At 72.8% G+C, this 108,947-nt stretch carries 121 protein-coding genes, 2 pseudogenes and 1 CRISPR repeat array (1 of these 124 running past the window's edge); of the genes and pseudogenes, 40 read left to right on the forward strand and 83 right to left on the reverse strand.

Annotated elements, in window-relative coordinates; translation table 11 throughout:
• The 3 genes and pseudogenes from G6R13_RS03455 to trpB form a co-directional block, all read right to left on the reverse strand.
• A pseudogene (locus tag G6R13_RS03455) lies at positions 1-909 on the reverse strand (IS21-like element ISMlu14 family transposase); the annotation flags it as partial.
• A 266-nt stretch (positions 910-1,175) separates the two neighbouring features.
• Positions 1,176-1,574: a CRISPR direct-repeat array (repeat unit 36 nt; unit sequence GTCTCCGCTCCTTTGGGGAGCGGACTTCGTTGAGGC).
• Positions 1,575-1,982: 408 nt separating this feature from the next.
• Entirely contained in the window at positions 1,983-2,684 is a 702-nt protein-coding gene (locus G6R13_RS03460; protein ID WP_236649799.1) for a hypothetical protein, read from the reverse strand.
• A 54-nt stretch (positions 2,685-2,738) separates the two neighbouring features.
• Positions 2,739-4,040 (reverse strand): tryptophan synthase subunit beta, encoded by a 1,302-nt coding sequence (gene trpB / locus G6R13_RS03465; RefSeq protein ID WP_205521330.1) that lies wholly within the window; start codon positions 4,038-4,040, stop codon positions 2,739-2,741.
• Between the two features lie 247 nt (positions 4,041-4,287).
• Here trpB and G6R13_RS03470 point away from each other — a divergent pair, with 247 nt between their 5' ends.
• The 3 genes from G6R13_RS03470 (at position 4,288) to G6R13_RS03480 (ending at position 6,566) form a co-directional block, all read left to right on the forward strand.
• Complete coding sequence (locus G6R13_RS03470) at positions 4,288-4,863, forward strand: hypothetical protein (protein WP_119217673.1); 576 nt, start codon at positions 4,288-4,290, stop codon at positions 4,861-4,863.
• 90 nt (positions 4,864-4,953) lie between these two features.
• Entirely contained in the window at positions 4,954-5,517 is a 564-nt protein-coding gene (locus G6R13_RS03475) for a GNAT family protein (protein ID WP_044659345.1), read from the forward strand.
• Between the two features lie 17 nt (positions 5,518-5,534).
• Entirely contained in the window at positions 5,535-6,566 is a 1,032-nt protein-coding gene (locus tag G6R13_RS03480) for a DMT family transporter (protein ID WP_082067598.1), read from the forward strand.
• 39 nt (positions 6,567-6,605) lie between these two features.
• Here G6R13_RS03480 and G6R13_RS03485 read toward each other — a convergent pair whose 3' ends face one another.
• Entirely contained in the window at positions 6,606-7,841 is a 1,236-nt protein-coding gene (locus G6R13_RS03485; protein ID WP_123244466.1) for an MFS transporter, read from the reverse strand.
• A gap of 24 nt (positions 7,842-7,865) precedes the next feature.
• On the opposite strand from G6R13_RS03485, the gene G6R13_RS03490 reads away from it, so the two are divergent.
• Positions 7,866-8,375 (forward strand): MarR family winged helix-turn-helix transcriptional regulator, encoded by a 510-nt coding sequence (locus tag G6R13_RS03490; RefSeq protein ID WP_123244465.1) that lies wholly within the window; start codon positions 7,866-7,868, stop codon positions 8,373-8,375.
• A gap of 15 nt (positions 8,376-8,390) precedes the next feature.
• Here G6R13_RS03490 and G6R13_RS03495 read toward each other — a convergent pair whose 3' ends face one another.
• Positions 8,391-9,209, reverse strand: coding sequence for a fused MFS/spermidine synthase (locus G6R13_RS03495; RefSeq protein WP_145951564.1), 819 nt, complete (start codon positions 9,207-9,209; stop codon positions 8,391-8,393).
• Positions 9,210-9,244: 35 nt separating this feature from the next.
• Here G6R13_RS03495 and G6R13_RS03500 point away from each other — a divergent pair, with 35 nt between their 5' ends.
• From G6R13_RS03500 to G6R13_RS03510, 3 genes are all read left to right on the forward strand, one after another.
• Entirely contained in the window at positions 9,245-9,412 is a 168-nt protein-coding gene (locus G6R13_RS03500; protein ID WP_160311879.1) for a hypothetical protein, read from the forward strand.
• Between the two features lie 215 nt (positions 9,413-9,627).
• Complete coding sequence (locus tag G6R13_RS03505) at positions 9,628-10,512, forward strand: Ltp family lipoprotein (RefSeq protein WP_123244452.1); 885 nt, start codon at positions 9,628-9,630, stop codon at positions 10,510-10,512.
• 79 nt (positions 10,513-10,591) lie between these two features.
• Entirely contained in the window at positions 10,592-11,071 is a 480-nt protein-coding gene (locus G6R13_RS03510; protein ID WP_078025646.1) for an SRPBCC family protein, read from the forward strand.
• A 42-nt stretch (positions 11,072-11,113) separates the two neighbouring features.
• Here the strand turns inward: G6R13_RS03510 and ugpC are convergent, their stop codons facing one another.
• Both ugpC and G6R13_RS03520 read right to left on the reverse strand, forming a co-directional pair.
• A complete protein-coding gene (gene ugpC, locus G6R13_RS03515) occupies positions 11,114-12,193 on the reverse strand; it encodes a sn-glycerol-3-phosphate ABC transporter ATP-binding protein UgpC (protein WP_020624545.1) in 1,080 nt (359 codons plus the stop codon).
• 82 nt (positions 12,194-12,275) lie between these two features.
• Positions 12,276-13,295, reverse strand: coding sequence for a LacI family DNA-binding transcriptional regulator (locus tag G6R13_RS03520; RefSeq protein WP_049158353.1), 1,020 nt, complete (start codon positions 13,293-13,295; stop codon positions 12,276-12,278).
• Positions 13,296-13,635: 340 nt separating this feature from the next.
• On the opposite strand from G6R13_RS03520, the gene G6R13_RS03525 reads away from it, so the two are divergent.
• The 3 genes from G6R13_RS03525 (at position 13,636) to G6R13_RS03535 (ending at position 17,698) form a co-directional block, all read left to right on the forward strand.
• Positions 13,636-14,958: a maltose ABC transporter substrate-binding protein gene (locus G6R13_RS03525; RefSeq protein ID WP_044659341.1), complete on the forward strand. Its 1,323-nt coding sequence runs from the start codon at positions 13,636-13,638 to the stop codon at positions 14,956-14,958.
• Positions 14,959-15,077: 119 nt separating this feature from the next.
• The gene (locus G6R13_RS03530; RefSeq protein WP_095695106.1) at positions 15,078-16,715 is read left to right on the forward strand and encodes an ABC transporter permease subunit; all 1,638 of its coding nucleotides are present in this window, start codon (positions 15,078-15,080) and stop codon (positions 16,713-16,715) included.
• An 86-nt stretch (positions 16,716-16,801) separates the two neighbouring features.
• Positions 16,802-17,698, forward strand: a complete 897-nt coding sequence (locus G6R13_RS03535; RefSeq protein ID WP_225348928.1) for a sugar ABC transporter permease — start codon at positions 16,802-16,804, stop codon at positions 17,696-17,698.
• Positions 17,699-17,738: 40 nt separating this feature from the next.
• Here the strand turns inward: G6R13_RS03535 and G6R13_RS03540 are convergent, their stop codons facing one another.
• Together G6R13_RS03540 and G6R13_RS03545 are read right to left on the reverse strand one after the other, a co-directional pair.
• The gene (locus G6R13_RS03540; RefSeq protein WP_044659333.1) at positions 17,739-19,016 is read right to left on the reverse strand and encodes an acyl-CoA desaturase; all 1,278 of its coding nucleotides are present in this window, start codon (positions 19,014-19,016) and stop codon (positions 17,739-17,741) included.
• 67 nt (positions 19,017-19,083) lie between these two features.
• Entirely contained in the window at positions 19,084-20,136 is a 1,053-nt protein-coding gene (locus G6R13_RS03545) for a ferredoxin reductase (RefSeq protein ID WP_044659332.1), read from the reverse strand.
• Between the two features lie 90 nt (positions 20,137-20,226).
• Here G6R13_RS03545 and G6R13_RS03550 point away from each other — a divergent pair, with 90 nt between their 5' ends.
• The 4 genes from G6R13_RS03550 (at position 20,227) to G6R13_RS03565 (ending at position 23,631) form a co-directional block, all read left to right on the forward strand.
• Positions 20,227-21,456, forward strand: coding sequence for a helix-turn-helix domain-containing protein (locus G6R13_RS03550; RefSeq protein WP_020624876.1), 1,230 nt, complete (start codon positions 20,227-20,229; stop codon positions 21,454-21,456).
• 99 nt (positions 21,457-21,555) lie between these two features.
• On the forward strand, positions 21,556-21,900 hold the full coding sequence (locus G6R13_RS03555; protein WP_041104120.1) for a hypothetical protein: 345 nt from the start codon (positions 21,556-21,558) through the stop codon (positions 21,898-21,900).
• A gap of 267 nt (positions 21,901-22,167) precedes the next feature.
• Positions 22,168-23,283, forward strand: coding sequence for a type I restriction endonuclease (locus G6R13_RS03560; RefSeq protein WP_036314529.1), 1,116 nt, complete (start codon positions 22,168-22,170; stop codon positions 23,281-23,283).
• Between the two features lie 135 nt (positions 23,284-23,418).
• Positions 23,419-23,631, forward strand: a complete 213-nt coding sequence (locus G6R13_RS03565) for a hypothetical protein (RefSeq protein WP_010079881.1) — start codon at positions 23,419-23,421, stop codon at positions 23,629-23,631.
• A 35-nt stretch (positions 23,632-23,666) separates the two neighbouring features.
• Here G6R13_RS03565 and G6R13_RS03570 read toward each other — a convergent pair whose 3' ends face one another.
• Entirely contained in the window at positions 23,667-24,212 is a 546-nt protein-coding gene (locus tag G6R13_RS03570) for a GNAT family N-acetyltransferase (RefSeq protein WP_020624710.1), read from the reverse strand.
• Positions 24,213-24,284: 72 nt separating this feature from the next.
• On the opposite strand from G6R13_RS03570, the gene G6R13_RS03575 reads away from it, so the two are divergent.
• Positions 24,285-24,794 (forward strand): GNAT family N-acetyltransferase, encoded by a 510-nt coding sequence (locus tag G6R13_RS03575; protein ID WP_044659331.1) that lies wholly within the window; start codon positions 24,285-24,287, stop codon positions 24,792-24,794.
• On the opposite strand, the gene G6R13_RS03580 is transcribed toward G6R13_RS03575, so the two are convergent.
• Both G6R13_RS03580 and G6R13_RS03585 read right to left on the reverse strand, forming a co-directional pair.
• Positions 24,784-25,473 (reverse strand): M23 family metallopeptidase, encoded by a 690-nt coding sequence (locus G6R13_RS03580; RefSeq protein WP_020624712.1) that lies wholly within the window; start codon positions 25,471-25,473, stop codon positions 24,784-24,786. The two genes, G6R13_RS03575 and G6R13_RS03580, sit on opposite strands and share 11 nt — an antisense overlap.
• Before the next feature lie 12 nt (positions 25,474-25,485).
• Positions 25,486-26,742 (reverse strand): NAD(P)/FAD-dependent oxidoreductase, encoded by a 1,257-nt coding sequence (locus G6R13_RS03585; protein ID WP_041104118.1) that lies wholly within the window; start codon positions 26,740-26,742, stop codon positions 25,486-25,488.
• Positions 26,743-26,815: 73 nt separating this feature from the next.
• On the opposite strand from G6R13_RS03585, the gene G6R13_RS03590 reads away from it, so the two are divergent.
• The gene (locus G6R13_RS03590) at positions 26,816-27,583 is read left to right on the forward strand and encodes a sulfite exporter TauE/SafE family protein (protein ID WP_041104117.1); all 768 of its coding nucleotides are present in this window, start codon (positions 26,816-26,818) and stop codon (positions 27,581-27,583) included.
• A gap of 21 nt (positions 27,584-27,604) precedes the next feature.
• Here the strand turns inward: G6R13_RS03590 and G6R13_RS03595 are convergent, their stop codons facing one another.
• Complete coding sequence (locus G6R13_RS03595) at positions 27,605-28,213, reverse strand: TetR family transcriptional regulator (protein ID WP_020624715.1); 609 nt, start codon at positions 28,211-28,213, stop codon at positions 27,605-27,607.
• Positions 28,214-28,285: 72 nt separating this feature from the next.
• Between G6R13_RS03595 and G6R13_RS03600 the strand changes: the two genes are divergently transcribed.
• The 3 genes from G6R13_RS03600 to G6R13_RS03610 are packed head-to-tail and all read left to right on the forward strand — an operon-like array spanning position 28,286 to position 32,097.
• On the forward strand, positions 28,286-29,071 hold the full coding sequence (locus G6R13_RS03600; protein WP_041104115.1) for an ATP-binding cassette domain-containing protein: 786 nt from the start codon (positions 28,286-28,288) through the stop codon (positions 29,069-29,071).
• The gene (locus tag G6R13_RS03605) at positions 29,071-31,530 is read left to right on the forward strand and encodes a YhgE/Pip domain-containing protein (protein WP_041104113.1); all 2,460 of its coding nucleotides are present in this window, start codon (positions 29,071-29,073) and stop codon (positions 31,528-31,530) included. Before G6R13_RS03600 ends, G6R13_RS03605 begins: the two co-directional genes overlap by 1 nt.
• A gap of 6 nt (positions 31,531-31,536) precedes the next feature.
• Positions 31,537-32,097 carry a GNAT family N-acetyltransferase gene (locus tag G6R13_RS03610; protein WP_020624718.1) on the forward strand — a complete coding sequence of 187 codons (561 nt, stop codon included), beginning with the start codon at positions 31,537-31,539 and terminating at the stop codon, positions 32,095-32,097.
• 12 nt (positions 32,098-32,109) lie between these two features.
• On the opposite strand, the gene G6R13_RS03615 is transcribed toward G6R13_RS03610, so the two are convergent.
• Both G6R13_RS03615 and G6R13_RS12200 read right to left on the reverse strand, forming a co-directional pair.
• Positions 32,110-32,640, reverse strand: a complete 531-nt coding sequence (locus G6R13_RS03615; RefSeq protein WP_020624719.1) for an SgcJ/EcaC family oxidoreductase — start codon at positions 32,638-32,640, stop codon at positions 32,110-32,112.
• A 29-nt stretch (positions 32,641-32,669) separates the two neighbouring features.
• Positions 32,670-32,810 (reverse strand): hypothetical protein, encoded by a 141-nt coding sequence (locus G6R13_RS12200; RefSeq protein WP_017488522.1) that lies wholly within the window; start codon positions 32,808-32,810, stop codon positions 32,670-32,672.
• Positions 32,811-33,121: 311 nt separating this feature from the next.
• Between G6R13_RS12200 and G6R13_RS03620 the strand changes: the two genes are divergently transcribed.
• From G6R13_RS03620 to G6R13_RS03630, 3 genes are read left to right on the forward strand one after another with little or no spacing between them, the layout of a single operon-like run.
• The gene (locus G6R13_RS03620; RefSeq protein ID WP_044659328.1) at positions 33,122-34,372 is read left to right on the forward strand and encodes a polysaccharide deacetylase family protein; all 1,251 of its coding nucleotides are present in this window, start codon (positions 33,122-33,124) and stop codon (positions 34,370-34,372) included.
• 10 nt (positions 34,373-34,382) lie between these two features.
• Positions 34,383-34,937 (forward strand): TIGR03086 family metal-binding protein, encoded by a 555-nt coding sequence (locus G6R13_RS03625; RefSeq protein ID WP_036339014.1) that lies wholly within the window; start codon positions 34,383-34,385, stop codon positions 34,935-34,937.
• Between the two features lie 39 nt (positions 34,938-34,976).
• Complete coding sequence (locus G6R13_RS03630; protein ID WP_036314546.1) at positions 34,977-35,285, forward strand: hypothetical protein; 309 nt, start codon at positions 34,977-34,979, stop codon at positions 35,283-35,285.
• A gap of 17 nt (positions 35,286-35,302) precedes the next feature.
• Here G6R13_RS03630 and G6R13_RS03635 read toward each other — a convergent pair whose 3' ends face one another.
• The 4 genes from G6R13_RS03635 to G6R13_RS03650 form a co-directional block, all read right to left on the reverse strand.
• On the reverse strand, positions 35,303-36,100 hold the full coding sequence (locus G6R13_RS03635; protein WP_020624722.1) for a TVP38/TMEM64 family protein: 798 nt from the start codon (positions 36,098-36,100) through the stop codon (positions 35,303-35,305).
• A gap of 162 nt (positions 36,101-36,262) precedes the next feature.
• Positions 36,263-37,105, reverse strand: a complete 843-nt coding sequence (locus G6R13_RS03640) for a GTP pyrophosphokinase family protein (RefSeq protein WP_036314511.1) — start codon at positions 37,103-37,105, stop codon at positions 36,263-36,265.
• Positions 37,106-37,170: 65 nt separating this feature from the next.
• Positions 37,171-37,626, reverse strand: coding sequence for a thioesterase family protein (locus G6R13_RS03645; protein ID WP_060974353.1), 456 nt, complete (start codon positions 37,624-37,626; stop codon positions 37,171-37,173).
• A complete protein-coding gene (locus G6R13_RS03650) occupies positions 37,623-39,098 on the reverse strand; it encodes an FAD-linked oxidase C-terminal domain-containing protein (protein WP_223247486.1) in 1,476 nt (491 codons plus the stop codon). The genes G6R13_RS03645 and G6R13_RS03650 overlap by 4 nt, the downstream gene beginning before the upstream one ends.
• A gap of 80 nt (positions 39,099-39,178) precedes the next feature.
• Here G6R13_RS03650 and G6R13_RS03655 point away from each other — a divergent pair, with 80 nt between their 5' ends.
• The 3 genes from G6R13_RS03655 to G6R13_RS03665 all read left to right on the forward strand — a co-directional run bounded on the left by G6R13_RS03655 (position 39,179) and on the right by G6R13_RS03665 (position 42,118).
• Entirely contained in the window at positions 39,179-39,841 is a 663-nt protein-coding gene (locus G6R13_RS03655; RefSeq protein ID WP_061866755.1) for a GNAT family N-acetyltransferase, read from the forward strand.
• Position 39,842: 1 nt separating this feature from the next.
• A complete protein-coding gene (gene glsA / locus G6R13_RS03660; protein ID WP_036339005.1) occupies positions 39,843-41,213 on the forward strand; it encodes a glutaminase A in 1,371 nt (456 codons plus the stop codon).
• A 125-nt stretch (positions 41,214-41,338) separates the two neighbouring features.
• Positions 41,339-42,118 (forward strand): Pr6Pr family membrane protein, encoded by a 780-nt coding sequence (locus G6R13_RS03665; RefSeq protein WP_036339002.1) that lies wholly within the window; start codon positions 41,339-41,341, stop codon positions 42,116-42,118.
• Positions 42,119-42,145: 27 nt separating this feature from the next.
• Here the strand turns inward: G6R13_RS03665 and G6R13_RS03670 are convergent, their stop codons facing one another.
• From G6R13_RS03670 to G6R13_RS03695, 6 genes are all read right to left on the reverse strand, one after another.
• A complete protein-coding gene (locus tag G6R13_RS03670) occupies positions 42,146-42,811 on the reverse strand; it encodes an SDR family oxidoreductase (protein WP_036314501.1) in 666 nt (221 codons plus the stop codon).
• Positions 42,812-42,909: 98 nt separating this feature from the next.
• Positions 42,910-43,965, reverse strand: a complete 1,056-nt coding sequence (locus G6R13_RS03675; RefSeq protein ID WP_036314499.1) for a siderophore-interacting protein — start codon at positions 43,963-43,965, stop codon at positions 42,910-42,912.
• On the reverse strand, positions 43,962-44,831 hold the full coding sequence (locus tag G6R13_RS03680; protein WP_036314497.1) for an ABC transporter ATP-binding protein: 870 nt from the start codon (positions 44,829-44,831) through the stop codon (positions 43,962-43,964). Before G6R13_RS03680 ends, G6R13_RS03675 begins: the two co-directional genes overlap by 4 nt.
• Positions 44,828-45,898, reverse strand: coding sequence for an iron chelate uptake ABC transporter family permease subunit (locus G6R13_RS03685; RefSeq protein WP_036314495.1), 1,071 nt, complete (start codon positions 45,896-45,898; stop codon positions 44,828-44,830). The genes G6R13_RS03680 and G6R13_RS03685 overlap by 4 nt, the downstream gene beginning before the upstream one ends.
• On the reverse strand, positions 45,895-46,953 hold the full coding sequence (locus G6R13_RS03690; protein WP_036314493.1) for an iron chelate uptake ABC transporter family permease subunit: 1,059 nt from the start codon (positions 46,951-46,953) through the stop codon (positions 45,895-45,897). The genes G6R13_RS03685 and G6R13_RS03690 overlap by 4 nt, the downstream gene beginning before the upstream one ends.
• A gap of 9 nt (positions 46,954-46,962) precedes the next feature.
• Complete coding sequence (locus tag G6R13_RS03695) at positions 46,963-48,039, reverse strand: ABC transporter substrate-binding protein (RefSeq protein WP_036314491.1); 1,077 nt, start codon at positions 48,037-48,039, stop codon at positions 46,963-46,965.
• A gap of 202 nt (positions 48,040-48,241) precedes the next feature.
• On the opposite strand from G6R13_RS03695, the gene G6R13_RS03700 reads away from it, so the two are divergent.
• From G6R13_RS03700 to G6R13_RS03720, 4 genes are all read left to right on the forward strand, one after another.
• On the forward strand, positions 48,242-48,985 hold the full coding sequence (locus G6R13_RS03700; RefSeq protein WP_036314489.1) for a ubiquinone/menaquinone biosynthesis methyltransferase: 744 nt from the start codon (positions 48,242-48,244) through the stop codon (positions 48,983-48,985).
• 334 nt (positions 48,986-49,319) lie between these two features.
• Complete coding sequence (locus tag G6R13_RS03705) at positions 49,320-50,048, forward strand: response regulator transcription factor (protein WP_036314541.1); 729 nt, start codon at positions 49,320-49,322, stop codon at positions 50,046-50,048.
• Positions 50,049-50,142: 94 nt separating this feature from the next.
• Positions 50,143-51,720, forward strand: a complete 1,578-nt coding sequence (locus tag G6R13_RS03715; RefSeq protein ID WP_223247485.1) for a HAMP domain-containing sensor histidine kinase — start codon at positions 50,143-50,145, stop codon at positions 51,718-51,720.
• 140 nt (positions 51,721-51,860) lie between these two features.
• Positions 51,861-52,286, forward strand: coding sequence for a WGxxGxxG family protein (locus G6R13_RS03720; RefSeq protein WP_061866758.1), 426 nt, complete (start codon positions 51,861-51,863; stop codon positions 52,284-52,286).
• A 93-nt stretch (positions 52,287-52,379) separates the two neighbouring features.
• On the opposite strand, the gene G6R13_RS03725 is transcribed toward G6R13_RS03720, so the two are convergent.
• Entirely contained in the window at positions 52,380-53,303 is a 924-nt protein-coding gene (locus G6R13_RS03725) for an ArgP/LysG family DNA-binding transcriptional regulator (protein ID WP_084776531.1), read from the reverse strand.
• 69 nt (positions 53,304-53,372) lie between these two features.
• Between G6R13_RS03725 and G6R13_RS03730 the strand changes: the two genes are divergently transcribed.
• From G6R13_RS03730 to G6R13_RS03750, 5 genes are all read left to right on the forward strand, one after another.
• Positions 53,373-54,203 carry a LysE family transporter gene (locus tag G6R13_RS03730; RefSeq protein WP_231862037.1) on the forward strand — a complete coding sequence of 277 codons (831 nt, stop codon included), beginning with the start codon at positions 53,373-53,375 and terminating at the stop codon, positions 54,201-54,203.
• A 25-nt stretch (positions 54,204-54,228) separates the two neighbouring features.
• The gene (locus G6R13_RS03735) at positions 54,229-54,699 is read left to right on the forward strand and encodes an NUDIX domain-containing protein (RefSeq protein ID WP_061866760.1); all 471 of its coding nucleotides are present in this window, start codon (positions 54,229-54,231) and stop codon (positions 54,697-54,699) included.
• A 58-nt stretch (positions 54,700-54,757) separates the two neighbouring features.
• The gene (locus tag G6R13_RS03740) at positions 54,758-56,620 is read left to right on the forward strand and encodes an ABC transporter ATP-binding protein (RefSeq protein WP_061873187.1); all 1,863 of its coding nucleotides are present in this window, start codon (positions 54,758-54,760) and stop codon (positions 56,618-56,620) included.
• A gap of 178 nt (positions 56,621-56,798) precedes the next feature.
• The gene (locus G6R13_RS03745; protein WP_123244128.1) at positions 56,799-57,794 is read left to right on the forward strand and encodes a hypothetical protein; all 996 of its coding nucleotides are present in this window, start codon (positions 56,799-56,801) and stop codon (positions 57,792-57,794) included.
• A 118-nt stretch (positions 57,795-57,912) separates the two neighbouring features.
• Complete coding sequence (locus G6R13_RS03750; RefSeq protein WP_036382369.1) at positions 57,913-58,890, forward strand: bile acid:sodium symporter family protein; 978 nt, start codon at positions 57,913-57,915, stop codon at positions 58,888-58,890.
• Between the two features lie 15 nt (positions 58,891-58,905).
• Here the strand turns inward: G6R13_RS03750 and G6R13_RS12435 are convergent, their stop codons facing one another.
• Together G6R13_RS12435 and G6R13_RS03760 are read right to left on the reverse strand one after the other, a co-directional pair.
• A complete protein-coding gene (locus G6R13_RS12435; RefSeq protein WP_036382371.1) occupies positions 58,906-59,766 on the reverse strand; it encodes a VOC family protein in 861 nt (286 codons plus the stop codon).
• A gap of 119 nt (positions 59,767-59,885) precedes the next feature.
• Positions 59,886-60,365: pseudogene (locus tag G6R13_RS03760) on the reverse strand (ATP-binding cassette domain-containing protein); the annotation flags it as partial.
• A 165-nt stretch (positions 60,366-60,530) separates the two neighbouring features.
• Between G6R13_RS03760 and G6R13_RS03765 the strand changes: the two are divergent.
• Positions 60,531-61,106 carry a TetR/AcrR family transcriptional regulator gene (locus G6R13_RS03765; RefSeq protein ID WP_061866764.1) on the forward strand — a complete coding sequence of 192 codons (576 nt, stop codon included), beginning with the start codon at positions 60,531-60,533 and terminating at the stop codon, positions 61,104-61,106.
• Positions 61,107-61,119: 13 nt separating this feature from the next.
• Here the strand turns inward: G6R13_RS03765 and G6R13_RS03770 are convergent, their stop codons facing one another.
• The 3 genes from G6R13_RS03770 to G6R13_RS03780 form a co-directional block, all read right to left on the reverse strand.
• A complete protein-coding gene (locus G6R13_RS03770) occupies positions 61,120-61,386 on the reverse strand; it encodes a hypothetical protein (RefSeq protein ID WP_020625619.1) in 267 nt (88 codons plus the stop codon).
• Positions 61,387-61,769: 383 nt separating this feature from the next.
• On the reverse strand, positions 61,770-62,462 hold the full coding sequence (locus G6R13_RS03775) for a response regulator transcription factor (RefSeq protein WP_012751126.1): 693 nt from the start codon (positions 62,460-62,462) through the stop codon (positions 61,770-61,772).
• A 38-nt stretch (positions 62,463-62,500) separates the two neighbouring features.
• A complete protein-coding gene (locus G6R13_RS03780) occupies positions 62,501-63,838 on the reverse strand; it encodes a histidine kinase (protein ID WP_061866766.1) in 1,338 nt (445 codons plus the stop codon).
• Positions 63,839-63,965: 127 nt separating this feature from the next.
• Here G6R13_RS03780 and G6R13_RS03785 point away from each other — a divergent pair, with 127 nt between their 5' ends.
• Entirely contained in the window at positions 63,966-64,973 is a 1,008-nt protein-coding gene (locus G6R13_RS03785) for an IS481 family transposase (RefSeq protein ID WP_163721082.1), read from the forward strand.
• A gap of 12 nt (positions 64,974-64,985) precedes the next feature.
• Here G6R13_RS03785 and G6R13_RS03790 read toward each other — a convergent pair whose 3' ends face one another.
• The 10 genes from G6R13_RS03790 to galE form a co-directional block, all read right to left on the reverse strand.
• Positions 64,986-65,573 carry a GNAT family N-acetyltransferase gene (locus tag G6R13_RS03790; protein WP_123243873.1) on the reverse strand — a complete coding sequence of 196 codons (588 nt, stop codon included), beginning with the start codon at positions 65,571-65,573 and terminating at the stop codon, positions 64,986-64,988.
• Entirely contained in the window at positions 65,570-66,241 is a 672-nt protein-coding gene (tsaB, locus tag G6R13_RS03795; RefSeq protein WP_044659434.1) for a tRNA (adenosine(37)-N6)-threonylcarbamoyltransferase complex dimerization subunit type 1 TsaB, read from the reverse strand. The genes G6R13_RS03790 and tsaB overlap by 4 nt, the downstream gene beginning before the upstream one ends.
• Before the next feature lie 10 nt (positions 66,242-66,251).
• The gene (tsaE, locus tag G6R13_RS03800; RefSeq protein ID WP_122054536.1) at positions 66,252-66,878 is read right to left on the reverse strand and encodes a tRNA (adenosine(37)-N6)-threonylcarbamoyltransferase complex ATPase subunit type 1 TsaE; all 627 of its coding nucleotides are present in this window, start codon (positions 66,876-66,878) and stop codon (positions 66,252-66,254) included.
• On the reverse strand, positions 66,875-68,080 hold the full coding sequence (alr, locus tag G6R13_RS03805) for an alanine racemase (RefSeq protein WP_101967421.1): 1,206 nt from the start codon (positions 68,078-68,080) through the stop codon (positions 66,875-66,877). The genes tsaE and alr overlap by 4 nt, the downstream gene beginning before the upstream one ends.
• Positions 68,077-69,654 (reverse strand): NAD(P)H-hydrate dehydratase, encoded by a 1,578-nt coding sequence (locus tag G6R13_RS03810; protein ID WP_101967420.1) that lies wholly within the window; start codon positions 69,652-69,654, stop codon positions 68,077-68,079. Before G6R13_RS03810 ends, alr begins: the two co-directional genes overlap by 4 nt.
• Positions 69,651-70,031: a holo-ACP synthase gene (locus G6R13_RS03815; RefSeq protein ID WP_010080417.1), complete on the reverse strand. Its 381-nt coding sequence runs from the start codon at positions 70,029-70,031 to the stop codon at positions 69,651-69,653. Before G6R13_RS03815 ends, G6R13_RS03810 begins: the two co-directional genes overlap by 4 nt.
• Positions 70,028-70,759, reverse strand: coding sequence for a hypothetical protein (locus G6R13_RS03820; RefSeq protein WP_101967419.1), 732 nt, complete (start codon positions 70,757-70,759; stop codon positions 70,028-70,030). The genes G6R13_RS03815 and G6R13_RS03820 overlap by 4 nt, the downstream gene beginning before the upstream one ends.
• Positions 70,756-72,885: a glycogen debranching protein GlgX gene (gene glgX / locus G6R13_RS03825; protein ID WP_063190075.1), complete on the reverse strand. Its 2,130-nt coding sequence runs from the start codon at positions 72,883-72,885 to the stop codon at positions 70,756-70,758. The genes G6R13_RS03820 and glgX overlap by 4 nt, the downstream gene beginning before the upstream one ends.
• Before the next feature lie 157 nt (positions 72,886-73,042).
• Positions 73,043-74,914 (reverse strand): glutamine--fructose-6-phosphate transaminase (isomerizing), encoded by a 1,872-nt coding sequence (gene glmS, locus G6R13_RS03830; RefSeq protein WP_044659426.1) that lies wholly within the window; start codon positions 74,912-74,914, stop codon positions 73,043-73,045.
• Between the two features lie 50 nt (positions 74,915-74,964).
• On the reverse strand, positions 74,965-76,020 hold the full coding sequence (gene galE / locus G6R13_RS03835) for a UDP-glucose 4-epimerase GalE (protein ID WP_044659425.1): 1,056 nt from the start codon (positions 76,018-76,020) through the stop codon (positions 74,965-74,967).
• Between the two features lie 74 nt (positions 76,021-76,094).
• On the opposite strand from galE, the gene coaA reads away from it, so the two are divergent.
• The 3 genes from coaA to mscL are packed head-to-tail and all read left to right on the forward strand — an operon-like array spanning position 76,095 to position 78,340.
• Positions 76,095-77,105, forward strand: a complete 1,011-nt coding sequence (coaA, locus tag G6R13_RS03840; protein ID WP_044659424.1) for a type I pantothenate kinase — start codon at positions 76,095-76,097, stop codon at positions 77,103-77,105.
• Between the two features lie 3 nt (positions 77,106-77,108).
• Positions 77,109-77,858 carry a M15 family metallopeptidase gene (locus G6R13_RS03845; protein WP_163721084.1) on the forward strand — a complete coding sequence of 250 codons (750 nt, stop codon included), beginning with the start codon at positions 77,109-77,111 and terminating at the stop codon, positions 77,856-77,858.
• A 59-nt stretch (positions 77,859-77,917) separates the two neighbouring features.
• A complete protein-coding gene (mscL, locus tag G6R13_RS03850; RefSeq protein ID WP_044659423.1) occupies positions 77,918-78,340 on the forward strand; it encodes a large conductance mechanosensitive channel protein MscL in 423 nt (140 codons plus the stop codon).
• 94 nt (positions 78,341-78,434) lie between these two features.
• On the opposite strand, the gene G6R13_RS03855 is transcribed toward mscL, so the two are convergent.
• Both G6R13_RS03855 and glmM read right to left on the reverse strand, forming a co-directional pair.
• Positions 78,435-78,662 (reverse strand): hypothetical protein, encoded by a 228-nt coding sequence (locus G6R13_RS03855; protein WP_163721086.1) that lies wholly within the window; start codon positions 78,660-78,662, stop codon positions 78,435-78,437.
• Between the two features lie 8 nt (positions 78,663-78,670).
• Positions 78,671-80,026, reverse strand: a complete 1,356-nt coding sequence (glmM, locus tag G6R13_RS03860) for a phosphoglucosamine mutase (protein WP_205521331.1) — start codon at positions 80,024-80,026, stop codon at positions 78,671-78,673.
• Positions 80,027-80,188: 162 nt separating this feature from the next.
• On the opposite strand from glmM, the gene G6R13_RS03865 reads away from it, so the two are divergent.
• Positions 80,189-80,989: a peptidoglycan recognition family protein gene (locus G6R13_RS03865; RefSeq protein WP_163721087.1), complete on the forward strand. Its 801-nt coding sequence runs from the start codon at positions 80,189-80,191 to the stop codon at positions 80,987-80,989.
• A gap of 68 nt (positions 80,990-81,057) precedes the next feature.
• Here G6R13_RS03865 and ppk2 read toward each other — a convergent pair whose 3' ends face one another.
• The 40 genes from ppk2 to G6R13_RS04060 form a co-directional block, all read right to left on the reverse strand.
• Positions 81,058-82,047, reverse strand: coding sequence for a polyphosphate kinase 2 (ppk2, locus tag G6R13_RS03870; protein WP_163721090.1), 990 nt, complete (start codon positions 82,045-82,047; stop codon positions 81,058-81,060).
• 200 nt (positions 82,048-82,247) lie between these two features.
• The gene (rpsI, locus tag G6R13_RS03875) at positions 82,248-82,736 is read right to left on the reverse strand and encodes a 30S ribosomal protein S9 (RefSeq protein ID WP_036317791.1); all 489 of its coding nucleotides are present in this window, start codon (positions 82,734-82,736) and stop codon (positions 82,248-82,250) included.
• 41 nt (positions 82,737-82,777) lie between these two features.
• Entirely contained in the window at positions 82,778-83,221 is a 444-nt protein-coding gene (gene rplM / locus G6R13_RS03880; protein WP_036337972.1) for a 50S ribosomal protein L13, read from the reverse strand.
• A gap of 277 nt (positions 83,222-83,498) precedes the next feature.
• The gene (gene truA / locus G6R13_RS03885; protein WP_163721092.1) at positions 83,499-84,392 is read right to left on the reverse strand and encodes a tRNA pseudouridine(38-40) synthase TruA; all 894 of its coding nucleotides are present in this window, start codon (positions 84,390-84,392) and stop codon (positions 83,499-83,501) included.
• Positions 84,393-84,506: 114 nt separating this feature from the next.
• A complete protein-coding gene (rplQ, locus tag G6R13_RS03890; RefSeq protein ID WP_078025925.1) occupies positions 84,507-85,235 on the reverse strand; it encodes a 50S ribosomal protein L17 in 729 nt (242 codons plus the stop codon).
• A gap of 75 nt (positions 85,236-85,310) precedes the next feature.
• Positions 85,311-86,309, reverse strand: coding sequence for a DNA-directed RNA polymerase subunit alpha (locus tag G6R13_RS03895; RefSeq protein WP_049146318.1), 999 nt, complete (start codon positions 86,307-86,309; stop codon positions 85,311-85,313).
• A gap of 132 nt (positions 86,310-86,441) precedes the next feature.
• Positions 86,442-86,846: a 30S ribosomal protein S11 gene (gene rpsK / locus G6R13_RS03900; protein WP_002857513.1), complete on the reverse strand. Its 405-nt coding sequence runs from the start codon at positions 86,844-86,846 to the stop codon at positions 86,442-86,444.
• Positions 86,847-86,929: 83 nt separating this feature from the next.
• Positions 86,930-87,298 (reverse strand): 30S ribosomal protein S13, encoded by a 369-nt coding sequence (gene rpsM, locus G6R13_RS03905; protein ID WP_017487821.1) that lies wholly within the window; start codon positions 87,296-87,298, stop codon positions 86,930-86,932.
• Positions 87,299-87,572: 274 nt separating this feature from the next.
• Positions 87,573-87,686, reverse strand: a complete 114-nt coding sequence (gene rpmJ / locus G6R13_RS03910) for a 50S ribosomal protein L36 (RefSeq protein WP_002857509.1) — start codon at positions 87,684-87,686, stop codon at positions 87,573-87,575.
• Positions 87,687-87,721: 35 nt separating this feature from the next.
• Entirely contained in the window at positions 87,722-87,943 is a 222-nt protein-coding gene (gene infA, locus G6R13_RS03915; RefSeq protein WP_010080397.1) for a translation initiation factor IF-1, read from the reverse strand.
• Between the two features lie 204 nt (positions 87,944-88,147).
• Positions 88,148-88,990 carry a type I methionyl aminopeptidase gene (gene map / locus G6R13_RS03920; RefSeq protein ID WP_098094590.1) on the reverse strand — a complete coding sequence of 281 codons (843 nt, stop codon included), beginning with the start codon at positions 88,988-88,990 and terminating at the stop codon, positions 88,148-88,150.
• A gap of 4 nt (positions 88,991-88,994) precedes the next feature.
• Positions 88,995-89,612 (reverse strand): adenylate kinase, encoded by a 618-nt coding sequence (locus G6R13_RS03925; RefSeq protein WP_095694863.1) that lies wholly within the window; start codon positions 89,610-89,612, stop codon positions 88,995-88,997.
• A 51-nt stretch (positions 89,613-89,663) separates the two neighbouring features.
• Positions 89,664-90,971 (reverse strand): preprotein translocase subunit SecY, encoded by a 1,308-nt coding sequence (gene secY / locus G6R13_RS03930; RefSeq protein ID WP_012751035.1) that lies wholly within the window; start codon positions 90,969-90,971, stop codon positions 89,664-89,666.
• A gap of 166 nt (positions 90,972-91,137) precedes the next feature.
• Complete coding sequence (rplO, locus tag G6R13_RS03935) at positions 91,138-91,590, reverse strand: 50S ribosomal protein L15 (protein WP_002857504.1); 453 nt, start codon at positions 91,588-91,590, stop codon at positions 91,138-91,140.
• The gene (gene rpmD, locus G6R13_RS03940; protein ID WP_002857502.1) at positions 91,583-91,807 is read right to left on the reverse strand and encodes a 50S ribosomal protein L30; all 225 of its coding nucleotides are present in this window, start codon (positions 91,805-91,807) and stop codon (positions 91,583-91,585) included. Before rpmD ends, rplO begins: the two co-directional genes overlap by 8 nt.
• A 3-nt stretch (positions 91,808-91,810) precedes the next feature.
• Positions 91,811-92,560, reverse strand: a complete 750-nt coding sequence (gene rpsE, locus G6R13_RS03945; protein ID WP_002857500.1) for a 30S ribosomal protein S5 — start codon at positions 92,558-92,560, stop codon at positions 91,811-91,813.
• Complete coding sequence (gene rplR, locus G6R13_RS03950) at positions 92,557-92,931, reverse strand: 50S ribosomal protein L18 (RefSeq protein WP_044659552.1); 375 nt, start codon at positions 92,929-92,931, stop codon at positions 92,557-92,559. The genes rpsE and rplR overlap by 4 nt, the downstream gene beginning before the upstream one ends.
• On the reverse strand, positions 92,931-93,464 hold the full coding sequence (gene rplF, locus G6R13_RS03955) for a 50S ribosomal protein L6 (RefSeq protein ID WP_036317775.1): 534 nt from the start codon (positions 93,462-93,464) through the stop codon (positions 92,931-92,933). Before rplF ends, rplR begins: the two co-directional genes overlap by 1 nt.
• 30 nt (positions 93,465-93,494) lie before the next feature.
• Entirely contained in the window at positions 93,495-93,893 is a 399-nt protein-coding gene (rpsH, locus tag G6R13_RS03960; protein WP_002857494.1) for a 30S ribosomal protein S8, read from the reverse strand.
• A gap of 73 nt (positions 93,894-93,966) precedes the next feature.
• Positions 93,967-94,542 (reverse strand): 50S ribosomal protein L5, encoded by a 576-nt coding sequence (gene rplE / locus G6R13_RS03965; RefSeq protein WP_036317773.1) that lies wholly within the window; start codon positions 94,540-94,542, stop codon positions 93,967-93,969.
• Positions 94,542-94,883, reverse strand: coding sequence for a 50S ribosomal protein L24 (rplX, locus tag G6R13_RS03970; RefSeq protein WP_036317770.1), 342 nt, complete (start codon positions 94,881-94,883; stop codon positions 94,542-94,544). Before rplX ends, rplE begins: the two co-directional genes overlap by 1 nt.
• A gap of 4 nt (positions 94,884-94,887) precedes the next feature.
• Positions 94,888-95,256, reverse strand: a complete 369-nt coding sequence (gene rplN / locus G6R13_RS03975) for a 50S ribosomal protein L14 (protein ID WP_002857487.1) — start codon at positions 95,254-95,256, stop codon at positions 94,888-94,890.
• 342 nt (positions 95,257-95,598) lie between these two features.
• Positions 95,599-95,880 (reverse strand): 30S ribosomal protein S17, encoded by a 282-nt coding sequence (gene rpsQ / locus G6R13_RS03980; protein WP_163721093.1) that lies wholly within the window; start codon positions 95,878-95,880, stop codon positions 95,599-95,601.
• Positions 95,877-96,146, reverse strand: a complete 270-nt coding sequence (gene rpmC, locus G6R13_RS03985) for a 50S ribosomal protein L29 (RefSeq protein WP_036317766.1) — start codon at positions 96,144-96,146, stop codon at positions 95,877-95,879. The genes rpsQ and rpmC overlap by 4 nt, the downstream gene beginning before the upstream one ends.
• A 4-nt stretch (positions 96,147-96,150) precedes the next feature.
• Positions 96,151-96,567: a 50S ribosomal protein L16 gene (rplP, locus tag G6R13_RS03990; protein WP_036317764.1), complete on the reverse strand. Its 417-nt coding sequence runs from the start codon at positions 96,565-96,567 to the stop codon at positions 96,151-96,153.
• Positions 96,567-97,385, reverse strand: coding sequence for a 30S ribosomal protein S3 (gene rpsC, locus G6R13_RS03995; protein ID WP_002857479.1), 819 nt, complete (start codon positions 97,383-97,385; stop codon positions 96,567-96,569). Before rpsC ends, rplP begins: the two co-directional genes overlap by 1 nt.
• A gap of 2 nt (positions 97,386-97,387) precedes the next feature.
• Positions 97,388-97,753 (reverse strand): 50S ribosomal protein L22, encoded by a 366-nt coding sequence (rplV, locus tag G6R13_RS04000; RefSeq protein ID WP_017487837.1) that lies wholly within the window; start codon positions 97,751-97,753, stop codon positions 97,388-97,390.
• Positions 97,754-97,804: 51 nt separating this feature from the next.
• Positions 97,805-98,086, reverse strand: a complete 282-nt coding sequence (gene rpsS, locus G6R13_RS04005; RefSeq protein WP_002857475.1) for a 30S ribosomal protein S19 — start codon at positions 98,084-98,086, stop codon at positions 97,805-97,807.
• A gap of 15 nt (positions 98,087-98,101) precedes the next feature.
• A complete protein-coding gene (gene rplB / locus G6R13_RS04010; RefSeq protein ID WP_010080386.1) occupies positions 98,102-98,941 on the reverse strand; it encodes a 50S ribosomal protein L2 in 840 nt (279 codons plus the stop codon).
• Between the two features lie 37 nt (positions 98,942-98,978).
• Entirely contained in the window at positions 98,979-99,284 is a 306-nt protein-coding gene (gene rplW, locus G6R13_RS04015) for a 50S ribosomal protein L23 (protein ID WP_002857471.1), read from the reverse strand.
• A complete protein-coding gene (gene rplD / locus G6R13_RS04020; RefSeq protein ID WP_041103272.1) occupies positions 99,281-99,916 on the reverse strand; it encodes a 50S ribosomal protein L4 in 636 nt (211 codons plus the stop codon). The genes rplW and rplD overlap by 4 nt, the downstream gene beginning before the upstream one ends.
• Before the next feature lie 4 nt (positions 99,917-99,920).
• Positions 99,921-100,571: a 50S ribosomal protein L3 gene (rplC, locus tag G6R13_RS04025; protein ID WP_036317759.1), complete on the reverse strand. Its 651-nt coding sequence runs from the start codon at positions 100,569-100,571 to the stop codon at positions 99,921-99,923.
• Between the two features lie 20 nt (positions 100,572-100,591).
• Positions 100,592-100,900: a 30S ribosomal protein S10 gene (rpsJ, locus tag G6R13_RS04030; protein ID WP_002857463.1), complete on the reverse strand. Its 309-nt coding sequence runs from the start codon at positions 100,898-100,900 to the stop codon at positions 100,592-100,594.
• 326 nt (positions 100,901-101,226) lie between these two features.
• Positions 101,227-101,694 (reverse strand): DUF3817 domain-containing protein, encoded by a 468-nt coding sequence (locus G6R13_RS04035; protein WP_041103558.1) that lies wholly within the window; start codon positions 101,692-101,694, stop codon positions 101,227-101,229.
• On the reverse strand, positions 101,691-101,831 hold the full coding sequence (locus G6R13_RS12205) for a hypothetical protein (protein WP_178329101.1): 141 nt from the start codon (positions 101,829-101,831) through the stop codon (positions 101,691-101,693). The genes G6R13_RS04035 and G6R13_RS12205 overlap by 4 nt, the downstream gene beginning before the upstream one ends.
• Positions 101,832-101,959: 128 nt before the next feature.
• The gene (gene tuf, locus G6R13_RS04040) at positions 101,960-103,150 is read right to left on the reverse strand and encodes an elongation factor Tu (RefSeq protein ID WP_036381538.1); all 1,191 of its coding nucleotides are present in this window, start codon (positions 103,148-103,150) and stop codon (positions 101,960-101,962) included.
• A 281-nt stretch (positions 103,151-103,431) separates the two neighbouring features.
• Entirely contained in the window at positions 103,432-105,546 is a 2,115-nt protein-coding gene (fusA, locus tag G6R13_RS04045) for an elongation factor G (protein WP_163721095.1), read from the reverse strand.
• A 117-nt stretch (positions 105,547-105,663) separates the two neighbouring features.
• On the reverse strand, positions 105,664-106,134 hold the full coding sequence (gene rpsG, locus G6R13_RS04050) for a 30S ribosomal protein S7 (protein ID WP_010080379.1): 471 nt from the start codon (positions 106,132-106,134) through the stop codon (positions 105,664-105,666).
• Complete coding sequence (gene rpsL / locus G6R13_RS04055; RefSeq protein ID WP_002854787.1) at positions 106,134-106,508, reverse strand: 30S ribosomal protein S12; 375 nt, start codon at positions 106,506-106,508, stop codon at positions 106,134-106,136. Before rpsL ends, rpsG begins: the two co-directional genes overlap by 1 nt.
• Before the next feature lie 308 nt (positions 106,509-106,816).
• Positions 106,817-108,947, reverse strand: the 3' portion of a protein-coding gene (locus G6R13_RS04060; RefSeq protein WP_036381533.1) for a DNA-directed RNA polymerase subunit beta'. 1,766 nt of this gene lie beyond the right edge of the window; the window shows 2,131 of its 3,897 coding nt (coding positions 1,767-3,897); its start codon lies off the right edge, out of view; the stop codon is at positions 106,817-106,819.

Genomic DNA, 108,947 nt, shown 5'->3' on the forward strand with positions numbered 1-108,947 from the left:
GTGCGCCGTGGCGGGGATCCGATGCAACGCGCTGGTCTCCTCGGCGAGCATGTGGTCCGGGCGGCGCCGGGTCACCCGGTGCTCCCGGGAGTTCACCATGGCCATGAACCCCGCGCAGGCGGCCTCGAGCTCAGCGAACGAGGCGTACTGGTCCCGCAGGTTGGTGTCCTTCGGGACCAGGTCGGCCTTGGCCAGCTTCACCGCGTTCTCCACCCCGCCCTTGGCGGCCGGATCCGCTGGCTGGCAGGTCAGCACCTCCACGCCGTAATGCCGAGCGAACGCCACGGTGGCCTGGTTACGCACCGGCACCCCGGCCACATGAGAGACCGTCACTGTCTTCTCGTTATCCGTCAGCACATAGGTCGGCGCGCCCCCGATCAGCCGGAAGCACCGGTCCAGGGCGGCGAACACACTCGGAGCCGTCCTATCACGCAGGGCGATGACGATCCGGTAGCGGGACCAGGCCAGCCAGGCCACGAACAGCACCGTCTTGGCCCCGTCGATCGCCGGCCCATCGCCGAAGTCGTACTGCAGCCATGCGCCCGGCTCGGTGATCCAGGGCCGGTGCACCCGGCGCTTCCCGGCCCGCCAGGCGGCCTTCACCTCGGCCACCGCCCGCCGGGTGGAGCGCTCAGAGCCGGTGTAGCCCATTGCGGTGAGCTTGGCGTGCACGACATCGGCGCGGATCCTGCCCGTGGAGGCCTCGACCCATTCCTCGATCTTGGGCAGCCAGACATCGGTGACCTTCGGGCGGCTGGCTCCGGATCCAGGGGTCTGGCCGGCGTCGCGGGCCCGCACCAGCCGGGCCACGGTGTGATGGGAGCAACCGGCCAGCTCGGCGGCGCCCCGCAATGACTTGGTCAGGTCATAGGCACTGAGTATTTTCATGGTTTCTGCGGCATCCTTCATTCAGGGCCTCTTCCTCGCTGGATTCGATTCGACACCGATATCCAACCCGGGGAGGAGGCCCCCGCCGGCTCACGACGCGGCGGGCAACGAGCAACGCGGGCAAACCAGATGGCCAGCACCGGGCAGTTCCCGTGGCCATCACTGGGCAGTCCTCATGGCCGTCAGCGGGTCATTCCCTGGCCACCTATGGGCAGCTTTTCATGGCCGCTTACAAGCGGACTTCGTTGAGGCGACCCCGTCGCGAAGCCTGCCCGGGTGGACGGTGTGTCTCCGCTCCTTTTGGGAGCGGACTTCGTTGAGGCCGCGGCGGCGGGGCGGAACGGGCCTCGTCCAGTCCAGTCTCCGCTCCTTTGGGGAGCGGACTTCGTTGAGGCCGCTACCTGGCCGGCATGCTGCGCGAGGCCGTGCTCGTCTCCGCTCCTTTGGGGAGCGGACTTCGTTGAGGCGGGGACACGGTGACCGCCACGGTCACGGTCCGCTCCTGTCTCCGCTCCTTTGGGGAGCGGACTTCGTTGAGGCCAGCGCACCGGATCGCGGTTCACGTTGCTTGCCCTTGTCTCCGCTCCTTTGGGGAGCGGACTTCGTTGAGGCCCGTTCGGTGTCGTCGCTCGCTCCTCGCTGACCTGGATGTGTCTCCTCTCCTTCGGAACGGACTTCGTCAGCGCTCTGGGCCCGAGGCGGGGTAGGACTCAGGCCGCCTGCCTGCCCTGGTCAATTCGCTAGAGCGCGTCGAGGGGCGAGGCGCCCCGGCGGGGTCGAATCGCGGACATGACGTCCCCGAGCGTGATGACGCGTTCTCGAGGCATTGGACCTGGCTCCATGGAGTGAGCATCAGCAGCGAATCTGCTGTCTTGAGGCCAAGGCTGTAGGCGAGTCGGGGAAATGCCATGCCCTGGGCCAATGCCCGGCGCATGGCATCACGTGCTGTCCCGCGTTGAAGTTCATCCGGCATCTCCCCTACCCGCATGCGCGACCGGCGCGCAGCCAGCTGCAGCAAAATTTCGGCGACGAGCGCGGTCTATATCAACGCGGCCGTCTAGCCCGCGGGAAGCAGTCGGCCCCGTCTCGCCCCCTCACACCACCAGGGACAGGAACGCGCCGAGCGCGAAGCCGACCACGGTGAGCAGCCCGGCCCTCTCCCCGCCCTTCTCGCGGGCCTCGGGGATCATCGTGTCGATCAGCATGACCAGCAGCGCGCCGGCTGCGAAGCCCTGGATGCCGCCGGTCAGGGCGGGGGAGGCGACGTCGGCGATCAGCCCGCCGCCCCACGTCGCCAGGGCGCAGACCACCGTCACGAGCGACCACTGGATCAGCAGGTGGCGGCGCGTCTTGCCGCCGTCGAGGGAGTCGGCCGTGGCGGCGATGGACTCGGGCAGGTTGGACATGAAGATCGCCACGAGCAGCGCGAGGGACACGCCCTCGCCTGCGGCCAGCCCGATGCCCAGCACGATCTGTTCCGGGATGCCGTCCAGCAGCGCGCCCACGGTCAGCGCCGCACCCGAGGACGAGCCCCCGGACCTCGCGGCGGAGCGCTCCACCGCACGGTCGCCGAGGAAGTAGGCGGCCGCGCCGAGCGTCAGCCCGATGCCGACGGCGGCAGGTCCGGCCGCCTGCACGCCCGCCTCCGCGAGCTCGAAGGACACGGACGCGATCAGGGCGCCGGCGCCGAAGGCGAGCACGAGTCCGATCGTGCCCATGTGCCAGCGGCGCAGGGTCGCCAGGACGGCGCCCACGAGCAGGGAGGACGCGGCGACCGCGCCCCACATCAGGGTCATCACGCGTGCCAGGCTACGCGCTGACCTGGGGCGACGCCGGGCCGCCGCCTCAGTTCACCGCACGACCTCGTCCGCCTCGCCTGTGAGACCGAGCTTCTCGGCCACGTAGTCCACGTCCTTGTCCCCGCGGCCGGAGAGGTTGACCAGGATCCGCTCGTCCCGGCCCATCTGCGGGGCGAGGCGGATCGCGTGCGCCACGGCATGCGCGGACTCGAGCGCGGGGATGACGCCCTCGAGCCTCGTGAGTCGCTGGAACGCGTCGAGCACGGCCGCGTCGTCCTCGGCCACGTACCGGACACGGCCGACGCGCGCGAAGTGGGCGTGCTGCGGGCCGACGCCCGGGTAGTCCAGGCCCGAGGCGATCGAGTGCACGGGGTCCGGGGTGCCGTCGTCGTCGGCGAGGACGAGGGTGGCCATGCCGTGGAGGACGCCCTCGCGGCCCTGGGTCATGGTCATGGCGTGCTCGCCCTTGGTCGCAGAGCGGCCGCCGGGCTCGACGCCCACGAGCGCGACGTCGGCGTCGTCGAGGAACGCGGTGAACGCGCCCATCGCGTTGGAGCCGCCGCCCACCGCGGCGACGACGGCGCTCGGCAGCGCCCCGAACCGCTCCTGGAATTGGGCGCGGGCCTCGCGGCCGACCACGGACTGGAAGTCGCGGATCATCGTGGGGAAGGGGTGCGGGCCCACCACGGAGCCGATCGCGAACAGGTACTTCTCCGGGTTCGCCGCGTACACCTCGAACGCCGAGTCCACGGCCTCCTTCAGGGAGCGGCCCTCGCGCTCCACCGAGACGACCTTCGTGCCGAGCAGGCGCATGCGCACCACGTTGGGGTGCTGCTTGGCCACGTCGATCGCGCCCATGTGGATCTCGCAGTCGAGGCCGACCATCGCGGCCGCCGTCGCCAGGGCCACGCCGTGCTGGCCGGCGCCGGTCTCCGCGATCAGGCTGCGCTTGCCCATGCGCTTGGCGAGCAGCGCCTCGCCGATCGTGTGGTTGATCTTGTGGGCGCCCGTGTGGTTCAGGTCCTCGCGCTTGAGCACGATCCGTGCGCCGCCGAGCTCGTCGGAGAGGCGGTCCAGCGGGGTCAGGGGGGAGGGGCGCCCGACGGCGTCGCGCAGCAGGCGTCGGTATTCGGCGTAGAACTCGGGGTCCTGGCGTGCCTCGGCGTACGCGCGGGCGACCTCGGCCATGGGGCCGGCCAGCTGCGGGGGCAGGTGGGCGCCGCCGTACTGGCCGAACATGCCGTCTGCGGAGACGTCCAGGTCCGGGGTGGTGACGAGGTCGCAGGCCTCGGCGAGGGTGCGGGGCTCGGCGGCGCCTCTCAGGGCGTTGTCCTCGGGGTTGCGGTGGGTCATCGGGGGTCCTCCTGGGATGGGGCCCGCCGAGCCGCTCATGACCGAGCCGCCCGGCAGGCGAGCGGCTCGTCGTGTCAGATGCGCATGACCGGGGCCGCCCTCAGGCGGTCCACCACTGCTGCGCGTGCATCTGCATGGGGCCAGCGTACTGCACGTCGGGGCAGGCGCGCGTCTCACCATGTGGCTGTAAATCTCAAAATATGGACGCCGCTCCCCGTCTCAGTGAATCGCGATTCACCCTGGATCCATGACCATCACCGCCGTCGACACCCCGTCCCTGACCACCGAGGCCGCCGCTGTGCTCGCCGCCACGCCGGGCATGCGGTACGCCGAGTTCCTCACCGCCGCCCCCGCAGTGCCCGGCATCGTGGCCGTGGTGGCCGAGGAGTCAGCCCGTGCCGCCCTGGGCCTCACCCCCGCCGCCGGTGACGTCCTCGCCGTCGACGTGGCCGACGAGAGCCTGCAGTGCCGCGAGGTGCGCGCCGCCTTCCAGTCCGGTCGTACCGGCGTCTCACCGCTGCGCCAGGCGTTCGCCGCCCTGCTGGCGGGCGAGCTCGGCCTGGATGTGGAGCGCACCAGCCCGGGTGCGGCGGGGGCGGGCTTCGCCCTGACTCCGGAGTCTGAGGAGACGCTCACGGCGTGGATGCGGGAGCACCTGACGCTGCGCGCCTGGGTCTCCCAGGACGCCTCCGCCCTCGAGGGGGTTGCCCGAGAGGTGGCCGCCGACCTCGCCCCGGCCCTGCAGCCGGGCGCCCTGGAGGCCCCCGTGGCGCAGCGGGTCGCGGCCATGAGGGCTTCCGCCCGCCGGTCTGCCACGCTCTGAGCCGGCTGGTCGACCGGGCGACGCCCCGGCCGTGGCGCTCGGTCTCGTCGTGCCGGGAGATCGCCCCCAGTCCGCTGACAGGATGGGTGCATGAAGCACGAGATCGTCCTCACCCGCGGGGACCTCACCCTGCGCCCCCTCTCACCCACCGACGGCCCCGCCCTGCGCGAGCTCGTCGACGCGGTCATGTGGGCGGGGAACAGCGCGCCCCTGCCGGTGGACGGTGCGGCCATGTCCGCGCACCTCGCCGAGCTGATCGAGCGGGAGGGCACCTTCGCGTTCGCCGTCGAGCAGGGCGGGGAGCTGGTGGGGCGCACGAGCCTCTATGACCTGGTGCCGGGGCTGCGGGTGGAGGTGGGGCACACGGTCTACGCCCGTCGGGTGTGGGGCACCTCCGTGAACCCCGGCTGCAAGCTGCTGTTGTTCGGGCACGCGTTCGAGGAATGGACGCTGGAGCGGGTGGCCCTGCGCTGCGACCACCGCAACGCCCGTTCGCACGCCGCCATCGCCCGTCTGGGGGCGACGTTCGAGGGCACTCTGCGCCGCTTCCGTCCGGCGGCGGACGGCACGATCGCCGACGTCGACTACTTCAGCGTGGTGCGCGAGGAGTGGCCCGCGGTGCGCGCCGGGCTCGAGGCGCGCCTGGCCGCCTAGGGGTGTAGAACGGGGGGATGCCACCCGCATCCTCTGCCCCGTCCGCAGAGCGCGGACGCTCCCGCCCCCGCCCGGCCGACGTCGCCGCCCGCCCGGACGCCCCCTCCCCGCGGGCGACCGCCCTGCTGTTCGCTCTCGCGGTGGCCGCCGGCTCCGTGATGCCGCTGCAGGGCCGCATCAACTCCCGCCTCGCCCACCTGACGGGCGACCCCGTCCTCGCCGCGCTGTGCTCCTTCGCGGCGGGCCTGGTCGTCATGGTGCTCGTGAGCGTGCTGACGCCGCGGGGCCGCCGGGGCCTGGCCCGCATCCGCCCGGCCCTGGCCGCGGGGTCCGTGCGCCCGTGGTACGCGGTGGCGGGCGTGATCGGCGGGCTCCTGGTGCTCACCCAGTCCGCGACGATCGGCCCCCTCGGCGTGGCCGTGTTCACGGTCGCCGTGGTCACCGGGCAGGTGGTCGGCGGAATGGTCGTGGACCGGTTCGGGCTCAGCCCCGCCGGGGTGCAGCGCCTGACGCCGCGGCGCCTCACGGGGGCGGCGCTCGCCCTGGCCGCGGTCGCCCTCGTGGTGTGGCCCTCGCTCGGCGAGGCCGGCGGCGGGCCCGGCTGGGCGCTGCTGGCCCTGCTGCCCCTGCTGACCGGTCTGGCCACCGCCGGGCAGCAGGTGTTCAACGCCCGTCAGACCACGGCCTACGGCACCGCCATCCCGGCGACCCTGGTCAACTTCACTGCCGGCGTCCTCTTCCTCGGGGTCGTGTGGGGCGGGATCGCCCTGGCCTCCGGCCACGGCATGCCCGCGCTGCCGCACGACTGGCGGCTCTACCTCGGCGGCCCGCTGGGGTGCGTGTTCATCGGGGTGGGCGCCATGGTCGTCCCGCGCCTGGGCGTCTTCGCCGCCACCCTCGGCCTGGTCTCGGGCAACCTCCTGGGCTCCCTCGTGGTGGACCTGGTGGCCCCCACCGACGGATCCACGGTCACCACGACGACGGTGCTGGGCACCCTGGGCGCCCTCGCCGCCGTCATGCTCGCGTCCTGGCCGGCGCGGCGCCGGTAGCGCCGCCCGCGGCGGCAGGCCGCCGTCACCGCGCGGGACTCAGGCGCGGGCCACGGTCCCTCGCCGCCCGTGCCGGCGTCCGTGCATCACGAAGTAGTACCCGGCGGCGACCACCAGCACGCCCGCCAGGGCCTCGTACATGGCGCCGTAGCCGGCCGAGGCCACGAGCCCGCCGAGGAGCACGGGACCCAGGCCCAGCCCCACGTCCGCGAACAGCATGAGGGTGGAGATGCCGGCGCCGAGCTGGTGGGAGGGCACCGCGTTCACGGCGATCGCCTGGGCCGCGGGCATGAGCGTGCCGTAGCCGAGGCCGCTCAGCGCCCCGGCCAGCACCACCTGCCAGTCGCGCGTGGCGAAGGCCAGCACCAGGAGCGCGGCCGTGAAGCAGAGGAGTGCGGGGTAGACGACGGCGTCGTCTCCCCGGCGGTCCTGGAGGGTGCCCAGGGTGAGGCGCATGACGAGCATCGCCGCGGCGTAGGCCAGGAAGAAGAGGCCGGCGCCGGCTGTGAGCCCGCGCTCCACCGAGTAGGCGTTCAGGTAGGTGAGGATCCCGGCGTAGCTCAGGCCCACCAGCAGCATGAAGCCGCTGATCGGCAGCACCGCCGGGTGCAGCACCGAGCGCAGGCGGAAGCCCACCGCGGGGGCGGGGTGCTCCAGGGGGACCTCGCCGGCGGCGCGCTCGCCGTCGACACCCGCCGCGGCGGGTGCCTCGCGCACCAGCAGGCCCAGCACGAGGCTGACCACCGTGATCCCCAGAGTCACCCGGAACAGCCACGCGTAGCCGATGGAGCCGGCGAGGAACAGCCCCAGGGCGGGGCCGATCGCGGTGGCCAGGGTGGTGCCCAGCGCGAGGTGGCCGGTGGCCTCCGCGCGTCGCCCGTCGGGGATGGCCGCCTGGGCCAGGGCCATGACGGCGGTGCTCGCGAAGGCGTAGCTGGCGCCGTGGAGCATGCGCACCGCCACGAGGGCCGGCAGCGAGGAGGCGACGAGGTAGAGCGTGCAGGACAGTGCGACGGCGACCAGGGCCGCCACCAGGACGCGGCGCTTGCCGAAGCGGTCCACCACGTGGCCGGTGACCACGCGGCTGAGGGTGGCGCCGATGACGAAGGCGCTCGAGGCCAGCCCCGCCCCGGCGTCCGAGGCGGCGAACTGCCGGACCGCGTACAGGGCCATGGTGGTGACCAGGGCGTAGAACGCGAGGAACTGGAGGAAGGAGACCACCCAGGCGAGGACGAAGGTGGGGGAGGCGATGCGTTCTCGCTCGGCGATTTGCATGATGCAAAAGGTAGCATCGTTTGCATGATGCAATTACCTGAGGGGGCGTGGGCCGACCCGGTCCGCGGGATCATGTACGAGCACATGCTCCTGCTGCGGGTGGCCGCGCAGGGGGTGGCCCCCTACGGCCGGTCGAGCGCGCTCGAGCGCAGCGCCACCGTGCTGCTCGCCCGCCTGGAGGCGGGCGGGGCCATGAGCGTCGCCGAGCTGGCCGAGGCCTTCGACCTCGACGTCTCCACCGTCCACCGGCAGGTGGCCGCCGCCATGAAGGCCGGCCTCGTCGAGCGGGTGGCGGACCCCGACGGCGGCTCCGCCCGGCTGCACCGTCCCACGGAGGAGGGACGCGCCCGCCTTGCCGCGGAGCTGAGCTCCCGGGCGGACAACGTGGCGCAGATCGTCGCCTCCTGGCCCGCCGAGGACGTCGTCGAGTTCAGCAGGCTCCTGCGGCGTTTCAACGAGGGGGCGGAGGAGCGCCGGGGCCACCCGTGGCCCCGGCCGCAGACGGGCCCCGGTGCGGAGGACCCCCGGCCCTGAGCACCGCTCCCGCCCTCAGGCGCGACGGATGCGGGAGGCCAGCGCGGCCGACTCCGCCGGGTCCAGCACGGCCGCCGGATGCGGCCCCGCCGCGGCGAGGCGTTCCGGGCAGCCGGCCTCTCCCAGCGGCGCCCCCGCGGCCAGCACGACGTTGCCCCAGTCCAGGCGCTCCAGCATCCCCTGGTCCGCGAGCGTCCACGGGCCGGGCACCCCGGCCTCGGCGGCCGCCTCCTCGAGGGCGCCCAGCTCGGCGCCCAGGAAACGCAGGCCGGCGTCGTCGCCGATGTTCACCAGCAGCACCCCGCCCGCCGTCAGCAGCTCGAGCAGCTCCTCGTAGAACACGGCGCCGCGCAGGTGCTCGGCGCCCTCCTCGCCGGTGCCGATGTCCAGCACGACGGCGTCGAACCGCTCCCCGTCCATCGCGAGGTCGACGGCGGCCAGGCGCGCGTCCGCGACCACGGAGACGAGGTCCGTGCCCGCCGGCAGGGGCAGCTCGGCGAGCACGAAGGACACGAGCTCCCGGTCCAGGTCGACCACCGTCTGCTCCGAGCCGGGTCGGGTCGTCTGGAGGTAGCGCGGCAGGGTCAGCGCGCCCGCGCCGAGGTGCAGGACCCGCACCGGCGCGCCCGCCGGAGCGACGCCGTCGAGCACGTGGGCCATGCGGCGCAGGTACTCGTAGCGGATGCGAGCGGGGTCGGCCAGGTCCACGTGGGACTGGACGGCCCCGCCGATCTCCAGGACGAACCCGCCGAACTCGTCGGGGGCGATGCGGGCGTCCACGCCCGACGTGGACAGGTGGACGGTGCGGCCGGAGGGGGAGGGCTGGGCGGGCATGCCCCCAGCATCCCACCCCTCAGTACGCTGGACGGATGAGTCAGAACGTCCTCACCGTCGACGGCGCCGACTGGTGCCGCGACTGCCTGCGCACCCGGCGCCAGAAGGACATCCCCGTGGTCGTGTTCCCCGACGGCGACCACCAGGTGGAGCCGACCAACGAGGAGACCGCGGCCAAGCTCACCGCGCTGGGCCTGATCTGAGGTCGGGGGCCACGCGGCCCCGGCACAGGAACCGCGGCGTGGACGCCAGACCCAGGACCAGACCGCACAGGATCACGGCCGCGCCCATGTCCTGCGCGGGGCGGACACCGTTATCGTGTCCGCTGGGTCGTTACTGTGAGGATGGTGAACACTCGCCGAGTGTTCGCTTCCTATCGCTGGAGGCCGACCGCCTCCCCTCGTCGAAGGAGAGCGCCATGCTCCGTCCTCGTCATGCCCGCCCCACCGCACTCCTGACCGCTGGCCTTGCCGCGCTCGCCCTGCTCACCGGATGCTCCGTCGATGGGGACGCCGCAGCCGGGTCGTCCGCCGGCTCGCCCTCCGCCGCATCGTCCTCGAGTGGGGCGTCCTCGTCTGGCCGGGTCTCCGACGGCGCGGCGCCCTCCTCGTCCCGCGCGGCCGGCTCGTCGTCTGCGGTGGCGAGCGCCAGCCGTGCCGTGGAGTCCTCGCAGGCGGCCGAGGCCAGCCGTGCCGCTGCCGCCTCGAGGGAGGCCGAGAAGTCCGCCGCGGCCGCCGCAGCCGAGGCGTCCCGATCCGCCGAGGCCGAGGCCGAGGCCGTGGCGGAAGCGGAGCGTGAGGCGGAGGCATCGGCCGAAGTCGACGCGGCGGCCGCCGAGGAGGAGTCGGCCGCGTCGGCGGGTGGCGACGGGCTGTCAGCGGAGGGACAGCAGGCCGTGCGACAGGCGCAGTCGTATCTGAGCTTCACCGCCTTCTCCCGGAGCGGCCTGATCGATCAGCTCGAGTTCGAGGGTTTCTCGAACGCCGACGCCACAGCGGCCGTGGACAGCCTGGACGTGGACTACGCGGCGCAGGCTGTGAAGCAAGCCCAGTCGTACCTGACTCACACGGCGTTCTCACGGACCGGTCTGATCGACCAGCTCGAGTTCGAGGGCTACTCGAATGCTGACGCGACGGCCGCCGTCGACGGCCTGGGCATCGACTACAACGAGCAGGCCGCGAAGCAGGCCCAGTCGTACCTGAGCCACTCCGCGTTCTCCCGTGCCGGTCTCATCGACCAGCTCATGTTCGAGGGCTACTCCGCCTCCCAGGCCGAGTACGGCGTCGATGCCGCCGGACTGTGAGTCCGGGTCGGCGGGCCGGGCACCCGGCCCGGTCCGCCGACCCTCTCGACGACGGTGTGGGAAGGTCTAGCGTGACGGCATGGAGCACATCGACGAGACCGCCCTGCCCGCCCCTGAGGACCGCGTCGTGTCCGCGACCCGTCACGTCGACGCGCCGGCTGGCGTCGTCTTCGAGCTGATCGCGGACCCCTCCCGCCAGCCCGAGTGGGACGGCAACGACAACCTGGCCGAGGCCGCCCCCGGGCAGCGGGTGACCGCCGTCGGGGACGTGTTCGTCATGACCCTGCAGAAGGGCGTGGACCGCGCGAACCACGTGGTCGAGTTCGAGGAGGGCCGCCGCATCGCCTGGAAGCCCTCCGAGGTCGGCGGGGAGCCGTTCGGCCAGCTGTGGCGGTGGGAGGTCGAGGGCGACGACGAGGGCGGCTGCCGCGTCACCCACACCTATGACTGGACCGCCCTCACCGACCCGAAGCGCGTCCAGAAGGCGCTGCGGACCGGCGAAGGGCAGCTCCGCGCGTCGATCGACCGGCTCGCGGAGCTGGCCGAGCGCCAGGGCTGAGGGCAGGCGCCGCCCGCCGCCGTCGCGCGCCCCGCGCCGCCGTCAGCGGTTGAGTCGCTCGCCGGTCTCGGCGTGGAACAGGTGCACGCGCTCCGGGTCCGGGACCACGTGCACCACGGACCCCTTCTCCGGCGCCGTGTAGCCCACCGTCCGCAGGGTGATGAGCCGCTCCTCGCCGCCGATCGTCGCGTGACCGTACACGTACGCGTCCGCGCCGAGCTCCTCCACGGTGTCCACCTCCACGGGCAGGCCGGCGGCGTCGTCGCTGACCACCAGGTTCTCGGGGCGCACGCCGAGGTCCACCGCCGTGCCGGCGTCGGCCAGATCCTCCCGCGGCACGGGGATGACCGTCTCGCCCCAGTGCACGCCCTCGTGCGTGGCGGGCATGCGGAAGATGTTCATGGCGGGGGAGCCGATGAACCCGGCGACGAACACGTTCATCGGGCGCTCGTAGAGGTTGCGCGGCGTGTCCACCTGCTGGAGGCGGCCCTCCTTGAGGACCGCCACCCGGTCGCCCATGGTCATGGCCTCGGTCTGGTCATGGGTCACGTACACGGTGGTGGTGCCCAGACGGCGGGTCAGGTTGGCGATCTGGGCGCGGGTCTGCACGCGCAGCTTCGCGTCCAGGTTGGAGAGCGGCTCGTCCATGAGGAACACCTGCGGGTCGCGCACGATCGCCCGGCCCATGGCCACGCGCTGACGCTGGCCCCCGGAGAGGGCCTTCGGCTTGCGGTCCAGGTACTCGGTCAGGTCCAGCAGCTTCGCGGCGTCCTCGACGCGGCGGCGCCGCTCGTCCGCGGGGACGCCGGCGATCTTCAGGGCGAAGCCCATGTTGTCCGCCACGGTCATGTGCGGGTACAGGGCGTAGTTCTGGAACACCATCGCGATGTCCCGGTCCTTGGGGTCCACGTCGGTGACGTCCCGGTCGCCGATCAGGATGCTGCCGTGGGAGAGCTCCTCGAGACCGGCGAGCATGCGCAGGGAGGTGGACTTGCCGCAGCCGGAGGGGCCCACGAGCACGAGGAACTCGCCGTCGGCGATCTCCAGGTCGAGGGAGTCGACGGCGGGGCGGGGGGAGCCGGGGTACTGGCGGCTGGCGGAGCGGAAGGTCACGGAGGCCATGGTGGGGTTCCTTTCACGGGCAGGTACGTGCCCGACGATCCAAGGTGAAGGAGAGGGGTGGGTGAGGGTCGGAGCTGACGGTCTACGGCGGCGCGGTGCTCGCTCTCGGCCGCAGGGCCAGGTGGTGCATGATCCGGTGGGGGTGGGCGGCGCCGTCGAGGGCGCCGAGCGCCAGGCGGACGGCGCGGCGGCCCTGCTCGAGCGGGTTCTGGTCCACGGTGCTGATGCCCAGGCGGGCGGCCTCGGGGTGGCCGTCCAGGCCCATCACGGACACGTCCTCGGGCACACGCAGCCCCAGGGAGTGGGCTGCCATCCAGGTGCCCATGGCCATCTCGTCCGAGATGCACATGACCGCCGTCGGCCGGCGCCGCGGGTCGGCGAGGAGGGCGCGCGCCTGGTGGTAGGTGCCGCCGATGGTGAAGTCCGCGGGCACCATCCAGTCGGCCGGCGTGCGCACCCCGGTGGCGGCGAGGGCGTGCAGGAACCCGCGGGTGCGCTCGGTGCTGACCTGGAACTCGATGTCCTCGTCCACGCGGCCCACGTAGGCGATGTCCCGGTGTCCGAGCTCCAGCAGGTGCTCGGTGGCCATCCGGGCGGCGCGGGCGTGGTCCACCTGGACCGCGGTGAACCAGTCGGGCAGGGTCTCGCCCGCCGGCAGGCGGCCACCGATGGCGATCACGGGCCGGCCGAGGCGTTCGAGTCCGGCGAACTCGAACACGCTCAGCCGGAACGAGAGGGTGATCAGGGCGTCCAGCCGCCGTCGGGGCAGCAGGTCGGAGATGACCGTGGATCGACGCTCCGGGTCCTGGCCGACGTCGTAGAGCGTCAGGTCGTACCCGTGCCGCACGAGCTCGTCCGCGGCGCCCTCGAGCACGGCGGCGAAGAACCACCGGTGGACGGAGGGGGTCACCAGCCCGATGTTGCGGGTGCGGCCCGAGGCGAGCGAAGAAGCGGCGGAGTCCGCCACGTAGCCGAGCGTGGCGACGGCCTCCTGGACTCGGGTGCGCGTGGCGGCCGCCACGGGGCCGGAGCCGGTGAGGGCGCGGGAGGCGGTGGCGGTGGAGACCCCGGCCATGCGGGCGACGTCCTTGATGCCGACCATCGGCGGTCCTCCTCCCGGTTCATGGGGTTCTGCGGCGGGGCGGGTGCACGACGGCGGCGGGCCGGGGGTCGATGCGTGGCACCAGAGTACGGCACGGCAGGCGCGGTGGTGGAAGCGCTTCCATTCCGGTTTCAGCCGGTCTTGACCTCCGCCCCCACTCCCGCATGCCCGTGTTCATGCGGGAGCGCACCTCTGTGTGGCATATCACAGTGGAAGCGTTTACACTCCTGGGGACTGACTCCTTCAGCCGCCGGGGGCAGGCGCCGTCTCACCGCGGGGCCCACGTCGGCGACGCAACGGCCGGCGCATGCCGCGGGCCACCCCTCGTGAAAGGCACATCATGCAGTCGACGACGACCGGCGGCCTCTTCCGCCGCCCGCTCAGCCTGACCCTCACCGCGGCGTTCTCCGCCCTCGCGCTCACCGCGTGCGGCGGCGGCTCCTCCGCCCCGGCGTCCTCCTCCCCGGCCGGCGCCACCGAGCAGGGCACGGCCACCGCGTCCCCGAGCCAGGACCTCTCCGAGGCCGGCGCCAGCACCATCACCATGTGGGTGGACCAGAACCGCCAGGAGCCGCTGCAGGCCGTGGCGGAGGACTTCAAGGAGGACACCGGGATCACGGTGGAGCTCGTGGTCAAGGACAACTCCACGATGAAGGACGACTTCATCACCCAGAACCCCACGGGCGAGGGCCCGGACGTGATCGTCGGCGCCCACGACTGGATCGGCTCGCTCGTGCAGAACGGCACCATCGAGCCCCTTGAGCTGGGCGAGAGAGCCGGCGACTTCGTGGAGTCCTCCGTGCAGGCCGTCACCTATGAGGGTCAGACCTGGGGCGTGCCGTACTCCGTGGAGAACATCGCCATCCTGCGCAACACCGAGCTGGCCGAGTCCACCCCGGCCTCCTTCGACGAGATGATCGCGGAGGGCCGGAAGGCCGTCGACGCCGGCGAGGCCGAGTACCCGTTCGTGGTGGGCCTGGACGCCGTCAACGGCGACCCGTACCACTTGTACCCGTTCCAGACCTCCATGGGCGCCCCCGTGTTCAAGCAGGCCGAGGACGGCTCGTACGACACCGGCTCGCTGGCCATGGGCGGGCCCGAGGGTGAGGCCTTCGCCGAGAAGCTGGCCGAGTACGGCGAGTCCGGGGTGCTGAACCCGAACATGACCGCGGACATCGCCAAGGAGCAGTTCAACTCCGGCAACGCGGCCTACTTCATCACCGGCCCGTGGAACATCGAGGAGGCCGAGGCGGCCGGCGTCGACTTCGAGGTCGAGGCCATCCCGTCCATGGGCGACCAGCCGGCGCAGCCGTTCGTGGGCGTCAACGCCTTCTTCGTCTCCTCAGAGTCCGAGAACCAGCTGGCCGCGAATGAGTTCGTGGTCAACTACCTCTCCACCGAGGCGGCCCAGGACGCGCTCTTCGCCGAGGGCAAGCGTCCCCCGGCGCTGACCGCCTCCTTCGACAAGGCGGCCTCGGACGAGACCGTGAAGGCGTTCGGCGAGATCGGCGAGAACGGCGTCCCCATGCCGGCGGCCCCCGAGATGGGCGCGGTGTTCGAGTTCTGGGGCGGCGCCGAGATGAGCATCATCAAGGGCGAGGGCGACCCGGTCCAGACCTGGCAGAAGATGATCTCCGACATCGAGGGCCGCATCGGCCAGTGATCCGGCGCGGTCCACCTCCGGCGTCCCCGCGGGGACGCCGGAGGCGGACCGTGGCCCTGCGCCCTCGGGGCGCGCATCCCCCCCCTTCCACGGCAGGCCCTCGGGCCGGATGAGGAACCATGAGCCCGTCTTCCACCGCGTCGGACCGGTCCGACGCCGCCACCGCCGCCCTCGACGACGCCGCGCGCCGCACCGGCCCGGGCCGCCGTCGTCGTGCGGACGCCCGGGGTACCGAGGGCCTCGGCGGCACGCTGGCCAAGATCGTCCTGCTGGGCCTCGTGGACGCCTTCGCGGCGTTCCTGCTGTTCCAGCTCGCGGCCGCGGGGGACTGGGTGGTGTTCGCGCTGACCCTGGCGGTCACGATCGGCATCAACTGGATCTACCTGCGCCGCGGCGGCCTGCCGGCCAAGTACCTCGCCCCCGGCCTGTTCTTCCTGATGCTGTTCCAGGTGTTCGTGGTGGTCTACTCCTCCTACGTCGCCTTCACGAACTACGGCGCCGGGCACAACTCGGACAAGGCCGCGGCGATCGAGATCATCCAGCGCTCCTCCTCCATCCGCGTGCCGGACTCCCCGGTGTACGACATCACGGTGCTGGAGGAGGGCGGCGACCTCTACCTGCTGACCCTGCGGGACGGGGAGCCCGTCCTCGGCGGCGCGGACCAGGCGCTGGAGCCGGTCGAGGCCCAGATGCAGGACGGGGAGCCGGTGGGGGTGGAGGGGTACACCACCCTGCGGTTCGGCGACCTGCTGCAGCGTCAGGACCAGGTCGCCCGCCTGAAGGTCCCGCTGAGCGACGACGCCGCGGACGGCACCCTGGAGACGCGCGACGGCTCCCGCGGGTACGTGTACGCGCCGCGTCTGGAGTACGACGAGGCCCGGGACACCTTCACGGACCTCGAGAGCGGCGTGGAGTACCGGGACAACGGCGAGGGCCAGTTCCAGGCGGACGACGGCAGCACGCTGCAGACCGGCTGGCGGGTGTTCGTCGGCCTGGACAACTTCACGCGCGCGTTCACCGACCCCGAGCTGCGCGACCCGCTCGTGCGGGTCACCGTGTGGACCTTCGCCTTCGCGTTCCTGAGCGTGGCCACGACGTTCGCCGTCGGGCTGCTGCTGGCGATCGCCTTCAACCGCTCGGACATGCGCGGCAAGAAGGTCTACCGGGTGATGATGATCCTGCCGTACGCGTTCCCGGCGTTCCTGTCCGGCCTCGTGTGGGCCGGCCTGCTCAACCCGGAGTTCGGCTTCGTCAACACCGTGTTCTTCGGCGGCGCGGACATCCCGTGGCTCACCGACCCGTGGCTGGCCCGGCTGTCGGTGCTCGTGGTGAACCTGTGGCTGGGCTTCCCCTACATGTTCCTGGTGACCACGGGCGCCCTGCAGTCCCTGCCCGAGGACGTGGACGAGGCCGCCCGCATGGACGGCGCCGGCCCGTGGCGCATCTTCCGCTCCATCAAGCTGCCCCTGCTGCTGGTCTCGGTGGCGCCGCTGCTGATCTCCTCGTTCGCGTTCAACTTCAACAACTTCAACATCATCTACATGCTGACCGGCGGCGGACCGCGGTTCCCCGACGCGGGCTCGAACATCGGCGCCACAGACCTGCTGATCACGGTCGTCTACAAGACGGCGTTCAGCGGGGTGGGGCGCGACTACGGCCTGGCCTCCGCCCTGTCCATCGTGATCTTCCTGATCGTGGCGACCATCTCGGCGATCAGCTTCCGGCAGACCAAGGCGCTCGAGGAGATCGACAAGTGAGCATCCCCCAGGATTCCGGACGGCCCCGGCCGGACGCCCCGACCTCGCCCCTCGCCGCCGCCCTGGCGCAGCAGGAGACGGACCCGCTGCGCTGGGAGGAGGACCCGGCCCCGCCACGACGCCGCCGCTCGTTCGGCCGCTGGATGCGGGAGCTGGGCTGGCGCCACGCGGTGGGCGTGCTGGCCAGCGCGTTCGCACTGTTCCCGCTGCTGTACGTGCTGTCCGCGTCGCTCGACCCGACTGGCACGATGGCGAGCTCGAACCGGCTGTTCTCCTCGTTCAGCGGCCAGAACTACGTGGACCTGTTCAGCAACCCGAACCGGCCCTTCGGCCGCTGGTTCCTCAACACGATGGTCATCGGCGTCATCACGTCCGTGATGACGGTGTTCCTCGGTGCCCTGGCCGCCTACGCGTTCTCCCGGATGCGGTTCACGGGCCGCCGCGTGGGGCTGCTGACGCTGCTGCTGGTGCAGATGTTCCCGCAGCTGCTCGCGGTGGTGGCGATCTTCCTGCTGCTGACCTACATCGGCAACCTGGTGCCCGTCCTGGGCATCGGCTCGCAGCTCGGCCTCATCCTCGTGTATCTGGGCGGCGCGCTCGGGGTGAACACGTACCTGATGTACGGGTTCTTCAACACCATCCCGCCGTCGCTGGACGAGGCTGCCAAGCTCGACGGTGCCTCGCACGCGCGGATCTTCTTCTCGATCATCCTGCGCCTGGTGACCCCCATCCTCGCGGTGGTGGCCCTGCTGTCCTTCATCACCACGGTCTCGGAGTTCGTGATCGCCTCCGTGGTGCTCACGGACCCGTCCGCGCAGACGCTCGCGGTGGGCCTCTACGGCTACGTCTCGGAGACCCGCTCCGAGAACTGGGGCGTGTTCGCGGCCGGCGCCGTGCTGGCGGCCCTGCCCGTGATGGCGCTGTTCCTGTTCCTGCAGCGGTACATCGTCTCCGGCCTCACGGCCGGCGGCGTGAAGGGCTGAGCCGACGACGGCGGTGGGAGGGGCGCCCGCCCCTCCCGCCTCACGGCAGCGCCAGCCGGAACACCTTCTTCCACGCGGAGCCCACCTGCCGCAGCAGCGGGCCGGTCGTGTAGGGCAGGCCGTAGCGGGCGCAGATCTCCCGGACCCTGGGCGCCACCTCGGCGTACCGGCTGGACGGCAGGTCCGGGAACAGGTGGTGCTCCACCTGGTGGGAGAGGTTGCCGGTCATGAAGTGCATCAGCTTCGAACCGGAGATGTTCGCGGAGCCGATCATCTGCCGCACGTACCAGTCGCCGCGGGTCTCGCCGTCCACCATCTCCTCGGAGAACGTCTCCGCACCCTCCGGGAAGTGCCCGCAGAAGATGACCGCGTGCGCCCAGATGTTGCGCAGGCCGTTGGCGAGCAGCGTGCCCACGAGCGCGGCCTTGCCCGAGCCGGTCAGCACCTCGGCGACGGCCGGCGTGGCCACGTAGTCCTTCGCGAACTGCCGTGCGGCCTTGACGCCCACGGAGCGCAGATCCGTCATCAGTTCCTCGCGGGACTTCTCGCCGCTCTGCACGCGGTCCAGCTCGAGGTCGTAGAGCGCGATGCCCCACTCGAAGATCGGCGCCAGCCCCGCATTGATCACGGGGTTGAGCAGGTGGCGGGGCCGCCACGGCTCGGACTCGTCCATGCGCAGGACGTTGTAGCCCACGTCGCGGTCCTTGCCCACCACGTTGGTCCAGCGGTGGTGCAGGTCGTTGTGGGTGTTCTGCCACGCCCGCGACGGCGTCACGAAGTCCCACTCCCACGTGGTGGAGTGGATGTCCGGGTCGCGCATCCAGTCCCACTGGCCGTGGAGCACGTTGTGCCCGATCTCCATGTTCTCCACGATCTTCGCGACCGTGAGCATGGCTGTTCCCGCCACGAACGCGGCGGGGTGGCGTGCGTTGAGCAGGAGGGCGCGGCCGCCGAGCTCGAGCCGGCGCTGCCAGCGGATGACGCGGCGGATGTAGGCCGCGTCGGAGGCGCCGCGGCGGGCGAGCACGTCGTCGCGGATCGCGTCCAGCTCCCGGCCCAGCTCGGCCACCTGCGCGTCCGTCAGGTGGGCGGCGCCGGGCGGGCGCACCGCCGGGCTCCCGACGACGCCCGGCAGCCCCGGCGTCGTGGCGGCGGCACGGGACTCGGCGGTGCGGGGAGCCCAGCTCGTGGTGTCGGGGCGGTCCTGCGGCAGGACCCGGGCGGCGCGGCCGCGCACGGTGGTGCCGGGGATGGCCAGGGCCAGATCGTCCGGGGCGGTGGCGCCGGTGCGGTCGGGGGCGGTGGGGGTCTGGGTCATGTGATGCTCCTGGGGGCGGGAGGCGGGGATGGTCGGGGAGGCCCGGGTCGCGGGCCGGGCGTCAGGTTCACAGGCTGAGGCTCAGCGGGCCGGCGGCGGCGCTCACGCAGGTCTGGACCAGCTCGCCGGGCTCGCCGTGGACCTGCCCGGTCCGCAGGTCCGTGACCCGGCCCGAGCGCAGCGGCGTGAGGCACGCGTGGCAGATGCCCATGCGGCAGCCGGCGGGCGCGGCGACGCCGGCCTCCTCGGCCACCACGAGCAGCGGCACGTCGCCGGGAGCGTCCACCTCCACGTCGGCGTGCTCGAACACCACGCGGCCGCCGGCCCCCGCCACGCCCGGGGCGAAGTCGGCCTGGAACCGCTCGATGGTGAGGTCCGCGGCCGCCTCGCGCCGCCACAGGGCCTCGGCGTCGTCGAGGAACCCGGCCGGCCCGCACGCGTAGCCGGCGCGCTCGCGCCAGTCCGGGCAGAGGCCCTCGAGCTGTGCGGGGGAGGAGAGGTCGAGGCGGCCCGTCTCCGCGGTGTGGTGGTGCACCACGCGCAGGCCCGGGAACTGGTCGGCCAGCTCGGCCAGCTCCTCGCGGAACAGGGCGTCCTCGGGGGTGCGGGAGGAGTGGATGAGCACGACGTCGGCATCCCGGCGCGTCGGCACGAGCGTGCGGATCATGGACATCACCGGGGTCAGGCCCGAGCCGGCGGTGAGCATGAGCAGTGGGCGCGGCTCGTCCGGCAGGGTGAAGTCGCCCTCGGGGATGTCGAGGAAGAGGACGTCGCCGGGCTTCGTGTGGCGCACGAGCGTGCCGGAGACGAGGCCGATGTCGGACACCGTGATCTCGGGGTCGGCGCCCGCGGGAGCGGAGAGCGAGTAGGAGCGCCACTGGCGCACGCCGTCCACGTCCACCCCGATGCGGGCCCACTGGCCGGCGTCGTGGGCCCGCCAGCCCGGGCCCGGGCGGAAGGCGATGGTGGCGGTGCCGGGCGTCTCGCGCGTCACGGAGGTGACCACGCCGCGCAGCTGCCGCGAGGAGTGCACGGGGTCGAGCAGGCTGAGGACGTCCTGCGGGGCGAGCGGGTGCAGGAGCGTCGACGCCAGACGGGAGAACAGAGACGGGCCGACCATGGCTCCAGTCTATGGCTCGGCATGCCGCAGTTCTTCGTCTTCAGCGTACGATCTGGGCCATCACTTCATCGCGAGGAGACAAGATTGAGTGTGACGCAGACCACCCCCGCCCCCGACTGGCGCCCGCCCTGGCAGTCCCTCCCCGACGACCTCGCGGAGCGCCTGGCCCCGGCGATCCCCGGGATCATGGAGCGCATCATCGAGACGGTCCCGGACCAGATCCCCGCCTACGCGGCGGCGCGCGACGGCCACTACGGCAAGAACCTCACCGCCGGCGTGACCACCGCCCTCGAGCAGCTGATGAGCCTGCCCGGCACCACCCGCCCGGCCCTGAACAGCGAGTCCCGCGTCCTCATGGCCCGCCTGGGGGCCGGCGAGTTCCGCGAGGGGCGCTCCATGGACGCCCTGCTCGGCGCGTACCGCACCTCCGCGCGGATCGTGTTCCGCGAGCTCTCCGCCGAGTGCGCGCGCCTGGGCCTGGAGATGTCCGTGGTGATCGAGCTGGGCGAGTCCATCTGGGCGTACATCGACGAGCTCTCCTCCGTCAGCGCCCAGGCGTACGCGGAGGCGCAGTCCGCCCAGGCGGGCGTGCTCGAGCTGCACCGCGCCGCCCTCGCCACCGCCCTGGTCCGGGGCGGGACCGAGGAGAAGGAGGTGCAACGGCTGGCCGCGCTCGCGGACTGGCGGCTGCCGCGCCGGCTGGCGGTGGTGGTGCTGCCCGCGGACGCCGGCGTCGCCGTCCGGGAGAGGCTGGGCCGGGCCGGGCTCGTGGTGGAGCGGGACTCGGAGGTGGTCGCCGTGATCGACGCGACGCCCTCCCAGGGCCGCCGCGAGCGCATGCTGCGCCTGCTGGCGGGGACGGCCGCCGTCGTCGGGCCGGCCGTGGACTGGCCGCTCGTGCCCCACTCCTACCGGGTGGCCCGCACGCTGGCCGTCCAGGAGGCGGCGGGCCGGACGGCGGAGCCCGCGCAGGGGGAGGACGACGACGGCGCCCCGTCCCCGATCCTCGCCGCGGACCACCTGGCGCGCGTGGTGCTGGGGGCCGAGCCGCGCGTCGTGACGCAGCTGGCCGAACGCGTGCTGGCGCCCCTGGACGAGGTGAGCGAGGCGAAGCGGGCGGTGCTGGAGGAGACCCTGCTCGCCTGGCTCACGCACTGGGGCCAGCGGGCGCCGATCGCCGCGGAGCTCGGCGTGCACCCCCAGACCGTGGGGTACCGGGTGGGCCGGCTGCGCGAGCTGTTCGGGGAGGCCCTCGAGGACCCCGACGCGCGGTTCGACCTGGAGATCGTGCTGCGGGCGCGGCGGGACGGGGTCGGGTGAGCGGGGCGGCAGGGGGTGCCGTCTGACGGGGGCCTTCACTAGCGTGGGTGGACCACGCATCCCGACGAGGGACCCCGACGAGAGAAGAGGGACAGTGCCATGACGAACGCCCCGAACCGCGACGAGCTCCCCCTGCCGGACTACGACCACATCCCCAACGGCACGCTGTCGACCCGGATCACCGGCCTCGACGAGTCGCAGGTGGAGCAGCTGCTCGCCTACGAGCGCGCCCACGGCGACCGCCTGCCCGTGGTGCAGGTCCTCGAGACGCGGCTCGAGGCGCTGCGCTCCGGCGCCCAGCCCTCCGGCGATCAGGTGCCGGACACCCCGGAGGTCGGCGGCTCCCGCACCGGCTCGCCCGTGACCCCGGAGACGAGCGGCCCGCCCGTGGAGCCCCTGAGCCGCGGCATCCCGGCCGACCCGCAGCACCCCGGCAACCGCTGAGCCGGCCGGGCGTCGCCTGACAGGGCGGCCCCCCGCGGAACGCGGCCACGACGCCCCGTCTCCTTCCTGTGAGAGGCGACGCGTCGTGGCCGCCTCGCGTTCCGGGCGATCCCGCGGTCCGGCCACGGAGCGCCTGCGAGGGTCCCCGTAGCGTGTTTGTGAGCTGGGTTATATTTCGACACAGCTGCGGCGGGCCTTCGGGCGCTGACGTGCGAGGCTGCCGGATTCCCGGCTGTCCGGCTCCTACTCACGGATGGGTGAAACGGCATGACTGAATTCGAGGACAAGCTTGCGCAAGTGGCTCGGCGAGCCCGCGACTACGCAAGCTCCCTGGACACGGAAGAGGCGACGAAGAACGCGCTCGTCATGCCATTCATCTCGCAGGTGTTGGGCTACGACGTGTTCGATCCCCAGGAGGTCGTCCCGGAGTTCGTCGCAGATCTGGGCCTGAAGAAGGGGGAGAAGATCGACTACGCCATCATGCGGGAGGGGAAGGTCAACATCCTCGTGGAGGCCAAGAAGGTCGGCTCGGAGCTGTCCCTGGCGCACGCGAGCCAGCTGGTGCGCTACTTCCACACCAGTGAAGCGCGGATCGGCGTGCTCACCAACGGGCGGGTGTGGAACTTCTACACGGACCTCGACAAGGCCAACATCCTCGACGAGCGTCCGTTCCTCGTCCTCGATCTTCTGGACATCGACCCGGTCACCGTGCCGAAGCTCGAGCAGCTGGCGAAGGGATCCTTCGATCTCGACTCGGTCATCGCCGCAGCCGAGGAGCTGAAGTACGTATCGGCCATCAAGCGCGAGATTTCTGCCGAGATGGCTGCGCCGAGCGATGAGTTGGTGAAGGTCCTCGCCAAGCGCGTGTACTCCGGGTACATGAACGCCAAGGCGGTGGAGACCTTCACCCGGCTCACCGAGGAGGCTGCGCGCCAGTACATCAACGATCGCGTCAACGCGCGGCTGAAGACTGCCCTGGGCGACCAGGTCGCTCCGGTACTGGCGGCTCCCGCTGAGCCCGTGGCCACCGGCGATCAGACGGTCCTGTCCGACGAGGAGAACGGTCAGGAGGGCCAGCTCAAGCCGGGCGTGGTGACGACCGAAGAGGAGATCGAGGGTTTCCGCATCATCAAGGCGATTCTCGCCGGAATCGTGCCGATGAACCGCGTCTACATGCGCGACGCAGCCTCGTACTGCAGCGTCATCCTGGACGACAACAATCGGAAGCCGATCGCGCGCCTTCACTTCGACGGGAAGGTGAAATATCTGGTGCTGTTCGATGCGGACAAGAACAGGACGCGGGCCGACCTCGAGAACTTGGAGGACATCTACGAATCCGCCGAGGCACTGCGGAGCGTCGTCAGCTCCTACGTCGGGGCCTGAGCGGACTCTGACCCGCCTACTGACCGGATCCGGCCCGCGGGCGGGCAGGACTGTGCCCCGCCGCCGTCGATGCGCCACCCTGGTGCGCACGCCCCGGTGGGACAGACCCGCCGGGCGCCGACCCGAGAGGACGTCATGACCCATCACGAGCGCGACGACCGCCAGGCCCTGGCCGCCGGCGAGACCTACCTGATCCACGTGCTGGAGACCTCCGACCCGCCCGGCAACCCGGACCACTACCGGATCACGGACGCGGTCGAGGCCCACCACGCGTCCACCGGCTCCTACGACGTCGAGGCCGGCGGCCTGGACGCCGCCCGCGAGCTGCTCGCCCGCCACGCCAAGTGAGCGACCGGGGCTGAGACGTCCGGCCGGGCCGCGCCTCACGCGCCCGGCCGGAGCCTCATCCCCAGCACGGTGCGCGCCTCGAGCCCCAGAGCCGCGCGGGCCTCGGGCGCGCCGGTGCGGTCCTCGCCCACCACGGTCATCCCGATCCGCTCGGCCACCCGGCGCGAGGCCGTGTTCTCCGGGTGGATGATCGCCACGAGCTCGTGGTGCCCCAGCACGTCCCGGGCGTGGTCCCGGCAGGCGGCGGCCGCTTCGGTGGCGTAGCCGCGCCCCCACAGGTCGGCCCGCACGTGGTAGCCGACCTCCAGGCGAGGCTCCCCGTTGACCTCCTGCCACGTCAGGCCGCAGTCGCCCACGAAGCCGGGCCCGCCGTCGTCGTGGGTCTCGATGATCCACAGCCCGTGCCCGTCCTGCGCGTACCGGCGCCGGTTGCCCGCGATCCACGCCGCCGCCTCCGCGCGCGTGCGCGGGGCGGGGTAGAAGCGCATCACCACGGGATCGGCGAGGAGGCCGGCCAGGTGGTCGAGGTCGGCGTCGGCCATCTCGCGGAAGCGCAGACGGGCGGTGGGGGCGGGCGGCATGCGCCCAGGCTAGCGGCGGGCGGATGCGCCCCGCCTCTTGTCTGCGCGGGGCCGGGCTGGTCGACTGTGCCCATGCCGCATTCCCTCTCCCTGCGCCCGTTGCGGGTGGATGACGCCGAGGCCATGGCCGCGGTCCTCGCCGACCCGGACCTGTACACGTACACCGGCGGGACGCCGCCGGGCGAGGAGGAGCTGCGGCAGCGGTACGCGATCCTCGCGCGCGGTCGCTCCGAGGACGGCGCGGAGGACTGGGCCAACTGGATCGTGGTGCTGGAGCCGGAGGGCCGGCCGGTCGGCTACGTCCAGGCCACCATCCCCGTGGACGGGGGACCCACGCAGATCGCCTGGCTGATCGGCACGCCGTGGCAGGGCCGCGGGCTGGCGAAGGAGGCCGCCGGCCTCCTCAAGGGCGAGCTGCGGGACCGGGGGGTGCGGCGCCTCGTGGCGGATGTCCACCCCGAGCACACGGCCTCCCAGCGGGTCGCCCAGGCGATCGGCCTGGCGCCGACGGACGAGGTCGTGGACGGGGAGGTCCGCTGGGCCGGGTCCGTGGACGACGGCGGCGGCCCGGTCACCGGCTGAGGCCGCGGCGCCGCTCCGGGTAGGAGCCGCCGAGCTCCACGCCCCGCTCGGCCAGGTAGGCCTCCGGGTCCACCGGCTCGCCGTCCACGCGCAGCTCCAGGTGCAGGTGCACGCCGGTGGCGGCGCCGGTCTGCCCGACGCCGGCCAGGTGGTCCCCGGCGGAGACGCGCTGGCCCGCGTCCACCACGGTGGAGTCCGGGGCGGCGTGCAGGTAGCGCCACACGTGGCCGTCCCCGGCGTCCACGGCGAGCAGGTTGCCGCCCGCGTCCCCGCCGGCCTCCACGAATAGGACTCGGCCGTCGGACACCGAGTGGAAGGGCGTGCCCTCCGGCACCCCGCCGAGGTCCACGCCGTCGTGGCGGGTCAGGGCCTCCTCGGACACCCCCGAGGGCACCACGCCCTCGCCGAACGGGTTGGGGCGGGGCCCGAAGCGGGAGGTCACGCGGCCCTGCACGGGCTCGGCGTACCCCTGCGTGTTCACCGTGGGCGGGGCGGGGGTGAAGCCGCCGTTCCAGCGCCGCCGCTCGGCGCCCGCGCCGGCGTCGTCCCGGCCGGCCGGACCGAACGCGAGGACCAGCGCCAGGACGGTCGCGATCAGGGCCAGCGCCCCCACTGCGGCCAGCACGCCCCCGGCCACACCGCTGCCCGGGGAGCCGGCGCCGGGGGTCGGGGTGGTCATCCCCTCAGTCTGTCATGCAGGGTCGGGACGGCCCCGGCCTTCGCCCACGGCATCCCGGCCCGCCACCAGCTCCCGCCCGCGCTCGTAGTCCTCGTCCGCGTTGTAGGTCAGCACGCCCACCACGCGGTCCTGCGCGTCCATGTACCAGAGAGTGAACCCGCCGGTGCGCTCCACCATGCGGGCCTGCTCGTGGCCGTCGCCCCACGCGGCGTGCTTGAGCGTGTGCTCGCCGATGGTGCTCCAGAACCCGGGCACGGCCTCCCACCGCCGCAGGGACTCCGGGTCCGCCGTCGCCGCGTGGGCCAGCACGGAGGCCTGGCCGGCGCCGCCCGGCACGCCGACCTCGGTGCGGGCCGCGTTGTGCCCGGCGACCTCGCCCATGCCGAGGGCGTCGCCCCAGTGCTCCACGGGGATCGGCCGGCCGGCCACGGCGTGGTGGGCGCGGGCCACGTCCCCGGCCACCCACACGCCCGGCGCCGCCGCCAGGTGCTCGTCCGCCACGATCCGCCCCTCGTGCATGGTCAGCTCGGAGTCCTCGAGCCACCCGCCCCCCGGCTCGACCCCCACCGCGGCGAGGATCAGGTCCGGGGCGAGCGTGGCGCCGTCGTCGAGGTGGACGGTGCGCGGGGCGCGCACCTGCCCCACCCGCACGCCGGTGCGCAGCTCGACGCCGGCGCCGATCAGCCACTGCGCGATCCGATCGCCCGCCTCGCGGCCGAGCCGCTTCTGCTGCGGCACCTCGTCCGGGGTGACCAGCGTGGTGGCCACCCCGCGCAGGGCCAGGGAGGCGGCCGCCTCGCAGCCGATGAACCCCGAGCCGATCACGACGGCGGAGCGCGCGTGCCCGGCGGAGGCCACCAGGCGGCGGGCGTGGTCGAGAGAGCGCAGCAGGTGCACCTCGGCGTCGTCGTCCGCGACGGGCAGGGGCTTCGGGTGCGCGCCGAGGGCGAGGATCAGGCGCTCGAAGCGGACCGGCTCCTCGCCGACCCGCAGCGTCCGGGCACCCAGGTCCGCGTGGGTGACGGTCACGCCCCGGCGCAGCTCGACGGCGTCCGGCAGGTCCTCCAGCACCGTCGGCTCCGGTTCGGCGGTGCCGCGCAGGAGCTCCTTGGACAGCGGCGGACGCTCGTACGGGTGGTCCACGTCCGAGGTGAGCATGAGGACGGGGCCGGGTCCCCCGGCGTCGACGTAGGCGCGGGCGGCGCTGACGCCGGCGGGGCCGCTGCCCACGATCACGAGCGGGAACGGGGTGGAGCTGTGCTGGGCCATGCGGCCAGCATGCGCACCCGTCACGGGCGGAAGCCAGGGCCGACGGACACCCCGGCTCCGGCATACTGCCCGCATGGACCCCTCCCTGGTGTGGCTGCCGGCCGTCGTCGCGCTGGCCGCGATCACCGTGGGCGGCACGCTCCAGCGGGTGAGCGGCATGGGCGTCGGCATGATCGCCGCACCCACGCTGTCCCTGCTCCTGGGCCCGGTGGCGGGGGTGACGCTGTCCAACGTGGCCGCCTCGGTGTCCGCGGTGCTGCTGTTCGCGGTGCTCCACAGGCACGTGGACTGGCCGCGCTTCGTCCGCCTCGCACCCCTGCTCGTGGCCGGCTCGTTCGCGGGGGCGTGGGCCGTGCGGGTCCTGGACGCCCACGCCCTCGAGATCCTCCTGGGGTCCTCCGTGCTGGTGGCCGTGGCCGCCGTCCTGGGCCTGCAGCAGCGCTTCACCGCCCAGGGGAACGGGGCCGTGTTCGCCTCCGGCGCCGTGGCCGGGTTCATGAACACCACCGCGGGCATCGCCGGGCCGGCGCTCGCGGTCTACGCGGTGGCGAGCCGGTGGGACCAGCGCTCGTGGGCGGCCACCCTCCAGCCCGTGTTCCTGCTGGCCAATCTCACCTCGCTGGTCACCAAGTCGCTGTTCGGCGCGGCCGTGCCCGCGGGGCTGCACGTGCCGTGGCCGGTGTGGGTCGCCGTGGTGGTGGGCGGCCCGCTGGGTGTCCTGCCCGGTTCGGTGGTGGCCCGCCGGGTGGACCCCGCGAAGGCGCGCGTCCTCGCGATCTGCCTGGCCGGCGTCGGGGGCACGCTGGCGCTGGTGCGCGGTGTGGCCGGCACCCTGGGCTGAGGCGGGGCCGGCGCGCAGGCGTCAGGGCAGGAGGGAGCGCACGGCCGCGGCCAGCGTGTCCCGCACGTCGTCCACCGTCAGGTCCTCCGGGGCCAGGTGCCGCTCGACCGACAGCGTGTGCACGAGCATCAGGAGCATGGCCGCAGTGTGCGTGACCTGCTCGTCCGGGACGTCGGCCAGCACGCGGTGCTCGCGCAGCAGGCCGGCCAGGAAGTCCCGCCGCCGGACGGTCAGCGTCCGGTAGGCTCTCCCCACGGCGGGCTCGCGCAGGCCCACGGCCTGGAACTCGTGGAGGAGCAGGGGCCAGGAGCCCGTGGTCTCGAGCACGACGTCGGCCAGGGCCTCCGCCACGCGGGCCACCAGGTCCTCGCGCGGCAGGTCGGGGTCGTCCAGGGCGTCGGCGACGCCGTCCATGGCTCGGGTGGTCGCCCGCTCGAACTGGACGGTGCAGGCGGCGGCGAAGAGGTCCGGCTTCCCCGCGAAACCGGAATAGACGGCGCCCTTCGTGTAGCCGGCCTCCGCCGCGATGCGGGCGAGGGAGGAGCGCGCGTAACCCTCCCGTCCGAACACCCGAGCCGCGTGGTCGAGGATGGCCGCGCGGACATCCTCGCGGCGGGGTCGGGTCGCCATGTTGCCCTCTCGATGCCGATGGTATTGAATACCGATGGTATTGAATCCGCCTCGACTCGGCAAAGAGGGCCCATGTCTTCCACTCCCACCGACGCCGATCACCATGGCCCCGGGCCCGCCCCCGACCCGGCGCACCTCGACGACCTCCCGCCCGCCACCCTCGTGGCGCGCGGTCTGACCCTGCGCGGCAGTCGCGGGCCGGTGTTCGGCTCCCTCGACCTCGTGCTGCCCCCGCAGACCCACCTGGCCGTGCTCGGAACCCAGGGCTCGGGCCGCTCGGCCCTGCTGCTCGCCCTCACGGGGCGCCTGCAGGGCGTGCGGGGCGAGCTCGTGCTCACCGGCGGCCCCGTGGACGTCGCCCTGGACGGGCCGGAGCGGCCCGCCGCCCGCGCGTACCGGCCCCCGATCGACGCCGCGCGCCACCCGCACGCCCTGCGCGCCCGCACCGCCGTCGCCCACACCACCGACGTGGTGGAGCTCGAGCCGGCGCTGACCGCGGCCGAGGTCGTGGACGAGCGCTGTCTCACCGACGGCGTGCGCCGCCGCGCCGGCCGCGCACGCTTCGCCCTCCTCGCGGACGCGGTGAGGCTGACCGTGGCGCCGGAGGCCGTCGTCCGGGAGCTGTCCGCGCCCGATCGCGCGCTGCTGGCCGCCGTCGTCGCCTGCCTGCGCCCGGCCCGCCTCGTCACCTTCGACGACGTGGACGCCACCCTGACCATCGATGAGCTGGTCGCGCTCCACGCGGCCCTGGACGTCCTCAAGGACCACGGCCACCCGTTCGCGGTGAGCGCCGTGGCCTCCGCGCCCGTGCCGCGCGACGCCGTCGTCCTCACCCTGCCCCCCGTCCGGGAGAACTGATGCTGTTCCGCTACGAGCTGCGACGCTTCCGCCGTGGCCTGCCCCTGCTCGCCCTGCTGTTCATCTTCCTCGTCCCCGCCATCTACGGCGCTCTGTACCTGTCCGCGAACTGGGACCCCTACGGGGCCATGGACCGTCTGCCGGTGGCGATCGTCAACGAGGACGAACCCGTCCAGCGCGGCGACACCACGCTGCGCACCGGCGCGGACATGACCGAACGCCTCAAGGACGACCGCGCCTTCGACTGGCGCGAGACCACGCGCGAGGAGGCCGAGGAGGGACTGCGGGAGGGCCGGTACTACCTCGTCCTGGAGATCCCCGCCGAGCTCAGTCGTGACCTCGTCAGCCCCGAGGGCGGCGGGACACCGCGGCAGGCGCAGATCACCCTGCGCCGAGACGACGCCAACGGCTTCGTGATCGGCTCCGTCACGAACGCGAGCCAGGCCAAGGTCGAGGCCGCCGTGAACCGGTCCGCGATCGAGGCGTACTTCGAGGCCGTCTTCTCCAGCCTCGGCGAGCTGCGGTCGGGCATGGTGGACGCCGCCGACGGCGCCGCGCAGCTGGCCGACGGCACGGCCTCCGCGGAGGACGGCGCGAGCCAGCTGGAGGACGGGATCGTCCAGGCCCACGACGGCTCGGGCAAGCTGGCCGAGGGCGCGGGCCAGCTCGCCACGGGTGCGGGTGACCTCGCGGACGGCGCCGCCCAGGCCGACGACGGCGCCCAGCGACTCGCCGAGGGCGCCGCGTCCGCGCAGGACGGGGCCGGGCGCCTGGCCGACGGGCTCGACCAGGCGCGCGGGGGCTCCCAGGCCCTCGCCGACGGTGCCGGGCAGCTCGCCGAGAACGCCCCCGCCCTGCGTCAGGGCGCCACGGACCTCTCCGACGGGCTGGCCCAGCTGCAGACCGGATCGGCCGAGCTCACCGACGGCGCCACGCAGGTGGCCGACGGCACCCAGCAGCTCTACGACACGGTGATCCCCGGCCTGGACCAGGTGATCGAGCGGCAGGACGCGGTGGCCGCCGACGTCGCCGCGGTGGACGAGGACGTCCAGCGCGTCGCCGAGGTGGCCGGCACGGCCGAGGACGGCGCGGGCGCCCGCATCGCCGACGCGCAGGCCGCCCTGGCCGAGCTCGCCGAAGAGGACCCGACGCTCGCCGAGTCCGAGCAGTACGCCGCGCTCCAGGAGGCGCTCACCGGCGCGGACGAGCGGGTGACCGCCGTCGCCGGCCGCGCCGAGGAGGCCGCCGCGACCTCCGCGGCCGCCAACGAGCGCGTCCAGGGCTTCGTCGAGGACGACGTCGCCGCCTCCGCCAAGGCGGATCTGACGGACCTCAACGACGGCGCCCACGCCGTGGCCGCGGGCGCGGAGAAGCTGCAGGGCGGGATCGGTGAGGCGAAGGACGGGGCCGACTCCCTCGCCGACGGCGCCGGGAAGTTCGCGGACGGCCTCGAGCAGCTGGGCTCCGGCGCGACCGAGCTCGACGGCGGCCTGGCCCAGCTCCAGGACGGCGCCGGGGAGCTGCAGTCCGGCCTCGGCGAGCTGACGGACGGGGCGACCACCCTCGCCGAGGGCAACGCCGCGCTCCACGACGGGGCGCTGACCCTGCAGGACGGTGCGGGCCAGCTGGAGTCCGGCGCCACCGAGCTCGACGGCGGCCTGGCCCAGCTCCAGGACGGCGCCGGGGAGCTGCGCGCCGGCCTCGGCACCCTCGACGACGGCGCCCACGAGCTCGCCTCCGGGCTCTCCGACGGCGTCGACCGCGTCCCCGCCCTGACCGAGGACGAGCGGGACGAGGCCGCCCTGGTGATGTCCCGGCCCGTGGAGGCCGTGATGCAGGTGGACAACTCCGCGGAGGTCTACGGCCGCGGCATGGCGCCGATGTTCTTCTCCATCGCCCTGTGGGTGTTCGGCATCGCCGCGTTCAACATCATGCGGCCCATCAGCGGGCGGCTGCTGGCCGGGCGCCGCAACCCGGTGGCGATCGCGCTGGCCGCGTGGCTGCCCGTGGGCATCGTGGCCGTGGGCGGCGGCCTGCTCATGCTCGCCGCGACGCTGCCGCTGGGCCTGGCCCCCGTGCACCCGGTGCGGGCCGTGGCCCTGACGGTGCTCGTGGCCGTGGTGTTCTCCCTCATCGCGCACCTGGTGCAGACGGCGCTCGGCACCCCCGGTTCGGCGCTGCTGCTGGTCCTGCTGGTCCTGCAGCTGGCCTCCACCGGCGGCACCTACCCGGCCGAGGTGCTGCCCGGCTTCTTCCAGGCGCTGCACCCGTTCATGCCGATGAGCTACTCCATCGAGGCGTTCCGCAACGCGATCTCCGGCGGTCCGGACCAGCGCTTCTGGGTGCCGGTGGTCGTGCTGATGGGCATCGGGGCGGCGGCGCTCGCCCTGGACGTGCTCGTGGTGCGGCGCCGGCGTCGGTTCCGCATGAAGGACCTGCACCCCGCGCTGCAGGCCTGAGCGGGGATGACTTCCGCACCCCGCGCCGCCGTCGTCCGTCCGGCCCGCCCCGAGGACGCGCCCGCGATCGCCGCGATCGCCGCGGCCACCTTCCCGGACGCCTCCCCGGCCTCGCTGCCGCGTGCCGCGGTGGAGGCGCACATCGCGTTGCACCTGAGTGAGGCCGCCGTGGCCGCGTGGATCGCGGACCCGGAGCGGATCGTGCTCGTGGGCGCCGCGGCCGACGCCCCGGAGACCCTGCTCGGCTACGCCATGTACGAGACCGCCGCGGCCCCCGAGGCACCCGTCACGGAGCGGCTCGGCGACGTGCCGGCCGGCCACCTCTCGAAGCTGTACGTGCTCGCCGAGGGGCGCGGCACCGGGCTGGCCGAGGCCCTCGTGCACGACGGCGTCGAGCGGCTGCGGCGGCTGGGGTTCCGGCACGTGTGGCTCGGCACGAACGCGCAGAACGCACGGGCCAACCGGTTCTACGAGCGCCTCGGCTTCGAGACGGTCGGGGCGCGGCAGTTCGTGGTCGGCGGGGAGCGGGTCGAGGACGACTGGGTGCGGCTGCTGACGGTGGCGTGAGCCGGTCGCCGCTCAGCAGGCCTCCGGGCCGTCCGGGTCCTCGTCGGGGTCGAACCACGCGGACGGGTGATAGTGCACCGCGGCGAGCCCCTCGTCGTCGGCCAGGTGGGTCTGGGCCCCGGGCACGGAATCCGTGTTCTGCCCGGCCACCGCCTCCCACGCCCCGGTCTCGGTGCGGCGCACCACGAGCAGCAGGACGCCGGTGCGCTCGCCGGCCTCGTCGCCGTCGGGCGCGGTCTGCCCCGTCATGGTCCACGGCGCGTGCACCACTGCCACGTCCCCGAGCTCCCGCACCCGCACGCGCCCGAGCTCGAGCCGCGAGTGCGGGAACATCCAGCGGAAGCCGAGCGCGTGGTTCACCCGGATCTGCCGACGCCGCCTCCACCACACGCCCACCACGTTCACGAAGTCCGCGTCCTCGGCGAACAGCTCGGCGAGCGCGTCGGCGTCGGCGGCGTTCCAGGCGGCCGCGAAGGCTTCGGCCACCGCGGCGGGGCCGGTCGGTCGGGCCGCGACGTCGGCGGTGGGGTCCGCGGGGGACATGGCTGCTCCTGGATCGGGGAAGGGCGGGTTCAGCGGGCGGGTCCGTAGGCCAGCGTCAGCACGACGGCGGCGAACAGCACCGCCATCACGGCCAGGACCGTGAGCACGGCGCGCAGGGCCGCACGCGTGCGCGGGTCGGCCGGGGGCGGTGCATCCGGACGTCGGGTCACGCTCGCCAGTGTGGCACGCGGCACGGCGCGAGGGGCGCGTGCGTCGGCGCGCGTCGAAGGCGCCTCCCAGCCGGGGCTCAGTCGACGCTGAAGCTGCGGATGTGGTTGCTGAACACGAAGCGGTCGAACACGGTCCGCGCCGAGCTCGGGTCGTCCGCGTGACCACTCTGGGCCGTCTACGGCGGATCGAGCCCCGCCGCCGGCCGGCCTCCCATGCCCGGCCGGTTCCCACCTCCGCCCGCCCGCCCGGCAGGGGTGGTCCCGGGCCGGGCGGCCTTGGGATGATGGGTGCCCCCGGAGAAAGGTGCCCGATGCCCCCGCCCGTGCCGCAGCCGACCCGCCGACAGATGCTCCTGGCCGGTTCCGCCCTGCTCGGATCGGGACTGCTGGCCGCCTGCGGGCAGGACGGGGAGGACGCGGCGTCGTCGTCCGTGCCGACCTCGTCCGCGCCCACCTCCGCCGCCCCCGCTGGACCGCCGCCCGCCGGCGAACCGGTGGCCTGGCCGGACGTGGCCCGGGTTCCGCACCTGTTCTTCCACTCCCTCGTGGTGGACCCGGCCCGCGCCTTCGATGGCGACGACAAGGCCGGCGGCTACCTGGACTTCATGGTCACGGTGGACGAGTTCGACGCCGTCATCCGGCAGGTCTACGAGCGCGGCTACGTGCTGGTCTCCCCGCACGAGCTGTACGAGGTGGGGGAGGACGACGTCGTCCGCCCGAAGACCCTCATGGTCCCCGAGGGTCGCACCCCGCTGATCCTCTCCCTGGACGACTGCTCGTACTACCTCTACATGGACGGCGACGGCTTCGCGGACCGCCTGATCGTGGCCGAGGACGGCCGCGTCCGCAACGAGTACACGGACGCCGAGGGCACCACGCACATCGGGGCGTTCGACGTCGTCCCGCGCCTGGACGACTTCCTCGCCGAGCACCCGGACTTCAGCCTCAACGGCGCCCGCGGCGTGCTCGCCATGACCGGCTACGACGGCGTGTTCGGCTACCGCACCTCGGCCCGCGAGTTCGGGGACAGCCCCACGTTCGACGCCGACGTCGCGGCCGCCACCGAGGTTGCCGACGCGCTCAAGGACAGCGGCTGGGAGTTCGCCTCCCACACGTGGGGCCACCGGACGGTGCCGAAGCTGACCATGGAGGAGCTCGAGTTCGACATGAGGCACTGGCACGAGGAGGTCGAGCCGATCCTCGGCCCCACGGACATGCTCATCTACCCGTTCGGCGCGGACGTCACCGGCCCCGGCAAGTACACGGAGGACAACGAGCGGTACCGCTACTTCCGCGAGCTCGGCTACCGCTCCTTCTTCCTCGTGGACGGCACCTCCAAGGCGTGGGGCCAGCTCGAGCCCGGCTACTACCGCGGCTCGCGCATCAACGTGGACGGCATCAGCCTCGCCGCGGCCGTCTCGGGCGAGCGGCCCGTGCTGGAGGAGTTCTTCGACCCCCGGTCCGTCCTGGACCCGGCCCGCCCCGAGTCCATCCGCGGCCCGAAGAAGCCGAGCCCGGCGCCGTCGTCGCCCGCCGCGGCCCCGAGAACCCCGCGACCCTGAGGAGAGCACCATGTCCATCCCCGCCACCGAGGTCGAGGCCCGCTGGAACGCGGCCGCCGAGCCGTTCACCGCCGTCGTCCGGGAGGTGCGGGACTGGGACGCCGCCACCCCGTGTGAGGGCTGGGACGCGCTGGACCTGCTGGACCACGTGATCGCCGGCCAGCGCGACTTCGCCGCCCGCCAGGGCCGGGAGGTGCCCCTCTTCGACGGGTCCCGCCAGCAGCTGGCCACCCAGTGGGCCAAGCACGCCGCCGCCATGTCCGCCCTCGCCGGTGACGAGGAGTTCATCATGCGGCCCATGAAGACCGCGCTCGGGGAGATGCCCGTGGGCGAGGCGTTGATCCGCTTCCACGCGTTCGACGTGATCGTGCACCGTTGGGACCTGGCCCGCTCGCAGGGCGTGGACGCGCGGTTCACGGACGCGGAGATCGACTGCGTGGAGGAGTCGCTGGAACTGTTCGGCGACGCCGCCTACACGCCCGGCATCCTGGGCGAGCCCGTCCCCGTGGCCGACGACGCCGACCGGCAGACCCGCCTGCTCGGTCGCCTGGGCCGTCGGGGCTGAGACCAGGGCAGGACCCGTCCCCGCACCCCAGGAGGCACCGTGAGCGAGTCCACCGGTTTCAGCGCCGCGGAGCAGGCCGCGATCGCCGAGCGCGCGCAGGAGCTGCGCGCCCAGCGCGGCGGCAGGAAGAAGGCCGACGCCCTGCAGGACCTGCTGGTGAAGATCGAGGAGATGCCCGAGCAGGACCGCGCCATGGCGGTGGGGGTGCACCGGATCGTCACGGAGGCGGCCCCGGAGCTCGAACCCCGCACCTGGTACGGCATGCCCGCCTACGCGCGCGGCACGGACGTGCTCGTGTTCCTGCAGGTCAGCAGCAAGTTCGGCGTGCGGTACACAACCCTCGGCTGACGTCCGGCGCAGAGTGGTCACGACACGCCGCGTCGCGCACGCGGAGACGGAGTGTCCTGACCACTCCGCGGGCTTTCCGGCCCCTCCGAGCCCGCCGGCCCCTCCGCGGCCCGGGCTGCCCGTCGCCAGCGCCGCACCGCCCACAGGGTCAGACCGCCCACGGCGAGCCAGCCCACCCCGAGCAGCACGCCGTTCACGACGCCCGGGCGCACCGCGAACGCCCCCATCGCCACGAGGGAGAGCTGCCCGGGGATCACGCCGACCGCGGTGGAGCCGGCGAAGATCCCCAGCGGCACGGCGAGCGCGCCCGCCCCGTAGTTCACGGGCCAGTACGGCAGCCCCGGGGCGACGCGCAGGGCCAGCAGGGCGAGGAACCCGGTGTCCTCGAGCCGCCGCTCCACGGTCTCGGCGTGGCGGCCGAGCCCGCGCAGGACCACCTCGCGTCCGACCGCGCGCGCGATGCCGTACGCCCCGAGCGAGCCCAGCAGGGCTCCGACGACGGACAGCACCGTCCCCTCGATCGCGCCGAAGAGCACACCGGCGGTGACCGCCATGATCGTCACGGGGATGGGGGTGAGCGCCACGGCCGCGTACAGCACGGTGAACGCCAGCCAGCTCCACCAGCCGAAGCCGTCCAGCTGGGCGCGCAGCTCGTCCACGCCGGGCAGGCGCACGGTGAGTGCCAGCCACACGAACGCCGCCACCACGAGGACGAGGGCGGCGGTGCGCAGGATCGACACCCCGCGGTGCCCTGTGCGGGCGGGCAGGGTGGAGGCGGCGCCGGAGTCGCGCGGCGGCACGGCGGTGGAGGGCATCGGCTCAGGCTACCGGCAGCCGCTCCCTCCGCATGTCCTCCCTGGCCTGCGGTCACGCCCTGCTCTGCTTTGCTGGATCACACGCGTGTGACTCATCCACACCTGTGGACAACTCTGTGGAGAACCCTGTGCACGCGGCCCGCCGGGTGTGGACGGAGGGGCTCAGACGGTGGACGCGCCGGGCGCGTCGTCACCCGGCCGCGCCTCGCCCGGCCCCGCCGCCGGCTCGTCCTCGAAGACGGGACCGCCGTCGTCCTCCCAGGCCGCGGCGGCGTCGTCGTCCCTGTCGGTCTCCTGCACCTGGTCGTGCAGGCGCTCCATGCGGGTGTCCAGGTCCGCAGCCACGCGGGCGGCGGCCACGAGCTCGGTCGCGATGTCCGGGGGCACGCCGCCGTCGAACTTGTAGTTGATCTTGTGCTCGAGCGTGGCCCAGAAGTCCATGGCGCTCGTGCGGAACTGCATCTCCACGGTCACCGGGATCGTGCCGGTGGACAGGTGGATCGGCACCTGCACGAGGCAGTGCAGGCTGCGGTAGCCCGAGGGCTTGGGCCGGGAGATGTAGTCCTCCACCTCGAGCACCCGGATGTCCGGCTGCTGCGTGAACTGGCGGAACACGCGGTACACGTCCCGGGCGAAGCTGACGATCACGCGCGCCCCGGCGATGTCCGTGACGTTGGTGCGCAGCGCGTCCAGGTCCAGGGACAGCCCGCGGGCGGAGGCCTTGCGCAGGATCGACTCCGGCGACTTCACCCGCGTGACGATGTGCTCGATGGGGTTGTAGTCGTGCAGGTGCGTGAACTCGTCCCGCAGCACCTCGAGCCGCGCCTCCACCTGGAGCAGGGCCGAGCGGTACTCGAGGTCGAAGCGCTCGACGTCTCGGCGCAGCCGCTCCAGCGCCCCTGACGCCGCGGGGGTGAGCTGCGTCAACTCGGACACGGGGGTGCCGCGCAGCGCCTCGACGTCCGCCGAGGGCGCGGGCGCGTCCGGGGAAGGGTCCTGCTCCATGGCCTCAGAGCCTACGGCGGGATCCTGCGAGACGGCAGGCCGTCCACAGGCCCGACGGCGGCCCGTCAGTCCTCGGCGGGGATCAGCACGCGCTCGAAGGCGGCGCGCTCCTCGTCGGAGACGGCCACGGGCCGCCCGGCCGCCGGGTCCACCTGCACGAACACGGCGTCGCACAGCACGCAGCGCCGCCCGTCCTGCCACAGCTCGTGGCGCAGCGTGAAGGACGTCCGGCCGATCCGCAGGATCCACACCCGCGCCGTCACCTCGGGCCCGGCGTAGACCACGGGCGCCTCGTACTGGACCTCCATGGACCGCACGACGCGCTGGACGTCCGGGGACGCCGTCGTCGTGGCCCACGCGGCCAGGGCGCGCACGCGCGCCTCCTCGGCGAGGGTGAGCAGGCGGGCGTTGTTGACGTGGCCGTAGCGGTCTTCGTCGGACCAGCGCAGCTGCAGCCCGACCTCGAACGGGGTCGGCGTGCCGGCGTCGGCGGGGGTCTCGGGGGTGGTCGGCTGCGTCACGGGGTGAACACCTTTCCTGGGTTGAGGATGCCGTGCGGGTCGAACACGGCCTTGATGCGCTGCTGGAGGTCGTGCTGGGCGTCGCCGAGCTCGTCTCGCAGGAACGCGCGCTTGAGCAGGCCCACGCCGTGTTCGCCGGTGAGCGTGCCGCCGAGTTCCAGGCCCGCGCGGAACAGCTCGCCGGCGGCCTCCCACACGTCCGCCGGGATCGACGCGGCGTCCTCGGCCGCGCCGCCCACCTGCGCCGCCGCGCCGAACAGCAGGATCGGGTGCAGGTTGCCGTCCCCGGCGTGGGCCGTGGTGGGGATGGCGACGCCGGTGCGTGCCTCGATCTCACGGATCCGCGCGAACATCTCGGCCATGCGGCTGCGCGGGACGGCCACGTCCTCCACGAGCGGGGTGCCGAGGCGCTCGAGCGCGGGGAACGCGGTGCGGCGCAGGGCCATGAGGGCCTCCCCCTCGGCGGGGTCCACGGTCACGGTGACGTCCCCGCCGTGGGCGCGCATGAGGGCGGCCATGGCCTCCCCGTCCGCCTCGGCGCCGGCGCCGTCGGCCTGCACCAGCAGGAACGCGCCGGACTCGGGCAGGGCGGCCCCGCGTTCGGGCCCCGCGTGCGCGCGCACCGCGGCGAGCGTCGCCTCGTCCATCAGCTCCATCAGGGCGGGCACGTGACCGGCCCCGGTGATCGCCTCGGCCGCGGCGGCGCCCGCGACGACGTCCGGGAAGAACCCGCCGAGCGTCACGGGCACGCCGCGCACGGCCGGCCGCAGCGCCAGCGTCGCGCCCACGATCACGCCGAGCGTGCCCTCCGAGCCGATCATCAGCGCGACCAGGTCGTAGCCGGTCACCCCCTTGACGGTGCGGTGGCCCAGCCGCAGCAGGGTGCCGTCCGCGAGCACCACGTCCAGGCCCAGCACCGCCTCGCGCGTGACGCCGTACTTGGCGCACAGCAGCCCGCCGGCGTTCATCGCGATGTTGCCGCCCACCGTGGAGATGTCCTTCGACGCGGGATCCGGGGCCCACCACAGCCCGTGCTCGGCGAGCGCGGCGTTCAGCGCCCCGTTGAGGATCCCCGGCTCGACGACGGCCACGCGGTCCGCGGGGGAGACCTCCAGGATCCGGTCCATCGCGGTCATGTCCAGGACGATCTCGCCCGCCCCCGCGACGGCGCCGCCGGCCAGCCCCGTGCCCGCTCCGCGGGTGACCAGCGGGGTGCGGGTGCCGTGCGCGATCCGGCACGCGGCCTGCACGTCCTCCACCGTCCGTGCGCGGACCACGGCCCGCGGCGCGGCGGGGGAGCGATGCCCCGAGCGGTCCGCCCGGGCGGCCTGGAGTGCGGCGGCGGAGACGTCCACGCGGCCGGGCAGCTCCGCCTGCAGGCGGGCGACGACGTCGGCGGGCGGGGCGTCTGCGGCGGGGGCCGGGGCGAGCGGTGCGGCCGGGGCGAGCGGTGCGGAGAAGTCCATGCCCACCAGTGTCGCCGATCACACGGGACGGAACGCTCGTCGGCCGGTCCGATGACGCGCCCGGCCCCGTCCCTAGACTGGCGGCCATGACCTCCCCGGACCCCGCTGCGCCGCGCCCCCGCGTCCACGTGCTCACCCTGCGCCCGGATGGAGCCCGTGAGGACACCGCCCGCCGCGTGGGCGCCGTCCTCGCCGAGGCCTTCGCCACGGACCCGTACACGCTCGGGCTCGTGCCCGAGGACCGGCGCGGGCCCCGCCTCGAGCGCAAGTTCACCGCCGCCGTGCGCCAGGGGCTGCGCGCGGGGGCCGACGGCGCCCCGCTGGGCGCCGTGGACGTCGCCGTGGACGCGGCCGACGGCACGCTGCTCGGCGCCGCCGTGTGGACCTCCCCCGCCGCCCCCCGCGGGGTCGACGTGCCGGGCCTGCTGGCGGGGCTGCCCACCGCGGTCGCCGTCCACGGCCGCCACACCCTCGCCCTGAAGCGGATCCAGGCCGCCTGCGAGCGTGCCCGCCCGGCAGGCCGGCACTGGTACCTTGAGGAGGTCGGCACCGTCCCGTCCGCCCGCGGGCGCGGGGCGGCGAGTGCGCTGGTGCGCCACGGCCAGCGCCGCGCGTCGGGTCTGCCCGTGCACCTCGAGGCGTCCGTGCCCGCCACCGTCCCGTTCTATGAGCGGCTCGGCTTCCGTGCGACCGGCCACGTGCCCGTGCCCGGGGGCGAGCCCCTGACCTGCCTGCGCTGGGAGGCCTGAGATGAGACACCCGATCCCCGACTACCTGGCGAGCCTGATCACCGAGCTCGGCGCCGTGAACCCGGGAGAGACGGCCCAGTACATCCCCGTGCTCGCGGAGGCGGACCCGGACCGCCTCGGCATCGCGCTGGCCACCCCCACCGGGCGGCTGCACTCCGCGGGGGACGCGGACGTGGAGTTCACCATCCAGTCCGCGTCCAAGCCGTTCACGTACGCGGCCGCGCTCGTGGACCGGGGCTTCGCCGCCGTGGACCGACAGGTGGGGCTGAACCCCTCGGGCGAGGCCTTCAACGAGCTCTCCCTCGAGGCGGAGTCGCACCGCCCGGACAACGCCATGATCAACGCGGGCGCGCTCGCGGTGCACCAGCTGCTGGTGGGGCCGGAGGCGAGCCGGAAGGAGCGGCTGGACCGGGCCGTGGAGATCATGTCCCTGCTCGCCGGGCGTCGGCTCGCGGTGGACCGGGAGACGTACGAGTCCGAGATGGCGGTCTCGGACCGCAACCTCTCCCTGGGGCACATGCTCCGCAGCTACGGGGTGCTGCAGGACTCGGCCGAGGAGATCGTGGCCGGGTACGTGGCGCAGTGCGCCGTGCTCGTCACCGCCAAGGACCTCGCCGTGATGGGCGCGTGTCTGGCCACCGGGGGCATCCATCCGATGACGGGTGAGCGCGTGCTGCCGTCCATCGTGGCGCGGCGCGTGGTGTCCGTGATGACCTCCTCCGGCATGTACGACGCCGCCGGGCAGTGGCTCGCCGACGTCGGGATCCCGGCCAAGTCCGGGGTGGCCGGCGGTGTGCTCGGCGCGCTGCCGGGCCGCGTGGGGATCGGCGTGTTCTCGCCGCGCCTGGACGAGGTGGGCAACTCGGCGCGCGGCGTGCTGGCGTGCCGCCGCCTCTCCGAGGACTTCCGGCTGCACCTCATGGACGGCGACAGCCTGGGCGGAACCGCCGTGCGCTTCGTGGAACGCGAGGGTGACCGCGTGTTCCTGCACCTGCAGGGCGTGATCCGGTTCGGCGGCGCCGAGGCGGTGCTGGACGCGCTCACGGACCTGCGCACCGGTGCGGAGAAGCCCGGCACCGGCTGGGACGCCGCCGTCTACCCGCGGTGGCAGGAGGCCGCGGCGGACAGCGCGGCGCTCGCGGCCGCGACCGGCGGCGGGGCGGTGTACGAGGCCGCCGCCGTGGCCGCCCAAGACGAGAACGACGGGCCCATCCGCACCGTGGTGCTCAACCTCACGCGGGTGGACCGGATCGACGACGTCGGCCGACGGCTGATCGCCGAGGGCGTGCGCCGGCTGCAGGCCGACGGCGTGCGCGTGGAGGTCGAGGATCCGGAGCGCATCCTGCCGCTGGAGGAGGCCGGCGCCCACTGAGGCGGCGGGGCGGGCAGGAGGGGGGCGCGGCGATGTTCTCCGTCTCGCTCCCTTTCGTTCAACTGCTGTTCATGTGAGAATGGGCGGTCTCATCCCTTGACTCCACCGTTCGAGGACGACCCCCCATGCCCCTTTCCACCCTCCGCGTCAGCCTGCCCTCCCTCCGCCGCACCCGCCCCGCCCCGCAGGGGGTCCGTGAGCGGATCGCGCACGCCGTCGTGTCCCGGCTGCAGCCGCGTCCCGTGCCGCCGGTGGACCGTCGGAGCCGCCTGGCGTGGCACGTCTCGGGGGCACTGCCGCTGATCGGGTGCCTGACCTCGTTCCCCATCGGCATGTCCAAGGACTCCATGGTGATCCCGGGCGTCGGCTATCAGGGCGGTTTCCCCGCGGGCTGGTCCCACGCCCTCAACCAGCCGGCGTACTTCACGTGGCTGTCCAACGCGCTGGTCGCGGGCACGTCGCTGACGCTGGCCGCGCGTCGTGAGGCGCCCACGTCGGACGCGTTCTGGGCCGTGCGCACCGCCGGCCTCGGCTCGGTGATGGTCACGGGGATCGTCTACAACGCGGTGCTGCGCGGCCGCGAACAGGACACCTTCCTCTACCGGTTCAACGACGCGCTGCAGCACATCGTCAACCCCGTGCTCGCCCCGGCGGTGTGGGCGCTGTTCGACCCCCGCGGGCAGATCACGCCGCGGCGCGCCGGGCTGGCCTCGGTCATCCCGCTGATGTGGGCGGCGGCGACCATGGCGCGCGGGCCCCGCATCGACTGGTACCCGTACCCGTTCCTCGACGTGCCGCGGCTCGGCCGACGCAGCGTGGGCGTCGTACTCGCCGGGATCCTGGCCGGCTTCACCGGGCTCATGGGTGTGCTCGGCACCGTGGACCGCCGCCTCGGCCTGGCCTGAGGGGCGGTCCCCGGCGCTGACGGCGCGTCAGTCGCCGCGGACGGCCTCGGCCACGGGCACGTCGCCGTCCACGAAGTCGATCTTCCGGCCCACCGTGCCCGGTTCGTTGAGCACGGCCACGATCGCTCGGGCGACGTTGCCGCGGCTGGCCCCACGCTGCGGGGCATCGGAGTCGGAGAGATCCGGGTCCACGGTGATGCGGCCGGACGGCTCCTCATCGGTCAGGGTGCCGGGACCGAGGATGGTCCAGGCCAGCCCGGAGTCCCGCAGCGCCTCGTCCGCCTCGGCCTTGGCCTGCGCGTAGGCGTAGAAGGGGTCGTCCTCGGGCACGTCGTGGTGCAGGGACGCGCCGAGGTAGGACACCATCACGTAGCGCCGCACGCCCGCGGCCTCGGCGGCGCGCATGCTGGCGACGGCGGCGTCGTGGTCCACGGCCCGGGTGCGCTGGGCGTCCCCGCCGCCCGCGCCCGCGGAGAACACGACGTTGTCCGCGTCGCGCAGCGCGTGGAGCAGCTCCTCCTGGTCCGCCTTCTCGATGTCCAGGACGAGCGGTTCGGCGCCGGCGGCGCGGACGTCCTCGGCGTGGTCGGGGTTGCGGATGATCGAGACGACGTCGTGGCCGGCCTCCGCCAGCAGGGGTGCGGCGAGGAGGGCCACCTTGCCGTGGCCGCCGATGATCACGGTGCGGGTCATGGGGATCTCTCCTTCGGTTCGATCGGGTGCTGGACTTCCACAGTAGGGAGAGCCCGACGCCGGTGCGAGGGTGGAGCGGCGCTCCACCACCCCACTCCTCAGCTCTCCGCCTGGCCCTGCCGCCAGTAGCCCATGAAGGAGACGTGCTTCTTCGGCACGCCGCCGGGGCCCACGCTGAGCCGGCGCAGGGCGCGCACCATCGCGGACTCCCCGGCGAGGAACACGTAGGCCTCGGGCCGTTCGTCGGCCTCGAGGGCGGCGACGGTCCACTCGCGCTCGACGGAGGCCGCGGGCGGCGCGACCGGCCCGCCGGCGTCGTCGGGGTCCACGCCCAGCAGGGCGGCGAGGCGGGCGTGCGCCCAGGACCCCGACGGCGCCCCCGGCGCCCGGCGGCCCACGTGCAGGCGCACGCGGCCCCGGTCCGTCAGCTCCGTCACGGCCCGCCAGTCCCACGGCTCGGGGACGGCCAGGCGCTCGGCGATGAGGTCGGCGGCCTGCCCGTCGTGGGGCAGCTCGAGCACGAGGTCCGCCTCGCCGTCGAACCCGCCGAACGGGTCCGCGAGCTCCTCCGCCACGGACACCAGGGCGGGGACGGCGGTCTCGTCGCCCACGGCCAGCACACGGTGCGCCCCCGTCTGCCGCCAGCCGGACCACGCCGGCGCCTCCGCCGAGGGCACCAGCACGTTCACCGCGTCCCCCGCCTGGACGGCGCGCGCCCAGCGCAGGCCCGGCCCCTGATGCGGGTCGGCGGGGTCGTCCGGGTCGCCGTGCAGCACCACGTCCACGGTCAGCGAGGGCACCTGCCGCCCGTCGAGCCGCACGAGCCCGGCCGAGCGCACCGTGTACGTGCGCATCCAGCCGCGCTCCTCCTCGGGGATGGCCAGGAACCCGGCCCGGAACCCGGCGGACAGGTCCGGGTCCGCCGATGTCCCGCCCGGTGGGGGGATCAGCAGCTTCACGTAGGCGTCCCGGCGCGGCCGCGCGCCCCGGTACAGGGCGTGCAGGTCGGCGACGCCGGGCGGCAGCAGTCCCAGCAGGTCCCCGCTGGCGGCCTCCAGGTCCGGCCCCGCCAGCACGATCCGCCGCAATCCGCGGCACGGCTGCTCCACGGACACCACGCGCGTGTGCGCCACGATCATGCCGTCGGCGCTCATCGGCGGTCCCCGTCCCCGCGCGGCAGCACCACGGGGTGGCCCAGCAGCGGGTCGGCCACCACGTCCGCGTCCAGGCCGAACACCTCGGCCAGCACCTCCGGCACGATCACCTCGCCCGGCGTGCCCTGCGCCACCACCCGGCCCGCGGCCATCGCCACGATGTGGTCCGCGCTGCGCGCCGCCAGGTTCAGCTCGTGCAGCACCGCGACGACGGTCGCCCGGCCCCCGCCGCGCGGGTCCGGGAGCGCGCGCACCAGGTCCAGCACCTCCACCTGATGGCTGAGGTCGAGGTAGCTCGTGGGCTCGTCGAGGAGCACCACCGGGGTCTGCTGGGCGAGCACGAGGGCGAGCCACGCCCGCTGCCGCTGCCCGCCGGAGAGCGTGCCGGCCTCGCGGTCGGCGAGCTCCACGAGGTCGGTGCGCTCGAGCGCCGAGGCGATCGCGGCGTCGTCGCCGGCGGCCCGGCCGCCCAGGAGCCCGCGGTGCGGGTGACGGCCGCGCGCCACGAGCTGCGCCACCGTCATGCCCTCGGGCGCCACGGGATGCTGGGGCAGCAGCGCCACGGTGCGGGCGTAGTCGCGCGCGGACACGCGGGCGGCGTCCCGGCCGAGCACCTCGATGCTCCCGGCGCGCGGGGCGAGCTGGCGGGTCAGGCCGCGCAGCAGCGTGGACTTGCCGCAGCCGTTGGCGCCGATGATCGCGGTGACGCGCCCGGCGGGCACGTCCAGGTCGAGGTCCTCGACGATCGGCGGTGCCGAGGCCGGGCCGTAGCCGAGCGTCAGGCCGCGCAGGCGGATCGCGACGTCGTCGGCGGCCCCGGCGCGCGGTGCGGCGGGGGACGGGACGGTGAGCGGGGGAGCGGTCATGCGGGGCGCACGCCTCCTGGGGTCCGGCCCTGGCGCAGCAGCAGCCAGAGCATGAGCGGGGCGCCGGCGGCGCCGGTGAGCACACCGGTGGGCAGGGCGGCGCCGGTGAGCAGGGGGACGGCCTCGCCGGCCACGAGGTCCGCGAGCAGCACGAGCGCGGCGCCCGTGAGCGCCGCCGCGGGCAGGGAGGGCAGGCCGCGGGTGAGCCCGCGCGCCACCGGGGTGGCCAGCAGCGCGACGAACGCCAGCGGCCCCACGACGGCGGTCGCCACGGCGGCCAGCACTGCGCCGAGCCCCAGCGCCGCGGCCGAGGTGGGGCGCGCTCGGGCGCCGAGGGCGTGTGCGAGGTCCGGGCCGACGTCGGCCGGGGCCAGCTGCGTGTGGAGCGCCCCCGCCAGCGGCAGGGCGGCCGCGAGCACGCCCGCGAGCAGCGCAATGCGGCCCCACGTGACGCCGTTGAGCGAGCCGGCGATCCAGACGGTGGCCGACTGCAGGTCGTGCTGGGCCAGCGAGAGCATCGCCCCGGCCACCACGGCCTGGCCCGCCGCCGCCACCGCGATGCCGGCCACCACGAACCGTTCGCCCCCCACGGAGCGGGCCGTGGCGAACACGGCGGCCACCGCCACAAGGCCGCCGATCAGTGCCGTGGCGGCGCGCATCAGGTCCGATCCTCCGCCGGTCTGCCCGGCGGTCGCCAGCATCCCCAGCACGACCGCCGCCGCGGCGCCCTGGGTGACGCCCAGGATGTCCGGCGAGGCCAGGGGGTTGCGCAGCGTGCGCCGGTAGAGCGCGCCGGCCGCGCCCAGGGCGGCGCCGGTGAGCACTGCGGCCACGGCGCGGGGCAGCTTCTCCTCCAGCACGATGAAGCTCGCTCCCGGGATCGTCTCCCCGCCCAGGATCCGCACGAGGTCCGGGACGGTCACCTGGTACGTGCCCCACACCACGCGCAGCAGGGCGAGGACCAGCACGGCCACGGCGAGGCCCGCGCAGGCCCGTCCGAGGCGGCGCCGGTCGGAGCGGCGCAGGCGGGCGACGACGTCGTCCGGGGCGGTGTGCTGGAGGTTCATGCGGCCACCCCCGGGCGGCGCAGCAGCGCCAGCAGCACGGGCACGCCGAGCAGGACGGTGGTCACCCCGAGGTGGATCTCCCCGGGCGCCACGACGAGCCGCCCGGCGAGGTCCGCGAGGATCACGAGGACGGCGCCCCACAGGGCGCAGCCGGCCATCAGGGCTCGCGTGCTCGGCGGCCGCAGACGGCGCAGCGCGTGGGGCACGAGCAGCCCCACGAACCCGACCGGCCCGGCCAGCGCCACCGCCGCGGCCGTGAGCAGCACGACCGCGCCCAGCAGCACCGCGCGCACCCGCTCCGGGCGCCCGCCCAGACCGTGCGCGAGGTCGTCGCCGAGGGCGAGGGCGTCGAGCCCGGGGGCCACGGCGACGGCGGCGAGCAGCCCGACGGCGATCACGGGCGCCAGGGCGAGCGCCTCGCCGAGGTCGGCGCGGGCCACCGTGCCCACGGCCCAGAAGCGCAGTCGGTCCTGGACCGTGGGGGAGAGCACGAGCAGCGCCGTGGTGCCGGCGGTGGCGCCGGCGGTGATCGCGGCGCCGGCCAGCACGAGCGCCATGGGGGAGGGGGCGCCGGGTGTCGTCCGGCCCCTCCGCGTGGCGGCCGCCGCCACCGCGTAGCCGAGCGCCGCCGCGACCAGCGTCCCGACGGCGGCCAGCGCCAGCACCCCGAACGTGGAGCCGGCGACGCCGAGCGCCATGCCCGCCGCCACGGCCAGCCCCGCGCCGGCGGAGAGCCCGAGCAGCCCCGGGTCGCCGAGCGGGTTGCGGGTGGCCCCCTGCAGGGCGGCGCCGGCCACGGCCAGCGCCGCCCCCACCAGCGCCCCCGTCACCACGCGGGGCACGCGGGAGGCCACGGCCGCCGCCTCGATGCCCTCCGGCACGGGGTGCCCGGTGAGGACCGCGCCCAGGGTGTCGAGCGCCGTCGTCGCCGGCACGGTGCGCGCGCCGAGGGCGACGCCGGCCACGAGCGCCGCCAGCAGCAGCGCCGCGGGCAGGGCGCCCATCAGCACGCCCGCGCGGACGCGGGCCGGGGAGGCCAGGGCCGTGGACGGCATGGGGAGGGATCAGCCCTGCGCGGTCTTCGCGGCCTCGGCGATCGGCGGGACGACCTTCTCGAGCGCGAACGGGATGGACAGCGGGGAGATCGCGGAGACGGAGAGGACCTCCTGCTCGTCCGTCTGCAGGACGAGGGCGCCGGCCTTCACGGCCGGGATCGAGCCCAGCAGGGGGTCGGACTCGATGGCCTCGCGGACCGAGTCCTGGGCGGCCCAGGAGACGAACACGTCCGACTCCAGCTCGTCCGCGCGCTCGGGCGACCACGTGAAGAAGAACGCCTGGTCCTCCGGGGAGTTCTCCGTCACCACCGGCGCCTGCTCCATGCCGAGCAGCTCGAGGAACTTCGGGCGGTTGTCCACGTCCGTGTAGATGCTGATCTGGTCCGCGGCGGCGGGGTCGATGGTGCCGTAGACGAAGGACGCGCCCTGGAGGCCCGCGTGCTTCTCGCCGGCGTCCTTGATCTGCTGCTCGAGGTCCGCGATGAGCTCCTCCGCCTCCTGCTCCTTGCCGAGCACGCGGCCGATGACCTCCGTGGACTGCTGCCACGAGGTGCCGTAGGCGGGGACGTCCTTCGGGTAGGCCACTGTGGGGGCGATCTTCGAGAGGCGGTCGTAGTCCTCCTGCGTGATGCCGGAGTAGACGGCGAGGATGACGTCCGGCTTCACGGCGGCGATCGCCTCGGCGTCGATGCCGGAGGCCTCGGACCACTGCACGGGCTTCTGGGCGCCCTCGGTCTCGGCGAGCTTCGCGTCGAACCAGTCGGTGGACTTCTCCGCGTTCCCGCCGAACTCCACGGCGGCCACGCCCACCGGCACCACCCCGAGGGCGAGGGCCACGTCCTGGTTCACCCAGGACACGGTGGCCACGCGGGCCGGGCGCTGCGGGATCTCGGTGGTGCCGTAGACGTGCTCGATGCTGCGCGGGAACGCGGCGTCCCCGCCCGCGGCGTCTGACGACGACGCACCGGCCGACGAGGACGAGGCCGAGCCTCCGGCCGGGCCGGTGGAGCACGCGGCGAGCAGGAGGGTGAGCCCGACTCCCCCGCTGGCGAGGAGGGAGCGGCGGGACAGGGGGGACGGTGCCATGGTGGTGGCCTTTCACGGTCGCGACGCGCGGGCGCCGGGCGGAGGGGGTCGGGTCTGCGGTCGGAGGATGCGTCGGCCCTGCCGGGCCGGTATTAGCAAACACCGACGTGAGGTAACTCTGGAAGATTAGGGCAACCTAACTCCCCTGTGCAATCCCGGTGAGGGGCGTCGTCGGGGGAGGTGGGCGGGATACGGTGGCCTGGTGAGCCAGAACCCCCTCCCCGCCCCGCGCGGCGACGCGCAGCGCGGCGCCGCCGACCACCACGACCGGGTCTCCGCGATGTTCGACGCCATCGCCGGCCGCTACGACCTGATGAACGCCGTCATGACATGGGGTCAGGAGCCGCGCCTGGTGCGCCGCACGGTGGCGCGGGCCAACATCCCCGCGCAGGCCCGCGTGCTCGACCTGGCCACCGGCACCGGGGACCTCGCGTTCGAGGTGCTCAAGCAGCACCCCGACGCGCAGGTGGTGGGCGCCGACATCGCCGCCGAGATGATGGAGGTCGGCCGTGCCCGCGCGGGCGGGGACCGCATCGAGTGGGTCGTCGCGGACGCCACGGACCTGCCGTTCGAGGCCGGCTCGTTCGACGCCGTGACCCACGGCTACCTGCTGCGCAACGTCGCGGACATCCCGGCGACCCTCGCCGAGCAGTTCCGTGTGCTGCGCCCGGGCGGCTGGGTCGCGGCCCTCGAGACGTCGCCGGCGCCGGACAACGTGCTCAAGCCCTTCTCCTCCTTCTACATCCACCGGGTGATGCCACAGCTGGCGAAGCTGATCGCCGACCGGCCGGAGGCCTACGCGTACCTGTCCTCCTCGACGAAGGCGTTCCACACGCCGGACGAGGTCGCGGACCTCTTCGCCGAGGCCGGCTTCGTGAACATCGGGCACGAGACCCACATGTTCGGCACCCTGGCCACGCACTGGGCCATGAAGCCGGTCGACTGACGCGGGCCACGCGGCGCGGCGTCAGCACAGGGCGGCCCCGGTGGCGCCGCCGGATGCGTCAGGGCTGTGACGAGTCACGCTGATGTCCGCAATCCGAGAAGACTCTGGGCCGACCCGGCTGATCCGCGTAGCATGGGGCTCCGTCGAGGGGGGATCCGCGCACCCCCCGGCCTCCGGTCGCCGCCCGTCCGCCATCCCCCGGAACGGCGTCGCCCCTCCGTCGCGAGGCGCTCGTCCCCCGCAGCCCGCGACGTCCGCGTGGGCACCGTGAACCGTCTCTTGAACGTAGAGGAACCTTGTGAGCCCCATCCAGAGCACCACCGGCCCGTCATCCATGGCGGAGCTGAAGAAGGTCCTGCCCGAGCTCTCGCACCCGGACGGCGCGCCGGTGCGGGTGCTCGTCGTGGACGACGAGCCGATGATCGCCGACCTGCTCTCCATGGGCTTCACCCTCTGCGGCTGGGAGGTGATCGTGGCCCACGACGGCGCGACCGCCGCCGAGCTGGGCACCGCCGGCCGTCCGGACCTGGCGATCCTGGACGTCATGCTGCCGGACATGGACGGCCTGGACGTCCTGGATCGCCTGCGCGCCCACTGGTCGGAGATGCCCGCCATGTTCCTCACCGCCAAGGACGCGACCGAGGACCGCGTGGCGGGCCTGGCCGCCGGCAGCGACGACTACGTGACCAAGCCCTTCTCCATGGAGGAGGTGCTCATCCGCGCGCACCGGCTCGTGCAGCGCTCCGGCGTGGTCTCGGGCGGCTCCGAGGTGCTCGTGGTCGGCGACCTGGTGATGAACACCCGCACCCACGAGGTGACCCGCGGCGGCGACGAGATCGAGCTGACGGCCACGCAGTACAACCTGCTGAAGTTCCTCATGGCCAACGTCCGCACGGTGCTCTCCAAGGAGCGCATCCTGCAGGACGTCTGGGGCTACGACTTCGGCGGCCGCGCGAACATCGTCGAGCTGTACATCTCCTACCTGCGGAAGAAGATCGACGCGGACCGGGATCCCATGATCCACACCATCCGCGGCGCCGGGTATGTCATCCGGCCTGCCTGAGACCGCCGCGGTCCCGTCGGGGCACGGCAGCACCCGCCGCAGGCGGCCCACGTCGCTGGCCCGACGCATCGGCGCCGGCGTCCTTCTGATCCTGATGGCCACCATCCTGGCCTACTCGTTCTACGCGGCCGGCATCACGAAGGCCCTGCTGACCGAATCCGCCTCCCGGGACGCCTCCGAAGCATGGATCCGCGCCTCGGAGCAGCTGACGGCCCCCTCGCCGGGCGGAGGGGGCGACGGCGGCCCGGGGCAGGGGGACCTCCGCGTGCCGGGCACCCTCGGCCAGCCCGAGGGCACGGTGGTCGCGCTCGTCCCGCTCTCCGGTCTGGAGGAGCATCAGCAGGACGCCCTCATCGGGCACCGGGTCGGTGACGCCGGGGAGTCCGTGCCGCTCACGGCGCGGGAGGCCCACGACCTTCTGCACGCCCTCCGGGACCGGCCGGGCGGGCCGATGCTGGACGCCGTCGTCGGCGACGTCTCCTATCGCGTCCAGGCCCAGACCCTGACCGCGCCGGGCCCCTGGGTGGCCGCGGACCAGGTGCTCGTGGTGGGGGCGCCGACGGGCGCCATGTCCGACGTCACACGGCAGGCGCTGCTCGCGGTCGCCGTCGGACTGTCCGTCACCGTCCTCACCACCGCGATCCTGGTGACCCTGTGGCTGCGTCGGGGACTGGCCCCGCTGCGCGAGGTCGCCGCCGTCGCCGAGCGGGTCGCCCAGGTGGACATGGCCCGCGCCGGGCTCGATCCGGAGGACTCACGCATGCCGCCTCGGCTCCTGCAGGGGCCGGACGAGGTGGCCGTCGTCGCCCAGGCGCTCGAACGGTTCACCGGCTCGGTCGAGGCGGCCCTGGAGCAGCGCCGCGTGCAGGAGCAGCAGATGCGCCGGTTCATGGCGGACGCCTCCCACGAGCTGCGCACGCCGCTCGCCTCGGTGCGCGGCTACGCCGAGATGATCGCGATGACGGAGGAGCTCTCCGCGGCCGGCCGGCGGTCGCTCGACCGGGTGCTGTTCCAGGCCGACCGGATGGCCGCCCTCGTGGACGACATGCTCCTGCTCGAACGGCTCGAGTCCGTCTCGCGCGGCCGGGCCATGGGCCTGGAGCCCTCCGAGGAGGTGGCGCTGGCCGAACGGGTGGATCTGTCCGAGGTGGTCCTCGAGGGGGTGATGGACGCCCGCGCGGCGTGGCCGGACCACACGTGGGTGGTGGACCTGCCCGAGGGGGTGGAGCCGGGCACCCAGCGGTCCGTCACCGGTGACCGGTCGCAGCTGGCCCGCGTGGTCGGCAACCTGCTCTCCAACGCGGCCAAGCACACCCCCGTCGGGACCACCGTCACGGCCTCCGTGCGGCAGGACCAGCCCCGGCCCGGCTTCATGCTCGTCAGCGTCCACGACGACGGCGGCGGCATCCCGGCCGACCGACACGCCACCCTCTTCCACCGCTTCGTCCGCGGCCCCGGGAAGGGCCGGACGGGCCCCCCGGGCACGGAGCCGTCCACGGGTCTGGGTCTGGCCATCGTGCGCTCGATCGCGCGCAGCCACGGCGGGGACGTGACCGTGGCGTCCGAGGGCGGGTGGACGCGTTTCGACGTCGTCGTGCCCTGCACCCCGGGGCGCGCCGGGCCGGGGGCTGCGGGCTCCTGCTGCGGCTCCGCCCGGGCCGGCCGGCCCTGACCCCGGGACGGCAACCGTTGACGTATCCCCACCCCCCTATGCGTACGGTGCCTGTGTATGACCGACAGGGTCGTCCGGGACTTCCGGCCGATCCACCCCGACGCCGGTCGGCGCAGGCCGCCGGTGAGAGGAGCACGATCATGACTGACATCCGCCGCACCGCCACCGCCCTGACCCTCGGCGCCGCCGTCGTCACCGGCCTCGGTGCCCCCGCCGCCGTCGCGCAGACCACGGCCCCGGCCACCGAGACCGCCACCACGGCACCGGCCTCCGAGTCGCCCGCCCCCCAGGAGGAGGAGAAGGACGACAACGGCAACTGGGGCCTGTGGGGCCTGGCCGGCCTGCTGGGCCTCGCGGGCCTGGCCGGTCGCCGCAAGCGTGAGGTGCACGCCGAGCCCGTGCGCCGCGACCACCACGTGGCCGGCGCGCACCGTGACCACGACGTGCACCGCGTGGACGACCGCGCCGGCGACGTGCGCACCGAGGGCGCGGACGCCCGCCGTCGCGAGGCCGACGGCACCCTGGGCGACGCCACCCGCCGCCCGGGCACCGGCGACGCCCGCTGACCCGACCCCGGCCGCCCCGAGCGGCCCGTGACCGCGACCCCCGCCCCTCCGGCGGGGGTCGCGGTGTGTCCGGGAGAGTCTCGAATGCGCCCGTCAGTCCGCGGTGTCCCCCGCCGAGGGCGCGGCGCGCAGCACCGCGTCCGTGAGGCGGTCCAGAGCCGCGGTCCCGGCCGTCCAGCGCTGCCAGTGCAGGTGCACGTCGGCCGCGCCGAGGGCCGGGATCGGCTCGAGGTCGGGGTGCCGGCCCTCGAGCACGCCCGGCGGGATCTGCACCGAGGGGAGCATGCCCCAGCCCAGCCCGAGCTCCACCGCCCGCAGATACGCGTGCACGGACGGCACGAGGTGGGTCGGCGGGTCGGCCACGGGCCGGCCGCGGGTGACGCGGCGCAGCACCGTGTGCTGCAGGCCGTCACGGGGGCCGTAGTCCACGATCGGCAGCGAGCCGAAGTCCACCCGGCCCCGCGCGTCGCGGTGCAGCTCCAGCAGGAAGGACGCGCACACCGCGTGATAGCGCATCGTGCCCAGCGGGGTGGAGGTGCACCCGGCCACGGGCGTGGGGTCGTCCGTCACGGCGGCCACGACCGCGCCGTCCCGCAGCAGGACGGCGGTGTGCTCCTGATCCTCGGACTGCATCTGCAGGACGACGTCGTCCCACGTCGCCGCCTCGCGCAGCACGGGCTCCCACCACGTGTCGAGGGAGTCCGCGTTGAGGGCCACGCGCAGCGGCACGCGGCCTCCGTCGCCGCGGCCGAGCGCGGCGAGCGCCTCGTCCTCGAGTGCGAGGGTCTGCCGGGCGAGACGGAGCAGGCGCTCTCCGGCCGCGGTCGGCCGGACGGGGACGGTGCGGGCCAGGAGCACCTGGCCCACCTGCCGCTCGAGGGCCTTGATCCGCTGCGAGAAGGCCGAGCCGGAGATCCGCAGGGAGTCCGCGGCGGCGTCGAAGGTGCCGTGGTCGACGGCCGCGACGAGGGCGCGCAGGTGGTCGGAGTTCATGCGGTCCAGGGTAGGGGTGGTCATGAAGGATGTCTTCAGATCTTGAAGAAGATCGCGATGGCACGGACGTGGGACGGCTCCTATCCTCGCTCGGTGACCATCTTCGCCACCGGATTCCTGACCTACCTCGCCCTCATCGTCGCCATCGGCGCGCAGACCCTGTTCCTGCTGCGCCAGATCGTCCGACGCGACCGCGTGTGGACCGTCCTGACCGTGTGCTTCGTGGCCGATGTGGCGCTGCTCGTGCTCGGCGCCGGCGGCGTGGGCGTGGTGGCCGAACGCTGGCCGTGGCTCGTGCCCGCGCTGACCGTGGCCGGCGTGGTCTACCTCCTCGCGTTCGCCGTGGGCGCGCTGCGCTCCGCCTGGCGCGGGGACCGGACCCTCACCACCGCGGCCGCGGACGTCGAGGGGACCGGGCACGGCCCTGACCGCATCGACCTCGCGGTCCTCACCGGCGAGCTGCCGCTGATCGACCCGGCGACCGGCCGCCTGGCCGATCGCGAGCCGGCCGGGGCCGGCGTCGGCCGTCACGACGACGGCGCGCCCGGCTTCGGCGCCCCCTCGGGCGGCGGGTCGGTGGCGGTGCGGCAGCGCGTGCAGCCGCGCCGCGTGGCGCTGGACCGCCCGCAGACGCCGCTGCCGCGGATCATCCTGCTGGCGCTGTCCGTCTCCCTGGTGAACCCGCACGCCATCCTCGACACCGTGGTGATGATGGGCACCTTCGCGCAGACGTTCGGGGCGGCGAAGTGGGTGTACGTGGGCGGCGCGGTGGCGGCCTCGCTCGTCTGGTTCACCGCGCTCGGCTGGGGCGGCACCAAGCTCGCCCCGTCCATGGACTCGGCGCGGACGTGGCGGATCGTGGACGCCGTGGTGGGCGTGCTCATGCTGGGAATCGCCGTGAAGGTGGGGCTCACGCTCCTCTGAGCCGCCCGGGGAGGATGATGGGGGCATGAGTCCTTCCCCCTCCGACTCCGCCCGCACGCCGACCGTCGCGGGCGGGGAGGTCATCCGCGTCTCCGCCGTCGTGCTGGCCCGCCCGGACCGCCGCGTGCTGACCGTCCGCAAGGCCGGCACCGCCATGTTCATGTTCCCCGGCGGCAAGCACCTGCCCGGCGAGGCCGCCGTGGACACCGCCGTCCGCGAGGTGGCCGAGGAGACCGGGTTGCGCCTGCGCCCGGACGAGCTGACCCGCCTCGGTGCGTGGGACACCGCCGCGGCCAACGAGCCCGGTGCCGCCCTGCACTCGGAGGTGTTCGCGCTGTGGCGGCCCGTCGCCCGGCACGAGGTCCCCGAGCCGACGGACGAGATCGTCGAGCTGCACTGGATGGACCCCGCCGCCCCGGCCGCACCGGGCGGGCACGGCGTGGCCCCGCTGCTGCACCCCGTGCTGGCCGCCGTCGCCGCCACGCCCCCGTTCTGACGTCCTGGCGGGCCGGCCGGCCCGCGCTGATGTCCGCCCCGGCCACTAGCCTGGCCCGGTGACGTCGCTGCTCCGCATCCTGCGCCTTGCGCCCCAGCTCCACCGCCTCTACCTCGGCATCGCCGTCAGCTCCGTGCTGGCCGCGGTGCTGGCCCTGGCCACCCCGTTCCTGATCGGTGCGGCCACGGACCGGATCGTCGCCGCCGTCGCGGGGGAGACCGACGTGGCCGAGGCCGTCACCGCGGTGACCTGGCTGGCGGTCGCGTTCCTCGCCGTCGAGGTGGCGACCACCCTGGTGGTGAGCGTCGGCGGCTACTGGGGCGACGTGATGGCCGCACGCATGCGCACCATCCTCTCCACGCGGTACTTCGAGCAGCTGCTGCACCTGCCCCAGCGGTACTTCGACACCGCGATCACCGGGCGGGTCGTCAACCGGTTGAACCGCACCATCAACGAGCTCACCCAGTTCCTGCAGTTCTTCGCGAACAACGCGTTCACCATGCTCATCACCACCGCCGCGGTGCTCGTGATCACCGCGTTCTACTGGTGGCCGCTGGCGATCCTGCTGGCCGTCGTCTTCCCCGTGTACATGTGGCTCACCGCCCGCACCTCCGCGAAGTGGCAGGTGTGGGAGGGGGAGAAGAACACGGAGGTGGACATCGCCTCGGGGCGGTTCGCCGAGGTGGTCTCTCAGATGTCCGTGGTGCGGGCCTACAACCGGCAGGACCACGAGCTCACCGGGTTCCGCGACCGGTTCCTGCGGACCGTGGGGATCACCCGGCAGCAGTCCCGGTTCTGGCACGGCATGGACGCCGGGCGGCGGCTCGCCCTGAACGTGGCCTTCGGCGCGATGTACCTGATCGTGTTCGTCCGCACCGCGCAGGGCCTGTTCTCCGTGGGCGACATGGTGATCCTCCTGCAGCTGATGAACATGGCCCGGCAGCCGATCTTCTCCATGAGCTTCCTCGTGGACTCCGCCCAGCGGGCCGTCGCCGGGTCGAAGGACTACTTCGAGGTGCTCGCCGAGGAGCGCGAGCGGGCCGGCGGGGCGGCGCTCGCGGTGGCGGGTGCGGAGGCGCCGCGCACGCCGGCGGAGCCGCGGGCCGACGTCGTGCCGGGTGCGCCGGGCGTCCCCGCGGACGTGCCGGCCGTGCGCTTCGACGAGGTCTCCTTCGCCTACGACGCCGACGCCTCCCGCCCCGTGCTGGACCGCGTGTCCTTCGACATCCCGCGGGGTGCCAGGGTGGCGCTCGTGGGCGAGTCGGGCGGCGGGAAGTCGACCATCGCGCACCTGCTGCTGGGTCTGTACCCGGTGACGAGCGGACGCATCGAGGTGTTCGGACAGGATGTCGCCGGGCTGGACCTGGCCGCGCTGCGCGGGCGGATCGCCACCGTGTTCCAGGAGCCGAGCCTGTTCTCCGGGACGGTGCGCGAGAACATCGCCTACGCGGACGCCGGCGCCTCCAACGAACGCGTCCGGGCCGCCGCCAAGGCCGCGTACGCGCACCGGTTCGTGGAGGCGTTCGACGACGGCTACGAACAGGTGATCGGCGAGCGCGGGCTGCGGCTGTCCGGCGGGCAGAGGCAGCGGATCGCGGTGGCGCGGGCCGTGCTCAAGGACGCACCGATCCTCGTGCTGGACGAGGCCACCTCCGCACTGGACACGAAGTCCGAACGGCTCGTGCAGGCGGCCCTCGAGGACCTGATGGTGGGGCGGTCGAGCCTGATCGTGGCGCACCGGCTGAGCACGATCGCGTCCGTCGACCGGATCGTCACGCTGCGCGGCGGGCAGGTGCAGGAGATCGGGACCCCGGCCGAGCTGGCCGAGTCAGGCGGGATCTACGCGCAGCTGCTCGAGCTGCAGAGGGCCGGCACCCAGGAGGCCCGGAAGATGCTGAAGGAGTACGGGCTGAGCGGATGATCCCGGAATCTTCTGCGGATCCGACCCTTCCGAGCGCTGCGCGGCGGCCCAGAAGGGTCAGATGTGCAACGGATTCCCAGCGCGCGGCAGGACGTCCACGACGACGTCGGCCCGACGCCTCCGCAGGGCCTGTGGACAACCGGGCCCGCCGACGTCGGGAGCGAGCAGGATCGGGGCCATGCGCGTGCCCGGACCCTTCCCCGCCCACCTCCAGGACGCCCCGTTCACGCGGGCGCAGGCGCTGGCCGCCGGGGTGTCCGGGTCGCGGCTGCGCAGCCGGGACGTCGAACGCGTCGCGCACGGCCACTACCGCTGGATCGGCCCCGTCACCGGGGCGACGCCGCCCGCGCGTCCCCTCGCCACCGAGCTGTCCCGGCTGCAGGACCTGGCGGCGATGCGTCCCGACGTCGTGGTGACCGGAGAGTCCGTGGCCCGGTTGCTGGGCTGGCCCCTCCCGGACGACGTGAAGGCCCGGGTGCGTCCTACCGTCCTGCGGTCCCGCACCCGCCGGGTGCTACGGGAGCCCGGCGTGCGCACCCGGCTCGTGGACCTGGACCGCGTCCTCGTGCGGAGGGACCGGCTGCACGGGCTGCGATGGACCTCGCACGCCGACACCTGGTTCCACCTGGCCACCGTCCTGGACCGAGACGCGCTCGTGGCGGTGGGGGATCGGCTGGCACGGGAGGACGAACGGCGGGGGAAGGTCGCGCTGGCCACCCGCCGGGAGCTCGGCGCCGCGCTCGAGCGGCACACCGGCGAGGCCGGGATCGTGCGGGCGCGGGAGGCGCTCGCGCTCGTGCGCACCGGTTCCGACTCCCCGGCCGAGACCGAACTGCGCCTGGCGCTGATGGCCGCGGGGCTGCCCGAGCCGGACCTGCAGATCGAGCTCTGGGACCCGGACTACTCGCTGTGGCACCCCGCCAGCGCGGACCTCGGCTACCGGTGGTGGCGGATCGCGATCCACTACGAGGGCAAGACCCACGACGGCGCCGCGCAGGTCGGCAAGGACACCCGCCGGGACGCGGTGTTCCTGCGTCAGGGCTGGCTCAACATCCGGGTGGCGGGGACGGACCGGTGGCGGGGATTCGTCGAGACGGCGGGGCTGGTGCGGGCCGCGATCGCGGAGCGTGGCGGTCTCGACGCCGGTGGCGCGGAGGATCGTCTGCGGAACTGACCCTTCTGGGGCGGGAGCGGACGTCCAGAAGGGTCAGGGGCGCAGAAGATTCCGGAAGGCCGACGACGGCGCCGCGTCACGCGACGACGCACCGCGGTCGCGCTCCTACCATGACGGGATGACCGCACCGGATCCCGCCCCCACCGACGCCCGCCGCGCGGAAGACCGCTCCGCACGCATCGCCGTCACCGTCTTCCCGCTGCTGGTGCTCGCCGCCGCGCTCGTGGGCTTCCTCGCCCCGACCGCCGCGAAGACGCTGCTGCCCCAGGTCAACCTGTTCCTCGGGATCATCATGTTCGGCATGGGCCTGACGCTGACCCTTCCGGACTTCGGCCTCGTCGCCCGCCGGCCGCTGCCCGTGCTGCTGGGCGTGGTGGCGCAGTACGCGATCATGCCGCTGCTGGGGCTCGGCGTCGCCGTCGTGCTCCAGCTGCCGCCCGAGCTCGCGGCGGGCGTGATCCTCGTGGGCTCGGCCCCGGGCGGCACGTCCTCGAACGTGGTCAGCTACCTCGCCCGCGCCGACACCGCCCTCTCCGTGGCCATGACCTCCGTGTCCACGCTCCTGGCCCCGCTGCTCACGCCGTTGCTCACCCTGTGGCTGGCCGGCCAGTACATGGCCGTCGACGGCGGCGCCATGGCGAAGTCCATCGTGAACATCGTGCTCCTGCCGGTCCTGGGCGGACTCGTCGTGCGCCTGCTGCTGCGCCGCGTCGTCGACCGCGTGCTGCCCGCCCTGCCGTGGGTCTCGGTGGTGTTCATCGCGCTGGTGGTGGCCGCCGTCGTCGGCAACAGCGCCTCCCGCGTGCTGTCGGCGGGCCTGCTGGTGTTCGCAGCGGTGGTGCTGCACAACGGGCTCGGCTACCTGCTCGGCTACGGCGCGGCGAAGCTGTTCCGGCTGCCCACGCCCGTGGCGCGCACGGTCTCGATCGAGGTCGGCATGCAGAACTCGGGCCTGGCCGCGGGCCTCGCCGCGCAGTACATCTCGCCGGCGGCAGCCCTGCCGGGCGCCGTGTTCTCGATCTGGCATAACCTCTCCGGGGCCGTGCTCGCGATGGCCTACCGCCGTTCCGACGGCCGGCGCGCCGCGCAGGAGTGAGGGCCGCGGCGCAGGTCAGCCCTGCGCGGGCGGCTCGTTGATTTGGAACGTGGCCCCGGCGGGGTCCTGCACGGTGGTGACGCGGCCGAACGGGGAGTCCTGGGGGCCGTCCAGGACCGTGCCGCCGTGCTCGCGGATCACCTCGAGCGCGCGGTCCGTGTCCGCGACGGCGATGTACATGCGCCAGTACCCCACCGCGTTCGGCGGCAGCCAGGCCCGCGCGTCGCACAGGCCCGCGGTCGCGCGGTCGAACGGGTGGTTCGTCGCGTAGCGGGGGCCGTCGTGGGCCGCGTCCTCGGCGTCGGCCGCGGTCTGCGTGTCCTCCGGGGCGCCGTCGTCCCCCAGCGGGGTGGGCTGCCAGCCGGCCACGGCGCGGTAGAACTCGGCGGACTCGTCGAAGCGGGTCGTCATGAGCTCGAACCACACGGAGGTGCCGGGGGTGAGCGGCAGGTCATGGCCGGCCAAGGTGCCGGACTGCCAGAAGCCCACCACCTCGTGGCCCGGGCCCTCGGCCATGGCCATCACACCGAGGTCGCCGACGGGCATGGCGTCCACGAGCACGGCGCCGCCGTTCTCCCGCACGGCGGTGAGGGTGGCGTCCATGTCCTGTGTGCGCAGGTACACGGTCCACGCGGCGGGCGGGGCGTCCTCGCCGGTCATCTGCGAGAGCTGGTCGGCGTCCATGGCGCCGCCCACGGAGGCGCCGTCCTTGGTGATCATGCGGTAGTGGCCGAACTCCTCGCCGGAGTCGGTGAAGGACCAGCCGAAGAGGGCCTCGTAGAAGGCCTGCTGGCGGGCGAAGTCGGGGGCGGTGTAGTCGATCCAGGCGGGGGAGCCGGCGGGGGCGGCAGGGGCAGCGAGGAGGGTCTCGCTCATGCGGCTCAGCGTAGGGCGCGCCCGGGACCCCGTCACGAGGTCTCGGGCGCGTCGCCGGGGCCGCGGACCGGCGCCGAGCTGTGGGGCGCGGCTCGCACGCACCGCGCCCCGCCTGCTCACACCTCGGTGGAGGTGGCGGTGTCCAGGTTGCCGGTGGGCTCGTCCCCGAACACGACGCCCGGTCGGGTGAGCAGGGCGCGGGCGACGGCGACGCGCTGCTGCTGACCGCCCGAGAGCTCGTGCGGGCGGTGGCGCAGGCGGGTCAGGGCGGTGTCGTCCAGTCCTGTGATCTCCGTGCCGCCGATCCTCACGGAGCCCGAGGTCCGCGCGTCCAGCCCGGCCAGGCAGTGCAGGAGCGTCGACTTGCCCGACCCCGAGGGCCCCATGATCGCGGTGAACGCGCCCGAGGCGAAGTCCACGTCCACCCCGCGCAGGGCGTGCACCTGCGCGTCACCGCGCCCGTAGGCGCGGGTGAGGCCGCGGGCGCAGACGGCGGGCGCCGTCGTCGTGGTGGCGGACGACGACGGCGTGCCCGGCCCCGGCGCGACGGGGCCGGGGGTCGTGGGGGAGAAGGGGTGTGCGGGGGAAGAGGTGTCCATGGCGGCCACTCTCCCGCGCGGACCCGGCGGGGCGGATCGGAGGAGGGGACCACCTCCGCGGGCGGCGGGTCATGCCCGGGGATGAGGCGGGCCGGCGAGGCGTGGACCCGAGGGCGTCAGGTCCCCGCCGCCGGGCGGTGCCGGGCGGAGTGGGATGATGGGGACATGAGAGCCGACGCCCGCGCCAACCGCCAGGACCTGCTGGCGGCCGCCGGCCGTCTCATCGCCACCCAGGGGGCCGCGATGTCCCTCCGCGGGGTGGCGCAGGAGGCCGGGGTCGGCGTGGGCACGCTGTACGGGCACTTCCCCACGCGTCGGGATCTGCTGGACGCCGTGCTCGAGGACGTCGTGGCCCGCACCGGAGGGATCCTGCAGGCCTTCCTCGACGGGGCGGCCGGGGACGAGCGCGACGGCGGGGCCGAGGCGCGGTGGCGGCGGCTCGCCGAGGACCTGGGGGCCGTGAACCTGGCCTCGCTCGCGGCGGCCCGGGACGACTTCGACCCAGCCGACCGGCCGCCGGAGGCCCTCATCGCCGAGGCCGAGCGTGTGATCCTCGAGCTCGCGGACCAGGTGGTGGCCGGGGCGCGGCGGGCCGGGCTCGTGGGCCCGGACGTGACCGGGGCGGACTACCTGTTCGGCCTGCTCATGGTCACCCGGTCGCCGGAGTGCGAGCTGCTGGGCCACGGCCCGGGCCAGCGGGGCTGGCTGCTGGACACGTACCTGCGCGGCCTGCGGCCCTGAGGGCGCAGCCGGGTCAGTCGCCCGGGGCGTCGTCCTCCAGGACGGGGCGGGCGGTGGCCCACGCGACGGCGCCGGCGAGCAGGCCGGCGCCCGCGGTGAGTGCCAGGCGGAGCAGCCCCTCGACCCCCGTGAACAGGCTCAGGCCCAGCATCACGACGGCGGCCGTCACCAGCGCCACGAAGAAGGCCACGCATTCACTGTCCCGCTGCGCCTGCTCGGCGGCTGGGTCGGAGGCGCGGGACGTCGTCGGGGTGGGGTGGTCCAGGATGCTGCCGGTCATGGTGCCTCTCCTCCAGTGCGCGTCGGGCCGGGGCGGCCATCGGCGCGTGCACCCCGGCGGCGGACCCGCTGCGGGGCCTGCGTCCAGCATCGCGGAGGGGGTGGGCGCACCGGCAGGGCCATGAGGATGAACCTCGGGGCGTCCGACTCATACCCAGGTATGACCTGTGATTGTGCTGGCAGGTGCCTGGGGAGTGGCTCAGGGAAGGGCCCCGCCGCCCCGGCCGACCGCTGAGGCCGGCCGTTGAGGCCGGCCGTTGAGGCCCGCCGCCCAGGCCCGCAGACACGCCGCTACGACGACGGCGTAGCGGCGCGTCTGCGGGCCTCGACGAGGGGTGGGGCAGGGGCTAGGGCGGGGGCTGCAGGGCGTGCCGGAACGGCGGGTCAGAACTGCACGAGGCCCGCGCGGTGGGCGATGAGCACGGCCTGCACGCGGTCGCGGGCGCCGAGCTTGGCCAACACCCGGCCCACGTGCGTCTTCACCGTCGCCTCGGAGAGCACGAGCTCGGCGGCGATCTCCAGATTCGCGGCGCCCTGCGCCATGAGCACCAGCACCTCGCGCTCGCGCGGGGTCAGCGACGCCACCGCCGCCTGCTGCTCCTCGCACTCCGCGCTGCGGACCTGGTCCGAGCGCAGACGCGGGGCCATGTGCGTCAGGAGCCGGCGCGTCGTGGACGGGGCGATCACGGCGTCGCCCCGGTGCACCGTGCGGATCGCGGCGAGCAGCTCCTCGGGAGGGGCGTCCTTGAGCAGGAAGCCGCTGGCGCCCGCCTCGATCGCGTCGAAGGCGTACTCGTCCAGGTCGAAGGTGGTCAGCACCACGACGCGCGGGGCATCCGGCCGGCGCAGCAGCGCGCGGGTGGCCTCGATGCCGTCCATCTCCGGCATGCGCACGTCCATCAGCACGACGTCGGCGCCCGCCACGGACACCGACGCCACCGCCTCGCGCCCGCTGCCCGCCTCCGCCACGACCGTCAGGTCCGGCTGCGAGTCCACGAGCATGGCCAGCCCGGACCGGATCAACGCCTGGTCGTCCACCAGGGCCACGCGGACGGGGGCGGTCTCCTCGGAGCTCATGGGGTCATCCTCTCAAGTCGGGCGGGGGCGGCCACCCCTCACACCGCCGAGTACGGCAGGTGGGCGGACACGCGGTACCCGGCCCCCACGCGCGGCCCCGACTCGAGCGTCCCGCCGAACAGGGCCGCCCGCTCGGCGGCCCCCCGCAGACCCTGGCCGCTTCCCCGGGTGGCGGGGTCGGCGGCGGCGCCGCAGCCGTCGTCGTCGATCTGCAGGTCCAGGCCGCGCGCCGTCCAGGCGAGCGTGACGAACGCGTCCGCGTCCGGCCCGCCGTGGCGCAGCGTGTTGGTCAGCGCCTCCTGCACGATCCGGTACGCGGCCAGCTCGCCGCCCGCCGGCAGCGCACGGCGGGGCGTGCCGGTCTCCAGCAGGGACACCTCGAGTCCGGACAGCCGCATCGTCTCCACGAGCGCGGGCAGGTCCGCGAGCCGCGGCTGGGGTCGGCGGCCCGGGGGTAGGCGGGTGCCGCGGCCGTCGGGGGAGGCGTCGGCGGCGGGCCGCCGGGCGTCGTCGTCCGTCACGCCGGGCACCCCGGCCACGGTCTCGCCGGTCTCGCGGAGCACGCCGAGCAGCTGGCGCATGTCCGCGAGCGCGGAGCGGCCGGTCTGGCCGATGGTCTCGAGCGCGGTGACCGCGAGCGCGGGCTTGGCGGCGGCGGCGTACCGGGCGCCGTCGGCCTGGGAGATGACCACCTGCAGGGAGTGGGCGACGATGTCGTGCATCTCCCGGGCGATGTGGCTGCGCTCGTCGGCGGCGGCGAGCTCGCGCTCCTGCCGGGACTGCACCTCGAGGCGGTGGGCGCGGTCCTCGAGGGCGCGCACGGTGAGGCGGCGGTTGCGCACGACGTCGCCGAACGCCCACGCGGTGAGCACCATGAGCCCGCAGCCGATCGCCATGATGACCATGGCCAGCGGCTCCGCGGGGGAGCGGACGGTGAGGCCGTCGGGCGTGACGAACTGCGCCGGGAACAGCCACACCTTCACCCCGTTGGCCACGCCGCCGGCCAGCCCCGTGAGGAGCCCGGCCACGGAGATGCTCCGGGGCGCGTTCGCGGCGAGGTTGTAGACGGTGAGCGGCACCATCAGCAGGGACATGCTGAACTCGGGCCCGGCGAGCAGGTGCAGGACGGCCGCGGCCGTCACGACGGCGGCCGAGGCCACCGGGCGCACCCGACGCACGGCCCACGGCAGGACCATGCCGGCCCCGGCCAGGAGGGAGACGGCCGTCTGCCTGCCCTGGGGGTCCGGGGCGACCATCGGCCCGAGCGCGATCCACGGGAGCGCCACGAGCACGGTGAACAGTGCCGCGGCGGCCATCACGTCGGTGCGCACGGGGTGCAGGCGCGTCCACTGGTCGAGGCGGCGCAGGGGGTTCACGCGGGCCAGCCTAGGTGTTGTGGGTCATGAGGTTCTTGCCACGAGGCGCCGGCTGAGATGAGACGAGTGGGCCTCTCCCGCAGGATGGAAGTTCCTCAACAACCCACCTGCCCGAAAAGACCCACTCATGACTCACGCTAACGCACCCCTGACCCCCACCGGCCGTCTCAGGATGGTCCACCGCCACCTGCACGACGGGATCCCACAGGCGCACGTGGCCGCCGAGTTCCGGGTGAGCCGGCCCACGGTGGCCACCTGGGTGGCCCGCTACCGCGCCGAGGGCGAGGCCGGGCTGCTCGACCGGCCCAGCCGTCCGCGCCGTTCACCTGCCCAGCTCGATCCGGCCCTGGTCACCCAGATCCTCACCCTGCGCCGGGAGTGCAAGTGGTCGGCCCGCCGGATCCATCACCACCTCGTCTCCGAGGGCCACCGGGTGTGCCTCCGAACGGTGGGCAGGTGGCTGCACCGGCTGGGCATCTCCCGGTTGCCAGACCTCGCGCCCACAGGTGAGGACCTGCGCCAACGACCCCAGAAGATCACCGCGAGAGGGCCGGGGCACATGGTGCACCTGGATGTGAAGAAGATCGGGAAGATCCCAGACGGGGGCGGCTGGCGCACCCACGGACGTGAAAGTGAAGCAGGCCGTGCTTCCAAGCGCGGGCCTGGCCGGCGGGTCGGCTACACCTACCTGCACTCGGCGATCGACGGGTACACCCGCCTGGCCTACACCGAGGCGTTGGAGGACGAGCGGGCGGCCACGACCGTGAGCTTCTACTGCCGGGCGCGGGCGTTCTTCGCCGCCCACGGCATCACCGTGGACCGGGTGATCACGGACAACGGAAACAACTACCGGGCYGYGGACTTCACCGCGAAGGTGGTCTCGCTCGGGGGCCGGCAYCACCGGATCCGACCCTACACCCCGCGCCATAACGGGAAGGTCGAACGCTACAACCGGCTGATGGTCGATGAGGTCCTCTACGCCCGCCCGTACTCCTCAGAGCAAGCTCGGCGTGAGGCCCTGGCGGTGTGGGTGAACCACTACAACTACCATCGGCCTCATACCTCCTGCGGAGACGCCCCGCCGGCCTCACTGGCCCCGACCCGAGTCAACAACGTCATGCCCTCCTACATCTAGTGAGCGGCCCGGTCACAGGGCCTTGCGCATGATCACGGCGTCCTCGCCGCCCGGGTAGTAGCGGCGGCGCACATGCAGCTCCTCGAATCCGTGGCGCGCGTAGAGTCGCCGGGCGGCGGCGTTGGAGGCCCGGACCTCGAGCATGAGCGAGCTCGCACCGCGCGCCGCGGCCTCCGCGGCCATCCAGCGCAGCTGGGCCGCCCCGATCCCCCGCCCCTGCGCCGCCGCGACCGTGCCCACGGTCTGCACGTCGGCGACGTCGCCGACCACCATGATCCCGCCGTAGCCGACGATCTCGCCGGGGGCGGGGCCGTCGTCGTCCGCGGAGCCGGGCGCGGGCACGTCGCGGACGACCACGCGGTAGTCCCGGGTGGGCGGGCGGCCGTGCGCGTCCCGTCCGCCGGCGGGGCCGGTCTGGGCGAGCTCCTCCTCGTAGAAGTGCGCGGGCCAGGCGTCGAGCGGGAAGAGGGTGGCCTCGTGGGCGAGCACCTCGGGGATGTCCCACACGGTCATGGGGCGCAGCAGGTATCCGGGCGGCAGCCCGTGCTCGTCCTCGGCGGGGCGCCCGTCGTCGGTCGGGGCCGGCTCGGCCGGGCTCACGCGCCTGCCCGCTTGCGGGGGCCGGGGACCTTGGCGTCGGACTCGCGCAGGTAGAGCGGCTCGGCGGGCACGAGGCCGCGGCCGCGCCGCAGGGCGAGCTCGGCCACCTGCCCCACCCCGACGGCGGACGGCGTGGCCGTCTCCCAGTCCGGCACCGCGCGCAGCGCCTCGGGGTAGAGCCCGGCCCCCGCGCCGTAGACGGGCAGCGGGGTGACCTCGTCCGCCGGCGAGACGAAGGGGCCGTGCAGCAGCGTCGGCTGCCCGCCGACCTGCGCGTAGTGGGCCCAGTAGACCTCGCGGCGGCGGGCGTCCGTGGCGACCACGAACTCCTCGATCCCGTGGCGGAAGGCGTCGACGCCGGCCGCGTGGGCGAGCGCGTCGAGGCTGCGGACCCCGTGCACGGGCACGTCCCACGCCAGGCCGAGGGCGGCCGCGGTCGCCAGACCCGCGCGCAGCCCCGTGAAGGGTCCGGGGCCGACGCCGACCGCGAGCGCGTCCAGCGCGGTGCCGGTGACGCCGGCCTCGCCGAGCACGGTCTGCACCGCGGGGGCGAGCACCTCGGCGTGGGCGTGGGTGTCGTCCGTGGCCCAGTGCGCGAGCTCCTCACCGTCCCGCAGGACGGCGACGGAGGCGGCGGCGGAGGAGTCGATCGCGAGGAGCAGGGCCATGGCCGCCAGTCTACGGAAGCACGACGCCGACCCAGCGCGGGCCGCGGCCGGTCACGACGGCCGAACGCAGCTCCTCGGCCTGGCCCCCGTCCTCGTCGGAGAAGTCGGTGACGATGCCGTCCTCGCCCTCCCCCGCCGGGGCCGCGGGGGCGTCCTCACCCCCGCGGGCCCGGACGATCTCGATGTCCAGCCACGAGGCGTCCGGGTCCTCGGGGAACCCGGCGAGGGACTCGGCCATGCCCCGGCCCCACTCGACGACGGTCACGGAGCGGTCCACGCTCGCGTCGAGGTCGAGGTCCGTGAGCTCCCCCGCCGAGCGCAGCCGGTACGCGTCCACGTGCACGAGGTCCGGGGTGCCCGCCGGGGCGTCGGCCGGGGCGGGGTGGACGCGGGAGAGGACGAACGTCGGCGAGACCACGCCGGAGGCCACGCCGAATCCGCTGGCCAGCCCCTGGGTGAAGGTCGTCTTGCCCGCGCCGAGGTCGCCCGTGAGGATCAGCACGTCGCCGGCGCGGAGCACCCCGGCGAGGGCGCGGCCGAACGCCCGGGTGCCGTCGGCGCCCTCGAGCGGGACCGTCGCCGTCAGCACGGGCTCGGGCAGGGTCGCGCCGGGGGCGGGGATCGCGTGGTCGCTCATGGGCGGGCCTCCTGGGTCGGCGTGGGGTCCACGTGCTGCCGGTCCACGCGGCCTCCGATGCGGGTCACCAGCTCGTAGTTGATCGTCCCGGCGGCCGCGGCCCACTCCTCCACCGGAATGCCGGAGGCCGGTCCGAACAGCTCGACGGCGTCGCCGGGCGCGTCCGCGGCGTCCGGGCCGAGGTCCACCACGAACTGGTCCATCGCGATGCGGCCCACCACGGGGACGGTCCGGCCGCCGACGTGGACGCGCGTGCCCTCGACGACGCGCGGGACGCCGTCGGCGTAGCCGAGGGGCACGAGCCCGAGGGTGGTGGGCTCCGCCGTAACGTGGCGGAACCCGTAGGACACGCCCTGCCCGGCGGGGACGGCCTTGACGTTGGCCAGGACGGTGACGAAGGACATGGCCGGGCGCAGTCCGAACTCGGCCGCGGTGACGTCCGCGAACGGGGAGAGCCCGTACAGGCCCAGGCCGACGCGCACCATGTCCAGGTGCGTGTCCGGCCGGGCGAGGGCGGCGGGCGTGTTGGCCAGGTGGCGCAGCAGCGGGTGGCCGAGCGTCTCGGCGGCCTCGGCGGCCATCCGTTCGAACCGCAGCAGCTGCGCCGTGGTCTCGGCGGCCCGGTCCGGCTCGTCCGCCACGCCGAGGTGGGAGAACACGCCCTCCACCCGCACGAGGCCCGCGGCCTCGAGCTCGGCGGCGCGCGCGACGAGCGCGGGCCACCGCTCGGGCGTGCAGCCGTGGCGGCCCAGGCCGGTGTCCGCCTTCAGATGCAGGACCGCGCGGGCCTCGGGTCCGGCCCCGCCACGGGCCCGCAGCCCGCGGACGGCGTCGGCGACGGCGTCGAGGTCCCAGCCCGAGACGCCGAGGGTCACCTCCGCCTCCACCGCGGCGGCGAAGTCCGTGGCCCCGGTGTGCAGCCACGCGAGCACGGGCAGGGGCACCCCCGCCGCGCGCAGGGCCAGGGCCTCGCGCACGTGGGCCACCCCGAGCCGGTCCGCGCCGGCGGCCGCGGCGGCGCGGGCGACGGCCACCGCGCCGTGGCCGTAGGCGTCGGCCTTGACGACGGCGGTCAGCAGCGGCCGGCCGCCGTCGGGGCGCCGGATCCGCTCCCGCAGCACGCCCACGTTGTGCCGGACGGCCGCCAGGTCGATGCGTGCGGCGCGCTCGGTGTCCGCCGGGTTGACGTCGGCGCGGCTCATCGGACGGCCTCCGGCTCGGCGTCGTCCGGCCACCACAGGTGCGCGACGCGCGCGCCCAGCGCGGTCGGCAGCGTGGCCGTGGTGATCCGCCCGGCGCGGGCCTGGTCGGCCCCGGCCCGGGCGTGCAGCCAGGCGGCGGCGGCCGCGAGCCGGGCCGTGGGCGCCGGGCCGGGATCCTCCCCGGCCCGGCGCGCCCGCGAGCGCCGCGCCACGTCCGCGGCCAGGACGGCACCGATCGCCCCGGAGAGCACGTCGCCGGTGCCGCCCATCGCGAGGTCGGGCCCGCCGCCGGTCACGACCCACGCCTCGCCGTCCGGGGCGACCACGAGGGTGCGCGGGCCCTTGAACAGGACCGTGGCGCCGTGTTCGGACGTCCACGCCCGCAGCGCGGCGAGCGGGTCGGCGGCGTCGGCACCGTCCGCGGGGACGCGCTCGCGCAGGCGGGACCACTCCCCGGCGTGCGGCGTCAGGACCACGGGCGTGCCGGCCGCGCGCAGCGACCGCAGCTCGGCGGCGGTGACCAGGTCCAGGGCCGAGGCGTCGGCGACCAGGGCCGCCTCCGGCCGCTCCTCGAGCGCGGCGAGGACGCCGGCCCAGCGCCGCCGCGCGTCGTGCTCGGTGTCCAGGCCGGGGCCGGCCACCCAGGCGTCCGCGCGCGACGGCTCGGGCCCCTCCGCCGAGACCAGCGCCTCGGGGTGGGCGGCGAGCACCAGGTCCCGGGTGGTCTGCGGCCCGGCGTGGTGCACCATGCCCGCGCCCGTGTGCAGCGCGCCCGCGCTCGCGAGCACGGCGGCCCCCGGGTAGCGCTCCGATCCGGCGACGACGGCCACCACGCCGCGCGTGTACTTGTGGGCCTCGGCCGCGGGGGCCGGGTGGGCGGTCCGTGCGGCGGCCTCGTCCATCACGCCCAGCCGCGCGGCCGGCGACGTCGGCAGGTGCGGTCCCAGCCCGATGTCCACCACGTGCACGGTGCCCGCGCGCGCCGCCCCCTCCCCGAGGACGAGACCGGACTTGAGGGCGCCGAACGTCACGGTCGTGTCCGCGCGGAGGGCCTCCCCCCGCACCTCGCCGGTGTCCGCGTCCACGCCGGAGGGCACGTCGCACGCCAGCACGAGCGCCTCCGCCGGCAGCGCGCGCGCCGCAGCGGGCAGCTCATACTCGCCGGTGAAGCCCGTGCCGAGCACGCCGTCCACCACGAGCGCGGCCTCGGGCGGCACCGCGTCGGCGCGGCGTCCCCCGGCCGCTCGCAGCGCAGCCCAGCCCTCGGCGTGCCAGCGCGGGGCGCCGTCGTCGTCCCGGCGGACGGGCACGGCGACCGCGGCCACGCCCCGGCCGCGCAGGAAGGCGAGGGCGAACAGCGCGTCCCCGCCGTTGTTGCCGGGCCCGACGAGGGCGGCCACGGTCGCCCCGGCCACCGGGCCGCGCTCACGCAGCAGGGCGGCGGCGTGCTCGGCCAGGGCCCAGGCGGCGGCGCGCATCAGCTCCGGGCCGCGGCCGGCCGTGAGCAGGGGCTCCTCGGCCGTGCGCACGGCCGAGCCGGTCACGGCGATGCGGGTCAGGTCATCGGCGGTCATGCGGACTCCTCCTCGGCCGCGCGGCGTTCGGCGACCACGTAGGCGGTGGCGACGTCCCCGTCATGACTGAGGGAGAGGTGCCAGTGGGTGATGCCCAGGGCCTCGGCCTGGGCCTGGACGGTGCCGGTCAGGTGCACGGTGGGGCGGCCGTCGCCGTGGTCCGGGCGCGGGATCCAGCAGTGGTGCCACATCATCCCGGGCGGGGCGCCCATGGCCTTGGCGATCGCCTCCTTGGCGGCGAAGCGCGCGGCCAGCGAGCGCAGCGGCAGGTCCCGCTCGTCCTCGGTGAACAGGCGTGCGCGCAGCGCCGGCGTGCGCTCGAGCTGCGCCCGGAACCGCGGGACGTCCACCACGTCCACCCCCACGCCGACGATCACGTCGCCCCCGCCCGCCGAGCGCCCACGACGACGGCGCCGGCCTCGTCCCCGACGGGCTGCCCGCGCAGTCGCTTGGCCAGGTCCAGCGGCCACTGCAGCACGCCGGGCAGCTGCTGGTCACAGCCCGGCGTGAGCATCGCCTTCCCGTAGGCCAGCACGCCGTAGACGCCGTGCTGCAGGCGGCCGAGCCGGTCGAAGCCGGCGTCGAACGCGTACAGGGACACACGGCCCTCCTCGGGGGTGAAGCACCGCTCCGCCAGCAGCCGCGCGCGCTCCACGTGCTGGTGGAAGGTGAGCACGCCCAGGTGGTGCAGGCCGAGCTCGCGCATGCGGTCGCCCGCGTGGATGACCTCGCCCTGGGTGGTCACCGGATCGGGCGCGAAGCACTCGACGGTGACGCCGGCCAGCCGCGGGTCGCGCTCCTCCGGGCCGCCGCACAGCTTCTCGTGCCCGTCCGGCCCCAGGTACGCGGAGACGAAGAGCCGGTCGGTGAGGCCGGACGCGGCGAGCTCGATCGCGGCGTCGTAGACGCGGGGCTGGCTGTAGAGGACGAGGAGGGCGTCCACACGCGGTGCGTCGTCCGGGTGCGGGTCCGTCACGGCGTGCGTGGCCCACCCCGCGCCGAAGGCCAGTGCCAGCGCCGCCAGGGTGGCCACGGTGGCGCAGAGGGCCCGCGCCCACCGCGGCAGGCCACGGCGGACGCGCCCCCGGTCGACCCGCTCGTTCATGCGCCCTCGGGCACCTGCCGCAGCACGACGGTGGAGCGGGCCGGGAGCTCAAGCACGTCCCCGGCACGCACGCGGGGGCGGGTGCCGTCCGGGGCGACGTGGGACGAGGTGTCCACGACGACCTCCCACTCCGCCGGGAACGTGGGCCCGGGCAGGGTGTACGGCACGGGCTCCCACCACGCGTTCATGAGGACGTAGAAGTCCCGGTAGGGCTCCTCCCCTTCCTCGTCCCCGCGGGTGAGCATGTGCCCGTTGAGGTAGAAGCCGATCGACCGGGCCTCGGCGCCCCAGTCGTCCTCCGTCTTGGCGGTCGCGTCCGGCTCGAGCCACACGATGTCCGGCAGGGGCGCCTCGACGTCGCGGGCCGCGGGGCGACCGTCGAAGTGGTGGCGACGGCGGAACACCGCGTGGTCACGGCGCAGCGCGATCAGGTCGCGGGTGAACGCCACGAGCGAGTCGTCCATGGCGGACCAGTCGATCCACGAGATCTCGTTGTCCTGGCAGTAGACGTTGTTGTTGCCGCCCTGGGTGCGGCCCAGCTCGTCGCCGTGGCTGATCATGGGCACGCCCTGGCTGATCAGCAGGGTGGCCAGGAAGTTGCGGCGCTGGCGGGCGCGGAGCGTCACGACCTCGGGGTCGTCGGTCTCCCCCTCCACGCCGCAGTTCCACGAGCGGTTGTGCGCCTCACCGTCGTTGTTGTCCTCGCCGTTGGCCTCGTTGTGCTTCTCGTTGTAGGAGACGAGGTCGCGCAGCGTGAAGCCGTCGTGGGCCGTGACGAAGTTCACGGACGCACCGGGGCCGCGCCCGTCCCCCTCATAGAGGTCGGCCGAGCCGGTCAGGCGGGTGGCGAACTCGCCGAGGGTGCCGGGCTCGCCGCGCCAGAAGTCGCGCACCGTGTCCCGGTACATGCCGTTCCACTCGGACCAGAGGCCGGGGAAGTTGCCCACCTGGTAGCCGCCCCAGCCCACGTCCCACGGCTCGGCGATGAGCTTGACGGTGCGCAGCACCGGGTCCTGGCGGACCACGTCGAAGAACCCGGAGAACATGTCCGGGCCCTGCTCCCCCTCCACCCGGGTGAGGGTGGTGGCCAGGTCGAACCGGAAGCCGTCCACGTGCATCTCGGTGACCCAGTAGCGCAGGGAGTCCATGACCAGCTGGAGGGCCTTGGGGCTGGAGAGGTCCACCGAGTTCCCGGTGCCCGTGTAGTCCATGTAGTGCCGCTCGTCGCCCTCGACGAGGTGGTAGTAGCCGGCGTTGTCCAGCCCGCGCAGGCTGAGCATGGGGCCCTTGTCGTTGCCCTCGGCCGTGTGGTTGTAGACCACGTCGAGGATCACCTCGAGACCAGCGGCGTGCAGGTCCTTCACCATCTGCTTGAACTCGCGGACCTGGCCGCCCACCTCCGAGGAGGAGGCGTAGGCGGCGTGCGGGGCGAAGAAGCCGAGCGTGTTGTAGCCCCAGTAGTTGCTCAGCCCCTTCTCCTGCAGGGTGGCGTCGTTGACGAACTGGTGCACGGGCATCAGCTCGACGGCGGTCACCCCGAGCTCGGTCAGGTGGCGGACCACCTCCGGGTGGGCCATGCCCGCGTAGGTGCCGCGCAGCTCCTCGGGGACGGCGGGGTGCAGCTTGGTCATGCCCTTGACGTGGGTCTCGTAGATCACCGTGTCCGTGAGCTCGACGGCGGGTGGGGCGTCATCGCCCCAGTCGAAGTCCTCGGCGACGACGACGCCGAGCATGCTCGTGCCCAGGTTGTCCGAGGTGTCGATGCGGTCCGGCTCGTCGAAGTCGTACGAGTGGTGCTGCTGGCCCCACTCGTAGTCGCCGGTGAACGCCCGCGCGTACGGGTCCACGAGGATCTTGGCCGGGTTGTGCCACAGGCCGCGGGCGGGGTCCCAGGGGCCGTGCACGCGGTAGCCGTAGCGCTGCCCGTGGCCGATGCCCGCCACGTGGGCGTGCCATGTGGTGCCGTGCCGCTCCTCGAGAGGGATGCGCGTCTCCGTGCCGTCGTCGGCGACGAGGCACAGCTCGACCGCCTCCACCTCGCGGGAGACCGCGAGGGCGAAGTTGGTGCCGGTCTCGTCCACGGTGGCCCCGAGGGGGTACGGCTGGCCGATCTCCACTGTGTGCATGGCTCTCCGGGGTCTCGTCGTGCGGCCCGCCGGGTGCGGCGGGCCTCCTCGGGGAGTCTACTGGGGCGGGAGGACACCGTCCCGGACGCGTCGCGGGCCCGGCCGCTGTGTGGCGGCCGGGCCCGGCAGGAGAGGTCTCGGTGGCCTCAGCGGCGGATCACTCCACCGTGACGGACTTGGCGAGGTTGCGCGGCTGGTCCACGTCGTAGCCCTTCGCCGTGGCGAGCTCGAGGGCGAAGATCTGCAGCGGGACCGTGGTCAGCAGCGGCATGAGCATCGGCTGGGTCTCGGGGACCTCGAAGACGACCTCGGCCTGGCCGCGCACGGCCGCGTCGCCGCGCTCGGCGACCGCGAAGGTGCGGGCGCCGCGGGCGCGGACCTCCTGGATGTTCGAGACCACCTTGGCGTGCAGCGAGTGACGGTCCATGGGCGAGGGCATGACCACGAAGACCGGCTGGCCGTCGTCGATCAGGGCGATCGGGCCGTGCTTGAGCTCGCCCGCGGCGAAGCCCTCGGCGTGGATGTACGCGAGCTCCTTGAGCTTGAGCGCGCCCTCCATGGCCACCGGGTAGCCCACGTTGCGGCCGAGGAACAGGACGGAGGTGGCGTCGGCCATGGAGCGGGCGAGCTCCTTGACCTGGTCCTTGGCGGCGAGGATCTCCTCGATCTTGCCGGGGATCGCCCCGAGGTCCGCCAGGATGTCCTTGATCTGGCCGCTGAACAGCTTCTTGTTCAGCTGGGCCAGGTACAGGCCCAGCAGGTAGGCGGCGGTGATCTGCGCCAGGAACGCCTTGGTGGAGGCGACGGCGATCTCGGGGCCGGCGTGCGTGTAGAGCACGGCGTCCGACTCGCGCGGGATCGTGGAGCCGTTGGTGTTGCAGATGGACACGGTGCGGGCGCCCTGCTCCTTGGCGTAGCGGACCGCCATGAGGGTGTCCATGGTCTCGCCGGACTGGGAGATGGACACCACGAGGGTGTGCGGGTCGATGATCGGGTCGCGGTAGCGGAACTCGTGGGAGAGCTCCACCTCCACGGGGATCCGGCACCAGTGCTCGATGGCGTACTTGGCCACCGTGCCCGCGTAGGCGGACGTGCCGCACGCCAGGACGATGATCTTGTCGACGGCCTTGAGCTCCTCGGGGTCGATCCGCAGCTCGTCCAGCATCAGGGCGCCGGCGGCGTCCGTGCGGCCCAGCAGGGTGTCCTGCACGGCCTGGGGCTGGTCGTGGATCTCCTTCTCCATGAAGGTCTCGAAGCCGCCCTTCTCCGCGGCCGAGGCGTCCCAGTCCACGGTGAAGCGCTTGCCCTCGGCGGGGCCGCCCCGGAAGTCCGAGATCTCGACGGCGTCGGCCGTGATCGTCACGACCTGGTCCTGCTCGAGCTCGATGGCCTCGCGGGTGAAGTCGATGAAGCCGGAGACGTCCGAGCCGAGGAAGTTCTCCCCCTCGCCCAGGCCGACGACGAGCGGCGAGTTGCGGCGCGAGGCCACCACGCGGTCCGGGTGGTCCACGTGCACGGCCAGCAGGGTGAAGGCACCCTCGAGGCGCTGGGAGGCCAGCTGCATGGCGCGGGTCAGGTCCTGGCCGGCCGCGTTCCGGTAGACGTCGGCGAGGAGGTGGGCGGCCACCTCGGTGTCCGTCTCGGAGAGGAACTCGACGCCCTTGGCGAGCAGCTCCTCGCGCAGCTCGGCGTAGTTCTCGATGATGCCGTTGTGGATCAGCGCCAGGCGGCCCTCGTCCGCCACATGCGGGTGGGCGTTGCGGTCGGTGGGGCCGCCGTGGGTGGCCCACCGGGTGTGGCCGATGCCGACGAGGCCGGTGGGGATGGGGTGCTCGGCGAGCTCCTCGGCGAGGTTGGCGAGCTTGCCCGCCTTCTTCCGGTGGTACAGCTGACCGCCGTCCACCACGGCCACACCGGCGGAGTCGTATCCGCGGTATTCGAGACGGCGCAGGCCCTCCATCAGGACGTCGAGAGCGCCGTGCTCACGATCCGACTGGGGCTGGCCGATGTATCCGACGATTCCGCACATGCGCACGAGAATACCGGGCCGGACCCGACTTCGGCGCACGGCGGGCCGGGTCACTCCGTCCGGGACGAGAACCCCGCGGGGTTGGCCTCCTGCCAGGCCCAGAGGTCCCGCACCATCGCGGTCACATCGCGCCGGGCGTGCCAGCCCACCTCGGCGCCGATCGCGTCCACGGCGGCGCACGACTCGGCGATGTCCCCGGGCCGGCGCTCGACCACGCGGTACGGGATGCGGCCGCCCGTGACCGCCTCGAAGGCGCGCACCATCTCGAACACGGTGACGCCCTCGCCCCGGCCGATGTTCCAGACCCGGGTCGTCGCACCGCCCCCGGCCGCCACGCGGGCCGCGAGCCAGTCGAGCCCGGCCACGTGCGCCTCCGCGAGGTCCATCACGTGGATGAAGTCGCGCACGGCGCTGCCGTCGCGCGTGTCGAAGTCCGCGCCGAACACCCGCAGCTCGGGGTACGCGCCGGAGGCCACCCGCGCCACGAAGGGCATGAGGTTCGCCGGCACCCCGCTCGGGTCCTCGCCCAGCCGCCCGGAGGGATGCGCGCCGACCGGGTTGAAGTAGCGCAGCATCGCCAGCCCGCCGCCGTCGACCGTGGCGCAGACGTCGCGCAGCACCTGCTCCGCCATGAGCTTGGAGTGTCCGTAGGGCGAGACCGGGTCCGTGGCCGCGTCCTCGGCGACCGGCACCGGCGCGCGGTCGCCGTACACGGTCGCGGAGGAGGAGAACAGGACCGTGCGGACGCCGGCCGCGAGCGCGGCCTCGGCGACGGCGGCCGTGCCGCCCACGTTCACGTCGTAGTAGGCGGCGGGGCGGGTCATCGACTCGGTGGGCGACTTCAGCCCGGCGAAGTGCACGAGTGCGGCCGGGCCGAAGTCCGCGAGCGCCCCGCGGTAGTCCTCGGGGCGGCGGATGTCGGCCACGTGCAGGCGCAGCCGCGACCCGCCCAGACGCGTTCCGGCGAGCTCGGCGACGCGCTCGAGCGACGTCGTCGTCGCCGTGACCAGGCTGTCCAGGACGAGGACGTCGTGGCCCGCCTCGAGCAGCGTGAGCACGGTGTGGGATCCGAGGTATCCGGCACCGCCGGTCACGAGAACGCGCATGGGCCGATCCTATCCGGGCCCTGTGACGTCACGCGGGGGCCCGCTCCGGGCGGGCCGCGGCCATAATGGATCGGGTGACCTACACCCCCCCGACCTCCGAGCTGCCCCTCGTGGGCCCCGAGGAGCCCGCGGACGCCGTGCCCGACGGCCACCAGCGCTCCCCCTTCGTGGAGCTGGACCGCCAGACCTGGGCCCGTCTCGCCTCGGAGATGGCGCAGCCCTTCGACCAGGCGGACGTGGAGCGTCTGCGCGGCCTCGGCGAGCATCTGTCCCTGCGCGAGGTCGCCGAGGTCTACCTTCCGCTCTCGCGCCTGCTGAGCATCAACGTGGAGGCCTCCGCGGCCCTGCGCAGCGCGACCAACGCGTTCCTCGGCGAGCGGACGGGGCGCACCCCGTACGTGATCGGGGTGGCCGGGTCGGTCGCCGTCGGCAAGTCGACGACGGCGCGCGTGCTCCAGGAGATGCTGCGCCGCTGGCCGACGACGCCGCGCGTCGAGCTGGTCACCACGGACGGTTTCCTGCACCCCAACGCGGTGCTGCACGAGCGCGGCATCATGTCCCGCAAGGGCTTCCCCGAGTCCTACGACCGCCGCGCGCTGCTGCGCTTCATGGCGGACGTCAAGTCCGGGGCGCAGGAGGTGCGCGCGCCCGTGTACTCGCACATCACCTACGACATCGTGCCGGGCGAGGAACAGGTGGTGCACCGTCCCGACGTGCTGATCGTGGAGGGACTCAACGTGCTGGCCCCGCCGCGCACCCGGGCCGACGGCACCGCCGGGCTCTCCGTCTCCGACTTCTTCGACTTCTCGGTGTACGTGGACGCGCGCGCGTCCTGGATCCGGTCCTGGTACATCGACCGGTTCATGGGTCTGCGCTCGGGGGCCTTCGCCGACCCGCGCAGCTACTTCCACCGGTACTCCTCCCTGTCGGACGCCGAGGCTCAGGCGACGGCCGAGTCCATCTGGGACTCCATCAACGGCCCGAACCTCGAGCAGAACGTGCGCCCGACCCGCGGGCGCGCCCGGCTGGTGCTCACGAAGAACGCGCAACACGAGGTGACCCGCGTGCTGCTGAGGAAGGTCTGACCCATGCGTCGCCCCCTCCCGCTCGCCGCGCTGGCCGCGCTCGCGCTGCTCGCGGCCGGCTGCGGCACGCCCGCCGCGGGCCCGTCCTCGACGCCGACGACGCCGACGTCCGGCTCCGCGAGCGCGGCCGCGTCGTCCCGCGCCGCCTCGAGCACGGCGCCGTCGTCGGGCACGCACGCCGACCCGGCCACCCTCGACGTCGTCGTGAACAAGACCCGCCCCGTGGCCCCGCCCGACTGGGCGCCCTCGGATCTGGTGGCCGTGCCCGGCAGCGAGCTGCCCCTGCGGGCGGAGGCCGCGACGGCGGCCGCTGACCTGCTGGATGCCGCCGCGGCGGCGGGCCACCGCCTCACCACCCTGAGCGCCTACCGCTCGTACGACTACCAGGTCCGGACGTACGGCCACTGGGTCGACGAGCTGGGCCGCGCCGAGGCCGACCGCGTCTCGGCGCGTCCGGGGTACTCCGAGCACCAGACCGGCCTGGCCTGGGACGTGGGCGACGCCGCGACCCCCACGTGTGACCTCGAGGCGTGCTTCGGCGACACCGCCGCGGGCCGCTGGGTGGCCGCGCACGCCGCCGAGTACGGGTTCGTCATCCGCTATCCCGCCGGAGCCGAGGACGTGACGGGCTTCGATCACGAGCCGTGGCACCTGCGCTACGTCGGGTCCGTGGAGGCGGCCCGGGTCGAGGCGGCCGGCGGCGTCCTCGAGACCGCGTGGGGTCTGCCGCCGGCGCCGGACTACGCGGACTGAGACGCACGACTCGCTCGACCCTGTACCGCGCCGCCCTCGTCACACGTAGGATTCTTCCCATGCTCCAGGGATTCAAAGACTTCATCATGAAGGGCAACGTCCTCGACCTTGCCGTCGCCGTCATCATCGGCGCCGCCTTCGGCAAGATCGTGAACGCGCTCGTCGAGGCGGTCCTCATGCCGCTCATCGCCGCCGCCGTGGGCTCGCCGAACTTCGACTCGTTCGCCGTGCTGACGGTCAACGGCAACGACGTGAAGTTCGGCGTGCTGCTCACCGCCATCGTCAACTTCCTGCTCATCGCCGCGGCCGTGTACTTCGCCATCGTGATGCCGATGAACAAGATGATCGAGGCCCGCAACCGCCGCCTCGGCATCGACCCCGCCGAGGAGGAGGTGGCCGCTGACGTCGCCGTGCTCACCGAGATCCGCGACCTGCTCGCCGAGCGCCGCGGCGGCCCCACCTCCGGGACCACCACCCTCTGATCTCCCCCTGTCCGACGCCGAAGGGCCCGGGATGACTCACGCGAGTCGCCCCGGGCCCTTCCTTCATGCCCGCGGCGGCGCGGGGGCCGTGCCCTCAGGGACGCGACGTCGTCCGGTCCGCGCTGGACCCGGCGTCCGGGGCGACCTCCGAGTCCTGCCGGTCCGGATCCAGGCACGGCAACCACTCCACGGGGGCGCTCTGCCGCGCGCACACGGGCGCCTCCACGGCGAGGAACGCGGCCGACCACAGGACCGCCAGCCCCGCGAGCAGCCCCGCGAACAGGGTCCAGCGGCGGGGCCGGGGGGCCGCGTCCGACACCATCGGTCCGGTCAGTCGTGCAGGCGCAGCTCGCGCTGCACGACGTCGGCCAGCACCTGGGCCTCCCGGCCGGCGGTCTCCTCGTCCGGGGCCTCGACCATGACGCGCACGACCGGTTCCGTGCCCGACGGGCGCAGCAGCACGCGGCCGGTCTCGCCGAGGCGGGCCTCCGCCTCGGCGACCGCCGCCTGGACGGCCTCGTCCTCGGCGGCGCGGGACTTGTCCACGCCGCGCACGTTCACGAGGACCTGGGGCAGCCGGTCCATCACCGCGGCCAGCTCGGAGAGCGGGGTGCCGGTCTCGGCGACGCGCGAGGCGAGCTGCAGGCCGGTGAGGACGCCGTCGCCGGTGGTGGCGTGGTCCGAGAAGATCACGTGGCCGGACTGCTCGCCGCCGAGCGAGTAGTCGCCGAGCTTCATGCCGGCCAGGACGTAGCGGTCGCCCACCTGGGTCTCGACGAGCTGGACGCCCTCCCGGCCCATGGCCAGCTTCAGGCCCAGGTTGGACATGACGGTCACGACCAGGGTGTCGTCGCGCAGGGCGCCGCGGTCCTTGAGCGCCACGGCCATGACGCCCATGATCTGGTCGCCGTCGACGACCTCGCCGCGCTCGTCCACGGCGAGGCACCGGTCGGCGTCGCCGTCGTGCGCGATGCCCAGGTCCGCGCCGTGCTCGCGCACGGCCGCCTGGAGCTTCTCGAGGTGGGTGGAACCGTAGCCGTCGTTGATGTTGAGCCCGTCCGGGGACGCGCCGATCACCACGACCTCCGCGCCGGCGGCGCGGAACGCCTCGGGAGAGCAGCCGGCGGCCGCGCCGTGTGCGCAGTCCAGGACGACCTTGAGCCCGTCCAGCCGGTGCGGGAGGGTCTGCAGGAGGTGGAGGACGTAGCGGTCCTCGGCATCCGCGAAGACGCGCACGCGGCCCACGTCCGCGCCCTGGGGCCGCCGCGGGGTCACGCCCTCGAGGTGGCGGATGATCTCGTCCTCCTGCGCATCGGTCAGCTTCTCGCCGCCGCGCGCGAGGAACTTGATGCCGTTGTCCGGCGCCGGGTTGTGGGAGGCGGAGATCATCACACCGAAGTCGGCGTCCAGGTCTTCCACGAGATAGGCGGCGGCGGGGGTCGGCAGCACGCCCGCATCCCACACGTCCACGCCCGAGGACGCCAGGCCCGCCTGCACGGCGGCCGCGATGAACTCGCCGCTGATGCGCGGGTCCCGGGCCACGACGGCGACCGGGCGTCGGCCGGCGTCGAAGGCCTCCGCGCCGAGGACGGGCGAGGCGGCCTGGGCCAGCTGGACGGACAACTCCACGGTGAGGGTCTCGTTGGCCAGGCCACGGACGCCATCGGTTCCGAACAATCTCGACATGATCAGTCAGTGTAGGGGCCACCTCTGCGGCCCGCATCACGGGAGGGTCACGAAATAGGCCCGGGGGCGGTAGCATCGGAGCGGTCGAGCCCCCGCGGCCGCGCGCCCGTCCGCTCACATCCGCCCGGGAGGCCCCGCCCCGAACCCGAAGGACCTCGATCCATGCCCGACGTGACCCCGCCCCCGCTCCCCCGTTCCTGGACGCGCCGCAGCGTGCTGGGCGGCACGGGCCTGGCGATCGCCGCCGGCGTGGCCGGCTGCGGGCGTGATGAGCAGGCCGAGCAGAGCTCGGAGGGCGACGAGCAGGCCACCCGTCTGCCCGCCCCGGACATCATCACCACCGCGCAGTGGGGCGCCATGCAGCCCAACTACTACCTGCAGACCCTGAACGAGCGCCCCTCCTACCTGGTGATCCACCACACCACCACGCCGAACGTCACGGACGGCTCCCGGGAGGCGGCGGAGAGCATCGCGCAGGTGGTCCAGAACGCGCACATGAGCCCCGCGAACGACTGGGGCGACACCGGGCAGCACTTCACCGTCTCCCGCGGCGGCTTTGCGATGGAGGGCCGCCACGGCTCCCGGCACGCGCTCGAGGGCGGACAGACGTTCATGCTCGGCGTCCACGCGCTCGGGTTCAACGCGTATGCGCTCGGCATCGAGTGCGAGGGGCTGTACATGCTGAACCCGCCGCCGCAGAGCCTCTACGCCGGCCTGGTGCCGCTCGTCGCCTACATCTGCCAGCAGTACGAGCTGCCGCCGTCCCGCATCATCGGCCACCGCGACGTCACCGCCACCAGCTGCTGCGGCGACGCGTTCTACGCCAAGCTGCCGATCCTGCGCGAGGACGTCCGCCTCTCCCTGGCCTCGGGCGAGTACCACGTCTCGGAGGGCTTCGGGGCGGACAACCTCTTCGACGACGCCCACGTCACCCCGGAGTACGTGGAGGAGGAGCGCGGCTGAACCCGCCCCCGCTCCCCACGACGGCGCCCCTCCCCGGAAGGTGAGGGGCGCCGTCGTGCGCGGCCCGGTCAGCGCACGCGCGGGAACGATCCGCCGGAGACCTCGCCGTACTCGGCCAGCTCGTTGGCCGGGCCGCAGATCTGCGGGTCGGGGCGGTGGACGATGCGCTCGTCCTTGTCCGGGTAGGGCAGCGTGTGCAGCACATGGCGGATGGCCTCGAGGCGGGCGCGCTTCTTGTCGTTCGACTTCACGACGGTCCACGGGGCGTCGGCCGTGTGCGTGTAGAAGAACATGGCCTCCTTCGCGTTCGTGTAGTCGTCCCACTTGTCCAGGGAGGCCAGGTCGGTGGGCGAGAGCTTCCAGCGACGCACGGGGTCGGTCTCCCGCGCGGCGAAGCGGTTGAGCTGCTCGCGCTGGGACACGGAGAACCAGAACTTGATGATGTGCACGCCGGAGTTGACGAGCATGCGCTCCAGCTCAGGGGTCTCACGCATGAACTCGAGGTACTGCTGCGCCGTGCAGTAGCCCATGACGCGCTCGACGCCGGCCCGGTTGTACCAGGAGCGGTCGAACATCACGATCTCGCCGCCGGAGGGCAGGTGCCGGATGTAGCGCTGGAAGTACCACTGCGAGGCCTCCTCCTCCGTGGGCTTCTCCAGGGCCACGGTCCGGGCGCCGCGGGGGTTGAGATGCTCGTTGAAGCGCTTGATGGCGCCGCCCTTGCCGGCGGCGTCCCGGCCCTCGAAGATGATCAGGACCTTCTGGCCGGTCTCCTTGACCCAGAGCTGCATCTTCAGCAGCTCGATCTGCAGCTCGCGCTTGCGTCGTTCGTAGCTCTTGCGGCTGAGCTTGGTCTTGTACGGGTAGCCCTCACGCCAGGCCTGCGGGTCCGGGGTGGGGGTCTTCTTCTCCCCGCCGAGCTTGCGGCCCAGCTCCCGGATCTCGTCCACCTCGGCGGCGTAGTCACGGGTCACGGCGAAGGGGGCCTGCGCGGCGTGCTCCGTGCCGTGCTCGCCACGGGTGCGGGGGTCGGGCGTGGGACTCGTGTTCTCGGCCACGGCGGCTCCTGAGGGTGTCTCCGATCGGACCGCGCACCGGACGGGCGAGCGGCCCGTCATGGCGTCGTCGCCATGCGCCTTCATATTACCCCTGGGTCAGGTGCCGCCGGCCCACGGAGACGGCGGACGCCCCGCCCCGCTCGTGAGGAGCGGGACGGGGCGTCGGCGGGGGCACGGTGGGGACACCGTGCGGCGCAGGATCAGCGCTTCGAGAACTGCGAGGCCTTGCGGGCCTTCTTGAGGCCGGCCTTCTTGCGCTCGATGACGCGGGCGTCGCGGGTCAGGAAGCCGGCCTTCTTGAGCGCCGGGCGGTTGTGCTCGCGGTCGATCTCGTTGAGGGCGCGGGAGATGCCCAGGCGCAGCGCACCGGCCTGGCCGGAGGGGCCGCCGCCGTGGATGCGGGCGATCACGTCGTAGGCGCCGGTCAGCTCCAGCAGCGTGAAGGGGTCGGAGACCTCCTGCTGGTGCAGCTTGTTCGGGAAGTAGTTCTCCAGGGCGCGGCCGTTGATGGTCCACTGGCCGGAGCCGGGGACGAGGCGCACGCGGGCCACGGCCTCCTTGCGGCGGCCGACGGCGGAGCCGGGCACGGTCAGGGCCGGGCGCTCGGAGGCGACGGGGGCCTCGGCGGCGGCGGTGGACTCAGAGGTGTAGCTCGTCAGCTCCACGTCGTCGTTCTCGTTGATGCTCATGGTTCTCCTCAGGGAAGGTCTGCGTCAGTGGCCCGCCGGGGTCACTGGGCGACCTGGCCGATCTCGAAGGTCTGGGGCTGCTGGGCGGTATGCGGGTGCTCGGCGCCCTTGTACACCTTCAGCTTGGAGAGCTGCTGGGCGGCCAGCGAGTTCTTCGGGAGCATGCCCTTGACGGCCTTCTCCACGGCGCGGACCGGGTTGGTCTCGAGCAGCTCGGCGTAGGACTGCGACTTCAGGCCGCCCGGGTAGCCCGAGTGGCGGTAGGCGCGCTTCTTCTCGAGCTTGGCGCCGGTGAGGGCGACCTTCTCGGCGTTCACGATGATGACGTAGTCGCCCATGTCCATGTGGGGGGCGAACGTCGGCTTGTGCTTGCCGCGCAGGAGGGCGGCGGTGTGGGAGGCCAGGCGGCCGAGGACGACGTCGGTGGCATCGATGATGTGCCACTGACGGTCGGCGTCACCAGGCTTGGGAGAGTACGTACGCACGTTGTCTGCCTTCAGGGTCGGTGGTGGTCCACAGCACCTGCCCGCCGGGTCGTGATTCCGGCGCGCTCGCGCTGTCAGTTCTCCGTGCGCGCCGGTCCCCCAGGTGAGGGCTGGAAGGCGTCCGGGCCCGATGCCCCGGGGGTGCGGCGCGAGCTGAAGGCCATGCAACTGAGCCACTCGCGGCACGACGCATCCGGGTGCGGGCATGCGCAACGTCCACCCATCCTACCGAACGCGGGCCCCGGAGCCAAAAGCCGCCGCCGCGGGCGACCCCGGCTCACAGGGTCCGCTTCGCCCGGGTGCCCTCGGCGCGCCGGCGCAGCTCCTCCGCTTCGTCGGGATAGCCGACGGCGAGCAGCGTCAGCCCCCCGGGCGGGGCGAGGCGCACCTCGGAGTCGCGGGCCGGCCTCGCCACCCGGTGCGCGAGCCAGCCGGGCTCGCGGGCCCCCTCCCCCACCTGCAGCAGCGCCCCGACGATGGCCCGGACCATGTTGTGGCAGAACGCGTCGGCCCGGATCCGGACGCGCACGACGCCGTCCTCATCGCGTCGCACCTCCAGGTGCTGGACCTCGCGGATGGTCGTGGCGCCCGCGCGGGGCCGGCAGAAGGACAGGAAGTCGTGGAGTCCGAGGACGGCGTCGGCCTCCAGCGCCATGAGGCGATCGTCCAGGGCGGCGCCGTGCCAGTGGGTGAAGCCCCGCGTGCGCGGATCACGCGCGGCGGGTGCGTCGTCGATCCGGTACTCGTACTCGCGCCACAGCGCGCTGAACCGCGCGTCGAAGCCCGCGGGGGCCCGCCGCGCCCCGTGCACGACGACGGCCCCGCCCCACCCGGAGAGCACCCCGCCGAGGCGTCGGGTGAGGGAGGTGGCCGGCTCCAGGCCGGGCCGGCCGCGGGTCAGGCCCGCCCACTCCGTCTCGGTCAGGTCGAGGTGGACGACCTGGCCGCGCGCGTGCACCCCCGCGTCGGTGCGGCCGGCGACCACCGTGCGCACGGGTCGGCGCAGGATCCGCTCGAGCCCGTCCTCCAGCGCACCCTGGACCGAGTCGAGACCGGGCTGGCGGGCCCAGCCGTGGAAGGTGCCGCCGTCGTAGGCCAGGTCCAGGCGGACTCGCACGGACGCGGGTTCCCCGGGCGCCGACGGGGCGTCCGGGCGGTGCTGCTCGCTCATGCTGCTCCTCTCAGCGGGGCGGGGCCGGGGACGGCGAAGGGCCGCCCACCGAGTGGTGGACGGCCCTTCGCCGATGCGTCGTCACGGGGACGGACGCGGACTCCCGCGATGGCGTCAGGCCATCTTCTGGGCGGCCTCGCCACCGGCGGGCTCGAAGCCCGCGGCCTTGGCCTCCTCGACGGTGGAGAACCAGACCTCGGCGGTGGTCTGGTCATACCAGCGCGAGCCGGGGACGTGGTACTTCTTCGAGCTGGCGTTGCCCTTGATGGTGGCCTCGGCCGGAGCCGAGCCGTCCTCGGTGGTGGGCACGGCGCCGTCGATCTCGGCGGCGGTCTCCTGCGACTCGGCCACGGTGACCTCCTCGGTGGCGGCCGGGTCGACGGCCTCCACCGGGGTGGACTCGGCCGGGGCGGCCGGCGCGGACGCGGCGGCCTGCTCGGCCTCACGCACCACGGCCTGCTTGCCGGAGATCGGGTCCATGATCAGCTCGATCACGGCCATGGGCGCGTTGTCGCCATGGCGGTTGCCGATCTTGGTGATGCGGGTGTAGCCGCCGTTGCGCTCGGCCATCGCGGGGCCGATCACGGTGAACAGCTCGTGCACGACCGCCTTGTTGGTGCGGTTCTTGGCGGCGATGAGACCCTGCACCTTGCGGCGGGCCGGCAGATCGCCCTTCTTGGCGAAGGTGATCAGGCGCTCGGCGTAGGGGCGCAGGCGCTTGGCGCGGGTGAGCGTCGTGGTGATCGACTTGTGCTCGAACAGCTGGGCGGACATGTTCGCCAGCATGATGCGCTCGTGGGCCGGGCTGCCGCCCAGACGCGGACCCTTGGTGGGGGTAGGCATGGTGTTTCTCCTCGGGTGGGACCCTTCAGCCGGCTGCGGCGTCGGGTCGAAGATGTCAGGTGGTGCGGGATCGGCTCAGAAGTCCGAGAACGGGTCGTCGTCCATCTGGCGCGCGTGCGCCTGCGGGTCGTAGCCGGCCGGCGAGTCCTTGAGGGACAGGCCCAGCTCCTGGAGCTTCTCCTTGACCTCGTCGATGGACTTCGCGCCGAAGTTGCGGATGTCCATCAGGTCGGCCTCGGACCGGCCCACGAGCTCGCCCACGGTGTGGATGCCCTCGCGCTTGAGGCAGTTGTACGAGCGCACGGTGAGCTCGAGCTCCTCGATCGGCTGGGCCAGGTCGGCGGAGCCCTCGACGACCTCGGGCTCGTCGCCCAGGTCGATGCCCTCGGCCTCGACGTTGAGCGAGCGGGCCAGGCCGAACAGCTCGACCAGGGTGGAGCCGGCAGAGGCCACCGCGTCACGCGGCAGCATGTTCTCCTTGGTCTCCACGTCCAGGATCAGACGGTCGAAGTCGGTGCGCTGCTCCACACGGGTGGCCTCGACCTTGAAGGTCACCTTGAGGACCGGGGAGTAGATGGAGTCGACCGGGATGCGGCCGATCTCCGCATCCGCGGACTTGTTCTGGGCGGCGGTCACGTAGCCGCGACCGCGCTCGATGGTCAGCTCCATGTCGAACTTGCCCTTCGCGTTCAGGGTCGCGATGTGCAGGTCCGGGTTGTGGATCTCGACGCCGGCCGGCGCGGTGATGTCCGCGGCGGTGACGACGCCGGCCCCCTGCTTGCGCAGGTAGGCCACCACGGGCTCGTCGTTCTCCGAGGAGACGGAGAGCTTCTTGATGTTGAGGATGATCTCGGTGACATCCTCCTTGACTCCGTTGACGGTGCTGAACTCGTGCAGCACGCCGTCCACGCGGATGCTGGTCACGGCAGCACCGGGGATCGACGAGAGCAGAGTGCGGCGCAGGGAGTTGCCGAGGGTGTAGCCGAAGCCGGGCTCCAGGGGCTCGATGACGAACCGGGAACGACGGTCGGAGACGACCTCTTCGGTCAGCGTGGGGCGCTGTGCAATGAGCACGGACATTTCCTTTCGGCGAGCGTCCGCCATATGACGCACGCGGTGGGTGGAAACGAGGACGGGGTGGGGGCAGGTCCGCAGACCTGTCCGCGCCCGCCCCGGACGGGGGCGGACGCGGACACAGCGCTCAGGTCAGACGCGGCGGCGCTTCGCCGGGCGAGCGCCGTTGTGGGCCATGGGGGTGACGTCCTGGATGGACCCCACCTCGAGGCCGGCGGCCTGCAGGGAGCGGATGGCGGTCTCGCGGCCCGAGCCCGGACCCTTCACGAAGACGTCCACCTTCTTCATGCCGTGCTCCTGCGCACGCTTGGCGGCCTGCTCGGCGGCCATCTGCGCGGCGTACGGGGTCGACTTGCGCGACCCCTTGAAGCCGACCTCGCCGGACGAGGCCCAGGAGATGACGGCACCCGTGGTGTCCGTGATGGACACGATGGTGTTGTTGAACGTGCTCTTGATGTGGGCCTGGCCCACGGTGATGTTCTTGTTGGCCTTGCGACGCGGCTTGCGGGCAGCCGATGCGCGAGTCTTGGGGGGCATGTGATTCTCCTCCGGGAAAGCTGCTGGTGCTGATGCTGCGGGCGGGGCGTCCGGACGTGGACGCGGTCACCGCCGGCGCAGGATCACTTCTTCTTGCCGGCGACCGTCTTCTTGGGGCCCTTGCGGGTACGGGCGTTGGTCTTCGTGCGCTGGCCGCGCACCGGCAGGCCGCGGCGGTGGCGCAGGCCCTCGTAGGAGCCGATCTCCACCTTGCGACGGATGTCGGCGGCCACCTCGCGGCGGAGGTCGCCCTCCACCTTGTAGCTGCCCTCGATGTGGTCGCGCAGCTGCACCAGCTGCTCGTCGGAGAGGTCCTTCACGCGGATGTTCGGGTCGATGCCCGTGGCGGCGAGGGTCTCCTCAGCGCGGGTCTTGCCCACACCGTAGATGTACGTGAGTGCGATGATCACGCGCTTCTCGCGCGGAATGTCAACGCCTGCAAGACGAGCCATGTGGCCGTCCTCCTGTTCTTCTGCAGCAGGGGTCTGCACCAGGGACGTCCCGTACGACGCGGCACTGGGCCTCGCGGACCCGTCGTCGCGGCGCCGGGGAAGATCCGGCGTGCTCCGCGGCGGGCGTCCGCCGTCGTCGGTCTCCGGCCCCTGCGGCCGGAGGTGGGGGCCCTCCCCTCACGGGGGGGACCGCTGTCCCTGCTGTTCGGCCCGATGGCCGGTGGGTGGTGTGGTCAACGCGACGGCGTCGCTCCCCGGGCTCCCGGGGAGGCGATCAGCCCTGGCGCTGCTTGTGGCGCGGGTTCGAGCAGATCACCAGCACGCGGCCCTTACGGCGCACGACCTGGCACTTGTCACAAATCCGCTTCACGCTCGGCTGAACCTTCACGGCTCTTCCTCCTGCGCTCGCTTGGACGGGGGTTCTTACTTGTATCGGTACACGATCCGACCCCGGTTGAGGTCGTACGGGCTAAGCTCCACCACGACGCGATCCTCGGGGAGGATGCGGATGTAGTGCTGACGCATCTTTCCGGAGATCGTGGCGAGCACGACGTGCTCGTTCTGCAGACGGACCCGGAACATCGCGTTCGGCAATGCCTCCGACACCGTGCCCTCGACCTCGATGACACCTTCCTTCTTAGCCATGTCCTCCACAATCGTCATGCCCCGGGCACGGCCGCGGAGGGCCGGATGACGGGGCGGGAACGGGTCTGCTCGCCGGCGCACACGAGTGCGCGCACACGAACAACGTTCGATGATACCGCATTCTCGGTCTGAGAACCAGCACGGACGACGACGGCCGCCCGGCCCGCCGGACGGGCGGGACGGACGGCCGACAGCTCGGGCCCCTCACTCCCCCGGCGGGACCGGGACCACGCCGAACCGGGCGAGCTCGGAGGCGCCGCCGTCGGGCGCGGTGAGCACCCACAGGCCGCCGTCGTGCCGGCAGACCGAGTGCTCCCACTGGCTCGCGCGGGCGCCGTCGAGGGTCACCACGGTCCAGTCGTCCGCGAGCACCTTCGTGTCGATGGAGCCACGCACCAGCATCGGCTCGATGGCGAGTGCCAGACCGGGGCGGATCTTGGGCCCCCGGTGGCCGGTGCGGTAGTTGAACACGTCCGGCGGCAGGTGCATGGCCGAGCCGATGCCGTGCCCCACGTACTCCTCGAGGATGCCGAGCTCCTCGCCCGGCTGCGCGGTGACGAAGTCGTCGATGGCGTCCCCGATGTCCCCGACGTGGGTGGCGGAGGCGAAGGCCGCGATGCCGACCCAGAGCGCCTCCCGCGTGATCGCCGAGAGGCGCTCGTCGGCCGGGTCCGCGGTGCCGGCCGCGGAGGAGCCCAGGATCACCGTGCGGGCCGAGTCGGCGTGCCAGCCGTCCACGATCGCGCCCCCGTCGACCTTCAGCACGTCGCCGGTCTGCAGGACCCGGTCTCCGGGGATGCCGTGCACGACCTCCTCGTTGACCGAGGTGCAGATCGAGGCCGGGAAGTCGTAGTAGCCCAGGAAGTTGGAGGTCGCACCGCGTTCGGCCAGCACACCCGCGAACACGGCGTCCAGCTCCGCGGTGGTGACGCCCGGCGCGGCCGCGGCCAGCGTGGCGTCCAGTGCCTCGGACAGGACCACCCCCGCGCGCTGCATGGCCAGCAGCTGGGGGGCGGTCTTGAGCTCGAGCGAGCGGCGGCCGATCACGGGGTCAGGACTCCGCACCCGGCTGGATCAGGGGCAGGGAGCCCGTGGCGGAGCGCACGGAGTACACGGCCTGCAGCAGGCGCTCGGTGACGTCGTCGATCTGGCCGGTGCCGTCCACGCGGGCGACGATGCCGCGCTCCACGTACTCCTGGATGACGGACTCGGTCTCGCGATGGTACAGGTCCAGGCGGTGCTCGATGACCTCCTGGGTGTCGTCCGCGCGGCCCTCGATCTCGGCACGCTTGAGCAGGCGCTCCACGAGCTCCTCGTCGGGCACCTCCAGCTCGACGACGGCGGACAGCGACTGGCCGGCCTCGGCGAGCATGGCGTCCAGCGCCTCGACCTGGCCCTTCGTGCGCGGGTAGCCGTCCAGCAGGAAGCCGTGCTCCGCGTCGGCCTGGGCGATGCGGTCCGCGACCATGCGGTTCGTGACCTCATCGGGGACGAAGTCGCCGTTGTCGATGTACCTCTTGGCCTCGACGCCGAGCGGCGTCATCGACTTGACGTTGTGGCGGAAGATGTCACCGGTGGAGATCGGGACGATCCCCAGCTTGTCGGCGATCCGGGTGGCCTGGGTGCCCTTGCCGGAACCGGGAGGGCCCATGAGCAGCATGCGGGTCATCGTGTGTTCCTCACTGTCGATACGGACGGCGTTGCGGGATCGGGTCGGGGCTCAGCGCAGCAGGCCCTCGTAGTGGCGCTGCTCCATCTGTGCGCTGACCTGCTTCACGGTCTGGAGGCCGACGCCCACCATGATGAGGATGGACGTGCCGCCGAGCGGGAAGTTCTGGCTGGTGCCGATCACCGCGAAGGCGATCAGCGGGATCATGGCCACGATACCGAGGTAGAGGGCACCCACGAACGTGATGCGGCTGATGACGTACTGCAGGTAACGCTCGGTGGGCCGGCCGGCGCGGACGCCGGGGATGAAGCCGCCGTAGCGCTTCATGTTGTCCGAGATCTCCACCGGGTTGAACGTGATGGACACGTAGAAGTACGTGAAGCCGATGATGAGCAGGAAGTACAGGGCCATGTACACCGGGTGGTCACCGGAGCCGAAGTACCGGCTCAGCCACGTGATCCACGGGGCCGGCGCACTGCCGTCCTGCGGCGTGTTGAACTGGATGAGGATGCCCGGGAGCATCAGCACGGAGGAGGCGAAGATGACCGGGATGACGTTGGCCATGTTCACCTTGACCGGGATGTAGGTGCTCGACCCGCCCACGGTCCGTGAGCCGATCTGCCGCTTGGCGTACTGGACCGGGATCCGGCGCTGCGACTCCTCCACGAAGACGATGGCCAGCATGGTGAGCAGGCCGATCCCCATGACGATCGCGAACACGCGCCAGCCCTGCGTCTGGACCACCTGGCCGAGACCGGCCGGGAAGCCTGCCGCGATGGAGGTGAAGATGAGCAGGGACATGCCGTTGCCCACGCCGTTCTCGGTGATCCGCTCGCCGAACCACATGACGATGAGACAGCCGGTGGTCAGGGCGATGACCACGAGCAGCACCGTGAGGATGGAGCCGTCGCGCAGCAGCGGCAGGCTGCATCCGAGCAGCGCCCCGGTGCGGGCAAGCGAGGCCATCGTGGTCGCCTGCAGCAGGGCGAGGGCGAGGGTCAGGTAGCGGGTGTACTGCGTCAGCGTCGCCTGGCCCTGCGGGCCCTCCTGATGGAGCTGCTCGAAGCGAGGGATCACCACGCGCAGCAGCTGCACGATGATCGACGCCGTGATGTAGGGCATGATGCCCAGCGCGAAGACGGACACCTGCAGGAGCGCCCCGCCCGAGAACATGTTCACGAAGGAGTACAGGCCGCCCTGGGCGTTGCCCGCCGCGAGGCACTGCTGCACCGCCGGGTAGTCCACCCCGGGGGCCGGCACGAAGGCGCCCATCCGATAGACGGCGATGAGCCCGAGCGTGAAGGCGATCTTCCGCAACAGGTCAGGCGTCCGGACGATCCGGGCGATGGCCTTGAGCACGAGTCCTCCTGCGGTGGTCCTGTGGGGCGTGCGCCGGCCGCGGGGCGGGGGCACGAGACGGCGGCCACACCGGGGCGGCCGCTGTGCGAGTCTACACGGACGGACCGAGGGCCCTGGTCCGGAGCGGCTGCTCCGGGCCAGGGCCCTCGGTCGATGGGTCGGCGTGTCAGAGGGTCTCGGTGGACCCGCCGGCGGCCTGGATCTTCTCCACGGCGGACGAGGAGAAGGCGTTCGCCTTCACCTGCACGGCCGCGGTGATCTCCCCCGTGCCCAGCACCTTCACGGGCTGGCCACGACGGACGAGGCCCTTGGACACGAGCGCGTCCACGGTGACCTCACCGCCCTCGGGGAAGTGCGCGGAGAGCTTGTCCAGGTTCACGACCTGGTACTCCGTGCGGAACGGGTTCTTGAAGCCGCGGAGCTTCGGCAGACGCATCTGCAGGGGCAGCTGGCCGCCCTCGAAGCCCGCACGGACCTGGTAACGGGCCTTGGTGCCCTTGGTGCCGCGACCGGCGGTCTTGCCCTTCGACGCCTCACCGCGACCCACGCGGGTCTTGGCGGTCTTGGCACCGGGGGCCGGACGCAGGTCGTGGACCTTGATGGCGTCGTTGTCAGCCATTGTTGACCTCCTCCACGGACACCAGGTGCGGCACGGTGTTGACCATGCCGACCGTCACCGCGTCGGCCTTGCGGGTGACCTGGTGGCCGATCCGCTTCAGGCCCAGCGAGCGCAGGGTGTCCCGATGGTTCTGCTTGGAGCCCGTGACGCCGCGGGTCTGGGTGATGACCAGGGTGGCGTCCGAGGGCTGGATGTTCTTGCGAGTGGGCTCAAACACGGCTCACGCACCTGCCTTCGCGCTCTTCTGGGCGCGATCGTTCTCCATGGTGCGCAGCATCGCATGGGGGGCGATCTCGTCCAGGGCCTTGCCGCGGCGGGCGGCGACGGCCTGGGGCTCTTCCAGCTTCTTGAGGGCGTCCACGGTGCCGCGCACGATGTTGATCGCGTTCACGGAGCCCATGGACTTGGACAGCACGTCGTGGATGCCGGCGCACTCGAGCACGGCGCGCACCGGACCGCCGGCGATCACGCCGGTACCCGGGGAGGCCGGGCGGAGCAGCACGACGCCGGCGGCGTCCTCACCCTGCACCAGGTGCGGGATGGTGGAGCCGACGCGGGGGACGCGGAAGAAGGACTTCTTGGCCTCCTCCACGGCCTTCTGGATCGCGGCGGGGACCTCCTTCGCCTTGCCGTAACCGACGCCGACGGTGCCGTCGCCGTCACCCACCACCACGAGGGCGGTGAAGGAGAAGCGGCGGCCGCCCTTGACGACCTTGGAGACGCGGTTGATGCCCACGACGCGCTCGAGGAACTGGTCCTTCTCGTCGTCCTGGGCGCCACGACGGTTGCGGTCGTCGCGACGGCCGCCACGACGATCGCCGTCACGGCCACCGCGGCCGCCGTCGCGACCGCCGCGGCCACCGGTGGCGCGCTCGGTGGTCTGGCTCGCCGAGCCCGACCCGGTCTCGGAGACGGTGGTCTCGGTGCTCTCGGTCACCTGAGTGTCCTTCTGGTTGATGTTCTCGGTCACAGCTGCAGCCCACCCTCTCGCGCACCGTCGGCCACGGCCGCGACGCGCCCGTGGTACTTGTTGCCGCCGCGGTCGAAGACCACGGCATCGATGCCGGCCGCCTTGGCACGCTCGGCGACGAGCTCGCCCACGCGCTTGGCCTTGGCCGTCTTGTCGCCCTCGAGCGCACGCACGTCGGCCTCCATGGTGGAGGCGTACGCGAGCGTACGGCTCTGCGTGTCGTCCACGACCTGCACGAACATGTGCCGTGCAGAGCGGTTGACGACGAGGCGGGGACGGACGGTGGTGCCGGAGATCCGCTTGCGCACCCGGAGGTGGCGGCGGGTGCGGGCGTTGAACTTGCCCTTGCCCTTCACCTTCAGAGTAGACATCACTTACCTGCCTTTCCGGCCTTGCGGCGGATCTGCTCGCCCGCGTAGCGCACGCCCTTGCCCTTGTACGGGTCGGGGCGGCGCAGCTTGCGGATGTTGGCGGCGGTCTCGCCGACCTGCTGCTTGTCGATACCGGCGACGGTGACCTTGTTGCCCTCCACCGTGAAGGTGATGCCCTGGGGCGCCTTCACCGGGACGGGGTGGGAGTAGCCCAGGGCGAACTCGAGGTCCTGGCCCTTGGCCTGCACGCGGTAGCCGGTGCCGACGACCTCGAGCTGCTTGGAGAAGCCGTTGGTCACGCCCTCGACCATGTTGCTGATGAGGGTGCGGGTCAGACCGTGCAGGGAACGGGACTCACGCTCGTCGTCGGGGCGGGCCACGGTGACCTGCCCCTCCTCGAGGGTGACCGTGATGGGCGTGGGCAGCGAGTGCTCGAGCTGGCCCTTGGGGCCCTTCACGGAGACGCGGTCGCCGTCGATGGTCACATCGACGCCGGCGGGGATGGTGATCGGGAGACGTCCGATTCGAGACATGTCAGTTCAGCCTTTCTTCCGTCTTGCCCGTCACCAGACGTAGGCGAGGACTTCTCCGCCCACGCCCTTCTTGGCGGCCTGCTGGTTCGTGAGGAGACCAGAGGAGGTGGACAGGATGGCGATGCCGAGGCCGCCCAGCACGTGGGGCAGGTTCGTGGACTTCGCGTACACGCGCAGGCCCGGCTTGGAGATGCGGCGCAGGCCGGCGATCGCACGCTCACGCTGCGGGCCGAACTTCAGGTCGATGGTCAGCTTCTTGCCGACCTCGGCCTCCTCCTCGCGCCAGTCCTGGATGTAGCCCTCGGCCTTGAGGATCTCGGCGACGCGAGTCTTCAGCTTCGAGGACGGCATGGACACGGTGTCGTGGTAGGCCGAGTTTGCGTTGCGCAGACGGGTCAGCATGTCTGCGACGGGATCGGTCATGGTCATGTGGGCTTCACGCCCTTTCTCGCCGTGGTTTCCGCCACCGGTTCACCGGTGGAGGACCTGTGGCGTGGAGGTCTTACTGGTCGGTCTTGAACGGGAAGCCCAGCGCCTTCAGCAGCGCGCGGCCCTCGTCGTCGTTCTTGGCGGTCGTCACCACGGTGATGTCCATGCCGCGCACGCGGTCGATCTTGTCCTGATCGATCTCGTGGAACACGGTCTGCTCGGACAGGCCGAAGGTGTAGTTGCCGTTGCCGTCGAACTGGCGGTCGGACAGGCCGCGGAAGTCACGGATGCGCGGCAGCGCGAGCGTGACCAGGCGGTCCAGGAACTCCCACATGCGGTCGCCACGGAGGGTGGCGTGCGTGCCGATGGGCATGCCCTCACGCAGCTTGAACTGCGCGATGGACTTGCGGGCCTTGGTGATCATCGGCTTCTGGCCGGTGATGGCGGTGAGGTCGGCGACCGCGCCGTCGATGATCTTGGAGTCCTTGGCGGCCTCGCCGACGCCCATGTTGACGACGACCTTCACGAGACCCGGCACCTGCATGACGTTCCCGTACTGGAACTGCTCCTGCAGGGCGCCGCGGATCTCGTCGCGGTACTTGGTCTTCAGACGCGGGGTGACCTTCTCGGTCTGCTGCACCTCGGTCATCACAGCTCCTTCCCCGAGGCCTTGGCGAAGCGGACCTTCACGGTCTTGCTCACGCCGTCCTTCTCGACGGTCTCGAAGCGGTAGCCCACACGGGTCGGCTTCTTGGTCTCCGGGTCCACCACGGCCACGTTCGAGATGTGGATCGGGGCCTCGACGACCTGCAGGCCGCCCTCGGTGGAACCGTTGTTGTCCTGGCCGGCGCGCAGGTGCTTGGTCACGCGGTTCACGCCCTCGACGAGCACGCGCTCATCCGCCGGGAACACGCGCAGGACCTTGCCCTGCTTGCCCTTGTCCTTGCCACTGATGACCTGGACGAGGTCGTCCTTCTTGATCTTGGCCATGAGGTCAGATCACCTCCGGGGCGAGCGACACGATCTTCATGAACTTCTTGTCACGCAGCTCGCGACCCACGGGGCCGAAGATGCGCGTGCCACGGGGCTCGCCGTCGGTCTTCAGGATGACCGCCGCGTTCTCGTCGAACTTGATGTACGAGCCGTCGGGACGGCGGGACTGCTTGCGGGTGCGGACCACCACGGCCTTGACGACGTCGCCCTTCTTGACGTTGCCGCCGGGGATGGCGTCCTTCACGGTGGCGACGATGGTGTCGCCGATGCCTGCGTAGCGGCGTCCGGAACCGCCGAGAACACGGATGGTCAGGATTTCCTTCGCACCGGTGTTGTCGGCGACCTTGAGCCGCGACTCCTGCTGGATCACTTGTCTCTCCTAGCGTCGCGCCGGTTCTCCCCCACGATGGGCGAGCCTTGCGGAACGGTTGAACGGGCATCCCGGGACGCTTACCCCTCCCCCGAGGCGGGCCGCCCGCCGTCGTCCCCCGGCGACGCGTGTTCAGACAGCGTCGGGGAGGTCGAGAGCGGAGGGGCGCGCAGGGCAGGGCCGAGGCGGATCCGGGATCGGCGTGCGCGGCCCTCGGCACACAGGATGGATGGTCCTGCCAACGAGAGGGCGCACGAATATCAGAGTCTAACGCACAAGGCCGCCCCGTGCCAGTGCACGGGGCGGCCCTCTGCGTCGCCGGCCCTCAGGGGGCCGGGTCGATCACTTGGCGCGCTCGACGACCTCCACCAGACGCCACCGCTTGGAGGCGGACAGCGGGCGGGTCTCGGCGAGGCGGACGCGGTCGCCCACGCCGGCGGTGTTGTCCTCGTCGTGCGCCTTCACGCGCTTCGAGGTCTTCAGCACCTTGCCGTAGAGCGAGTGCTTCTTGCGGTCCTCGACCTCGACGACGATGGTCTTGTCCATCTTGTCGGAGACGACGATGCCACGGAGGGCCTTGCGGTAGCCGCGCTCCTCGGAGACGGCCGGGGTCTGCTCGGTCACTTGGCAGCCTCCTCGTTCTTCTCGGCCTGCGCCTCGGCGGCGACATCGCCGCGGATGCCCAGCTCGCGCTCGCGCAGGATCGTGTAGATGCGCGCGATGTCACGCTTGACGGCCTTCAGCCGGCTGGCGTTGTCCAGCTGACCGGTGGCGGCCTGGAAGCGCAGGTTGAACAGCTCCTCCTTGGAGGACTTCAGGGCCTCCAGCAGGCGGGCGTTGTCCATCCCGTCCAGGGACTCGACGTTCAGATCCTTGGTGCCGATCGCCATGGGATCACTCACCACCCTCTCGACGGATGATACGGGCCTTCAGCGGCAGCTTGTGGATGGCCAGGCGGAGCGCCTCGCGGGCGACGTCCTCCGTGACACCCGACAGCTCGAAGAGCACGCGTCCGGGCTTGACGTTGGCGACCCACCACTCCGGCGAGCCCTTGCCGGAGCCCATGCGGGTCTCGGCGGGCTTTTTGGTGAGCGGACGGTCCGGGTAGATGTTGATCCAGACCTTGCCGCCACGCTTGATGTAGCGGGTCATGGCGATACGGGCGGCCTCGATCTGACGGTTGGTCACATAGGCCGGCGTGAGCGCCTGGATGCCCCACTCGCCGAACGTCACGGTGGTGCCGCCCTTGGCGGCGCCGGAACGCTTGGGGTGGTGCTGCTTGCGGTGCTTGACGCGACGGGGGATCAGCATCAGGCGTTGCCTCCTTCAGCGGGAGCGGCGGCCGGGGTCTCGGCGCCGGCGCCGGCGTTCTCCTGGCGGGGAGCACGCTCGGCGCGATCGTTGCGACGACGACGCTCGCCGCCGCCACGGCGCTCGCCGCCACGGCCACGGCCGGAGGGCTGCGCGGCCTCCTTGGCCGCGAGCTCCTTGGCGGTCAGGTCGCCCTTGTAGATCCAGACCTTCACGCCGATGCGGCCGAAGGTGGTCTTGGCCTCGAACTTGCCGAAGTCGATGTTCGCGCGGAGGGTGTGCAGCGGCACGCGACCCTCGCGGTAGAACTCCGAGCGGCTCATCTCGGCGCCGCCGAGGCGGCCGGAGCACTGGATGCGGATGCCCTGCGCGCCGGCGCGCATGGCGGACTGGATCGCCTTCTTCATCGCGCGGCGGAACGCCACGCGCGAGGCGAGCTGCTCGGCCACACCCTGCGCCACCAGCTGGGCATCGGTCTCGGGGTTCTTGACCTCGAGGATGTTCAGCTGGATCTGCTTGCCGGTGAGCTTCTCGAGCTCACCGCGGATGCGGTCGGCCTCGGCGCCGCGGCGGCCGATCACGATGCCCGGACGCGCGGTGTGGATGTCCACGCGCACGCGGTCACGGGTGCGCTCGATCTCCACCTTGGAGATGCCGGCGCGCTCCATGCCGGTGGTCATCAGCTCGCGGATCTTGACGTCCTCCTTGAGGAAGTCAGCGTAGCGCTGGCCCTCCTTGTGGGAGTCCGCGAACCAGTGCGAGACGTGGTCGGTGGTGATGCCGAGGCGGAACCCGTTGGGGTTGATCTTCTGGCCCATTGTCAGTTCCCACCCTTCTCGTCCTTGGACGCGACGACCACGGTCACGTGGCTCGTGCGCTTGTTGATGCGGTACGCGCGGCCCTGAGCACGGGGCTGGAACCGCTTCATGGTCGGGCCCTCGTCCACGAAGGCCTCGGTGATGTAGAGGGCGTCCTCGTCGAAGGCCTGGCCCTCGCGGTCCGCCTTGACGCGGGCGTTCGCCACCGCGGAGGCCACCAGCTTGTACACCGGCTCCGAAGCGCCCTGCTGGGCGAACTTCAGGATGGCCAGTGCTTCGGTGGCCTGCTTGCCACGGACCAGGTCGACGACGCGCCGGGCCTTCATCGGCGTCACGCGCAGGTGGCGCGCAATTGCCTTGGCTTCCATTGCTTCTCTCTTTCGATTCTCGAGAAGGTCAAGCGTGCTGTGCCCTCAGGCTCAGCGGCGCTTGCCCTTCTTGTCGTCCTTCACGTGGCCGCGGTAGGTCCGGGTCGGGGCGAACTCGCCCAGCTTGTGACCCACCATGGACTCGGTGACGAACACCGGGACGTGCTTGCGTCCGTCGTGGACCGCGATGGTGTGACCCAGCATGTCCGGGATGATCATCGACCGGCGGGACCAGGTCTTGATGACGTTCTTGCTGCCCTTCTCGTTCTCGGCCAGAACCTTCAGGTAGAGGTGCTGATCGACGAAGGGGCCCTTCTTCAGGCTGCGAGGCATGTCTTCCCTGCTCCCTTATCGCTTGTTCTTGCCGGTACGACGGCGACGCACGATGAGCTTGTCGCTTTCCTTGTTCGGACGACGCGTGCGGCCCTCGGGCTTGCCGTTCCGGTTGACGGGGTGACGACCGCCGGAGGTCTTGCCCTCGCCACCGCCGTGCGGGTGGTCGACCGGGTTCATGACGACGCCGCGGACGGTCGGGCGGACGCCCTTCCAGCGCATGCGGCCGGCCTTGCCCCAGTTGATGTTCGACTGCTCGGCGTTGCCGACCTCGCCGATCGTGGCGCGGCAGCGCACGTCGACGTTGCGGATCTCACCGGAGGGCAGGCGCAGCTGGGCGTACTTGCCCTCGCGGGCGACCAGCTGCACGGACGCGCCGGCGGAGCGGGCCATCTTGGCGCCGCCGCCGGGGCGCAGCTCCACCGCGTGGATGGTGGTGCCCACGGGGATGTTGCGCATCGGCAGGTTGTTGCCGGGCTTGATGTCGGCGTTCGGGCCGGCCTCGACCACGTCGCCCTGCTTCAGCTTGGCCGGGGCCAGGATGTAGCGCTTGGCGCCGTCCGCGTAGTGCAGCAGCGCGATGCGGGCGGTGCGGTTCGGGTCGTACTCGATGTGCGCGACGGTGGCGGGCACGCCGTCCTTGTCGTGGCGACGGAAGTCGACCAGGCGGTACTGGCGCTTGTGGCCGCCGCCCTTGTGACGGGTGGTGATGCGACCGGTGTTGTTGCGGCCGCCGGTCTTGTGCAGCGGACGGAGAAGGGACTTCTCCGGCGTGGACCGGGTGATCTCTGCGAAGTCGGCCACGGACGAGCCACGCAGGCCCGGGGTGGTCGGCTTGTACTTACGGATAGCCATGTGTCAGTTCCTCGATTAAGTGGTCTCCGCACGCCGATCAGGCGAGCGGACCTCCGAAGATGTCGATGGTCCCGTCCTTGAGCGTGACGATGGCACGCTTGGTGGACTTGCGCTGGCCCCACCCGAAGCGGGTGCGACGGCGCTTGCCGGAACGGTTCAGGGTGTTGACCGAGGCCACGTCGACGTTGAAGATGCGCTCCACCGCCTGCTTGATCTCGGACTTGTTGGAGCGCGGGTCGACCAGGAAGGTGTACTTGCCCTCGTCGATCAGACCGTAGCTCTTCTCCGACACGACGGGAGCGATGATCACGTCGCGGGGATCCTTGTTGATGGAGCCGCTCACTGGGCATCCTCCTTCTTGGCGCCGGAAGCCTGGGCCACGTACGCCTCGTAGGCCGCCTGGGTGAACACGACGTCGTCGGAGACGAGCACGTCGTAGGTGTTCAGCTGGTCGGCGTACAGGGTGTGGACCGCGGGCAGGTTGCGGGCGGACAGGGCGGCGACGTCGTCGGCCCGGTCGATCACCAGCAGCACGTTCTTGCGGCCGGTGTTCAGGGACGCGAGGCCCGCCTTGGCGGCCTTGGTGGACGGGGTGGTCCCGGACACGAGGGCCTCGATGACGTGGACGCGGCCGTTGCGGGCGCGGTCCGACAGGGCACCGCGCAGGGCGGCGGCCTTCATCTTCTTGGGGGTGCGCTGCGAGTAGTCACGCGGGGTCGGGCCGTGGACGACGCCACCACCGGTCATGTGCGGGGCGCGGATGGAGCCCTGACGTGCGCGGCCGGTGCCCTTCTGCTTGAACGGCTTGCGACCGGCACCGGACACCTCGCCGCGGCGCTTCGTCTTGTGCGTGCCCTGACGGGCGGCGGCGAGCTGGGCGACGACGACCTGGTGCATGAGCGGCACGTTGGACTGCACGTCGAAGAGCTCGGCGGGCAGATCGACCTGGACGGTCTTCACGGAGTTCTCAGCCATGGTCTCAGGCTCCCTTCACGGCGCTGCGGACGAGCACGACCTGGCCCTTGGAGCCGGGCACCGCGCCCTTGATCAGCAGGAGGTTGTTCTCCACGTCGATGCCGTGGAGGGTCAGGTTCATGGTGGTCTGGCGCACGGCGCCCATGCGACCGGGCATGCGCTGGCCCTTGAACACGCGGCCGGGGGTGGACGCGCCGCCCACGGAGCCGGGCTTGCGGTGGTTCTTGTGCTGGCCGTGCGAGGCGCCCACACCGGCGAAGCCGTGGCGCTTCATGGCGCCGGCGAAGCCCTTGCCCTTGGTGGTGCCCACGACGTCGACCTTCTGGCCGGCCTCGAAGACCTCCACGGTCACGTCCTGGCCGAGCGAGTACTCGGCGGCGTCGGCGGTGCGCAGCTCGACGAGGTGGCGACGCGGGGTCACGCCGGCCTTCTCGAAGTGACCGGCCAGGGGCTTGGTCACGCGGCGGGGATCGATCTGGCCGTAGGCGATCTGCACGGCGGTGTAGCCGTCGGTCTCCTCGGAGCGCAGCTGGGTGACGACGTTCGGGTCTGCCTTGACCACGGTCACAGGGATGAGCTTGTTGTCCTCATCCCAGACCTGGGTCATGCCGAGCTTCGTGCCCAGCAGGCCCTTGATGTTCTGGGTGTTGGTCATAGTCTCTCAGCACCTCCCTCTCAGAGCTTGATCTCGATGTTGACGTCCGCGGGCAGGTCCAGTCGCATGAGCGAGTCGACGGCCTTCGGGGTCGGGTCGATGATGTCGATGAGCCGCTTGTGGGTGCGCATCTCGAAATGCTCGCGGCTGTCCTTGTACTTGTGGGGAGAACGGATAACGCAGTACACGTTCTTCTCCGTCGGCAGCGGCACGGGGCCGACCACCGTCGCGCCTGCGCGCGTGACCGTGTCAACGATCTTGCGGGCCGAGACGTCGATGACCTCGTGGTCGTACGACTTCAGCCGGATGCGGATCTTCTGTCCCGCCATGGCGTCACGCCTCTCTCGTCGGGTGTGCTGTTCCTGTCCCTGTGCGGCGGATCGTGCCCGCCTTCTTGTCCTCCACCCGCGCGGGGCGAATCCGGTCGGACCGGGTTCCTCGCCGCCGCCGGACTCCGGTCCACGCGGTCGGGCGTGTCGCATTCCTGGGAGGGCACACGCCTGTGGCGGGTCGGAGTGGTGACGTCACATCTGGGCCGAGCTGCCGCCGCGAGACACACGACGACAGCGCAATGGCGCTTGAGCAACCGAATCAGTATAGACAGAAGCGGGCCCAGTCCGCCAATCGGCGGGCCGGGCCCGGCGGTCCCCCGGGCTCAGCGGCCCCACTCGGTGGGCGGGCCGGCATTGAGCAGCAGGGTGAAGACGACGGCGACCACGGCGACCGCCAGGAGCGCGCTGACCACCGGATGGCGCAGCACCACGACGAGAAGCCGTTCGAGGGGCCCCCGCTCCCCCGGCGCGCGGTCCACGACCTGCCACCGCGACGCCGGCTCGCCGCGCCGCCGCTGGGCCCGCTCGAACGGGACCGTCATGAACGGGACGATCGTCGAACCGAGGCCGAGGAGTCCGCGGGCCACGGGCCACCGCCCATCGATCCACACGGCGACCGTCACCACGAGGTAGCAGAGGAACACGAAGCCGTGGACGCCGCCGGCGATCGGCACCATCCGCTCCGTGACTCCGCCGTACTTGAGGCCCATGGCGATCAGCAGACCGGCCCAGGTGAACATCTCGGCCATCGCCGTGACGGCGAAGAGGCGGCGCGGGCCGGGCAGGCTCATCGCTCCAGCTCCCCGCCGCGGTTCGCGCGCCGGATGCGCCGGGCACGGTCGATCTCGGGACGGAAGGTCCGCAGCGCCCAGCGCACGGCCACGACGGCCACGGCGAGCACCACGATGAGGATGAGCAGTTTAGGCATGCTCCCCAGCCTAGCCGCCGCCGCCGCGCCGTCGTCGGACACGGCGACGCCCCCGCCTCCGGAAGACCCGGAGACGGGGGCGTCGCACGTCAGCGGCTCAACGGAGCCACGAGACGGGATGCGTCAGATCACTTGGTGATCTTGGTGACGCGGCCGGAGCCCACGGTGCGGCCACCCTCGCGGATGGCGAAGCCGAGGCCCTCCTCCATGGCGATCGGCTGGATGAGCTCGACCGACATCTCGGTGGTGTCGCCGGGCATGACCATCTCGGTGCCCTCGGGCAGCGTGATGACGCCGGTGACGTCGGTGGTGCGGAAGTAGAACTGCGGGCGGTAGTTCGAGTAGAACGGGTTGTGACGGCCACCCTCGTCCTTGGACAGGATGTAGACGTTCGCCTCGAAGTTAGTGTGCGGGGTGATGGAGCCCGGCTCCACCACGACCTGGCCGCGCTCCACGTCGTCGCGCTTCAGGCCGCGCAGCAGCAGACCGCAGTTCTCGCCGGCCCAGGCCTCGTCGAGCTGCTTGTGGAACATCTCGATGCCGGTGACGGTGGTCTTCTGCACGTCGCGGATGCCGACGATCTCGACCTCGGAGTTGATCTTCAGGGTGCCGCGCTCGGCGCGACCGGTCACCACGGTGCCACGACCGGTGATGGTGAAGACGTCCTCGATCGGCATCAGGAACGGCTTGTCCTTGTCGCGGACCGGGTCCGGGATGAACTCGTCCACGGCCTCCATGAGGTCCTCGACGGACTTGACCCACTGGGCGTCGCCCTCGAGGGCCTTCAGACCGGAGGTGCGGATGACCGGGGCCTCGTCGCCGTCGAAGTCCTGGGAGGACAGCAGCTCGCGGACCTCCATCTCGACGAGCTCGAGGAGCTCCTCGTCCTCGACCATGTCGGACTTGTTCAGGGCCACGAGCAGGGCCGGCACGCCGACCTGGCGGGCCAGGAGCACGTGCTCACGGGTCTGGGCCATCGGGCCGTCGGTGGCGGCGACCACGAGGATCGCGCCGTCCATCTGAGCGGCGCCGGTGATCATGTTCTTGATGTAGTCGGCGTGACCGGGGGCGTCCACGTGGGCGTAGTGACGCTTCTCGGTCTGGTACTCCACGTGGGAGATGTTGATGGTGATGCCGCGCTGACGCTCCTCGGGGGCGGAGTCGATCGTCGCGAAGTCACGGGCCTCGTTCAGGTCCGGGTACTTGTCGTACAGGACCTTCGAGATGGCGGCGGTCAGCGTGGTCTTGCCGTGGTCAACGTGGCCGATGGTGCCGATGTTGACGTGCGGCTTCGTCCGCTCGAACTTTGCCTTTGCCACTAGTTCCTCCTAAGAACTGGTTCATCGTCAAGAAGACTGCTCAGCCGCCTGCGACGTGCTGACAACTTGACTGAGTCTACTCGGATGGTGCGGGGTTGGGGAAATCCCGGCCTCACGAGGGCCAGTCCGGTTCCAGGCCGTCGGGACCGCCGGAAGCGGACCGGACCTGACCCGTCCTGATCGCGGACCGCCGCGCCGGGGAGGGCGGTCCGGTCGCCCCGGGCCGGCCGCGGCTGCGGCGGCCGACCCGGGGCAGGTCGTTCAGAGCAGGTGACCTGCGGTCACTCGCCCTGGGACTTCTGGATGATCTCGTCCGCCACGGCCTTGGGGACCTCGGCGTAGGAGTGGAAGGTCATCGAGTACACCGCGCGGCCCTGCGTCTTGGAGCGCAGGTCGCCGATGTAGCCGAACATCTCCGACAGCGGCACGAGGGCGTTGACCACCTTCACGCCGGTGGCGTCCTCCATGGACTGGATCTGGCCGCGGCGGGAGTTCAGGTCGCCGATGACGTCGCCCATGAACTCCTCGGGGGTGCGGACCTCCACGGCCATCAGCGGCTCGAGGATGATCGGGTTGGCCTTGCGGACACCCTCCTTGAAGGCCTGGGAGCCGGCGATCTTGAACGCCATCTCCGAGGAGTCGACGTCGTGGTAAGCGCCGTCGAGCAGGGTGGCCTTCACGCCGACCATCGGGTAGCCGGCCAGCACGCCGAACTGCATGGCGTCCTGGATGCCCGCGTCCACCGAGGGGATGTACTCGCGGGGCACGCGACCGCCGGTGACGGCGTTCTCGAACTCGTAGACCTCGCCCTCGGCGGTGTCCAGGGGCTCGAAGGACAGCTGCACCTTGGCGAACTGGCCGGAGCCGCCGGTCTGCTTCTTGTGCGTGTAGTCGACCTTGTCGACCTTGCGCTTAATGGTCTCGCGGTACGCGACCTGAGGCTTGCCCACGTTGGCCTCGACCTTGAACTCGCGCTTCATGCGGTCCACGAACACGTCCAGGTGGAGCTCGCCCATGCCGCCGATCTCGGTCTGACCGGTCTCCTCGTTGAGGTTCACGCGGAAGGTGGGGTCCTCGGCGACGAGCTTCTGGATGGCGGTGGAGAGCTTCTCCTGGTCACCCTTGGTCTTCGGCTCGATGGCCACGGAGATCACGGGCTCCGGGAAGGTCATCGACTCGAGGATGATCGGGTTCGCGGGATCGCACAGGGTGTCGCCCGTGGTGGTGTCCTTGAGGCCGATCACGGCGTAGATGTGGCCGGCGACCACCTCGTCCACCGGGTTCTCCTTGTTGGCGTGCATCTGGAACAGCTTGCCGATGCGCTCCTTCTTGCCCTTGGTGGCGTTGAGGATCTGCGCACCGGACTCCAGGCGGCCGGAGTACACGCGGATGAAGGTCAGCGTGCCGAAGAAGGGGTGCGTGGCGATCTTGAAGGCGAGCGCCGAGAACGGGGCCTCCTTCGACGCCTCGCGCTCCAGCACCTCCTCCTCGTCGTTCACGGCGTGGCCCTTGACGGAGCCGGCGTCCAGCGGGTTCGGCAGGTAGGCGACCACGGCGTCCAGCATCGGCTGCACGCCACGGTTCTTGAACGCGGAGCCGCAGAACACCGGGTAGGCCTCGGCGTTCACGGTCAGCTGGCGCACGCCGGCCTGGATCTCCTCGACGGTGAGCTCCTCGCCCTCGAGGTACTTCTCCATGAGCTCCTCGGAGGTCTCGGCGACGGCCTCGACGAGCTCGTTGCGGTACTCCTCGGCCTTCTCCTGGAGCTCGGCGGGGATCTCGCGGGTCTCGTAGGAGGCGCCCATGGTGACGTCGCCCTTGGCGTCGCCCGGCCACTCGAAGGCCTTCATGGAGAGCAGGTCGACGACGCCCACGAAGTCGTTCTCGGCGCCGATCGGCAGCTGCATCACGAGCGGACGCGCGCCGAGGCGCTTCACGATGGTGTCGACGGTGAAGTAGAAGTCCGCGCCCAGCTTGTCCATCTTGTTGACGAAGCAGATGCGCGGGACGTTGTACTTGTCCGCCTGGCGCCACACGGTCTCCGACTGGGGCTCCACGCCCTCCTTGCCGTCGAACACGGCGACGGCGCCGTCGAGCACGCGCAGCGAGCGCTCCACCTCGACCGTGAAGTCCACGTGGCCGGGGGTGTCGATGATGTTGATCTGGTGGTCGTTCCAGAAGCAGGTCACCGCGGCGGAGGTGATGGTGATGCCGCGCTCCTTCTCCTGCTCCATCCAGTCCGTCGTCGCGCCGCCGTCGTGGGTCTCGCCCAGCTTGTGGTTGACACCCGTGTAGAACAGGATGCGCTCGGTGGTGGTGGTCTTGCCGGCATCGATGTGGGCCATGATGCCGATGTTGCGGACCTTGTGCAGGTCGGTCAGCACGTCCTGTGCCACGGTGTCTCCCTTGGTCGGGTGGAATGGGGGGCTCGTGAGGTGGATGCGGTGGGTGGCCCGTCCGAGAGGACGCACCTGCGGCCCGAGGCGCGGATCGCGCGCCCCGGGCCACACGGATCACCAGCGGTAGTGGGCGAAGGCCTTGTTGGCCTCGGCCATCTTGTGGGTGTCCTCGCGACGCTTCACGGCGCCGCCCAGGCCGTTCGAGGCGTCCAGGATCTCGTTCATCAGACGCTCGGTCATGGTCTTCTCACGGCGGGCCTTGGAGAAGCCGACCAGCCAGCGCAGGGCCAGGGCCGTGGAGCGGCCCGGCTTGACCTCGACGGGCACCTGGTAGGTGGCGCCGCCGACGCGGCGGGAGCGCACCTCGAGGGCCGGCTTGATGTTGTCCATGGCCTTCTTGAGGGTGGCCACGGGATCGGCGCCGTTCTTGGCACGGGCGCCCTCGAGCGCGCCGTACACGATGCGCTCGGCGGTGGACTTCTTGCCGTCGACGAGCACCTTGTTGATCAGCTGCGTGACCAGCGGGGAGCCGTAGACGGGATCGACGACGAGGGGGCGCTTCGGCGCAGGACCCTTACGAGGCATTACTTCTTCTCCTTCTTGGCGCCGTAGCGGGAGCGGGCCTGGCCGCGGTTCTTCACGCCCTGGGTGTCGAGGGCGCCGCGCACGATCTTGTAGCGCACGCCGGGCAGGTCCTTCACACGACCGCCGCGGACGAGCACGATCGAATGCTCCTGCAGGTTGTGGCCCTCGCCGGGGATGTAGGCCGTGACCTCGATGCCGCCGTTCAGGCGCACACGGGCGACCTTGCGCAGCGCCGAGTTCGGCTTCTTGGGCGTGGTGGTGTACACACGGGTGCACACGCCACGACGCATGGGGTTCCCCTGCAGGGCAGGGGCCTTCGTATTGACGACCTTGGGTGAGCGGCCCTTGCGGACCAGCTGCTGAATCGTAGGCACTCTTCAGCCTTCCTGTGTTTCGGTGATCGCTGACGTGATCGACCGGCGCCCGGGGCGCCGGCTGCTCGTTCCTCTGCTCTGCCTCTCCCTGTGGGGGCTCGCAACGAGCAGACGTCCGCAGGCGTGCAAAAGTGTGGCATCTGCCGCGCAATGACCCCGCGACCCGGACAGCGTCCAATTTGCCACACGAAAAACAATCCTTGACAGCATAGCACGCCCCGGCGCCGTCGACGAGCCGGCCCCGCACGCCAAAGGGCCCGCCGCTCCCCCGCGTGAGCGGCGGAACGGCGGGCCCCTGGGGACGCGGATCAGGCGCGGAAGTCGCCCCCGCGGTCGTAGTCGTCCAGCGAGACGGCGTGGAAGTCGTTCTCGCCGAGCGACTGGTCCAGGCCCGGGTAGTCGAAGTCCGCGAAGCCGGCCGGCGAGGCGAACAGGTTGGCCTTCGCCTCCTCCGTCGGCTCCACGACGGTCTTCGTGTAGCGGTCCAGGCCCGTGCCGGCCGGGATCAGCTTGCCGATGATCACGTTCTCCTTCAGGCCCAGCAGCGGGTCGGACTTGCCCTCCATGGCCGCCTGCGTCAGGACGCGGGTCGTCTCCTGGAAGGACGCGGCCGACAGCCACGAGTCCGTGGCCAGCGAGGCCTTCGTGATGCCCATCAGCTCGTCGCGGCCGGAGGCCGGCTGGCGGCCCTCGGCGACGGCGGCGCGGTTGGCGGCCACGAAGCGCGACCGGTCCGTGAGCTCACCCGGCAGCAGGTCGGTGTCACCGGACTCGATGACGGTGATGCGACGCAGCATCTGCCGGACGATGACCTCCACGTGCTTGTCGTGGATGCCCACGCCCTGGGACTGGTACACGTTCTGCACCTCGTCCACGAGGAACCGCTGCGCGGCCCGCGGGCCGAGCACGCGCAGGACCTGCTTCGGGTCCACGGCGCCGGCCACGAGCTGCGTGCCCACCGGCACGTGCTCGCCGTCGGCCACGAGGATGCGCGCACGGCGCAGCACCGGGTAGGCGATCTCCTCGGAGCCGTCGTCCGGCGTGAGCAGCAGGCGCACGGACGTCTCGGTGTCCTCGATGGTCACGCGGCCGGCGACCTCGGAGATCGGGGCCACGCCCTTCGGGGTGCGGGCCTCGAAGAGCTCCTGGATGCGGGGCAGACCCTGCGTGATGTCGTCGGCCGAGGCCACACCGCCGGTGTGGAACGTGCGCATGGTGAGCTGGGTGCCCGGCTCACCGATCGACTGGGCCGCGATGATGCCGACGGCCTCGCCGATGTCCACCAGCTGGCCGGTGGCCATGGAGCGGCCGTAGCACTTCGCGCAGGTGCCCACGGCGGACTCGCAGGTCAGGACCGAGCGGACCTTGATCTCCGTGACGCCGGCGGCCACCAGCTCGCCGATCAGCACGTCGCCCACGTCCGCACCGGCCGAGGCCAGCACCGTGCCGTCCTCGCCCGTGACGTCCTGGGCCAGCGTGCGGGCGAAGGCCGAGTTCTCGACCTGCTCGTGGGCCACCAGCTCGCCGTCGGCGTTCGGGGCGGCGATCGTGACGGACAGGCCGCGCTCGGTGCCGCAGTCGTCCTCGCGGACGATGACGTCCTGGGACACATCGACGAGACGACGGGTCAGGTAGCCCGAGTTCGCGGTCTTCAGCGCGGTGTCCGCGAGGCCCTTGCGGGCGCCGTGGGTGGCGGAGAAGTACTCGAGCACGGACAGGCCCTCGCGGTACGAGGACTTGATCGGACGCGGGATGATCTCACCCTTCGGGTTGGCCACGAGGCCGCGGATGCCCGCGATCTGGCGCACCTGGAGCCAGTTGCCTCGCGCACCGGAGGACACCATGCGGTTGATGGTGTTGAGCTCCGGCAGGCCGTCCTTCATGGCCGCGGCGACCTCGTCGGTGGCCTTGTTCCAGATGTCGATCAGCTCGGAGCGACGCTCGTCGTCCGCGATCAGGCCCTTGTCGTACTGCTGCTGCACGCGCTGGGCCTGCTCCTCGTAGCCCTCCATGATGGCGGCCTTGTCGAAGTCGGAGGTGATGTCCGAGATCGCCACGGTCACACCCGACCAGGTGCCCCAGTGGAAGCCGGCGTCCTTGAGGTTGTCCAGCGTCTGCGCGGTGACGACCATCGGGTAGCGCTCGGCCAGGTCGTTGACCAGCTGACCGAGGGTGCCCTTGGTCGCCTGCTTGTCCAGCCACGGGTAGTCGTCCGGCAGCAGCTCGTTGAACAGCACCTTGCCCAGGGTGGTCTCGATGAGGGCGATCTCGCCCTCGGACCAGCCCTCGGGGGCCGGCACGTCCGCCGACGGCACGAAGCCCTCGACGCCGATCCGTGCGGGCGCGTTCAGATGCAGGTCGCCGCCGTCGAACGCCATGATGGCCTCGCCGACGGTCGCGTACAGGTTGCCCGCGCCGACCTCGTCCGGACGCACCGTG

Source organism: Micrococcus sp. Alg238-R198 (assembly GCF_900537135.1).
Classification (GTDB): domain Bacteria; phylum Actinomycetota; class Actinomycetes; order Actinomycetales; family Micrococcaceae; genus Micrococcus; species Micrococcus luteus.

Bases quoted from the DNA above. Each gene is read 5' to 3' on its own strand.
- G6R13_RS03460 (WP_236649799.1), bottom strand. From the start codon at position 2,684: ATGACCCTGATGTGGGGCGCGGTCGCCGCGTCCTCCCTGCTCGTGGGC.
- trpB (WP_205521330.1), bottom strand. From the start codon at position 4,040: ATGACCCACCGCAACCCCGAGGACAACGCCCTGAGAGGCGCCGCCGAG.
- G6R13_RS03470 (WP_119217673.1), top strand. From the start codon at position 4,288: ATGACCATCACCGCCGTCGACACCCCGTCCCTGACCACCGAGGCCGCC.
- G6R13_RS03475 (WP_044659345.1), top strand. From the start codon at position 4,954: ATGAAGCACGAGATCGTCCTCACCCGCGGGGACCTCACCCTGCGCCCC.
- G6R13_RS03480 (WP_082067598.1), top strand. From the start codon at position 5,535: ATGCCACCCGCATCCTCTGCCCCGTCCGCAGAGCGCGGACGCTCCCGC.
- G6R13_RS03485 (WP_123244466.1), bottom strand. From the start codon at position 7,841: ATGCAAATCGCCGAGCGAGAACGCATCGCCTCCCCCACCTTCGTCCTC.
- G6R13_RS03490 (WP_123244465.1), top strand. From the start codon at position 7,866: ATGATGCAATTACCTGAGGGGGCGTGGGCCGACCCGGTCCGCGGGATC.
- G6R13_RS03495 (WP_145951564.1), bottom strand. From the start codon at position 9,209: ATGCCCGCCCAGCCCTCCCCCTCCGGCCGCACCGTCCACCTGTCCACG.
- G6R13_RS03500 (WP_160311879.1), top strand. From the start codon at position 9,245: ATGAGTCAGAACGTCCTCACCGTCGACGGCGCCGACTGGTGCCGCGAC.
- G6R13_RS03505 (WP_123244452.1), top strand. From the start codon at position 9,628: ATGCTCCGTCCTCGTCATGCCCGCCCCACCGCACTCCTGACCGCTGGC.
- G6R13_RS03510 (WP_078025646.1), top strand. From the start codon at position 10,592: ATGGAGCACATCGACGAGACCGCCCTGCCCGCCCCTGAGGACCGCGTC.
- ugpC (WP_020624545.1), bottom strand. From the start codon at position 12,193: ATGGCCTCCGTGACCTTCCGCTCCGCCAGCCGCCAGTACCCCGGCTCC.
- G6R13_RS03520 (WP_049158353.1), bottom strand. From the start codon at position 13,295: ATGGTCGGCATCAAGGACGTCGCCCGCATGGCCGGGGTCTCCACCGCC.
- G6R13_RS03525 (WP_044659341.1), top strand. From the start codon at position 13,636: ATGCAGTCGACGACGACCGGCGGCCTCTTCCGCCGCCCGCTCAGCCTG.
- G6R13_RS03530 (WP_095695106.1), top strand. From the start codon at position 15,078: ATGAGCCCGTCTTCCACCGCGTCGGACCGGTCCGACGCCGCCACCGCC.
- G6R13_RS03540 (WP_044659333.1), bottom strand. From the start codon at position 19,016: ATGACCCAGACCCCCACCGCCCCCGACCGCACCGGCGCCACCGCCCCG.
- G6R13_RS03545 (WP_044659332.1), bottom strand. From the start codon at position 20,136: ATGGTCGGCCCGTCTCTGTTCTCCCGTCTGGCGTCGACGCTCCTGCAC.
- G6R13_RS03555 (WP_041104120.1), top strand. From the start codon at position 21,556: ATGACGAACGCCCCGAACCGCGACGAGCTCCCCCTGCCGGACTACGAC.
- G6R13_RS03560 (WP_036314529.1), top strand. From the start codon at position 22,168: ATGACTGAATTCGAGGACAAGCTTGCGCAAGTGGCTCGGCGAGCCCGC.
- G6R13_RS03565 (WP_010079881.1), top strand. From the start codon at position 23,419: ATGACCCATCACGAGCGCGACGACCGCCAGGCCCTGGCCGCCGGCGAG.
- G6R13_RS03570 (WP_020624710.1), bottom strand. From the start codon at position 24,212: ATGCCGCCCGCCCCCACCGCCCGTCTGCGCTTCCGCGAGATGGCCGAC.
- G6R13_RS03575 (WP_044659331.1), top strand. From the start codon at position 24,285: ATGCCGCATTCCCTCTCCCTGCGCCCGTTGCGGGTGGATGACGCCGAG.
- G6R13_RS03580 (WP_020624712.1), bottom strand. From the start codon at position 25,473: ATGACCACCCCGACCCCCGGCGCCGGCTCCCCGGGCAGCGGTGTGGCC.
- G6R13_RS03585 (WP_041104118.1), bottom strand. From the start codon at position 26,742: ATGGCCCAGCACAGCTCCACCCCGTTCCCGCTCGTGATCGTGGGCAGC.
- G6R13_RS03590 (WP_041104117.1), top strand. From the start codon at position 26,816: ATGGACCCCTCCCTGGTGTGGCTGCCGGCCGTCGTCGCGCTGGCCGCG.
- G6R13_RS03595 (WP_020624715.1), bottom strand. From the start codon at position 28,213: ATGGCGACCCGACCCCGCCGCGAGGATGTCCGCGCGGCCATCCTCGAC.
- G6R13_RS03600 (WP_041104115.1), top strand. From the start codon at position 28,286: ATGTCTTCCACTCCCACCGACGCCGATCACCATGGCCCCGGGCCCGCC.
- G6R13_RS03605 (WP_041104113.1), top strand. From the start codon at position 29,071: ATGCTGTTCCGCTACGAGCTGCGACGCTTCCGCCGTGGCCTGCCCCTG.
- G6R13_RS03610 (WP_020624718.1), top strand. From the start codon at position 31,537: ATGACTTCCGCACCCCGCGCCGCCGTCGTCCGTCCGGCCCGCCCCGAG.
- G6R13_RS03615 (WP_020624719.1), bottom strand. From the start codon at position 32,640: ATGTCCCCCGCGGACCCCACCGCCGACGTCGCGGCCCGACCGACCGGC.
- G6R13_RS03620 (WP_044659328.1), top strand. From the start codon at position 33,122: ATGCCCCCGCCCGTGCCGCAGCCGACCCGCCGACAGATGCTCCTGGCC.
- G6R13_RS03625 (WP_036339014.1), top strand. From the start codon at position 34,383: ATGTCCATCCCCGCCACCGAGGTCGAGGCCCGCTGGAACGCGGCCGCC.
- G6R13_RS03635 (WP_020624722.1), bottom strand. From the start codon at position 36,100: ATGCCCTCCACCGCCGTGCCGCCGCGCGACTCCGGCGCCGCCTCCACC.
- G6R13_RS03640 (WP_036314511.1), bottom strand. From the start codon at position 37,105: ATGGAGCAGGACCCTTCCCCGGACGCGCCCGCGCCCTCGGCGGACGTC.
- G6R13_RS03655 (WP_061866755.1), top strand. From the start codon at position 39,179: ATGACCTCCCCGGACCCCGCTGCGCCGCGCCCCCGCGTCCACGTGCTC.
- glsA (WP_036339005.1), top strand. From the start codon at position 39,843: ATGAGACACCCGATCCCCGACTACCTGGCGAGCCTGATCACCGAGCTC.
- G6R13_RS03665 (WP_036339002.1), top strand. From the start codon at position 41,339: ATGCCCCTTTCCACCCTCCGCGTCAGCCTGCCCTCCCTCCGCCGCACC.
- G6R13_RS03670 (WP_036314501.1), bottom strand. From the start codon at position 42,811: ATGACCCGCACCGTGATCATCGGCGGCCACGGCAAGGTGGCCCTCCTC.
- G6R13_RS03675 (WP_036314499.1), bottom strand. From the start codon at position 43,965: ATGAGCGCCGACGGCATGATCGTGGCGCACACGCGCGTGGTGTCCGTG.
- G6R13_RS03680 (WP_036314497.1), bottom strand. From the start codon at position 44,831: ATGACCGCTCCCCCGCTCACCGTCCCGTCCCCCGCCGCACCGCGCGCC.
- G6R13_RS03685 (WP_036314495.1), bottom strand. From the start codon at position 45,898: ATGAACCTCCAGCACACCGCCCCGGACGACGTCGTCGCCCGCCTGCGC.
- G6R13_RS03690 (WP_036314493.1), bottom strand. From the start codon at position 46,953: ATGCCGTCCACGGCCCTGGCCTCCCCGGCCCGCGTCCGCGCGGGCGTG.
- G6R13_RS03695 (WP_036314491.1), bottom strand. From the start codon at position 48,039: ATGGCACCGTCCCCCCTGTCCCGCCGCTCCCTCCTCGCCAGCGGGGGA.
- G6R13_RS03705 (WP_036314541.1), top strand. From the start codon at position 49,320: ATGGCGGAGCTGAAGAAGGTCCTGCCCGAGCTCTCGCACCCGGACGGC.
- G6R13_RS03715 (WP_223247485.1), top strand. From the start codon at position 50,143: ATGGCCACCATCCTGGCCTACTCGTTCTACGCGGCCGGCATCACGAAG.
- G6R13_RS03720 (WP_061866758.1), top strand. From the start codon at position 51,861: ATGACTGACATCCGCCGCACCGCCACCGCCCTGACCCTCGGCGCCGCC.
- G6R13_RS03725 (WP_084776531.1), bottom strand. From the start codon at position 53,303: ATGACCACCCCTACCCTGGACCGCATGAACTCCGACCACCTGCGCGCC.
- G6R13_RS03735 (WP_061866760.1), top strand. From the start codon at position 54,229: ATGAGTCCTTCCCCCTCCGACTCCGCCCGCACGCCGACCGTCGCGGGC.
- G6R13_RS03745 (WP_123244128.1), top strand. From the start codon at position 56,799: ATGCGCGTGCCCGGACCCTTCCCCGCCCACCTCCAGGACGCCCCGTTC.
- G6R13_RS03750 (WP_036382369.1), top strand. From the start codon at position 57,913: ATGACCGCACCGGATCCCGCCCCCACCGACGCCCGCCGCGCGGAAGAC.
- G6R13_RS12435 (WP_036382371.1), bottom strand. From the start codon at position 59,766: ATGAGCGAGACCCTCCTCGCTGCCCCTGCCGCCCCCGCCGGCTCCCCC.
- G6R13_RS03765 (WP_061866764.1), top strand. From the start codon at position 60,531: ATGAGAGCCGACGCCCGCGCCAACCGCCAGGACCTGCTGGCGGCCGCC.
- G6R13_RS03770 (WP_020625619.1), bottom strand. From the start codon at position 61,386: ATGACCGGCAGCATCCTGGACCACCCCACCCCGACGACGTCCCGCGCC.
- G6R13_RS03775 (WP_012751126.1), bottom strand. From the start codon at position 62,462: ATGAGCTCCGAGGAGACCGCCCCCGTCCGCGTGGCCCTGGTGGACGAC.
- tsaB (WP_044659434.1), bottom strand. From the start codon at position 66,241: ATGGCCCTGCTCCTCGCGATCGACTCCTCCGCCGCCGCCTCCGTCGCC.
- tsaE (WP_122054536.1), bottom strand. From the start codon at position 66,878: ATGAGCGACCACGCGATCCCCGCCCCCGGCGCGACCCTGCCCGAGCCC.
- alr (WP_101967421.1), bottom strand. From the start codon at position 68,080: ATGAGCCGCGCCGACGTCAACCCGGCGGACACCGAGCGCGCCGCACGC.
- G6R13_RS03810 (WP_101967420.1), bottom strand. From the start codon at position 69,654: ATGACCGCCGATGACCTGACCCGCATCGCCGTGACCGGCTCGGCCGTG.
- G6R13_RS03820 (WP_101967419.1), bottom strand. From the start codon at position 70,759: ATGAACGAGCGGGTCGACCGGGGGCGCGTCCGCCGTGGCCTGCCGCGG.
- glgX (WP_063190075.1), bottom strand. From the start codon at position 72,885: ATGCACACAGTGGAGATCGGCCAGCCGTACCCCCTCGGGGCCACCGTG.
- glmS (WP_044659426.1), bottom strand. From the start codon at position 74,914: ATGTGCGGAATCGTCGGATACATCGGCCAGCCCCAGTCGGATCGTGAG.
- galE (WP_044659425.1), bottom strand. From the start codon at position 76,020: ATGCGCGTTCTCGTGACCGGCGGTGCCGGATACCTCGGATCCCACACC.
- G6R13_RS03845 (WP_163721084.1), top strand. From the start codon at position 77,109: ATGCGTCGCCCCCTCCCGCTCGCCGCGCTGGCCGCGCTCGCGCTGCTC.
- mscL (WP_044659423.1), top strand. From the start codon at position 77,918: ATGCTCCAGGGATTCAAAGACTTCATCATGAAGGGCAACGTCCTCGAC.
- G6R13_RS03855 (WP_163721086.1), bottom strand. From the start codon at position 78,662: ATGGTGTCGGACGCGGCCCCCCGGCCCCGCCGCTGGACCCTGTTCGCG.
- glmM (WP_205521331.1), bottom strand. From the start codon at position 80,026: ATGTCGAGATTGTTCGGAACCGATGGCGTCCGTGGCCTGGCCAACGAG.
- G6R13_RS03865 (WP_163721087.1), top strand. From the start codon at position 80,189: ATGCCCGACGTGACCCCGCCCCCGCTCCCCCGTTCCTGGACGCGCCGC.
- rpsI (WP_036317791.1), bottom strand. From the start codon at position 82,736: ATGAGCATCAACGAGAACGACGACGTGGAGCTGACGAGCTACACCTCT.
- truA (WP_163721092.1), bottom strand. From the start codon at position 84,392: ATGAGCGAGCAGCACCGCCCGGACGCCCCGTCGGCGCCCGGGGAACCC.
- rplQ (WP_078025925.1), bottom strand. From the start codon at position 85,235: ATGCCTACCCCCACCAAGGGTCCGCGTCTGGGCGGCAGCCCGGCCCAC.
- rpsK (WP_002857513.1), bottom strand. From the start codon at position 86,846: ATGCCCCCCAAGACTCGCGCATCGGCTGCCCGCAAGCCGCGTCGCAAG.
- rpsM (WP_017487821.1), bottom strand. From the start codon at position 87,298: ATGGCTCGTCTTGCAGGCGTTGACATTCCGCGCGAGAAGCGCGTGATC.
- infA (WP_010080397.1), bottom strand. From the start codon at position 87,943: ATGGCTAAGAAGGAAGGTGTCATCGAGGTCGAGGGCACGGTGTCGGAG.
- G6R13_RS03925 (WP_095694863.1), bottom strand. From the start codon at position 89,612: ATGACCCGCATGCTGCTCATGGGCCCTCCCGGTTCCGGCAAGGGCACC.
- rplO (WP_002857504.1), bottom strand. From the start codon at position 91,590: ATGGCTGACAACGACGCCATCAAGGTCCACGACCTGCGTCCGGCCCCC.
- rplR (WP_044659552.1), bottom strand. From the start codon at position 92,931: ATGTCTACTCTGAAGGTGAAGGGCAAGGGCAAGTTCAACGCCCGCACC.
- rplF (WP_036317775.1), bottom strand. From the start codon at position 93,464: ATGTCTCGAATCGGACGTCTCCCGATCACCATCCCCGCCGGCGTCGAT.
- rpsH (WP_002857494.1), bottom strand. From the start codon at position 93,893: ATGACCATGACCGATCCCGTCGCAGACATGCTGACCCGTCTGCGCAAC.
- rplE (WP_036317773.1), bottom strand. From the start codon at position 94,542: ATGACCGAGGTGCAGCAGACCGAGAAGGTCACCCCGCGTCTGAAGACC.
- rplX (WP_036317770.1), bottom strand. From the start codon at position 94,883: ATGGCCAAGATCAAGAAGGACGACCTCGTCCAGGTCATCAGTGGCAAG.
- rpmC (WP_036317766.1), bottom strand. From the start codon at position 96,146: ATGGCGATCGGCACCAAGGATCTGAACGTCGAGTCCCTGGACGGGATG.
- rplP (WP_036317764.1), bottom strand. From the start codon at position 96,567: ATGCTGATCCCCCGTCGCGTCAAGCACCGCAAGCAGCACCACCCCAAG.
- rpsC (WP_002857479.1), bottom strand. From the start codon at position 97,385: ATGGGCCAGAAGATCAACCCCAACGGGTTCCGCCTCGGCATCACCACC.
- rplV (WP_017487837.1), bottom strand. From the start codon at position 97,753: ATGGAAGCCAAGGCAATTGCGCGCCACCTGCGCGTGACGCCGATGAAG.
- rpsS (WP_002857475.1), bottom strand. From the start codon at position 98,086: ATGCCTCGCAGCCTGAAGAAGGGCCCCTTCGTCGATCAGCACCTCTAC.
- rplB (WP_010080386.1), bottom strand. From the start codon at position 98,941: ATGGCTATCCGTAAGTACAAGCCGACCACCCCGGGCCTGCGTGGCTCG.
- rplD (WP_041103272.1), bottom strand. From the start codon at position 99,916: ATGGCTGAGAACTCCGTGAAGACCGTCCAGGTCGATCTGCCCGCCGAG.
- rplC (WP_036317759.1), bottom strand. From the start codon at position 100,571: ATGACCAACACCCAGAACATCAAGGGCCTGCTGGGCACGAAGCTCGGC.
- rpsJ (WP_002857463.1), bottom strand. From the start codon at position 100,900: ATGGCGGGACAGAAGATCCGCATCCGGCTGAAGTCGTACGACCACGAG.
- G6R13_RS04035 (WP_041103558.1), bottom strand. From the start codon at position 101,694: ATGAGCCTGCCCGGCCCGCGCCGCCTCTTCGCCGTCACGGCGATGGCC.
- G6R13_RS12205 (WP_178329101.1), bottom strand. From the start codon at position 101,831: ATGCCTAAACTGCTCATCCTCATCGTGGTGCTCGCCGTGGCCGTCGTG.
- rpsG (WP_010080379.1), bottom strand. From the start codon at position 106,134: ATGCCTCGTAAGGGTCCTGCGCCGAAGCGCCCCCTCGTCGTCGATCCC.